This window comes from Thalassotalea euphylliae, from assembly GCF_003390395.1.
Classification (GTDB): domain Bacteria; phylum Pseudomonadota; class Gammaproteobacteria; order Enterobacterales; family Alteromonadaceae; genus Thalassotalea_F; species Thalassotalea_F euphylliae_C.
Window position 1 is genome coordinate 3,806,316 of sequence record NZ_QUOV01000001.1, and the last position, 115,343, is coordinate 3,921,658.

The window sequence follows — 115,343 nt, forward strand, 5'->3', positions numbered from 1 at the left end:
AATCGTGGTCGTCGCAAACGCAAAGACGATCCAAAAGCATTGGGTTTAGGCGATTGTGTTGACTGTAACTTATGTGTGGATGTTTGCCCTGCTGGCATTGATATCCGCAATGGCCTGCAATACGAATGCATCAGTTGTGGTGCTTGTGTGGATGCCTGTAATCAAACCATGAGCCAATTCAACTATTCACAAGGTTTAATTCGCTTTACCAGTGAGAATGCCTTAGCGGGCAAACATGTCTCCCCTTTTAGACCGAAAATAGCGGCTTATGGCGCATTTACCCTAGCTATGTTTGTATTGATGGGCTTCTTTATCGCGACGCGTTCACCGATTGAAGCTTCGGTATTGCGCGACAGAAACGTGCTTTATCGCACTACCTTCGATGGCCATATTGAAAACAGCTATCAACTTAAACTCACTAACAAGTTACAGCATGCTGAAAGCTTTACTTTGAGTATTGAAGGACAAGAAGACATTGAACTGTCGTTATCGGAGCCATTAAACGCGCAAGCGTTAGAAATGTTGGTTGTGCCCTTTACCTTAACAGCGCCGCCTGAGCACTTACCACAAGGTGTCACTTCGCTAAATATTCGGATTACCGCCAATAACAGCGATGAGGTGGACGTCACTAAATCCATTAAGTTTTATGCCGGTTAATTGCTTACTTGCACTTACCGGTAGCTAATCGGCTACATAAAGGCGAATCATCTAGAGCGATATAAGCCAGATAGTCAGCTTATATCGCTTTCCCTATCAGGCTAATTCCCCAGTGTCGCTTGCGATAATGGTTTGCCAGCAACCAACACCTCTTGCCACTGCGCTAGCGATTTGATGTCGTAACTGTGTTCGACAAGCACTAAATTACTGTCTAATTTGATCACATAGGGCAGCACTTTATAAGCATTAGCAAACAGGCGTGTTTTAAGTGGCTTTGCACCATCATTTGCCAGCCAAGTTTCACCGGTAAAGCCAGTTTTCTTGAGCATAGCGCTCACAGCTGCTTTATCATCATCGAGAGCAATAGCAACCAAATTAACATCAAGCTTTTGTTGACGAACTTGCTCAATATCACGCAAGGTTTTGTAACACGGGGCACACCAAGACGCGAAGAAGTAGATAACCGATGCGCGGCCTTGTAACTCACTAAAAGAGCGGGATTGACCATCGAGCGAGGCTAGATCAATTGCTTCAATTGGCTGGCCGATAGCGGCTAGTGATTTCTGAACTTTTTCTTCATAGCTGTTGGCAACACTAGCATTGGAAAACACCACACACGCGACTGATAAACTTAGGATAAGTAATCCCTTAATCTGAATATTTACAAACCTACGCAATCTTGATGGAAACAAACAATTCAACTTAACTCCTTGTTTTATATATTAAGACCTCCTTCTATCTATGCCTTCTATCTATGCCCTAAATTCAGCCTTATTACAAGTGAGGTATATCCCAATTCGAGATTTATACATGATTTGCAGATACAAAAAAGGCAAGTGTAAAGCTTGCCTTTGAGTTTAGTTAATTTGCTACTAGCAAATTATTCTGCGGCTGACATCTCAAACGGCTCAGGCAGTGGCGTACGCTCTGTTGACGCTGGTAAAATTGGTAATGCGAACTTAGGTTGCTCACCTGTTAGTGTTTTTAAGAAAGCTACCAAGTCAGCAACTTCTTGTTGGTTAAATTCGCGACCAAGTTGTACGCGTCCCATAATTTCAACTGCTTTAGCTAAAGTTTTAGCTTGGCCATCATGGAAGTACGGGTAAGTTAATTCAACATTACGTAGTGTTGGTACTTTGAAGCTATGGCGATCCGCTTCATTACCCGTTACATCAAATCGGCCTTGAGCAGGGTTTGCTGTTTCATATTTTTTCACTAGGCCCATTTTCTGGAACATAGTACCGCCAACGGCAGGGCCATTGTGACAAGCAGAACAGCCACTTTCTTTAAACAATTTGTAGCCCGCTTGCTCTTGTGCAGTAATCGCGTTTTTATCGCCTTTTAGCCATAAATCAAAACGAGAATTTGGTGTTACTAAGGTTTTTTCAAATTCCGCAATGGCTTGCGTGACTTGTTCAATATCCATTTGCTCACCGCCAAAGGTTGCCTTGAATTCCTCAACATAACCAGGAATTGAGCTTAGCATTTCAATAGCTAAATCGTGGCTGTAAGCCATTTCTTTCGGGTTTGCAATTGGACCACCAGCTTGCGCTTTTAAGTCTTTTGCACGACCATCCCAGAACTGAACAAAGTTCAAGCTTGAATTAAGTACTGTCGGAGAGTTGATCGGGCCTTGCTGCCAATTATGGCCAATCGAGGTTGTTAGGTTATCAGTACCGCCCATGCTTAGGTTATGACAGCTATTACATGAGATAAAACCAGACTTAGACAAGCGCGGGTCGAAGTAAAGCTTCTTACCCAATTCAGCTTGCGCTTGATTGATATTAGTTGCTGGTTCAATAGGTTGAATAGGTTCTTGTGCGGTAGCTGACGCCGATAATGCTAAACCTAGCGCCAATCCTGAATTTTTAATAAGCTGTTTCATCTTCAATGCCCTCGATGATTGATAATTAGCTAAATGTGTTTTCCAAACAATTGTTGAAAATATTATCATTAGAGTAATTACTTCACTGTAATAAATTGTTAAAGCTAAGGTTTAAGCTAAAACCAATCTAGCAAGATGAGGTACCTACTAAAGCAACCAAGCGATAAGAAGTGTCGTTTAAAGTGACAAATTGAGGGCTGAATATTTAAAGCTGAATATAGATAACTGTTTATTAGAGCTGGGTATTGAATCTGCGTGTAAAAAACGGTTAAACCCGAAGGAGCTTAACCGTTTTTATGATTGGTACTAAGAACCTATTTAAAACAACTAAATAGGCTAGCTTCCCACGCTAGGCGGCATCACTAATCTTCTCTACCTTAGCAGGTGCCGCGGTTTGCTTTTTCCCTAGTTTCTTTTCTTTGCGTCGATCGCGCAATGCCAGAAGCGTTGGCGTTAATACTAAGGTTAAAACAGTTGCAAACGCTAAGCCGCCAGCAATTGCCGTTGCTAACTGTGCCCACCATTGTGTAGACGGTGCACCAACCACGGCGGTACGGTTAAAGAAGTCTAAATTCACCTGCAATACCATAGGCATTAACCCTAAAATGGTCGTAATCGTGGTTAACATAACTGGGCGTAAGCGCTGTGCACCGGTGCGTAAAATCGCATCGGTAATTGGGAAACCTTGGCGACGTAGCACATTATAAGTATCGATCAGCACGATATTGTTATTCACGACAATACCTGCCAGTGAAATTACGCCAATACCGCCCATCACAATACCGAACGGCTTTTGCACTATCATCAGCGCCAAGAACACGCCAACGGTTGAGAAAACAACGGCACTTAAAATCAAAAATGCTTGATAGAAGCTATTAAACTGAGTGACCAAAATAATCGCCATGACAAACAAGGCAACACCAAACGCATTAACCAAGAAGTCTTGCGATTCTTGCTGATCTTCATTTTGGCCTTTAATGGCAATATCCACCAAGGGATCTAATCCTAAGGTCGGCAGTTGCGCTTCAAGCTCAGGTAGCACTTGGATCAGCTGAGCGCCCGGTACTAAGTTCGCTTGCACAGTCACCACGCGTTTGCCATCCACGCGGCGAATGGTATCCACTTTTGGCGCTGCGGTACGGTCAACAAAGCTGCCGACCGGCACTAAGCCTTCATTGGTTTTGACACGAATGGTATCTAAACGACCTAAGTTACGTTTATCTTCAGGGAAGCGAACACGAATATCTAACTCATCGTCTGTATCATCAGGACGATATTCCCCTAACTTCAAACCATTCGTCACCATTTGCACAGTTGAACCTAATAGCGCCGCATCTGCGCCATAAATCGCGGCAAGTGCACGGTCAATATCCAACTGCCATTCAATACCCGGCTTAGAGCCGGTATCTTCAATATTAGTAAATTGGCCATTGGCAGCTAAGGCGTTACGAACAATACGAACATTGTCATCTAGCTTGTCAGGGAAACGAGAGCTTAACTCGACGACTAAGTCTTTACCTGACGATGGACCTGGCTCGTTTTTACGAGCTTCGATTTCGACACCGGCCATATCGGCGGTACGTTGTTCAATATCTTTAATGACTTCATCAGCAGTGCGACGCAGTTGCCAATTCTTAAAGTTCAACCGGAAAGTACCGACTAGATCGTTGCCACCAGTGCGAGTATATAAGGTTTCAATATCATCAATCGGCAAGATACGTGCTTCAATTTCACGCATGATCTCGTCTTTTTCATGGATAGATAAGTCACCATGTGAACGCACCATCATCATCGCACTGGTCGGTTCGACTTCTGGGAAGAAAATCGCCCCTAGGCCAGATTTGCCATAACCCCACATTACAAGCATCGCGATCACAATAGTGCCGAGCAATACTTTAACTGGGTTGCGAATAGCTTTTGACAACACGCCAACGTATTTGCCAGTAAAACCTTTAAGCTTAGTTAGGTCACCTGCTTCAGCTTCGATCATTTGTGCTTTTTCTTCAGCGCTAATCGCGCGCGACTTACCAAACACAGCGCCAATTGTTGGCACAAATACCAGCGCCATAGCTAATGATGCCGTTAATACCGCAATCAAGGTGAATGGTAAGTACTTCATAAACTCACCCATAATGCCTGGCCAGAACATTAACGGTGCAAAAGCTGCCAGTGTGGTCGCGGTTGAAGCGATGATAGGCCATGCCATGCGTCGCGCCGCCATTTGGTAGGCTTTAACTCGCTCGACCCCTTCGCTCATTTGGCGATCGGCAAATTCAGTAACCACGATGGCGCCGTCAACCAGCATACCAACCGCCATGATCAAACCGAACAACACAACGATATTGACGGTTAAACCGGCAATCGCAATCACTAAAATACCCGTTAAAAATGCCCCTGGAATCGCTAAACCTACCAGCATGGCACTGCGTGTACCGAGCGCAGCGATGACCACAATCACGACCAGTAAAACGGCCGATAAGACGTTGTTTTGTAAATCGCTTAAGGTGTCTTTAACGTCAACAGATTGATCGCCAACATAGTCCACCATCACTTGGTTCGGCCACTTAGCGCGCTGCTCTTCAATTAGGGCTTTAACCTTATTGACGGTTTCAATAATGTTTTCGCCAGAGCGCTTTTTCACTTCCAATGAAATCGAACGTTCGCCGTTTAAACGGGCAAACGAGGAGGGATCCTTATACGCACGACGAACAGTAGAGACATCGGCAAAAGTGATAACGCGATCGTCATTCACTTTAATTGGTAATTCTAGTAAGTCATCAATGGTTTCAAATACTGACGGAACTTTTACGGCAAAACGCCCTTTACCCGTGTCCATAGTACCTGCTGGTACTAAACGGTTGTTGCGTTCAACTAAGTTAAAAATATCGTTTTGATCTAAGCCGTAGCTTTCCATTAGCAATGGATCGACAATGATTTCCACCATGTCTTCGCGATCACCGCCGATTTCTACTTCCAGTACTTCTTGCAAGCCTTCAATGCGGTCGCGCATATCTCGTGCGAGTGTTACTAAGCCTCGCTCAGTCACTGGGCCAGATAAAATCACAGTCACCGCTGGCTCTTCATTGGCCATGGTCACTTCGTGCACTTCCGGCTCTTCGGAGTCAGACGGCAATTTCGCTTTCGCTAGGGTGACTTTGTCGCGTACATCTGCCAGCGCTTCTTTTGGATCAAGGCCAGCGAGAAATTCAAGCGTTACTGAGGCGTGTCCTTCACTGGCATTGGCGGTCATTTCCTTCACACCAGCAATCGATTTAAGCTCGCTTTCCATTGGCCGTACGAGCATACGCTCAGCATCTTCAGGTGAAATGCCGTCGTGCACCATAGACACGTAAATAAATGGAATGGTAACGTCAGGGTTTGATTCTTTGGCAATATTCGCGTAGGTAATGGCGCCCGAAATCAATAACAGCACAAACACCATCAGCACCGAACGGGTGCGGGTTAACGCAGCATCTATCATAGATAACATAATGGTTAGCCCTTGTTCATGTCGCTAGATTGCTGCGCAAGCGCTTGTGCTGTGTCAAAGACAGCTTCAACGGTATCGCCCGCACGGACAAAACCTTGGCCAAGCACGATAATGTCAGCTTGTTTACCTAGCCCAGTTAACCAAATACCATCGCTTTCACTTTTCACGATATTAATGCCAGTAAACACCACCTGGTTATCAACCACGATTTTAATACCGATGTTGCCTTGCTCGTCTAACGCTAATAAGGCCGGTGATACTTTAATGGCATCTACTTCAGCAAGTGGCAAGGTCACTTCACCGCTCATGCCCGCAAGTAGCTGGTTGTCAGCATTTTCAATCGCTACTTCAATTTTAAAGGTGTTTGTTGCATCATCGGCAACACTGGCAATGTAACGAATTTCGCCATCCGCTTGTTGATGGCTTAGCAGTTCAATATGCGCAAGTTGCCCTGTTTGTAATTGGGTAATTTGATTTTCTGTGGCATGAGCACGAACAATCAAGGGATCGAGATCCGCAATCATCGCAATTTGATCGCCGTCTTTTACATAGTCACCTTGTTCGACATAACGGGTGTTCATTACGCCATCAAATGGCGCACGAATCACGGTATTAGCAATATCAATTTCCAAGCGTTGAATGGTCGCTTTCACTGCTTCTAATTCAGCCACGGCACGCGCTAATTGTGCACGACCTTGGTAACCGTCTTTATGAAGTTTAGTTGCACCTTGGTGCTCAATTTCCCGCTGTGCGCGCAACGCTTTAGCTTCTGTTAATCGCGCCTGTAAATCGTTGATGGCGATACGGGCAATCACATCACCTTGTTTTACCGTCGCCCCACGTTTCGCCAACACTTCAACAATTTTCCCGTCGACTTCTGCTTTTAACGTAGCGGTGCGATCAGGCTCAGTACGACCGTATAGCTCAACTGTGTCAAACACTGGTACTGCCATGCGTGTTTCAACTTTGACTTTAGGGATAGGGGCTTGTTGAGTTTTCTTAGATGACTCTGCTACTACTGAGCTACTGTTGCCCTCAGTGTTGGTTTGAAGCTTATTATCCTGACTGATACCTGACGCCATCCAAAGTACCAATAGCAAAGCAATGACAATAGCAATGACATAGGGACGTTCGGCGAACCATTGGCGATTTAACATGAGAATTCTCTTATTAACTGTTAGCTATGGGCAATTCAAAAACTTACGGCGAAAGCACAAGAAAAGCGATATTACCCGACAAATACACTAGACCGTATAGTCTAAACGAGTATTAAATCGCATTCAAAATACGGTTGCTACAAAATGTTTCGACAATTGATTTTTGTACAGATTCAACTACGTAATAGCAATTAAACTAATAAAGATTTTAGTCTAAAGAGAAAACAAACTAGGGAAAACAAAAAGCCCGCTAATGTTAGTGAGCGGGCTTTTTGTTTAAAAAACTGAAATTATATGGTGTATTTAAATTGAGAACGATGAACCACAACCACAAGTTGTTGTTGCATTTGGGTTGCTCACAATAAAGCGGCTACCTTCTAAGCCTTCAATGTAGTCCACTTCGCCGCCAACCAAATATTGTAAGCTCATTGGATCTACCACCATAGTAACGCCTTGTTTTTCAATGGTCATATCACCTTCGTTAACTTTTTCGTCGAAAGTAAAGCCATATTGGAATCCCGAGCAACCACCACCGGTAACATAGACGCGCAGTTTAAGTGCAGGATTCTCTTCCTCAGTAACTAGCGCCAATACTTTTGTTGCCGCTGCATCGGTAAATTGGATCGGTAATTCAGGATTAGACATTGGACATAATTCTCACACAATATTTCAGGGGCGGATTATCTTAAACCTGAGTACTTTAATCAAGTATTAGCCGCCTGAAAGGATTAGACTAAGTTGGTTTAACTAATGCCGACCAAGGATAACTTTCATTTAACTCGCTGTATTTTTGCCATTTTCCTTTCGGCAATACGGCCTTAATTTCCAATGATTCAGGAATAAAGTCAGCAGGTACAGTTAAATCACCTTCAATACGTTGAAAGTACTTTAAACTAAACGAGCGCTGTTCTTGGGAAAGTTGGCTAATTTGTTCAAGCGTTAATGTCGCTGGACGATTTGCTTGGCTACCCTTTAACGAAAATTCAATATACCCTTTGGCATAGCGCTTTTTCAGCGTTTGCTGGATAAGTACAACACTTAATCGATAGTGGTTTTCACTTTCCATTGGCTCCAACGCCACTTGATCAATAACGAGACCGTCTGCCTGCTTCTCTGGTGCCATCACTTTTTCATAAAACGCCAACTGCTTTTTAACCGCGAAATGATCCACTTCCATGGCTTTAATGGTTTGCTGGGCACGCTGATTGGCAATGCGCTCAACTTCAAGTTCAAGCTCTAGTGTATGAATATGTTTGAGGTTTTCATTTTGCTGATGATAAAGTTCATCTAAGCGCAGTTTTTGTTGACTAATTGTTTGCGTTTGGAAACTATGAAAATAGTTGCCAATTCTATAGCCAACGAATAGACACAAGGCAATTGTTGAAAACAATAAAAGTGCAGACTTGAATGCACCTAAGCGCTTCGCGACAACAGGTAGATTTATTTTTGCTAACCAATTCATTTATCAAGTATTATTGAAATTAAAAACAACATAAAAACGATTTTTCTTTGCTAAATATAACGCGCTTTAAAAACACGGTTAACTATCTAGACATTGCGATGCGCAAGCGTTTAGCACTGCCCATTACCTCTTGGCAACTGTGTTTACTCGCCATCATTGGCGGCACGATATCGTCCTTACTGATTGCCTTATTTATTGGTGCGATTAATAGCATTCAACAATGGTTACTCGCAGATATCGGCCATTATACCAGCTTAACCGAGTTAAATCGTTTATTCTTGCCAATCATTGGCGCCTTAGCAATTTTATTAACGGCGTGGTTAACTGGTTATCAATATATTCGTACTGGTATCCCGTTTGTACTGCACCGCTTGAAAGTCGCCTACGGTGTGATTCCATTGCGCAATACCATCAATCAGTTTTTCGGTGGCATTATCGCCCTTGCCAGCGGTTTTTCCGTGGGTAAAGAAGGTCCTGCCGTACATTTAGGTGCGGCCAGTAGTGCTTATTTAGGCAGCCGCTTTAATCTGCCATCCAATGCGACTCGAACCTTGGCAGCATCAGGCGTAGCTGCCGGTATTGCGGCGTGCTTTAACACACCTATTGCCGCAGTAATTTTTGTGATGGAAGTAATTCTGCGCGAATACAAAATTCACATGTTTATTCCGATCATGCTGGCCGCAATTGTTGGCTCTATGGTGACCAGCACGATTTTTGGTCCTGCCCATGGTTATGAATTTTTTAGCCCTGTTGCCTTAGATTTTGAGCACTACCCTTGGCTTATTCTATTGGGCTTAATGCTAGGTACATTAGCTGCTATTTTTAATCGTTTTATCGTTGCAGCCATTGAAAACGCCAAGCATTTTCACGTGGTTGCGCGCTTATTAATTGCCGGCCTAATTACCGGCTCGGTCGGCTTTATTATTCCCTATGCAATGGGTACAGATCTTGGCGCAATGCACTTTACCATGAGTGATGACGCCAGCACGGCGTTATTGCTCGGCTTACTAGTCGCTAAATGTGGCTTAACTATTGTAGCCGTTGGCATGGGTATTCCTGGTGGTGTAATTGGCCCAATTTTCAGCATTGGCGCAATTGCAGGTGCTGTTGCTGCGGGCATGATGGGCATCGCCTTTGAAGATAAAATGACTAGCGACTTTGCCTTAATGGGCATGGCTGGTTTTATGGCAGCAACACTTAATGCCCCGCTTGCGGCCTTGTTGGCAGTGGTTGAACTATCAAACCAACTAGAGATTATTGCGCCATCCATGTTAGTGATCTCCACCGCTTGTCTATGCGCTGGTCAGCTATTTAATAATCGTTCCGTATTTATTATGCAGCTTAACGTCCAAGAGCTCTCGTATCGAACGCCACCATTGGAGAACACCCTCCACAATATTGGTGTATTAGGCATAATGCGCACTAATTTAGCGTTACTCAATGCCAGAGACACTGAGCAAGAGATGCAAGAAAAAGCGATGAAAAGCGAATACTTGATCATGCAAAGCAATGGCGAGTTTTACTGGAATGAAGTGGTTTACGAGCCAGGCAAAGAGCGACGCTTCAGACAACATAAGCTGATTCCAATTTCCAGCTGCGCAACGCTTGCTGAAGCATACCTACAACTAAATGAGCAGCGTTTGGGTGGCGTGTACATTTATGACAAATCACCGGATAATATTATTGGTTTATTAACCTTCGAGCAGATTCGTGCGTATTTAACGAAAGGAAAAATTTAATAATGACCACAATATTATGGCTAAAGGCTTTTCACGTAATTTTTATGGTTGCCTGGTTTGCCGGTATTTTCTATTTGCCTCGATTATTTGTGAATCACGCAGAATCAAATAATCCCGATGTGATTGAACAGCTAAAAGGCATGGAGCGACGCCTACTCTTTTTTATTACCCCATTTGCGATACTTACCTTAGCACTCGGGTTAGCCTTGATTATGCAATATGGTCGTGACTGGTTTGTGGCCGCAAAATGGCTGCATTACAAGCTGACCTTAGTGATTATATTGTTCGCTTATCACGCCTATTGTTTTAAATTGCTGAAAGATTTTAAGCTAGATCGAAACACTCGCTCAGGTCGCTTTTACCGTATTTTTAATGAAGTTCCCGTACTGATTTTATTTGCTGTCATTATTCTTGCTTACGTCAAACCTATGTAATCTGCTCCTGTCAAATTCAACATTGGCATTTATACCTGCGAGCGATTTAAGTTAGCGTTAACCGCTCGCAAACACATTCAATTGTTTTGCTAACTGTGCTATATTTCGCGCCGATAATTTTAGAGGCGCTAATGGCTGGTTAGCACACCGCATTCAGCGCAACCACTCATATCATGGCTGGATAAGCGTTATGATGAAATTCCAAGGTAGTCACATCTTGTCGGTATCGCAACTTGACCGCGATGCTATTGCTAAAATTCTTGATGTTTCCGCACAAATGGCGCCCTATGCGGCACGCCAAAAGCGTTGTCATGTTCTTGATGGCGCCATCTTAAACAACCTATTTTTTGAACCAAGTACTCGCACGCGCGTCAGCTTTGGTACTGCGTTCAATTTGCTCGGCGGTTTTGTTCGCGAAACCGTAGGTGAGGAAAACTCGTCGCTGAGTAAAGGTGAATCTTTATACGATACCGCACAGGTAATTAGCGGCTATTCCGATGTTATCGCAATGCGCCACCCGAAAATGCACTCTGTTGCAGAGTTTGCTGAAGGCTCCAGTGTTCCGGTGATAAACGGTGGTGACGGTGCAAATGAACACCCAACCCAAGCCTTATTGGACTTGTTTACCATTCAGTCTGAAATGTCACGATTTGGCAAAGGCTTAGACAATTTAAACATCGTGCTAATGGGTGATCTTAAGCATGGCCGCACCGTACATTCACTGTCTAAACTGCTGAGTTTATACAACAACGTGAAAGTGACGATGGTCTCGCCGGCGGCGCTACAAATGCCAGACAGTGTTATCTCAACGCTAACCAACGCTGGTCACCAAGTGATTGTAACTGACAAAATCGCTGGCAACCTCGCCTGTGATGTGATTTATCAAACTCGCATTCAACAAGAGCGCTTTGCCAGTGCAGATGAAGCTGATTTATATCGTGGTCACTTTAGCCTTAACAGGCAGGTTTATCAGCAATATTGCAAAGAAAACACGGTGATAATGCACCCATTACCTCGCGACTCACGCCCAGAAGCTAATGAGCTAGACACTGATTTAAATGACTTAGCCAACTTAGCAATTTTCCGCCAAGCACAAAATGGTGTGCTGGTACGAATGGCGTTATTCGCACTAACCTTAGGTGTAGAAGATAAATTGACGGCATACGAAAAACCCGTGCTTTGGCATAGCAATAAAGCTTACTAAATAGCGGTTAATCCGCTCGCGCACGTATTGAAATAGAATTGACAGGAAACCACATGCAAAAATCTGCAGAACTTTTTGAACAAGCAAAATCCATTATCCCAGGCGGGGTGAACTCACCAGTACGTGCATTTAATGGCGTTGGCGGCACACCGTGTTTTATTGAACGTGCTGACGGTGCCTATATTTTTGATGCTGACGGCAAAAAGTACACTGATTACGTTGGTTCTTGGGGACCAATGATTCTAGGTCACAACCATCCTGCGATCCGCAACGCCGTGCTAAAAGCGGTTGAACATGGTTTAAGCTTTGGCGCGCCAACAGCGCTAGAAATTGAAATGGCTGAGAAAGTACGTGAAGTCGTGCCATCAATGGAATCGCTGCGTATGGTAAGTTCAGGCACCGAAGCGACCATGAGTGCCATTCGCCTAGCACGTGGCTACACAGGCCGTGATAAAATCTTAAAATTTGAAGGTTGCTACCACGGTCACGCAGATTCGTTATTAGTTAAAGCAGGCTCTGGCGCCTTAACCATGGGCGTACCAAACTCACCGGGTATTCCTGAAGACTTCGCTCAGCACACACTAACGGTTAGCTTCAATAACCTTGACGAAGTTAAACAGGTATTTGCTGAGCTCGGCTCTGAAATTGCCTGTATTATTGTTGAGCCTGTGGCTGGCAACATGAATTGTATTCCTCCAGTTGCTGGCTTCTTAGAAGGTTTACGCCAAGTCTGTGACGAACACGGCAGTGTGTTAATTTTTGATGAAGTAATGACAGGTTTCCGCGTTGCCCTAGGCGGCGCACAAGCACATTACCAAGTACAACCTGACTTAACAACGTTAGGTAAAGTCATCGGTGGTGGTATGCCAGTAGGAGCCTTTGGTGGCAAACAAGCCATTATGGATTACATTGCGCCGGTAGGACCTGTTTACCAAGCGGGTACACTTTCAGGTAACCCGATTGCTATGGCTGCTGGCTTAGCTTCATTGAATGAGTTATGCCAAGGTGATAAGCACCAGCAACTCGCCGCAAATACCGAAAAAGTGGCGAAAGGCTTTAAGGCCGCTGCTGAAAAACACGGTATTGCGCTAAGCATTAACTATGTCGGTGCAATGTTTGGCTTCTTCTTTACCGAGGAAGAAACCATTACTAGCTATGCGCAAGCGACAGCGTGTGACGGTGAGAAATTTAAGCGCTTTTTCCACCTCATGTTGGACGAAGGTTTCTACTTAGCGCCTTCAGCATTTGAAGCTAGCTTCTTATCAACAGCTCACACTGATGAAGATATCGAGAATACGATTGCGGCAGCAGAGCGGTGTTTTGCTAAATTAGCGGCCTAATTAGCAGCTTGCAAAGTAAAACTCAAAAGCAGCGCTCAGCGCTGCTTTTTTATTGTCTAATTTGATGTCTAAAGAAAGGGGTTACCCCTCATCACGACCAAATAACTTTTCCAGCCAAGAGCGTTTATCAACAATTTTTTCCATGCAGTTAGAATAGCTAAGTCCAATAGTAACCGCAGGGTAGTACGCCATTTGCTGGCAAGTTTCTTCAACCGCGTTGCCCGAAGTTAATTCAAAGCCAACATCTTTTACATCATTTGGCACCGGCCAGTTTAGATTGTTAACGCCTGCTTGTTTGAGGTAATTGGCAAACAATACTAAGGCGCCGCTGCTGCCAGTAAGTTGCATCGGTTTATTATCGTCATGCCCTATCCAACTGGTGATTAGCTGCTCTTGATCATAACCAACAAACCAACTGTCTCTTTGGTCATTCGTTGTGCCTGTTTTACCCGCAACCTCAGCACCTTTTAAACGCCAGCTAAGCGATTTTGCCGTGCCTCGCTCGGTCACTTGCTGCAATGCATAATTCATTAAATAAGCGCTTTGCGAAGAAATTCGCTGCTCATGACGAGGGCGATATTGCCACAAGGTTTCGCCGTTATGTGCGACGACATGAGTAATGGCATGAGTGCGCTCATAGTACCCTTGATTGGCAATGGGTAGATACAACTGGTTAATTTGATAGGGCGACATATTAACTGCACCCAGCAACATAGAAGGGCGCTCTGTCAGCGGCTTTTCGTAACCCAGCATCGCCATGGATTGCACCACATTATCCAAACCTAATGACATACCTAGATTAACGGTTGGAATATTCAGTGATTCCACCAAGCCATCAATCAGCGGTACTTGGCCTCTAAACTTTCCATCGTAATTTTTAGGGCGCCACTCTTTACCTTGCTCAGAGCCAAGGGTGATTGGTTTATCTTCAATCGGACTGGCAAAGTTAAATTGCTGGTAGCGCTCTAGCGCGGGCAGGTAAACCGCTGGCTTAATTAACGAGCCTATTGGTCTATGGGCATCTAACGCACGGTTAAAACCGTTGTTATCAATATTTCTATCGCCCACTAGCGCCATGATTTCACCAGTGCTCGACTCGGTTACCATAGCAGCAGCTTGCAATGCACTTTGTTTATGTTTACGTTCAAGCTCCGATAACGTCTGCGCAGTTGTTTGCTCTAACAATAACTGAGCTTTCATTGAGAAGCCGGTAAAGACTTTAATGCCTGCATTTTGTTGCTGATTTCCGAGCAACTCTGGCAATTCACGCTTAACAAGCTGCATGTAATTGTAAAAGTGTTGGCGAGTCATGCGACGTTTACCGCGAATACCAAGGTTGGCTGCCATCGCTTGCTCGTATGTCGGCACATCAATCAAATGATGCTCAACCATAAGCTTGAGCACAAGATCACGACGCTTTCTAGAATTGTCTGGTTTGCGCCACGGGTCGTAGTAGCTAGGTCCTTTAATAACCCCGATAAGCAATGCCATTTGCGCTGGGGTTAGCTGGTTAAGCGAGCGACCAAAATAAAATTCCGAAGCCAAACCAAAACCATATACGCCATTGGCAAAGTGCTGCCCTAAATAAACCTCGTTAACATAGGCTTCAAGTAGTTGATCTTTGCTATAGCGATATTCGAGTAGCAATGCCATTAAGGCTTCATTAACCTTGCGAACGATGGTTTTTTCACGGGTTAAGTACATATTCTTAACCAGCTGTTGGGTCAGGGTACTGCCGCCCTGTACAGTGCGCCCAGCGACAATATTACTGTATAACGCTCGCAAAATACCGAGTGGTGAGACACCGCTGTGAAAATAAAAATCTCGGTCTTCAACCAACAACAGAGTGTCCAACAAAGCTTCTGGCACTTGCTCTAGGCCAACTAACACTCGGTCTTCTTTACTGGATGGAATAATCCGTGCAACCAACTGCGGTGCTAATGTCACCGACTTAGCTAGGCTGTTACCGTGGTAAACTTTAATCACCTTGCCATTGGCAATGTCGATGGTTAGTCGCGCCGCAGAAAATTCTTGGTCTCGATAACTAAACTCTGGCTGAAAAATAATGATGCGCGAAGACGATAAGGCAAACTGACCTGGTCGCCACACTTTCGAGACTTTTTGATAGCCGCCACGTGTTAATGATTTAGCAAGGTAAGTGAGCGATAACGGCTCACCTGCGCTTAACAACTCAGCACGGCTAAACACTTGCACAGGCACTTGCCAACGCTGCCCTTCGAATTTTTCTCGTACTTTAGCATCAAGATAAACCACATAAATGACTAAGAAACACAGCACAAATAAGCCTAGCTTAAAGCCAGTTGATAATAGCCAGCGGCCTATTGATTTACGTTTAGTACTGTTATTTTCAGGCTTAGATTGAGAAGAGCGAGAAGACTTTGACGACGATGACTTTTTAGCAGCGCCAGCAGATTTTACTGCTGGCTTGTCTGATTTTTTGGGCATGATAGCGGCTTATCAATTAACCAGTTGGCGGAGGTTAAGACTTTTCGGACTTAGCAGAAAATTTAGCTTTTAAACGGTGGCGATAATTCGCCTTCGCAAGTTTTTGCATATCTTCCACCTGATCACTTTCGTCAACGATTTCACGACCTAAGAAAGTTTCAATACAGTCTTCCAAGGTGACAATTCCAGCCGTTTGACCAAAGTGGTCTTCCACTAAAAAGATATGTTCGTGGCGCTTAATAAATACGTCTAACAAATTCAATACAGGGAAACTTTCTGAAATACGATAAAGTGGTGAGGCAACTTCCTTGACGGGAATATCGCCTTTACCTTGGCGTTCACTTTCGTATAAATGCGCTTTCAGCAGTACCCCAGTAATATTGTCGATTGATTCTTGATACACAGGAATTCGAGTAAAGTTTGCGGTTTTGTCTGCACTTAATGCTTCACTTACAGTGATATCTTCCGGTAAAGCGTGAACGACACTACGAGGCGTTAGAATATCTTCTGTTTTCGCATCGCGAAGCTGCAAGATGTTTTCAACTAGCTGATTTTCCTGACCAACAATCGCCCCATCTTTATGACTCAATGCCGCTAGTGCTAACACTTCTTCTCGGCTGATCACTTCGTTTTTGCCCTTGCTAAATAAACGCGTTAGGAACGAAGAAACCCATACCAGCGGATACACTAATTTCACTAAGAAACTAATGATATATGCCGAAGGTACGGCTAAATTACGCCAAAACGTGGCACCTAAGGTTTTTGGAATAATTTCCGAAAAATACAGAATGGCGAGTGTTAGTAAGAAGGCGACTAATGTTTCTTTGGACTCACCAAACACTTGAATAGCCTGCGCACCAACGCCGGCTGCGCCCATGGTATGGGCAAATGTGTTTAAAATTAAGATACTAGAAATTGATTGATCTAGGTTAGTTTTCACATTTTCCAGCACTTTACCGCCGCGCGGCTTATTTTTTAGCACCTGCGCGACATAGCTCGGCGTAACCGATAATAAAACTGCTTCTAAAATGGAACAAAGAAAAGATACGCCAATGGCGACAGTAAGGTAGATTAAAAGTAGTGTCATTAATCCGAGAAAATAAGTTAATTAGTGAACCAACAATATACCTAAACATGATAGCTATTAATAGCGTAATCGCATAACAGGTTAGCGTAATGCTAATTGAATCAACGCATTGAAAGGCAAAATAAGGCTGACAGAGAAGCTTTAGCGGAGCTACTTGCCAGCCGTTAATAATGCGGTAGCCTGTTCACCTACCATTGGCTTAGCAAAGTAATAGCCTTGCCCATACAAGCACCCCATTTGGGTTAAGATGTCTGCCTCTTCCTGACACTCGATGCCTTCGCTAATGGTTGCCAATTGTAAGTTAGCTGCCAAGTCGATAATGGTTTTGATTATCGCTCGGTTACTCGTTTTTAAGTGAGCATCGGTAATAAACGAGCGATCAATTTTCACCACATCGAGAGGGAAACGGTGCACATAGCTTAAACTAGAGTAACCCGTGCCAAAATCATCCAGCAGCAGCTTGATGCCTAATTGTTTTAGCGCTTTCATATTGGCGAGCACAACTTCATTTTCTTCTAATAGCACGCGCTCGGTTAACTCAATTCTCAGGTGGGCTGGCTCTAACCCCGCGGAGTTGAGAATATGGGTAATGTCATCAGGTAGTGTCGGATTATAAAAATGATTACCAAATAAGTTACAGCTTACGTATTGTCGCTCACACAAGCCCTGCGCTTGCCACTGCTTTAGCTGGTCGCATGCTTTACGCATGATTTGTAAATCGATATCAACTACCAGTCCGGTTTCTTCCGCTACCGGAATAAATTGGTTGGGCATCACCATGCCGCGCTTGCTACTTTGCCAGCGCGCAAGCGCCTCAAAGCCTATTACCTGTGCTGAATCTAATTGATAAATTGGCTGAAAATACGGTGTAAACTCGTCTTGCTCTATAGCTTGGCGAATATCTGCTTCAAGCGATAATTCTTCTTGAATCTTCTGGTGCATACTGGCATCAAATTCTTCAAAACGCCCTTTACCACTGTCCTTTGCGTGATACATCGCAGTGTCAGCATCGCGCAACATAGTTTCTGCTGATTCATAGCGATCATCGCTGAACAAAATACCAATGCTGGTCCCTATAAATACCGGCTGGTTATCGATGTTAAACGGCTGCGCTAGCGTAAAGGTAATGCGCTGAGCAATTTCATACACTTCGCTTTTGTCATCAATGTCTTCTATTAAGACCACGAATTCATCACCGCCTAAACGGGCGACTGTGTCGTTGGCACGAATAATACTTTTTAACTCTTTCGCAACCACCTTTAATAGCAAGTCACCTGCGTGATGACCTAAACTGTCGTTAACCATTTTAAAGCGATCTAAATCGAGAAACAGCACCGCAAATTCCATCTCTGGACGACGCTTCATATTATTAATCGCGTGATCGAGCAGATCTAAAAACACCACACGATTTGGCAACCCGGTTAAATCATCATGTGAAGCATTGTGTTTTAACATCTGCTCCACCTGTTTGCGTTGGCGAATTTCTTCTTCCAACGCCTCAGTGCGCATTTTTACCTGCTTTTCGAGCATCTCATGTGTACGACGCTCATAGTCGAGTGTTTCGCGGCGCTTAATTGCCATACTGACATGATGAGAAACAAAGTTAAGTAATTCAGCATCTTGCTGATTGTAAGTGATGTGTTTTTGATAGCTTTGTAGTACTAGTACGCCAATAACATCATCATCGGCGATCAAGGGGACACCTAACCAAGAATTCGTTTCTTTTTGCGGTTTCTTCGTTTCGCCTTGGCGATAAAGCTCATACATTTCATCATATGACAGCAAGCATGTTTGCTTGCGCCTGATCACCAATGCGGTATAGAGATCAGCAGACTTCTGCGGTAAGAAATCGCTGGCGGTATTACGCGAGTTTTGATCGAGGTAATAAACGAAATCTATGGTATCGCTTTCTCTATCGTACTTGGCAATAAAGAAGTTTTCGGCGTTTATTAGCTGGCCAATAATATTGTGGACTTGCCCGTAAAAGTCGTTGATATCTAAACCAACTCTGTTGGTTAGCTCTGAAATCCTGTACAAAGACTCTTGCAATAATTCTGCTTTTTCACGTTCGCGAATTTGCTCCATTAACTCGCGAGTTCGAGACGATACTGCTTTCTGCAATTGTTCATGATCTTGCAACCGCACCAACGCCGACACCACATGCTGCGCGGTATAGGTTAATAGAGCCTTGTCTTCTTCCGTGTAACGGGTATTTTCGGTATAGCTTTGAATTGCCATTACACCGATAACATAACCGTCTTGCAGCAAAGGGACGCCAAGCCAGTCCATACCCGCAGTACCAATATGATTAAGCACACCATCGTTTGCCATTTGTTTGATCATATTAGGTGTTGCCAAAAGCGGCTCTTTTGACTCAATCACATGGCTGGTCAATGAACCTCTAAAGCTTTCATAAGGTACCGGATCTTCTGGCACCTCATCTTCTTCATCAACATGATAAACAAACTCTAAGGTTGATAAGGTTTGGTCATACATGACGATATAAAAGTTTTCAGCCGTCATGATTGCTTTTATCACCCGATGCACTTGGGCGTAAAAGGTACTCAGTTCTTTACAGTCTTGGGAAAGTTGGTTGAGTTTAAATAACGCCGTGTGGCGTTGTTGTAGATTTTGGTAGGCGACTTTATATAACTCTAGTTCATCGTTCTGAAGCGATTCATCAGTATTAGACAACTTATCATCGGATGAATTATTCATTAATTTACACCTACCACCTTACCTAAGAGTTTTTAAAGCTACTTACTTTCTTTTTCAAGTGCTTCTTTCGCTTGCTCTAACTTGTCTTTATTACCGCAGATCGCTGGTTGTTTATCATCACGGTAGTAACGCACTTGCACGCAGTCTTGTTCATAGCGGCGCTCTAATTCAGTACGCAGAATAGGTCGATCTTTAGCTTGTGTAATTTGACGCTGTAATACTTGGCATTGCTGCACTTGCTCAGCAGCTAAGGTGACATCTTCACAGGCATTTTCATTAGCAGCACAGGCTGATAGCAGCGTTAAAACACCTGCTGATAGTAGTAAATTTCTTGTCATTTGTTGAATTTATCCCCAGTTACAACAAGCATTTATTATAACCAGCCTAGTTTATAAGTCATAGTACAAACAAAAAAGCTGACCATATGGTTAAGTAATGATATAATCAAAATCAACTATAGTTATCACATAATGCCTTAGCAGGAGAAAGCGATGCAAGTACAAGTTGTGGATTATCAATCACCTGATGCACCTGAACAATTTGTAAAAAGTTTACGAGAAACAGGTTTCGGTGTACTCGTTAATCACCCGATCAAACAAGAAGTTGTTGAGTCTATTTACAAAAATTGGTACGAATTTTTCACCAGTGACGAAAAGCAGAAGTTTGCTTTCGATCCAGAAAAGCAAGACGGTTACTTTGCGCCAGAAATTTCTGAAGTTGCCAAAGGCCACACCAAAAAAGACATCAAAGAGTACTATCACGTGTACCCTTGGGGCCGCATTCCTGCGTCGCTTAAAGATGAGATTATGGCCTACTACGAGCTTGCATCGAACTTAGCAACTGAGCTACTTGATTGGGTTGAAAAGCACAGTCCAGCCGAAATTGCAGCTAAGTACTCTGAGCCGCTATCAAACATGATCAAAGATACACCGAACACATTGCTACGTGTATTGCATTACCCGCCGTTAAAAGGTGATGAAGAGCCAGGCGCAATCCGAGCGGCGGCACACGAAGACATTAACTTGCTGACTATTTTACCTGCAGCTAACGAGCCAGGTTTACAAGTTAAACTAAATGACGGTACTTGGTCAGACGTTCCTTGTGACTTCGGTAACTTAATTATCAACATTGGTGATATGCTGCAAGAAGTAACCGGTGGCTACTTCCCATCAACAAGTCACCGAGTGATCAACCCAACCGGTAAAGGTTCTGAGAACTCACGTATTTCGTTGCCACTTTTCTTGCACCCGCGTGACGAAGTTGTGTTGTCTGAACGCCACACCCAACGCACATACTTAGATGAGCGTTTAAAAGAGTTAGGTGTTAAGTAAGCCAAGTATGGCTCACATATATTGAACTGCGCTTTTAAACGAGCAATAAAACTAAAAACCAGCATTACTTGCTGGTTTTTTTATATTTAATATTTGCTTATTTTTCACAAGCTTGTTCGGTAGTTTTCCAAATAACCGGCCCGGTATATTTACCCAGCGCTAAATCTGTGCCCCAATCATCGACCCAAGCTTTGTTGTGTGTATAAGCAATGTAGTAGTTTGTATTAGGGGCAACATAAAGGCTGAAGTCTCTGAAATCTCTTGGTGTATCGTACTTGTTCCCCACTTTTAATCGATGCAAACCAACATCAACCCGCACGCGAGAGCTATCTTTCATCCACGGATGACCATCGATTTCTTTGATCTCTGAGGTATTTTTCAAACCACTATATTTTGATGGTGATATCGACAAACTGTTCACTAGGATAATGCGACCACAGTTTCCTTGGCTCGCCGTAATGTCACTATGCTGTTCTAGCCGGCTGGCAAATATCGGGGCATTTTCCTCTAATTGCCAGTACGGTAGATGGCTACTATTTTTATTTGCTCCACTGCCAAGCGACTCCGCACTCATGAGTTGCCACTGCGGCAAATACTTAGCTTTAAGGTGGGTTTGCAAGCTTAGCGTTTTATCGCCGCGCTTAACCTCCACTTTGACCAAAGAACCATTGGGCAAATACTGTAACTTGCGCGCTGCACCAACAACGCCGTCATCAAATGGCATATCATTGATTGAAACAATAATATCGCCGCTCTGGATCCCCAATTGACTCGCTTGGCTGCGCGGTGTTACTGAGACCACACGCCCAGGCTGACTAGCGTCTAGAATGGCACCAAAACGCCCGCTATCAAAACGCATACCTTGGCTCAAGTTCACTTTGATATCCTTAATTGGCACACCTTCAGCTACTTCCAAGGCAGTGATTTCAGCAAGTTTCTGGTTAATCGTTCTCACTAGCTGATCAGCGATCTGCTGTGCTTGAGCCGACTTCAATTCATTCGCATACGAGTTGGCCGCAACCAACAATAATACAGTAGCCAAATACTTCATTGGGCTTCCTCAAATCTCATACAAATCAAGTGGTCGAGTATAAAACTCAACCATCAACTTCAATAAACTAGTGCGTCGTTGCCAAAGCTCGACGTTGTATAAATTACCTTTACCGCGTTCTAGTGTTTGGTCTATTACCGACAACTCATGGTGCCAGTTAGCCATTATCGCGCTATGACGCTCTGATAATTCAACATCGGCATATTGCGCAAGTTGCTGTTCATACTGATGGCTTTGGGTAATATAGTCCGGCATTGCCATCGGCGTTTGCCCCCAATGATACCACCATAGACTAAGCGCAATGAATGCCGCTAACACAGCCAAACCGACCGTTTGCGACAATTGTTTAAGTTGGTGAATACGCCAAATGTCTTCAGCCAGTAGCGGCGCCTTGCTGTTCTCCAACATGTGTTCAGCGCTTTCAATACGCCATTCTAATTGGTCATTAAAGCGCGTCATTTGCAAACCTTACTAAACCAATTACGGATACTTTGAAGCGAGCTCAAATCGAACAAGAATTGGTTTTTGGCTTCATTTTCTAAGCTGAGGTTAATTTTTTTGATAACGCTTTTTTGCTTTATATTCTGGGCACTGTGCGAATAAACCATAGCGCGTTGTGTAGGGCTTATTTCCTCGAGTAAGCGATTGTTTACCGAATGTTCTTCGGCACTTTCTGAGCGCAAATTTCCTTGGTGAGTATCACGAGCATTATGGTTTGAGCGTGCGTTACGGTGTTGCCGTGCCTGTTCAGCGAGTACAAAATAATGGCGACATGCTTTAACTGAGCAATCTTCTAACCAAGGGCCAACGTCTTGTGGCAGCTTAATGTAACGCAGTTGTTTGAGAAAGTGAGCAAAGACAAGGCGAAGCAGTTCAGCAGCGATCTCTTCATCACAAACAAGATGCAGGCAGATTGAGTAAACATCATCAGCGTAGTATTGGTATGCAGCCATAAAACCACTCTGCTTGCCTTGAATCAGTAATTCAAAGTCATGCTGTGCTAATGAATGTGCAAACCTTGGTTGTTCCATTGTCCAATATCGTTATTTGCCGTGCTGGTATGTTGTTTTTAACTATTTAGGGTCTTTCACTTTTTTACACTAAAGCCAAGCACAAAGCAAAAAGGGAGGATCTAAGATCCTCCCTTTTATCAGCACCTTATTCGATGCTTATTTTAATTTGACTCCAATGGTTTGGCTGCCAAAGCTTGAGCGCTTTTTTCAACATCTGATTTCGCGTTCTTATTACGCTTAAACAAGCCGCGAATATCTTCAATCACTAAATATAGCGCTGGTATCATTACCAAGGTGACAACAGTGGCAAACAATACGCCGAATGCTAATGAAACCGCCATTGGAATAACCATTTGCGCCTGCATACTCGTTTCTAGCATGATAGGAACTAGGCCAATAAAGGTGGTAAATGACGTTAACACAATCGCGCGGAAACGGCGGCAGCCAGAATGAATCACGGCATCTTTAAGCGCCATTCCTTGACGACGAGAGTTGTTAACATAATCGACCATTACCAATGAATCATTAATTACCACGCCTGCGGCTGCGATAATACCGAACATCGATAGCACATTCAGATCCATACCTAAGATCATATGCCCAGCCATCGCCCCAACAATACCAAACGGAATCACCGTCATAATCATTAATGGTTGCGAGTAACTTTTTAGCGGCACTGCCAGTAAGGTGAAAATCACCATTAGCGATAGAATAAAGTCGCGTAACTGTTTATTCGCACTTTCCATTTCTTCTTGGATACGCCCAGACACTTGGCTTTGCACTTGCGGGTATTTGCGCAATAACTCTGGAATGTAGTTGTCGCGAATATCTTTTGCCACTTCAAATGGCTCTACCTGCGCAGCATCAACACTAGCCCAAACATTAATCGTACGATTGCTGTTTTCACGACGAATACTTGTTACACCATCAACAACAGAAATTGATGCCAGTTCCGACAGCGGCAGCTCTGCCCCATTTGGCGCTTGAATCATCACATCGTCAACATGCCCGACAGCATTTCGCTCTTCCAATGGATAACGCACCATAACCTTGATTTCTTCACTGTCTCGTAAAATGCGTTGAGCTTCTAAGCCATAGAAACTGTAGCCAACTTGAGAAGCGATATCTGACAAGGTTAAGCCTAAGCTGTAGGCTAGCGGTTTAAGGGTGAACTGCACTTCCTTGGCGCTGGTTTGGCGACTGTCGTTCACATCACCGACCCCTTTAAGGCTATTTAACTTAGCTTTTAAATCTTGTGCGGCAGCAAGCAGTTGATCGTCGTCTTGGCTTTCTAGTCTGAAGCTGATGTCGCCATCCTCACGACCACCGCCAAACAAGTTATCATCAATCGAGAACTGCTTTACACCCGGTAAGTTAGGGATAGCTTCGCGCCAACGATCGGCCAACTCAAACGTGTTCATCGCGCGTTGTTCTGGTTCGACTAATTTCACCATAATTTGTGCACGTGTGCGGCTGCGCAAATCAACCTGCATATTGGCAATCATAGGTTTACCAAATTCCGCTTCTATATCCTGATCAACTTTTTTCAAGATATTCTCAACCGTCAGTACGGTATTTAAGGTCGCTTTTTCTGCCGCATCAGTATTCATTTCAATGCTGATACGTGGGAAATCGTGTGGCACTTTAGGTTGACCAATAAAGCGCACTACACCACCACTGTATAAACCAGCACTGACCAGTAAGATGCTGATAAAGAACATGATCACACCGTAGCGATACTTCATTAGGGTCGTAATCGCAGGGCGATAGAAATGCTCAATGGTGTGCTTCATGCCGTTATCAACCGCACCACGTAATCGATGCAGCGGGTTGCGAGGGTTAGGCGGCTTAACTTTCATGCTAATTAAATGGGCAGGCAGTATCAGCTTAGATTCCACCAAAGAGAATAATAGACAAAAGATAACGACATAACCGATAGACTGACTCCAAGCCGAACCTGGGCCATCACCTAATACCAGCGGAACAAAGGCAGCAATTGTGGTTAAGACGCCAAAAGTTGCAGGCATGGCAACGCGTTTAACGCCGCGAATTACGCTTTCTGGTGAGTGACCTTTGTCTTCGATTTCCGCATGAGCACTTTCGCCCATCACAATAGCGTCATCAACGACAATACCCAGCACTAAGATAAAGGCGAACAAACTCGTGATATTTATCGTCACGTTAATAAATTCGAGCGGCATGACCAGTAGTGTTCCCAAGAAACACACGGGTAAGCCCATCATCACCCAAAACGCCAAGCGGATGCGTAAGAACAGTGCCAACATCAAGAAAACAAGAATTGCACCGCTTTTCATGTTGTCTAGCATCATGTCTAAGCGGCCTTCGAGGTAGTAAGTAAAATCTACCCAAGTTTCTAATTTAACACCTTCTGGTAGCTCTTTTTGTTTCCGTTCAACAAAGTCACTCATGACTTTTGCAACACTAGTAATACTTTGTTCACCCGCGGCACCCACAAAGAAGGTTACCGAGTTTTTCCCATTAAACTTTGAGTATTGCAGACCTTCTTGGAAGCCATCGTTAATGGTTGCGATATCGCCCAACAGAATTTTAGTACCATCGCCTAGCGTGATAACGGGAATTTGCTCAAATTGATGACCACGGTATGCCTGATTTTCAACGCGCAGGTTAATGTAACCATTTTCTGCACGAATTTGACCAGCCGACATATTACGAGAGTGGTCGCGCACCGCTTGTGCAACATCGCGGAAGCTCAATCCGTATTCACGTAAACGATCTTTACTCACTTCAATTGAAATCTCATAGCCAAGGCCACTGTAAAATTCAGAAATGTTAATCAGCGGCTGCTGCTGAATTTCATCGTGAATTTTTTTACCTAAGGCTTTCAGTTCTTTATTGGTTAAATCGCCATACAGGCTGATGTACATTACCTCTTGGCGGTATTTAATACGCTCAACCACTGGGCGCTCCATACCGTCAGGAAATGAAGAAATAGAGTCAATTTGTGACTTCACTTCATCTAGTACCACTTGTGGGTCGTAATCTTCATCAACGCGGAAATAACCGCTAGAGCCATTTCGGTTTGAGTATGTGATAACGCGATCTAAGCCTTGAATCGTTTCTAAGGCTTCTTCGATTTTAATGGTAATGCCTTCCTCTACTTCTTGAGGCGCGGCACCTGGGTATGAGGCATTAAATTCAATCCAATTAATTTTGAATTGAGGAAACATTTGCTTGCTAATGGTACCAGCAGTTAGCAGGCCACCAATCAGAATAAAAGCCATCAATAAATTCGCTGCAACAGAGTTGCGTGCGAACCAAGCAATCAAGCCTTTATGTGTTTCGGCTATTTCGGCTGGGGTATATTCGCTCATCAGCTTATTCCTCTGCCGTTGCTACACTAGCTACCTGAGTTTCACTAGTGTTTTCTTCAGGATTTTCTTGGCTTTCGTCTTTCGGCTTGTCACTTTCTAATGCTAACGCCATGCCGTCAACAGGGTAATCAAGCGCAGAAACAATAATGCGGTCGCCATCAGTTAGGCCATCACCAATCACTAAACTGGCACCATCTTGGCGAACAATATCAACATTCACGTAACGCAATTTTGAATCGCTATCTAAAATTGCAATTCGATTATTCTCGACCAAATAGCGCGGTACCGTTGTCGCATTGGTCAAGGTTATGCCGTAAATATCAGCATTAACATAAGCACCAAAGCGCAGTGGCTTGTGCTCGCCTGACGACAACGCGTAAGGGTCTTTCACCTCAGCAACTAAGTAACTCATGCGACTCGTATTATCCACTACGCCTTCATTACGAGCGATTTGCGCTTGCCACTGAGATTCTTTACCAGCAAATGTGCCTTTTAGCGTGACCGAAGCGGCGTCACCTTCTGCGATCAAAAACTGCAATTGATTGTCGGCAACAGGCAAGCGTACCTCAGCAACAGCTGTGCCTAATAATTTGCCAACTGAACTACCCGTGCCTACGTATGAGCCTAAACCAATTGAGCGCATTTCAATCATGGCATCATACGGCGCTCGAATTTCGGTACGCTCTAAATCACGCTTTGCTCTTAGCACGCGTGCTTCTGCCGCTTTAACATGTGCCAGCTCTTGTGCTAATTGCGGCTTACGCAAACTTAACTCAGTTGGCAAAGCGTCAGTAATTTTACGCCACTCACTTTCGGCAACTTTACCTTGTGCGCGCTCAGTTTCCAGCGATGCATGAGAAGAAGCAAGGTTAGCTTCAGCATCAATAAGCGCGGCCTCGTAATCGCTTGGGTCAATGCGCGCTAATAATTGGCCTTTTTCAACAAAACCACCACGGACAAACGCTGGCGATAGCTCAACAATTTGACCATTTACTTGAGCGATAAGCTCAGTTTCGTATTTCGGTAGAACAACACCGTGTGATCCCACTTTCAGGTGCATTGAACCAACCGATACAGGCTCGATAGCGACGATTGGCGTGTTATCAACGGCTGGTTTTTCTTCTGGAGGTTTCTTCATACTCGACAATGCCATAAAGATTAAAATGCCACTGACTAAGATGATGATGGGTATGATTATTTGTTTTTTCCTTGTCACTGCTTTGCCCTCAATTTGCACGCAACTTCTTATGACTAAATGTAAATTTTATCGAACTTTTAGTCATAAGCATGGTTAAAGTTGTAAACGGTTATTACAAAATACGCGCCAAGGCTTATTAACATTGCAAATAGCACAGGAAAAAATTTTTTATGCTTGCATTACAACAAGATAAATTAAAAAAACACTCATTTAATTTCTGAGCTTTTTCACTTATAACATTCGTTAAATCATTTACGATTAGCTAATTTCATCAATAATTGATTAAATTTAACGTTAATTAGTACTAATAACTAATGCAAAAAACCTAAGACAGACACAATCGGGCTCTTGTGTTAGTTATGATTGAGGTTAATATTGAGCAAAGAATAGAGCACAATCTGGTTAAATAAGACCACGCAAAATAGCCCCAACAGAGTAGTTCAACGCATGCTTAATAAAATCCAGCAGTTTTTTAATGATGTTTTTCAAGAACAAGCGGTTGAAGAAGATAAACTTAATCTAGATATCGCTTGTGCCGTATTGCTAGTTGAAGTCATGAAAGCCGATGGCTTAATGGATGACAATGAGCAGCAACACATTAAGCAGATACTTGCGGGGCACTTCTCTCTGACTGACGATGAAGTGAGTGATATCGTTACCCAAGCCATCGAGTTAAGTGAGAACGCAACAGATTTTCACCGCTTTACTTCAGTATTAAACCAACATTACTCACCCTCACAAAAAGTCACTATGGTTGAAACCTTATGGCAATTAGCGCTTGCTGATGGTGAACTAGCTGCGATTGAACAGCATGTGATTCGAAAAATTGCTGATTTACTGCATTTACGCCACAGCGAATATACGCAGGCCAAGCTGCAAGCTCAGGCTAAGTTGAGCAAGGCCGATAATGGAAGCAAAAGCTAACAGCCGCCTTCACCGATTTTGTTTTAAATTTTTTATAAATTTGTGACATTTTCAGCGACTTTCTCACGTTAGACTGAAGTTAACATTTATCTACTCAGTGGTCGTAGCGTGGCGAAACAAAGGACTTCATGTTATCTCGGGTTTGCACTAGTGATAGCCTCTCATCACAGTCTAGCGATAGAATGGGACATCATTTCATTAAGAACCACCCTTTCTCGCCCTGATACTAGCCAGAGCCTGATTTACCGTTCAACCGAAGGCGTAGAGCAAAAAGCACTTTTCCATCTCTCGCCAACGAATAACGAACGCATAGGCTTTTTCCTCGACATTAATGATATTGAAATTGGCTATGCCGTTGATGCCAGAAAAGACGATATCGAAACCGATACACAGAATATCCTGATATCGTATCGAAAGCTTAAAAACACTCGAATAGTACTGAATTACCAAACACTTGAAGGCTTGCAAACTAGAGTGGAAAATCTTAATGGACAAGGTCAACAAAGTGATTTTTTCGCTGAAACCAAATCAACCAAAATCGAGCTTTTCGGCCAACACAACCTTTACACTTTTGGTGGTAAAACGTCCGCGTTTGAGCATTTCTTCCTTAATCGTCCTAAGCTTAGTTCGCATTTTGACTGGTCGTTAAGCATTAATGGCGGTTGGTCTATTAAGCGACTATCACTTGAATCAAACAGCTCCCTCATCTTTGATACTGATTTTGTCAATGTCAATGACCGCCCAAAATCCGAGCTAGATTCCATTTCTTACAGCGGCGATATAGGCCCTTTTTTATCCGTACAAGCGCCTAACAATATTCATTTTTTCGCCGAATACAAATTTGGCAAAGGAACGATTAAAAATCTCAGTAATGTAGACAATTTAAAAGAATCTGGGGACGAAAAAGCACGTGCATACGGCGCTGGTCTTTCATGGACATCACAAAACGAAAAGTTTTTAGTATTGCTGCGCGCTTGGAAGCAAGAAGGTCGTCATATTCAAACATCATTTGGCGACCTGTCCGTCGTTTATTTTTTCTAGCTTACGTATAGGTTCAGCCAGCCAAGACCGCTACTTTTGCGGAGTCAATGTGTAAAAAGCTTTAATGGTTTTTTCAACCGGTTTGTTTTGAGGTGTAAAGCGATTGTCATTGATGCCACCTGATTTAGCATGATCTGGGAACCATTTCCAAAGGAACCCTCCTAGGAACCAGCTTTCCCCCCAAAAGCGGCTAAAAATGGCGCGATACGCATTTTCCTGAGCAATACTGTTAAATGTTGAGTTTACCGCTTGGTCCCAAGGCTCTTTTCCTGTGTAGTCAATATTTCGATAGCCAAATTCAGTAAAAATAACTTTCCTTTGTTGGGAGTGGCTGAATTTTTTAATGGCACGGTAATGACTAGACCAACCCGCATAAAAAGCGTCATGGCTAGGTGTTTTTGATGTCGCTACCGGAAAATAGGCATCAATACCAATGTAATCGAGCTTATCCCAAAAAGAGACATTATTATAATTGTCCCAGTTAGCCGCGTAGGTTATTTTACCTGAGTATATTGATCTAACTTTGTCGGACAATTCACGCCAAAAATCAGGGCGTAATATCACCGACTTTTTTAATTCGACGCCAATGGCAAAAATACCAACATTCAATTCTTCAGCAACTTTGGCAAATTCAAGAATATAATTTGTGTAACTATTTTCGAAAATTAGCCATTGTCCTTCAGTCGAAAACGATAAATCACCTATCCATTGATTCCGCATCCATACATGTGGTTTTAACATCACTTTCAACTGTTGCTGGTGGGCGAGCCTGATGGTCTGCTTTATGCCTGCTACGGTTTCTCCTTTCCATTGATAATTGCTGTTATATAGCACCTCGGCACTATTGGGGCGAATGAAACCAAATGGCATGACTGTGATCCAGTTGGCATTAATATCTTTTACCGGATTTAAATCGCTGCTGTTAAGCGTTTGGTTTGTGGCAACAAAACTGACGCCATTAATTTTTTCAACGTCATTTACGTTTTGTGCCCAACTCAACAATGGTGTAAATAGGAAAACACTGAAGATGATAGAAATAAAAGGTCTCATAATAAAAAAGTGATGCTATCTAATGGGTTAGCTACCTAAAATTGACCTGTTAAGAGGTATTTTCCTGACAAAATTAAAATAATAACGAGTCGTTTGAATGTTAACGGGCTCACAGCGAGCGAATATAGAGATCGAATATAAAGGCACAGCTTGTCGCAATGGCTGCTTACTTTAAATAGTCTCAGCCCCTCAAAGATCATCACGTTATAAATACTTGCTCATTATATAGCTAGTGGTATTTAGTCGTATTTCCCCCCGAGCTTAGGTAAAATAGCGCGTTTTTCATTTTTGAGGCTAAAACTGTGGCTGACATCGGCAAATTCAATCAACTCAAGGTTATCGCGCATACCGCCAATGGCGTTTATTTAGATGGTGGTGACTTAGGCGAGATCTTGCTACCTAATCGTTATGTTCCAGAAACGTGTGAGTTAGACGATGTACTTGATGTATTTGTTTACACAGATTCTCTAGACCGACTTGTCGCGACCAAAGATAAACCTTATGTCGAAGCCGGTGGCTTTGCCTCTCTCAACGTTAAGCAAGTTAACAAGCTTGGCGCTTTTCTTGATTGGGGGTTACCAAAAGACTTATTGGTACCTCACAATCTAATGCACAAAAAAATGGAGCTGGGTAAACGTTACTTAGTGCACGTATTTGTTGATACTCGCACCGAGCGCTTAGTAGCTTCATCTAAATTGGATAAGTACTTAGATATTTGGCCTACTGACTACAAAGAAGGTCAAGCGGTTGAGCTTGTTATCGCAGGCCGCACTGACTTAGGCACGAAAGCCATTATCAATAACCAACACTGGGGATTAATTTTCACCAGTGAAATCCATCAAAAGCTGCATACTGGGCAAACTGTTCAAGGTTATATCAAGCGCGTGCGTGAAGATGGCCGTATCGATTTAACCCTTGCCCGCGCAGGCAAAGGCAAAGTGATTGATTTCACCGATAAGTTATTAGCCTACCTACAAGAGAATAATGGCTATTGTGCCTTACATGACAAATCATCACCGGCTGACATTAGCCGTGAATTTGGCGTCAGTAAAAAAGCGTTTAAAGCGACTGTGGGTCACTTACTTAAGCAAAACAAAATTACCATTGGCGATGATGGAATTCGCTTAAAGTAGTGACTTAGCAGGCTGATTGCCTAGTGCCCTCAATCAACTGTGGTTTTTGAGCTTACTTTTTGGTGGTAACGGTACTTTAAAACCAGACTGACAATGAGCAGTTGCAAAACCGCGGTAACGAGTAAACCAATAATTGATTGAAGTTCGCCGTATTTCTCTGTGTAAATATAAAGAGAAGCATTACCGAGTGAAAAAGCACTCCAAGCGAGGATAGACACTCCATCTGCTGTTTTGTTTTTAACGAGGTAATGCAGTTGTGCGAGTGTTGCAACGGGAAACACAATAGCAGGTATAAAACCGATCAGCTCAATTAAGCTCACTCTTCATCCTTGAATTTCTTTATCTGTTTACTTAGCGCTATGGCAAATTAAGCCTCAGCTAACCCTGCTAAAACGTTTAGGCTGGGGGCGAAAAAGGCAACACCGGTCTGTGCTTCCGTGTATTTAAGCATATGGTCAAAGTGCCCTTCGCCATCCCCTTGGATCATGCTTTTCAACATCAAGGTAAATGGCTCAGGTGAATGGCAGTACGACGTAAAGAATAAGCCTTGTACTTTCATATCACCATAAGGCATGCTTTGGCGCAGTATTTCAATACTCTTGCCGTCAGCGTCTTTTAAGTTAGTTCGCTTGGTGTGCGCCGTCAGTGGTTTATCTGCTGAAGCATATTCGACATTGTCGAGCTTAGTACGACCAAATACGTCTTCCTGCGCTTTTTCTTTGAGCATATTCCACAATTTCATATTGTGGCGATAACGCTGAATATGCAGATAACTGCCGCCTGCAAAATCTGGATCGGCCTCTTCTTTGACCAGTGCGACTTCGCGGCGGTGCAAGCCTTGCGGGTTTTCGGTGCCATCAACAAAGCCGGTGAGGTCTCGACCATCTAAGTAACGAAATGCACGCGTTTGTTCGATTAGCTCAACTTTATCTTCAAGCAGTTCGACCACTTTGGTGCTGACAATGTGATTAACATCAGCACGGTCGCTACGAATTTCAATATAAATATCGCCAGAAGTTGCCGGCGCAATGCGATCATCCGCTTGCAGCGTTGGAAATGGTGCTAATAGCTTAGGGCGCCCTTGCGGCACTAATTCATCCCAGTAGTTGGCACCAATGGCAACGACACCATTGAGGTTTGCTTCTGAAAATCGATCCGCGTAATGGTCCAACATGGCGGGAATACGTGACAATGCTTGGCGAATAAACGCATTGCTGTCATCCATCGCATTAAAAATAAGATAAGTGCCATGTAAATTAGGTTCAGCACAAATACCAAATTGCTCTCTTGCCATAATCCGCTTTCTACTTCCGTTCAATCGTATTGATTAATTCTACACAAAAATGAGTGAAATAAACTATTTAGTGTTGATTCAGCGTTTACATCATAAAAAAAGCAGCCATAAGGCTGCTTCTTGATTTTAGGTTAATTTAACCTTGATTAGTTGCGAGTAAACTCAGGGTAAGCTTCTAAGCCACAATCAGACTTATCAACACCTTCGTACTCTTCTTCTTCGCTTACACGGATACCCATAGTGACTTTCAACGCAAACCATACGATGAAGCTAGTCACGAATACCCAACCGAAGATAGTCGCGGCACCGATTAACTGACCAGAGAAAGTAGCACCTGTGTTAGTTAATGGCACGATTAGTAGACCGAATAAACCAACAACACCGTGTACTGAGATAGCACCTACTGGATCATCAATGCGTAACTTGTCTAAACCGATGATTGAGAATACTACGATGATACCACCAGCAGCACCGAATAAGGTTGCTAATAATGGTGTTGGCGTAGAAGGCTCAGCAGTAATTGCTACTAGACCTGCTAATGCACCGTTCAATGCCATGGTCAAATCTGCTTTCTTGAATAAGATTTTCGCTAAGATTAACGCTGCTACTGCACCACCCGCTGCTGCTGCGTTGGTATTAAGGAAAACCATAGCAACTGAATGTGCGTTACCGATATCACCTAATTTAAGTACTGAACCGCCGTTGAAGCCGAACCAACCCATCCATAAGATGAAAGTACCTAATGTCGCAAGAGGTAAGTTAGCACCAGGAATTGCGTTAACTTTACCGTCAGCAGTGTATTTACCTTTACGTGCACCTAGCAGTAATACACCAGCAAGTGCTGCTGCCGCACCAGCCATGTGAACGATACCTGAGCCCGCAAAATCAGAGAAACCTAAGTCACCCAGTGTGTACAAGCCAAATACTGCGTTGCCACCCCAAGTCCAGCTACCTTCCATTGGGTAGATGAAACCTGTAAGTACAACAGCAAATGCTAGGAAAGCCCAAAGCTTCATACGCTCTGCAACGGCACCTGAAACAATCGACATTGCTGTTGCTACGAATACTACTTGGAAGAAGAAGTCAGATGCTGTTGAGTAAATAGCACCGCCAGTGAAACCGTCATCACGCGCTGCAAAATCTTTTAATACAGCATCGGCATCAATAGCTTCGATACCTGATAAAAATGCACCTGCTGAACCGTACATAATGTTGTAACCAATCACTAAGTACATGATGCAAGAAATAGAATATAAGGCTACGTTCTTTGTTAAGATTTCAGTCGTGTTCTTAGAACGAACTAAGCCCGCTTCTAGCATAGAGAAGCCGGCTGCCATCCACATAACCAATGCACCACAAACTAAGAAATAGAATGTGTCCATTGCATATTGAAGGTGAAAAATATTTTGTTCCATGATTATCCCCTACAGTGCTGCTACGTCATTTTCGCCTGTACGGATACGCACAGCTTGCTCTAAGTTGTAAACGAAGATTTTACCGTCACCAATTTTGCCGGTGTAAGCGGCTTTAGTGATGGCTTCAACAAGACGTTCAACAACATCATCGTTTACAGCAATTTCTAATTTTACTTTTGGTAAGAAGTCGACCTGGTATTCGGCACCACGATATAGTTCTGTGTGTCCTTTTTGGCGACCAAAACCTTTAACTTCACTGACGGTTAAACCTTCGACACCGATCTCCGAGATAGCTTCTCGAACATCATCGAGCTTAAACGGCTTAATGATTGCGTTAACTAACTTCATTATTGTTATTCCCCTATCGTTTTTTGTAAAAATGTAACAAGCCTTGTGCCAAACAATTTATTTATATACAAAACAATAAGTTAAACATTTCAAAGTGATAACTCGAATTATTAATGCACTACGGTGGTGCACCCCAGGCAAGGCAATGACCTGAAAACGTGCACAAAGATTGAGCAGCACTACTTTGGTACATTTTCGAACCTAAACGACATTGGTATTCACGAATGAGTTTGATAAATTGGTGGAAGCTATACCAATTGGTATAAGCAAACTTATCTATAACAAGTGATTACTACTCATACTGATGTAAGCATACTTATGAAAGCACATATCAAAAAAATGACACACCATGATAATTTCATGTACCTCACGTTTGCTTTAACCTTGTTACTGCTAAGTACGGCTATTGCCCAACAGTTTTTTGATGATTCAATTCAGCGGTTTGTGCAGTCAACAACCGTCGTGACATTGTTGCTGGCGGTTTGGGGGGTTAAAAGTGAGCATGTATTGCTGACAAAAGCGGCAATATTTCCCAGTGCTATCATCCTCACTTCAATGATTGGCAACTATACCAACGCATTTGGGATTGAGTTTACCCATCTGATCTTAATGCTGTTTTTCTTTATTTTTACCGCTTTTCAAACCTTAAAGCAGGTCATTTTTTCGGGAAAAATCGATGGTAATAAAATACTTGGGTCTATTTGTTTGTACCTGCTGCTTGGCTTGATTTGGGCACTATTGTATACCTTAGCGCAACTTTATTTTGGCAATGCCTTTAGTGGTTTAGGCGAGAGCCAAGCTTGGTATATTCTGTTTCCTGATTTTATCTATTTTTCATTTGTCACCCTAACAACTTTAGGGTTTGGTGATATTAGCCCAACGTTACCATTAACCAGATTCCTAGTGTATTTTCAGGCAATTTCAGGACAATTTTACTTAGCGATTATTATCGCTAGCTTAGTAGGGGCAAGAATGTCGAGTATGACGCAGGAAGGCGATCAGCATAACCGCTAAGTTTATAGCTAAACATACAGCTAGACTTTTTAGTTTTTACCGCACAGCTATAACAGCGACGAATAGAGCGGCTAATAAATCATTAACGAGCTAGGCTTAAGTACCGACAGTACCGCTAGGCGCTCTAAATCACAGTAGTTAACCGCAGCTCTAACCAACTCTTTATCCACAGTAAACGCTTCTAACTGCTCTGCAGCAATGAATTTATCAAGCGACTCTTTGGGGAAGTGGCTGTTATGCCACATCAAGCGTTTGGCTAGATAGAGTAGCTTGGTTTCATCACTGGCATGGCTTAAGTCGTCATTATCTTGCTCACGCACTGGCTCGATAAGCGAATAAGGTAGCTGCCAAATTTTCAACAGCTCTGCGGTACACTCACCAAACGTAAAGCCCAAGGTTTGCTGTTGCAGTTGCCATGGCATACTTTCAGCGCTATCAGGCTGGCAGGCAGCTAATTGCTCAGGCATAAATTGTTTAACCACTAACTCGCCAAGGTTATGCAGTAAACCAAGAATAAACAAACGCTCTGCATTAGGCACTCTAAGCGATTCACCTAAGTATTTGATCAACAAGGCGCAGTCAACCGAGCACTCCCAGTAGTTTTCTAAATACTTAGCATCTGCATCAATCTTTTTGAACGCGTCAGTGGTGAAATAGGCAATGACCAAGTTATAGACTTCAGTAATACCAAGCACAAGCACGGCTTTAGAGATGGTGTCTATTTTACCGGGATAGTTAAAGAAAGAGCTGTTGGCAAGTTTGAGCACGGTCGCAGCAAGTGCAGGGTCAATTAAAATGACTTCAGCAATATCGTCAATTGTTGATGTTTCGTCGTCAATTAATTCTTTAATGCGTAGAAACGAGTCAGATAAGACAAAAATTTCATTCGCTTTTTCCGCGTATTCGACAGCTTTCATGTAGTGCATTCCCAAACTTTGTCATCGTGAGTGATACCCAGCTAGGCGAGCCGAAAAATCCCTATTGTTCAAGCAAATACCAACGCTTGAGCTACTTGCTTGAATCCTCGGGTATTTTGTTGAAAGTATAGTATTTTTAAACAAAAAATAAACGATTAAAGCGTAATTAATTGTAGCCCGAGCAGCAATACTCCCATCATGCTCGCCTTTAATTAGAGCCACCAATAGTGCTTAGATGGTTAGCCTATTCGGCATATTGCGCACTGATGTGGTACGAGCCAAATTTACGAATATTGATCACACCAGAGTCAAAAATCAGGTACTGGCCCTTAATGCCTAATAAGGTACCGGAAACTATTGGTTGTTTATCAAAGTTAAATGAACTAATTTTCGTCAAGTATTGCGCTACCGGAAAATGAAGGTCAACAACTGGTTCATCAAGTTGCTCAACAGCATCAACGCCGAACTTCAAGCGAATATCATCTAAGCGCTCACTGATTTGAGGAATAAGTTCAGCCGCTTTTTCTTTTAAATCCATGTCGTCGGCATTGCCTTTGAGCATTGCTCGCCAGTTGGTTTTATCCGCAATAAATTCCGCCAATGCGGTTTCCACTAGGCCTGATTGCAAACGCGTACTCACTTTAAAAATAGGTAACGCTTGCGTCGCCCCTTGATCAATCCAGCGGGTCGGAATTTGTGTATGGCGAGTAATGCCAACTTTCAAACCAGAGGTGTTAGCAAGGTAAACATAATGCGGGATCATGCAATGTGATTCACCCCACTCAGGCTCGCGGCAAGTGCCTTGCTCAAAGTGGCAGGTCTCAGGCTTCATAATACACATATCGCACTGTGCTAACTTTTGCATACACGGGTAACAAAAGCCTTGTGAGTAACTTTTTTTGGTTTTGCGATCACAGTGGCAACAGCGAATTTCTTGATGATAAATCAGTGTGAGTTCTTTACCGATGAGTGGGTTTAATTCAATTTTTTGCTCACCAATGGGTAGTTGATAGCTAATTTGACCGTCAGCGCCAAGCTGTGCCGTCATTTTCCGCAGCGCGCCGATCTCTGTAGTTATTGTCATATTGCCCTCTTAAAGAATGACCTTTTTTCGTTGTTGTTTAACTTGCTTACGATTACTTTTACTTTCCAAGCGTTTTCTAACCGAAGCTTTCGTTGGTTTAGTGGCACGGCGTACTTTCTGCACTTTATTGGCCTGCTGTATTATCACCACCAATTTTTCAATGGCGACTTGCTTATTAAACTCTTGACTGCGCGACCCTTGCGATTTGATCACAATCACACCATCACTGGTAATGCGATGATCGGATTGTTTTAGCAAATTCTCTTTTGTTTTTTCCGGCAAGCGAGAATCGCGTATATCAAAGCGCAAATGAATCGCCGTTGCGACCTTATTGACATGTTGCCCACCAGCACCTTGCGCTCTTATCGCACTAAAACTGATATCATCTAGCAACAGATGACAAAATCGGTCAATTTGAATACTATTTTGCAACTTAACTCCATTTGCACTCTAGGTGCTTAAGTAATGAGAGGAAATAATAATGTCACAGCCGTGGTATGTGTATTTGCTGCGATGTGCAGACAACAGTTTGTATTGTGGCGTTACCACAGATCTTAACAGGCGTGTTATTGAGCACAATCAATCGCCAACCCGTGGCGCCAAGTATACACGGGTACGCCGACCAGTTGAACTTGTCTATAGCGAAACTCACGCCAGTAAATCCCTTGCCTGCCAGCGCGAATACGCCATTAAACAACTGAGCAAAAGCAAGAAGGAAGTCTTAGTCAAAGATCAGCAAAAAAACACCCTCGTTTAGCCTACACATGTACGCTAAGCCCTTATTTTTACTGGTCTGCTTTGTTATTGTCGCTTAGCTTTATCCGTGTTAGCTTGATAGAATGCGCGCCGTTAAAGAGTGTTAAATGGTCAATTTATGTTCGTAAATCAGTATTATAATCAATCACAAGAAAGCATATCTTTTACTCGTCAGCAGGCGAGTGATTTTGCCAAGCAAATTGCTGACGACTTTAATCCACTACACGATATTGACGCCAAGCGCTTTTGCGTTCCGGGTGATTTATTGTTTGCGGTAACGCTGGCCAAAGCTGGCCTCGCAACGCAGATGCGCTTTAACTTTTCAGGTATGGTGACCGATGGTATTGAGCTGATGATGCCAACCAAGTTGGTGGCAAGTAGTGAAGTCACTGATGCCAACGGCAAACAGTATTTAACCATTGAAACAGATGGCGAAACCACTGAAAACCCAGCACTGATTGAAGCGTTAATTCGCGCCTATGTTGGTTTTTCGGGGCACACTTTCCCACATATATTGTGCGATTTAATGTCGAAAAATGACGTAATGATCAACCCTGCTCGCCCAATGATCATGTATGAAAGCATGAGTATCGAAATGCTAGACTTGAGCGCAACAAACGTTAGATTAGAACTAGCCTCATCAACGTTATCAATTGAAGGTAAACGCGGCAATGCCGTACTAGCTTTTAATCTGTTTAATGGCGACACCTTGATTGGCAGTGGTGAAAAACACATGGTACTGAGCGGTTTACGCCCATACTGCGCTGACACCATTAATCAAATTAGTGAAGATTATTTAACGATGAAAGCTAACTATCATCAAGCGGCATAATCATCACCAGAATAGTCTCCTAGCACTCAACAGCCAGTAATTGGCTAATTGGAACGGCGTTTAAGGCTTACAACGAGATTATCCATTTGCTCAGCGCCTTTTCGCATCAATCGTTGGCATTTCTTCAGCCATTGTTTTGCCCACGGATACTCTAGGCTTAACAACGCCAGACCTGCTGGTAAAAACAAAATGGCAGGCCCTGGCACAATGACAAACATCACGCCAATAAAAACTAATAAGCCACCAATCACAGTGATCATTGTCTTTTTCGCTGTGTGCTTCATTTAAGTTCCTTATTTTCATTTCCTAGCCAAAGCCCTATTCAAATCCTTATTCAAAGCTAAGCTAAGGTTAAAGTGGTCGTTAAAATAGTAAACAAAGCAAAATTGACACCACCATAAAAAACCAATCTTTTCAGTCACTTAAAAAATGTCATTACTAACGATTGGTTATATTCGCCAATTGTCGTTATTTCAATTTACCTTGTTGGCATTTTCGCCACTTTTTAAAAGCCTTAAGTTCTTGCGCTTTGAGTTTATTGCTGCGTTTAACACTATTGGGCTGGCGTTGCTTAGATTGAATATTATCGAGTTTGGTTTTGTATTTAGCACATTTGCTTTGTTTACTCGGCTGCGCCTCGACTAATGAACTGTGCATAACTAGCACGCATAAGCTAACTATTGTGACTAATTTAATCATCTCGACTTTCCTTGTCGTTATTGAGTGTTATTTTTGTTGGTTCGACAGCATTTGGGCAAATGCTCTTGTCTTGGGCTCAGCATAACTATAGTAAAAAATTGAAAATATTGAATTTTATTCTAGGTTAAAGATTGGAGATAAAATAACGCCAAGGAGGCATTATGCTCATCAGCACGAAGGCAAGGCTGCCGTTCGCCATTATTAGTTTTTACATCTTGAGTCTTTTCTGTACTCAATCCATCGCTAGTAAAAATCCACTTAACTTGCAGCTCGCAAGCCATTATCAACAAAGCGCAAATATTCAGGATTATTGGGTCAGTGAAAAGCTTGATGGCGTCCGCGGTTATTGGGATGGCCAACACCTTTTTACCCGAGGAGGTCATCAAATAAACGTGCCCCGCTTTTTTACACAAGATTGGCCGAACTCAGCAATGGAAGGTGAGCTCTGGATTGAGCGACGAGCATTCGAGCAAGTTGCCAGCGTTGTCCAAAAACAACAAGCGAAAGACACTGAATGGCAAGGTGTAAAGTTTATGGTTTTTGATTTACCTGAGCATTCTGGCACTTTTACCGAACGTATTAACCAAATGCGCTCTCTTGTCGTCAATGCCAATAGCCCACACTTACAAATGATCGAACAATATCGACTAACCGATAACGCGCAGTTAACCGCTTGGCTTGAACAAGCCATAGCCGTTGGTGGAGAGGGGCTAATGCTGCATAGAGGCTCCGCCCGCTACCAAGCTGGACGCACCGCTAACATCATGAAACTGAAGCCGTTATTTGATGATGAGGCAGAGGTTATTGCCCATTTACCCGGTAAAGGAAAATATGCTAATCAACTGGGCGCAATCAAGGTAAAAACACCGCAAGGGGTAACGTTTAAAATAGGCAGCGGTTTTTCTGATCTCGAACGCAAGAACCCACCTCCCATTGGCAGTGTTGTCACTTATCGATACAGTGGTAAAACAGTCAAAGGTGTGCCAAGATTCGCTAGTTTTCTACGTATAAAGTCTTCATTCTAAATAGGCGTTTAACATGCCGACAAAGTCAGTAGGAAGTTAGATTAAGGTATCACAATGGAATTACATTTATGGCTATCGCTCGTCGCTATTTGCATTATGGGCGCCCTTTCTCCTGGGCCTAGTCTAGCTTTAGTGGTAAAAAATACCATGGTTGGGGGCGCGCCAGCGGGTTATGCCAGCGCCATTAGTCACGGTATCGGCGTGGCACTATACGCCGCTATTACAACCACCGGTATTGGCATTATCTTAGTAAAATCGCCAACCCTGTTTAGTATTATTCAATATGGCGGCGCGGCGTTTTTACTTTATCTAGGTATTAATGCGCTACTGAGTAAGAAACAGCAATTAGATTTATCAGATTCAGATGAAAGTACAGCTAAAACAAACGTTAACGGCTGGCGCGATGGCTTTTTAATTGCCTTTTTAAACCCCAAATTGGCGATCTTTTTTCTCGCCTTGTTTAGCCAATTTGTCGATGAAAACGCCACTGTGACGCAAAAAGTTATCATGACAGCCACAGTCGGTGGCATTGATGCCCTGTGGTATTGTTTAATCACCTATTTGCTATCGCGCGGCCCTGTAATCAATAAATTGAAGGCTAACAGTCATATTATTGATCGCATCACAGGTAGCTTCTTAGTGCTGCTTGCAGCGCGTGTGGTTATTAACTAAATTCAGCTATCTATTTCTAGTGATTAACTCCCTGTGGTGAGTAACTTATCGATTAATCACCACTTAGGGCTCATAACGAAACAACATCACTTTGAGCCCCTTTCCTTGATGTGCTTCCTTAAACACGGCTGGCGGCGCGATCTTATCGACAAAGTGCAGCGCTGAGCACTCTTGTTTAACAGTTGCTAATAAGAATTCGTCATCTAAATCAGGGCTGTTTAAACATAGCATGACATCAGCGTTTGGGCTGGCAAGCTGTGGAATACGACGAATAATTTTACCGTAATCTCGCTCAATATTAACGCTACCTTTTTGAAATGATGGCGGGTCAACAATGAGCATCTGATACGGCCCAAACTTTTTTAATCGCCCGAATGACTTAAAAATATCAACCGCTTGAAAAATGATATTGTCAGTCGCTTGCTCATTAAGTCGATGATTATCGCGGCCACGCGCCAGCGATGGCTTACTCATATCAATATTCACTACCTGTTTCGCGCCACCTTGACTCGCCGCAACGGAGAAAGCACAGGTGTATGAAAACAGGTTTAGTACATTCTTGCCATTGGCATTCGCTTGCACCCAATCACGACCGTTTTTCATATCTAAAAACAAGCCGTGATTTTGTGCTCGGCCAAATTCGATATGATATTTGAGGCCCGATTCTAGTGCGTGGAGCTGTCGAATATCATCACCCACTAAGCACTCTATGGGCGCCATTTGCTGCCAGCGGTGCTGAACCAATACCGACTGACATGCTCCTATTTTCTCATTTAAGCTGCGTGCAAGTGCTAGCAAGCTTTCATGCTCAACCTCGCGATAAAGCGTCACTAAAACGACTGGGGCAAACCAATCCACACAAATATGCTCAAGCCCCTCATAGGCATGGCCTCGACCGTGAAAAAGTCGCTGCGTATTTGCGTCATCTGGTAGCTGGATATGGTCAATTAGAGTAGAAATAGAAGCGTTCATAGGAACTTTAGCCAAAGTTTTGAAGTTATCTGGGTGACAGATAATAAAAAGCCGCATCATACACAGGATGCGGCTTTTTCGCTATATGTGAGGTTAGGCTATTGGCTTTGACCTTTACTCAATCAGGCTAGCCGAAAATATTATAGCCAAAGAATTTTACCGCCACAGTATTTAAGAAAATACCCAGTAAAATAACCGGAATAAAAGTCCCTAAAGAAAAGTTAATGTACTTTTCCGCAAACGAGCCTTGATAGTTATCGTTACCGACAGAAAGTTCTTCTGATAAACGATGCTTCTTCCAGCGGTAGCTAACAAACACACAAAGCAATAAACCGTTTAATGGCAAAATAGTGTCGTAAAAGACATCGTAAACCACATCAAAGAAAGAACGAGTACCACCCGCATAGCTAGTAAATTCAGTGAAGAAGCCAACCATACCAAAAGAAACAGTAGCGAAAAGCGTTAATACACCAGCGGTCATCATCAAAATAAACAAGGCTTTTTTACGGGTGTGATTTTTCTCAGTCACTAGGTAAGAAACCGGTACTTCAATAATCGATACCAGCGAGGTGATCGCCGCAAAAAACACCAACATAAAGAAAAATACCGCAATGCCGCTTGCCGCAATGTAGCCAATAGAGCCCTGCAGCGCTAAAAAGATTTTTGGCAAGAAGGTGAAAATCAGCGATACCGAGCTATCACTTAACTCTTGCGGATTCACTTGTGGGTTAAATGAAAATACCGCAGGTAGAATCATTAAGCCCGCAGTAAAGGCTACCGCAGTATCTGTGATCGCAACCAGTTTTGCCGAACCAACAATATCAGCTTTTTTGCTAATATAGGAGCCGTAGGTAATTAGAATCCCCATACCTAGCGATAGCGAGAAAAATGCTTGAGACAGAGCACCGTTAACCACTGACGGGGTAATTTTGCTAAAGTCAGGAATGACAAAGAACGCCACACCAGCAAAAGCATTGTCGCGAGTAAGCACGAAAACAACCATCAATACCAGCATGATAAACAAGGTCGGCATTAAGGTTTTCGCGGCTTTTTCGATCCCGTTTTTCACGCCAGCCACCAGAATGAAATTAATAATGGCTGCAACGACTACCATAGCACCGAAAATATAAGGGCTATTGATAAACTCACCAAATGCTTGTGGCGTTGCTAAGTAATCTAATCCACCGCCAAGCGTAATGGCGATGTAACCAAATATCCATACGGTAATAACCATGTAGAATACGGCGATCATAAAAGGCGTTAACACGCCGAGTAAGCCCGCTAAATTCCAGCCAGTTCCACCATTATTGAGTGCTTTATAGGCACCGACAGGTTCTTTTTGTGTTTTGCGCCCCATGGCCATTTCAGCCACCATGACAGGTAAACACACTAAGAGTACAAATAGTGCATATACCAATAAGAAGGCACCGCCGCCATTTTTTGCGGCATTAACTGGAAAACCAACTAGGTTACCAATACCAACAGCAGAGCCAGCCGCCGCTAGTATGAACCCTAGTTTGGAACTAAACTGTTCTCTATTCGCGCTCATATGTTTCCTTTATTTATAGTTATTGTTATCTAAGTTTCAGGTAGCTCTCAAAAAGAACTCAACAAAGGTGTAAGGATTGCCTTACTTCCTAACCACGACCTAGATAAGCGCTGATAATGTTATACCAATTGAAATAACTACTTAATCATTCAGCGAGAATTAAAAGGCTTAGAGGCACAGGTTACATGCTCCATGCGTAACCCAAGTACCTACATCCATGTAGGCAAGGCATTGATTGCAGAGAATGGTTATTCTCCTTGTTCCGCATGAGAAGCAAAATCAATAACGCAGCATATGAGCCTTTTAAACTCGCCCTTTGGGAGCGTGTCAGCGTCGCGATAACTGCACCAAATTTATTAGATGTAGAATAACTATATCAACAAAAATTTGGCTTGTTCTCCCACCGCTGACAGCGCTCTGAATTGATCAATTAATTAATTCAATTGGTATTAAACGCCAGATGCTATCAAGGTTTGCATTACTTGTCTGCTCTTACCTCGCACCAGCAGTAATAATTTTTAGTTAGTGCTTGCTAACCGCTGAATTTATACGCAGCTTGATGGATTGATAAACCTAACTCGCTGGCTTATCAAAAAACTTCGCTCCCATAATACCTAAAACATTGTCAGCTTCGTCATGGGCAAACTCAGCTGCTGCAATTAACTCTTCAAACGTAATGCCAAGCGACTGACACAAACCTTGGTCGACAATATCGTCGTAGGTAAACAGTTCAGGGTGACTGTCTACTAATGCCAAGCGCGATGCCAAATACATGACCTTAACATCTTTATTAATTTGAATATCTAATGCCTGATTAAAATGACGGATCGGCAAAATAATCTTCTCAGGTATTTGCCACAGCTTTAACAGTTCAGCGGAAACATCCGTATAGGTGAAATCAAGTGCCTGATACTGTCGTTGCCAAGGTAAGTCATTTTGGCTGTATTGCTCGCAATGTTGCGCAATTTCTGGGGACACTTTCGCAACAATAAGCTCGCCAAAGTTTTGTAATAAACCAGCCACAAACAAGCGTTCAATATCTCGAATACCAGCACTGATCGCTAAATTTTTAGCGGCTAAGCCACAATAAACACTCATTCGCCAAAAGCGTTTTAAGTCAATCGCTTGATTGGCAAAGTGTTTAAACGCAGAACTGGCAACATCCACTAACATCATATTGTAAATGGATTGCGTGCCAATAATGGTGATCGCGCGGGAAATAGTGCTTATTTCACCGGGAAAACTATAAACCGCACTATTGGCAATTTTGAGCAAACGTGAGGTCATTGACGGGTCAATACTTATGACGTTAGCAAAATCCTTTGCTGTGGAATTCTCATCTTCCATCAAAGTTTTCACTTTGAAGCAAGCATCGGGCAAAGCAAATGAGCCATTGGCTTGATTCGCATAATCGATAGCTTGCAGTTTTACAGCCTCATCTTTTAGTTGCTTAGTCATCAGACAAATATTTCCTGAGTAGGTATTTTCACAGGTTATGCTTAACATTACGTTAACGTTAGCTCGCCATATTTTCAACTAAAGGTGCACAATCCTTGTGCACCTGTCTGTATTGCTAGCTAATGGAAACTTAATGCTAAAAATTTTTACTGGGCAAAAGTATTACCGAAGAAATCACCATCATGCCATTTAGGACGCTCGGCCTGATTTGCAATTTCTAAACCTATCATCATGTTGACTTCTGCAAATGAAGCTGCAGCGTCGTAACGGATCGGTAGTTCTATTTCGTCACTGTGATTGTGGTAATGCGTGGAAAGGAATTCCATAAACATTTTGCCACCATCAATTTCTGGATCTTTCGACTTAAAGCCTGTCATTAAAAATACTGACGGAATGCCCGCTTTGACAAAACTGTAGTGATCACTTCGGGTAAACAAGGCTTGCTCCGGCAATGGATCTGGGCTGAGCGAGACATTCACTTTACCTGCCGCCGATTCAACAATACCACCTAGCGTCGAGTGCGTTGAACCAAAAGCAATAACATCCGCAAACGGGTATAAAATTAACGGCATATCTAAGTTAACATTCGCCACCATTTGCATGGCTGGCACGGTTGGGTTGTTGGCGAAATAGCTAGAGCCTAATAAGCCTTTTTCTTCACCTGTGACTACCACAAATAAAATAGAACGTTGTGGTTTAGTGTCCATGCTGGCAATCATGCGCGCTGTTTCTAATAAAATCGACACACCTGAGGCGTTGTCTAATGCGCCATTATTGATGGTGTCTTGTTCTTCACTGTCTTGACCTTCATCACCATGACCACTATGCGCTCGCACGCCAATATGGTCTAAGTGGGCACTAAAAACGACATATTCATTTTTAAGCGCTGGGTCGCTGCCTTCAATGGCCGCAACCACATTCGGGCTGGTTATCTCGCTTTGCGTGCTTTGCTTAGTTAACGTGACACCTGCATTTAAGGCAAAACCTTTTACCGGCTGGTTTTCGCTATCGGCAGCAAAGATCTGCTCAAGCGACATCTGGGCACCTTCAAATAATGGTATTGCCGCATCACGGTCAATATACGCTGAACCTTTTAGTTCAGGGTATTTACCAAAAGGTTGGCTGTTTTTATCTAACCAACTGTAACTTGGTGTTGCCGCATATTTGGCAGAAACGGAAAACTTACGCACTTTTTCGCGTTTTGGTGTATGAATGGTAACAATACCCACCGCACCGCGCTCAGCCGCATGACGAGCTTTTTCGCGTGATGAGCCAATATGCGCCCCTTCTTCTGATGGCAATGATTCAGGGCGACCCGTGAGCATCACCACCACTTTACCTTTCACATCAAGGCCAGCGTAGTCATCTAAACCAAACGCTTTATCGACGACACCATAGCCGACAAATACTGTATCAGCGGTAATCGCAGAGTTAGTGGCAAGTGCTGAGCCCGAAGTTAAAAACTGCTCTTTAAAAGCAACTACGTGTTCGCCAGACGGCGCATTGATGCTCATGGTCGCGCTGTTATCAACAAGTTGCGCTTTACGGAAGGTCACTTGTTGCTCAAAGCCACCATGTTCGCCCATAGGAGTTAAACCGTATTGCTTAAAGTATGAGGTTACGTAATTTGCCGCAATTTGGTAGCCATTACTGCCGGTATCACGCCCTTCAAGGGTATCGTCAGCCAAAAATGCGATATGCGCTTTAATATTGTTTTCATTAACTTGAGGGTAGCTAGCTTGGGCAGCTTCAGGCGCTGTGTTGTCAGTCGCTTGATTACATGCCGACAAGCCAATCGTCGCTAACCCTGCCACGATAATAGGGGCTGCGAGCTTTTTAGAAAAGTGCTTCATAAAGAGTGCTATTGTTGTTATCAAAATAGCGAATCACTATAAAGCGGGCTTATTGAAAACACCAGCGAGCTAGCGATAACTGGTGCGAAATGAACGGTAAATAACCAATACGCACGTTCAAATAGTTGGCGCTAATCTAAAATAGGCACACCGAAGTCTTTTTTGATGTGTTCCATCACCACATAAGTATGAGTTTGCGAAACCGCAGGCAGTTCAACAATTACCCCAAGCACTTCGCGATATGCTTCCATATTCTCAAAGCGTAATTTCAGCAAGTAGTCAAAGCCGCCAGCCACCATATGACATTCTGCCACTTCTTTGATTTTCACCACTTCATCACGAAAGCGATTAAAGACATCACCAGTGGTGCGGTCCAATGTCACTTGAATAAAAGCCGACATGCCGTATTTCAGTTTGGCAGCATTGAGTGTAGCGCCGTAGCGCTCAATATAGCCTTCCGCTTCTAAGCGTTTAACCCGATCTAAGCACGGGCTTGGGCTTAAATTAACGCGTTTGGCTAAATCAACATTAGAAATTCTGCCATGCTGCTGCAGGGTGTCTAAAATAGTAAGGTCGATACGATCTAATTGGCGTGTTTTTGGGTCAGACATGTGGTTGTTCCAGTGCCGTCTCGCTAAAGCATTAACAGCATCTTTATCGGTCAAAAATAAATTAAACAGTATATTGTTTGGCATATTAGCAAATTAAGCCAAAAAATACTGATGTAATTTCCGTAAAATACCGCACCAATAATGTACAAATTACTACAGGTGACACTATGCTTTTTAACGGCTCACTGACTGCACAATTTACTTCACACAGTGCGATTCGTCAGACAATTCGCGACCACTACCGCGCTGATGAAAATCAAGTATTAGCAAACCTTTTACCGATTGCCGAAATTGGCGTTGATGCCAAATCACGCGCTTGGGATTATGCCCGCCAACTCGTGGTTAACATTCGCAAAGACCAAGTCGGCAAAGGCGGCGTTGACGCGCTACTTAACGAATTCTCATTATCCACCGAAGAAGGTGTGGTGCTGATGTGTTTGGCTGAGGCGTTATTACGCGTGCCAGACAAAGCCACGGCTGACAGCCTAATTCGCGACAAATTAGCAGAAGGCGATTGGTCATCACATATTGGTAATAGTGACTCCTTATTTGTTAACGCCTCATCTTGGGGGCTATTACTAACAGGTAAGCTAGTTAACTATTCTGATAAAAAGAAAAAAGCACAGTTTGGCCTGTTAAAACAAACCGTAGGCCGTTTAGGCGAGCCGGTAATTCGCAAAGCGGTGCGTTATGCCATGAAAATCATGGGTACCCAATTTGTGATGGGTCACACCATTGACGGTGCGATTGAGCGCGCAATTGAAACCGAGGCTAAAGGCTACACCTACTCCTACGATATGTTAGGTGAAGGTGCCCGCACTATGGCCGACGCTGACCGTTATTTTGACGCTTACATGACAGCGATTGATGCTATCGGTAAAGCGGCAAATCACAAAGGCCCGCAGCGTAGCCCTGGCATTTCAATCAAGTTATCAGCAATCCATCCGCGCTATGAGTTTTCGCATCGTGATCGTGTGATTGAAGAGCTTATTCCACGCCTGAAAAAATTGGCGCTAGCTGCTAAAGCTTACGATATTGGCTTTACTGTAGATGCCGAAGAAGCAGATCGCTTAGATATCTCGTTAGATATTATCGAAGCAGTATTTGCTGATGCAGAATTAGATGGCTGGAACGGTTTTGGTATTGCCGTGCAAGCTTACCAAAAGCGCGGTTTGCATGTGATTGAATGGGTGCGCGAGCTAACCCAAGAAGTCGGTCGCCAAATGATGGTGCGCTTAGTAAAAGGCGCCTACTGGGACAGCGAAATTAAAATTTCACAAGCGGAAGGTTTTGAAGACTTCCCGGTATTCTCACGCAAGCCATCAACCGATGTATCTTACCAAGCGTGTGCGAAAAAACTGTTAGAATATCGCGATACCATCTACCCACAATTTGCGACTCACAACGCCTACACAGTTGCCACTATTTTAGAGATGGCTGAACATCAGCAAGGCTTTGAATTCCAACGCTTACACGGTATGGGTGAATCATTATACGACCAAGTGGTAACGGGCAAGCAAGTACCTTGTCGCGTTTATGCACCTGTTGGTGAACACTCAGACTTACTGGCCTACTTAGTACGTCGCCTACTGGAAAACGGTGCTAACAGCTCATTCGTGAACAATATTGTTGATGAAGATATTCCCGTAGAAAGCTTGCTGGCTGATCCAGTGGAAACCGTACAGAGTTGGCAAAACAAATACAACCCTCAAATTCCTCAATCCATTGAGCTATACGGCAACGAGCGCGCTAACTCGAAGGGCCTAGATTTAACCGATATCGACCAAATCACGGTAATGCGCGATAACATGCAAGCTTGGTTTGAAACCACCAAAGCGATTGCCGCAATTGACGGCGCTGAGCCAGTGACTAACCCAGCTAATCACAATGAAGTGCTAGGTTATATTGAGCACGCTGATGAAGCGCAAATGTCAGCCATTGTTGAACGTGTTCATGGCGCGTTTGCCAACTGGTCGGCAACGCCTGTTGTTGAGCGTGCACAAGTACTGCTAAAAACCGCCGATTTATTGGAAACGCATCGCGATGAATTAATTGCGCTTTGTACCAAAGAAGCGGGTAAAACCATTGCCGACGGTATTGCCGAAGTGCGTGAAGCCGTTGATTTTTGTCGCTATTACGCGGCACGTGCTGAAGAGCTATTGGCCGACGGTACGCTGGAAGCGCGCGGTGTGGTGCTATGTATCAGCCCATGGAACTTCCCATTAGCAATTTTCTTAGGCCAAGTTTCAGCAGCGCTAGTTGCCGGTAACACTGTGGTCGCTAAACCTGCTGAGCAAACCAGTTTAGTCGCACTGCGTACAATCGAACTAATGAAACAAGCAGGCTTACCAGAGTCAGCGGTTGAAGCCGTGATTGCGCGCGGTAGTAAAGTTGGGCAAACCATAGTGCCAGACGAGCGCATTCAAGCCATTATGTTTACCGGCTCTACTGAAACCGGTAGTTGGATTTCGCAAAAGCTAGCTGAGCGTAGCGGTGATCCTGTGCCATTGATCGCCGAAACGGGTGGTCAAAACTGTATGATCGTCGATTCAACGGCCTTACCAGAGCAAGTGGTTGACGATGTCATCGCCTCAGGTTTCCAAAGTGCTGGTCAACGTTGTAGTGCGCTGCGCGTATTATTCTTGCAAGAAGATGTCGCCGATAAAATCATTGCGATGATCAAAGGTGCAATGCAAGAGCTACATATTGGCGACCCTGCGTTTTTAACCACTGATGTAGGCCCAGTGATCGACAAACGTGCACTAACAGCCTTAAATGATCACGTTGATTACTTAAAATCGCGCGGTACTTTGCACTTTGCTTGTAAAGCGCCAGAGCTATCGCTCAACGATGACAAGCATAACTTCTTTGTGCCTCGTTTATATGAAATCAGCGATTTATCAGTATTAACAAAAGAAGTATTTGGTCCTGTGGTGCATGTCATTCGCTACAGAGCTGAGAACTTGGAAAACGTGATTGACCAAATCAATGGTACTGGCTTTGGCTTAACCATGGGGATTCACACCCGTATTGAAGATAAAGCCAAATACCTAGCTGCGCGCTCACGTGCCGGTAATGTTTACGTTAATCGCAATATGATTGGCGCGGTTGTTGGTGTTCAGCCATTTGGTGGTCGCGGCTTGTCGGGCACAGGTCCAAAAGCGGGCGGCCCAATGTACTTAACGCGCCTCGTAAAAGAGAAGGTTAAGGAAAAGGTAAAAGAAAAGATTGCAGAAAATGTTGAGCAAACGCCAACAACCGAGCAACAGGCATCGCTAAACAGCTTATTTGAGCAAAGTAAAAATACCGTATCAAGTGTTGCCAGCAGTTTAGCCAACTTGCCTAAAACGGAATTAACGTGGAGCTTTACGCCACTGAACGATCGTCTATCGGTATTACGCCAGCTGTTATCTCGCCTTGCCGACGGTAAAGTGAAGTTGCAGCAAGCTGATCAATTAGCGCAAAGCTTAACGGATGCACGCGGCCAGTTACTGTTTGCAGAGAAAACACTAAGCAAGCCAACCGAGCTACCGGGGCCAACAGGTGAATCGAATATTTTGTATTTAGAATCACGTGGCACACTAGCCTGTGTTCGCTGCCAAGACACCAGCTTTAACTTCTGGCTAGTCTCGATTATTTCAGCATTAGCAGCTGGTAACTGCGTAGTTGCTGTGGTTGATAACGCTTACCTAAGCGAAGCCAATAATATAGCGTCACAGCTTAATTCAATTGGCCTACCTCACGGCGTGTTTACGGTTGCTCAGCTAGGCCATTTACCGGCCGTGCTAAACCACACCCATTTAGCAGGCGCCGTGACTGACAACCACAGCAGTGTTAAAAGCTATGTTGGTGAAACGATTGCAGCCCGCAAAGGCGCAATTTTACCGCTGATCACCGCACACACTCACCAAGGCTTATTCCACCGTATGGTGACCGAAAAAACCATTACCATAGACACTACTGCCGCTGGCGGTAATGCCTCATTAATGACAATGGAAGCTAATGTCGGTTAAGCTCGATTAACAGGTGGTGCCCTGTGCATTTTCAGGGGTGCACGAGTAAAGTAAAAGGCCAGCTTTATCGCTGGCTTTTTTATGGCCTTTTTTGAAAAAAAACAGTTAAAGCAATTGGAAAAGTAATGAAAAAATACGTCGCTGGCTTTTTATTTAGCCAAGATTCATCAAAAGTCGTGATGATCAAGAAAATTAACCCAGCGTGGCAAAATGGTCTACTTAATGGCGTTGGCGGTAAAATTGAAATCGGTGAACAAGCCATCGATGCCATGACCCGCGAATTTGAAGAGGAAACTGGCGTGGTAACCAACGCAGGGCAATGGACTCACTTCGCACAAGTTTATCGCCCAGAGTGCTATGACGTTGCCTTTTTCTTTGCTCGCTCAGATCTCGCCTTTGAAGCCAGAACCGTTGAACAAGAAGAAGTGCAGTTAATTGATGTTGCTAACCTGCCAAAAAACTTATTGCCGAACCTACGTTGGCTTATTCCACTGGCGCTTGACCAACAAGCAGACTTTTCTGCGCCAATAAAAATTACTGAAGTGGCTGGTGAGCGGGTAAAAGCTTAACCGCCGATACCAGAGTAGTAGGGCGTATTGATATAAAAAGGCGCCAGCTCGATACAAAGCTGCGCCTTTTGTAAAAGGAGAAATGTATTCTGCGAATTGGTATTAAATCTTCGCCGCTAACTCCGCACCTTGGCGAATAGCACGCTTAGCATCAAGCTCTGCAGCAACATCGGCACCACCGATAATATGGCAACTCTGCCCTAAATCAACCAAGCCTTGTTGCAGGTCACGATTTGGTTCTTGGCCAGCACAAACAATCACGTTATCTACCTCAATTAACTGCTGGTCGCCATTAATTTCAATCACAATACCGCGATCGTTAATCTCTTTATAGCTGCAGCCTGGCATCATATTAACGCCTTTCTTTTGCAGTGATGCTCTATGGATCCAGCCAGTAGTTTTACCTAAACCGGCACCAACTTTTGTCGTTTTACGCTGCATTAAGTAAACTTGACGCTCTGCTTGGTGCGACACAATAGGTGCCAGCGCACCGCCTGTTTCGTAATTGCGGTCTACGCCCCACTCTTTTAGCCACTCGTCAATGTTATCAACTAAGCCTGATTTTTCTGTTAAGAACATTGACACATCAAAGCCAATACCGCCAGCACCAATTACTGCCACTTTCTGGCCGACTGGCTTCTTATCACGCAGCACTTCTAGGTAGGTCATGACCTTGTCATTGTCGATACCTGGAATATCCAACTCACGAGGTTTAATACCCGTTGCTAGCACCACTTCATCAAAACCTGCTTCAGCTAAACTTTGGGCTGTCTGCCAAGTATTTAGGTGCACAGGAACGTTCAAATTCTCTAACTGCACTCGGAAGTAGCGCAAAGTCTCGTAAAACTCTTCCTTACCTGGAACTTGTTTCGCAAAGTTGAATTGACCACCAATCTCACTCGCGGCGTCAAATATTTCTACCGAATGACCGCGCTTAGAGGCATAAACACTAAACGCTAGACCCGCAGGACCTGCCCCAACCACAGCAATACGTTTTTGCTGCTTCGTGTTGCTAAAGGTGAGTTCTGTTTCATAACAAGCTTCAGGATTCACTAAGCAGGACGCTCGCTGCTGTTTGAATACGTGATCTAAGCACGCTTGGTTACAGCCGATACAAGTATTAATTTCATCAGCTTTCCCCTCTGCTGCCTTATTCACAAAGTGAGCATCAGCAAGGAATGGACGTGCCATCGACACCATATCTGCATGACCATCCGCCAATACCTGCTCTGCAACTTCAGGCGTATTAATACGGTTAGTCGTAATTAAAGGAATGGTCACTTCATTCTTCATGCGTTCAGTGATCCACGTAAACGCCGCTCGTGGCACTGACGTTGCAATTGTTGGCACACGTGCTTCGTGCCAACCAATACCTGTATTAATGATGGTTGCACCAGCAGCTTCAATGGCTTTTGCCATAGTCACAACTTCATGCCACTCGTTACCACCTTCAACCAGATCTAACATAGATAAGCGGAAAATAATGATGAAGTTCTCGCCCACTTTCTCGCGAACAGCGCGCACTGTTTCAACACCTAAACGCATTCTATTTTCAAGCGAGCCACCCCATTCATCAGTGCGATGGTTAGTGCGCTTACAGCTGAATTGGTTAATCAAATAACCTTCAGAGCCCATAATTTCAACACCGTCGTAGCCTGCTTTCTGCGCAAGACGAGAGCCTTTGGCATAGTCTTTAATCGTGCCGCGAATATCGCGTACTGACATTTCTTTCGGTTTAAATGGGTTGATTGGCGCTTTAATTGCGCTCGGTGCAACACTAAATGGGTGATAAGCGTAACGACCCGTGTGCAGTAACTGCAAACAAATTTTGCCGCCCTCTTTATGAACGGCATCTGTCACCTCACGGTGTTTGTTAACATGCCAGAAGCGACTCATTTCACTACCGAAAGGTTCAACACGGCCACGGGTGTTCGGGCTAACGCCACCTGTTACAATAAGGCCACAACCACCTTTTGCGCGCTCAGCATAAAATGCTGCTAGCTTTTTGAAGCCGCCTTTTTCTTCTTCAAGGCCAGTATGCATTGAGCCCATCAAAACGCGGTTTTTAAGCGTTGTAAAACCAAGATCTAATGGTGCAAGCATGTGTGGATATTGAGTTGCAGTTGTCATAATAAAGTCACTTATTCGTTAAGGTCTAACCACTTTGTTATTTAAAATACGCATGCTAATAGTAAAACTCAAGCTAATTTTGACACCTGTCAGATTAAATTTTAACAAGTAAAAATGATAACTATTTTCATTAATTTAAGTGCATGAATAAAAAAGAAATTTTAGCAAAAGTCATTAGTGAGGTTGAACAGCTATTTGCGCAAGCCTTAACCGCCGCGCAGCAAGCTCACAACGCTGCAATTGACGATCAATCAGTGGCCGAAACTCAATACGACACCCTGGCAATTGAAGCGGCTTATCTTGCTGAGGGGCAAAGCAGGCGCATTACACAATTAAAAGAACAACTGCACATACTCAGTAAGCAAAGTAGTGACGCTAAACAGCAAATCACTATCGGCGCATTATTTACGTTAGAGTACGATAACGAATCGACAAGTGGCTCATCTGTTAGCAAACATTTTTATCTACTGCCGTGCGCGGCTGGCACCTGTATAACATTAACTAATAAAGAATTTTTAGACGGGCAAAAAGTATACGTACTAACACCTGAGTCGCCACTTGGCAAAGTGCTAGTTGGATTAAGTATTGACGACGACTTTTCAGTTGCAATCGGAGCTAACGTGCAATCAGGTTTTGTCAGCGCAGTATATTAACGCGAAACGTTTTTCGATATGTTTGACGTAACAAATACAAAAAAGCCACCGTTGGCTGGTGGCTTATTTTCATTTTTTGATTTTTTCACAAAAAATTAAGAATTTAGTAGCGCCTTAATCTCTTTAATATTAGCCACTTTATCATCCAGTTTTAGATAGGCGACAGCTTCCGAATAAACTAATGTCGCTTCAACCACGCCTGGCATATTAACGAGCTGCTCTGCCACTTCGTCGGCCTGCTGCTCAGAGCTAAAATGTGCCGCAAAGCTAAAACTCTTCGACTTCGCATGGCGTTTCATGCCACTAGCAGCGAATAGCCAAATAGTAACGATCAAGGCCATCACTAAAAAGACGACAGTTGCGTCAAAACTATTAGCTAACCAGCCACCTATAGCACCGCCGGCGAAGGCACCAAAGAACTGACTTGATGAAAAGATGCCCATCGCGCTGCCTTTTACGCCTGCTGGCGCAATACGCGAGAGAATCGACGGCATAGTCGCTTCTAAATAATTAAAGGCCACAAAGAATAACAAAATGAGTACGATTAACGTTGTGGTTGTATTTGCCAGCACACCAAACATTAATAAGGTCACCGCCAATAGCGTAATGGCAGCCATAAACATTTCTTTTTCTTTGCCTTTTTTAATGCCGAAAATCATAAATGGCACCATCAAAAAGAATGAGCCAAGCAAGGTCGGCAAATACAAACGCCAGTGCTGCTCTAGCGCTAAACCGCTATCAACCAGTCGTGTGGGAAGGTAAATAAAGCAAGCCGTTAGTGCCATATGTAAAACAAACACGCCAATATTAAGCCTTGCCAATTGCGGATGTTTAACTAAATGACCTAACTGATCCAACATCGCAACATTGTCGCCCTTAGGCGCTTTATGCACGGAATTTGGCACCATAAATTGGATCATTAGCATGGCGAAAATGGTTAAGATACCAGTGAACCAAAACAGGCCACTGAGCCCAAAGCTTTCACCCACTAGCGGGCCAACCACTAAGGCTAATGTAAAAGACAAACCAATAAACATACCTATGGTTGCCATCACCTTCGGGCGCTGCTCTTCCCGGGTCAGGTCGGCCGCTAGCGCAAGAATAGCGCTGGCAATAGCGCCCGTTCCTTGTAGTGCCCGCCCCAGCACCACACCATAAATTGAGTCAGACATTGCCGCCACGACACTGCCGATAGCAAATACTACTAAGCCACCCATAATGATTGGCTTACGGCCAAACTTATCCGACAAAATCCCCATCGGAATTTGCAGCAAGGCTTGTGTTAACCCATAAGCGCCAATCGCCAGACCTAACCAAATTGGCGAAAAGCCCGTTAGCTCCGGCCCATAAATGGCGAATACTGGTAAGATCATAAACAAGCCCAGCATGCGCAGGCCAAAGACGGTAGCTAATGAAAAAGCCGCCTTTTTTTCAAGAGAATTTAATCCAGAAGCACTCATAAATCTGTTAACGAAAGTTGGCAGGTAAAAGGGTTAATAAGGCGGCAGATTCTAGCACGGGGTTAGCTTCCAAACCACCTCAGGATACAGCTTGTTACCTTCTTGATAAGTCATCCATACGGATGGCCTATCAACAACAGATTTATGCAAGCGAAGATAAATCTAAGCAAGGATAAATCGAGTATTAATTTGACAAAAACTTCGGAGGCTGACGGTGCTTGGTTACTTGCTCATAAGCAAAAGCCGCTTCGATCAGTACGGGTTCGGTTAATTGCGTGCTAAACATAGATAAACCAACAGGCAAGCCACTAACATATCCCATAGGCAGTGTGATATGCGGATAGCCAGACACAGCAGCAGGCGAAGTAGCAGAGCCAGAGAAATTATCGCCGTTGATCAAATCTGTTTTCCATGCCGGCCCAGTTGTTGGCGCAATTAATAAATCGAGCTGGTGATCGCCAAGCAATTTATCAATACCTTGGCTTTGGCTCATTTTTTTCGCATGTGCTAACGCATCAAGGTAGACTTTATCGGTTAAATCACCTTTGCTCTGCGCACTGATAAAAATTTCTTGACCAAAATACGGCATGGCTCTGTCGCTATGTAGCTCGTTATATGCAATAAGCTCAGCTAGCGTCTTAGGTAGACTTTTGTCAGTACCCGCAAGGTATTTGTTTATACCCTCTTTAAATTCATATAGCAGCACTTCATATTCTTGGGCTCCCCAACTTACTCCGTCATCAAAGGCAAGGTCATCGACGATAATTGCGCCCTGCTGCTGTAACTGCTCAATAGCCTCTGCTAGCAGCTGGTCAACGTCACGGTGATAACCACTTAACTGCCGCAATACACCAATGCGCTTCCCCTTTAAGCCATCGGTTTTTAATGCACTGCTCAGCGCCGTTGGTTGCACCACCCTACCATTGCTAGCTTGGTAATTAGCTTTAGTGGGAGCTGGGTCTTGCTCGTCAAAAGCACTCAGAGCCGATAAAGTGATAACGGCATCGGTTAGGTTACGTGCCATCGGCCCAGCGGTGTCTTGACTAAACGCAATGGGAATAATGCCATGGCGACTAACCGTGCCTATGGTCGGTTTAATACCCACTAACCCGTTGATTGCCGCAGGACATGTAATTGAGCCGTCAGTTTCTGTGCCGATTGCCACCGTTGCCAGATTGGCAGCAATCGCCGCGCCTGAACCAGAGCTTGAACCACAGGGATTTCGTGTTAAATCGTATGGGTTCTTGGTTTGACCATACAAGCTTGTCCAGCCACTAGTTGATTTATCACTGCGAAAGTTGGCCCATTCACTTAAGTTTGTTTTACCCAGAATAATCGCCCCAGCACGCTTTAATTGACTGACGAGGAAGGCGTCTTGCGCAGGAAAGTTCTTGGCTAGAGCAATGGAACCTGCGGTATTAGCCATGCCATCTGTGGTGTCAATATTGTCTTTGAGCAAGACTGGAATACCATGTAAAACACCTTTTAGCCCTTCGGTTTTAACACTGAGATCGTAAGCTTTCGCTTGAGCTACGGCATTCGCGTTAAGCTGCACTACACTGTTAATTGTTGGCCCACTATCATCTATCACTTCAATACGCGCCAAGTAAAAACGTACTAAAGCCTCACTTGTCAGCTCACCTGATTGCATTTTTTGATGGAGCTCAGGAATGGTTGCATGTTCAGTAAACGTTGCGAGATCAAGAGAATTCGGCGCTTCAGCAAGTGCCAAATTACTGAGAACTACCAAACTAACAGCAATGGGTTTTAGGCTAAAACGTTTTACAGAATGAAATAGAGAGATCATGTTATTGCTTGTTATTGTTATAAATTTGTTAACTACGTTTATAACGAGGCGCTCAATAAATGTCTAGTCTGTATCGCTATTGCAGCAAGTGATGCAACAAGTATTGCGGCAAGTAATGAAGCGAGCTACCACCTAAAAATTCCCCTACACCGCAAGTTTTACATAGATTTCAGGTCAACATTGGCGTCTTTGTATGCAATAATGTGCGATTAAATTTTGGTTGTGGATTGGTTAATGCAAAACATTGAAGTAAGAGGCGCACGTACTCATAATCTCAAGAACATCAATTTAGAAATTCCTCGCGACAAACTCATTGTTATTACTGGCTTGTCGGGCTCAGGAAAATCGTCGCTAGCGTTTGATACCTTGTATGCCGAAGGTCAGCGTCGTTATGTTGAATCGCTATCAGCATATGCACGTCAATTCCTATCGTTAATGGAAAAACCTGATGTTGATCATATTGAAGGCTTATCACCCGCAATTTCAATTGAGCAAAAATCCACTTCCCACAACCCGCGATCAACCGTAGGCACGATCACCGAAATATACGACTACCTGCGTTTGCTTTATGCCCGTGTTGGCGAGCCACGCTGTCCAACCCATCACGAACCGCTAGCAGCCCAAACTGTATCGCAAATGGTCGACAAAGTATTGGCATTGGACGAAGGCACGAAAGTGATGATCCTCGCGCCTGTGCTACAAAACCGTAAAGGTGAGCACGTTAAGCTACTAGATAACCTAGCGGCACAAGGCTACATTCGCGCCCGTATTGATGGTGAAGTTTGTGATCTTTCTGATCCACCAACGCTAGAACTACACAAAAAACACACCATTGAAGTAGTAGTTGATCGCTTAAAAGTACGTGACGATATTCAACTACGCTTGTCTGAATCGTTTGAAACCGCATTGGAGTTAACTGCAGGTACAGCGAAAGTCGCGTTTATGGACGAGCCTGATCGTGAAGAGCTATTGTTCTCTGCTAACTTTGCCTGCCCACACTGTGGTTATAGTATGCAAGAACTGGAGCCACGCCTGTTTTCGTTCAATAACCCAGCCGGTGCTTGTCAAACTTGTGATGGTTTGGGTATTCAGCAGTTTTTTGATCCGAATAGAGTGATCACTAACCCTGAGCTAAGCCTTGCTGGTGGTGCGATTCGCGGTTGGGACAAACGTAACTTCTATTACTTCCAAATGCTGCAGGCACTGGCCGATCACTATCAATTCACCGTAGATACACCATTTGAAGAGCTGCCGGAAAAAATTCGCAAGCTAGTGCTGTACGGCAGTGGTAAAGAAAGCATTGAATTTAAATACATGAATGATCGCGGTGATATTGTGGTGCGCAATCACCCGTTCGAAGGTATTTTAAATAACATGCAGCGCCGCTATAAAGAAACCGAATCGAATGCAGTGCGTGAAGAGTTGGCGAAGTACCTTAACAGCCAACATTGTGGCGACTGTGGCGGTTCTCGTTTACGCCTTGAAGCACGCAATGTTTTTGTTGGTGAACAGCCGCTACAACATATCGCCGAGCTTTCCACCGCTGACGCTCTCGCCTTTTTCCAACAGCTTAATTTAACGGGTCAAAAAGGCGCAATTGCCGAAAAAATCCTAAAAGAAATTAATGATCGTTTAGGCTTTTTGGTTAATGTTGGCTTGAACTACCTGAATCTGTCGCGCAGTGCCGACACCCTATCTGGCGGTGAAGCCCAGCGTATTCGCTTAGCCAGCCAAATTGGCGCGGGCTTAGTGGGTGTTATGTACGTACTGGATGAGCCATCAATTGGTTTGCACCAGCGTGATAATGAGCGCTTGCTAGGCACGCTCACTCACCTGCGTGATTTAGGTAACACCGTGATTGTCGTCGAACATGATGAAGACGCTATTCGCGAAGCCGATCATGTGATTGATATTGGCCCAGGTGCTGGTGTTCATGGTGGTGAAGTGATTGCCTCTGGTACACTCGAAGATATCGTTAATAGTGAGCACTCATTAACGGGTAAATACCTATCAGGTAAAGAGCTTATTGAAGTACCGAAAAGGCGCACCAAGTTCGATAAAAAGGCAGTAGTAGAACTTAAAGGCGCTAGCGGTAATAACCTAAAAGACGTTGATCTAACCATTCCTGTTGGCCTAATGACTTGTATTACCGGCGTATCGGGCTCAGGTAAATCTACGCTGATCAACGATACCTTATACAAAATCGCTCACACTGAATTAAACAATGCCACCACGCAAGAGCCATCCCCTTATAAATCGATTGAAGGCTTAGATCAGCTAGATAAAGTGATTGATATCGACCAAAGCCCGATTGGTCGAACGCCACGTTCGAACCCAGCAACCTACACTGGCATTTTTACCGCCGTACGCGATATTTTTGCCGCCACGCAAGAGTCTCGCTCACGTGGTTACAAGCCAGGTCGCTTTAGCTTTAACGTTAAAGGTGGCCGCTGTGAAGCGTGTCAGGGTGACGGTGTGATTAAAGTTGAAATGTACTTCTTGCCAGATGTTTACGTGCCTTGTGACGAATGTAAAGGTAAGCGCTATAACCGCGAAACCTTGGAAGTGAAATACAAGGGGAAGAACATCAACGAAGTCTTGGATATGACGATTGAGGACGCGCTAGAGTTCTTCAACGCTATTCCTGCCGTTAAACGCAAGCTTCAAACGCTAATGGATGTCGGTTTGAGCTACATTACTTTAGGGCAGTCAGCAACGACTCTTTCTGGTGGTGAGGCACAGCGAGTTAAACTGGCCAAAGAGCTATCGAAACGCGATACAGGGAAAACCTTGTATATTCTGGATGAGCCAACCACAGGCCTGCACTTCCACGATATTAAACAGTTACTGCAAGTGATTCATCGCCTGCGTGATCACGGCAATACCATCGTCGTGATTGAGCATAACTTAGATGTGATTAAGACCGCAGACTGGATTGTCGATCTTGGCCCAGAAGGTGGCTCAGGTGGTGGGGAAATCTTAGTTACTGGCAGCCCAGAGCAAGTAGCTGAGCATACACAATCGCACACTGCACGCTTCCTCAAGCCTTTGTTATAAAACAAATATAACCCTTCCTAAAGCAAACGCTGGCAGTTGGCTAATCGCTAGCCAGCGTTGTTTTTATCCAGTAGGATAAGCTAAGCCTCATCACTAAATAACAAGAGTGCATAATGACCTTAGCTTGGCAAAATCGACTTATTTACTTACTCGCCTTCTGTAGCGGCTTTTCCATCATGGGTGTGGAATTACTCGGCGGCCGCATTCTGGCTCCTTTTTTTGGCAGTAGTGTGCATATCTGGGGCAGTATTATTACTGTTTTTATGCTGAGCCTTTCGATTGGTTACTTATATGGCGGTAAGCTTTCCACCCAGAATGCTAACCTAACTCGCTATGGTATGATTTTTATTGTTGCTGGTGTGCTAGTACTCCCTATCGCCCTGTGGGCAAACCCCATTATGGAGACAATATTTGTCGCGATTGAAGACAGTCGCTATGGCTCATTGGCAGCCGCAAGTGCCTTATTTTTATTGCCGACCATAGTGCTTGGGATGATTTCTCCTTACTCCGTACGTTTATTGGTAACTAGCAAGGAGCAAAGCGGGCAAGTTGCTGGCATTTTGTATTTTGTGAGCACCTTAGGCTCTGCCATGGGCACCATTTTTACCTCTTTCTATTTTGTCCTTTGGTTTGAAGTTAACACCATTATTGTCAGCTACAGCGCACTGCTCGTGGTATTAGGGGCAACGGCCATCACGTTTCAAAAGTTGGCGAGTCAAACACAACTAGCGGCAACAGAGGAAGTGGCTCATGAAAACTAATGTATACCTGCTCGCCACTTTGCTAGCCTTTAGTTTTTTTACAACTAGTGCTTTAGCCAAAGTTATTCATCAAGAACGCTCTATGTATCGTAATATTTTAGTGGAAGACACAGGTAATTTGCGGTGCTTAAAGTTCAATGTAAAAAGTAAGAAAACCAACCAAAGCTGCTTTTTAAAATCAGATCCTAACCGCTTAGTGTTCAATTACACCAAGTTAATGTTCTCAGGCATGATAGTGAACCCCAACCCTAGCCGTATTTTAATTGTTGGCTTGGGTGGCGGCACCATGTCAAACACCCTGCACCAATTACTGCCTGATGCGGAAATAGAAAATATTGAAATTGACCCAGCAGTGATCAAGGTTGCTCGCCAATATTTCAGCTTTTTTGAAAACGATAAAGTCACCAGTAAGGTGGTAGACGGACGCATTTTTATTAAACGTGCGTTATTAAAAAAACAGCATTACGACTGGATTATTCTTGACGCGTTTAACGGTGACTACATTCCCGAGCACTTAATGACCAAAGAATTCTTACAAGAAACCAAAAAGTTATTGTCGGACAACGGTGTACTAACCGCTAACACCTTTTCAATTAGCGATTTATACGACTATGAATCTTCCACTTACCAATCGGTTTTTGGCAATTTTTACCAAGTGAAAAGCAAACGCCAAGAAAATCGAATTATTCTCACCACTAAAAATGAACTACCGAACAAAGCACAATTAAAAACAAACTTGGCAGCATTGCACGACCGTTTGCGCCCATATGACGTCAATATTCTCAAAGTATTTAACAGCTTTACCAACAAGCAAGACTGGCCGGCAAACGCTCCGATACTGACAGACCAATTCTCGCCAGCAAATTTGTTGAATCAATAAAACGAGAAATTTATGTTTGCCAGTGAGGGGCAATAAGCTGCCAAACCAGCTGCTGGTGCTGATAAACAGGCAACTCGCTGCGCTCTGCTAGCGGTCCAAAGCTAAAGTATGGGCTCTTCATTGCTTGCTGCAATTGCTCACAAACATAAACATCTTCCTGCATAAAATCACCTGAACCTAGCGGGTGCTTATCACCTAGCTGGGTACTATTTGCTTTTACCTTACGCTGCCAATAAGCATACGACTTTGCCGCTTGTGACATAAATGCTAGTGATGAAATGTTTTTCACTTTTGTTCGAATATTTACACGGGTTTTATCAGCCGCGAGCGGCACGATATGAAACACCGACCAAGACGATTCCGTTTCTGCCAAGCCTATTCCCGGAAATAGCATAGGCACCCAAGCGCCCAGCTTAGGATCGGTTTTATCCATAAGCAGTGGCAAGGGGGCGTTAGTACTAATATCTTGCTGATAATCGGCGCTAAGTGGCTCCCAAAAGTGAAAATGCTGACCGGCAAAACCAAATTGCGCCCGCTTGTGATCATACATGCTCAAGGTACCTGAATGCAGGTGAGCCAGATGGTAGTGATCAATATAGTTCTCCACCACAATTTTCCAATTGGCGTTAATTTCTTGGCTAACAAAATCATCGGGAGATTCAATTAATAACTCGACATCATAAGGCGCAAGCTGCTCTGCCATTGGCGCAAACCAATCGGCTAGCTCAATTGCATCTGGCTGGGCATGCACCCAAATCATGCCACGCCAAACACCGACTTTGGCAGGCTTTAAGCCGTAACAGCTTTTCTCTAGCTGACTAAATTGGCGTTTATGCTCAGGCAACCCCAGTAAGTTGCCGGCGAGATCATAGCTCCAGTTGTGATAAGGGCACACAATCCGAGTGCCAATTTTACCTTTACCATCCAGTAGCCGTGTACCGCGATGACGACACGCATTGTGATATGCACTTAACTGATTGTCTTGTCCTTTAACCACGAGAATATCCGCCAAGCCAGCCTTGGCGGTTAGATAGTCGCCCGGCGCTATCAAATCTTCCACTAAGCCTGCATACTGCCAATGTTCAGTAAATATATGGCGTTGCTCTAACTGGAAAAAGTATTCGCTGGTGTACGCCTCTACGGGCAATATGGCATTAAGCATGCGCTCTCCTTACGTCTATGTTTACCAATATGAGGTGTGCGGATAAATAAAGCAGCTAGCCGCCACCAGTGCCCAAATCAGCATGGTAAACCAGTACATACCCGGCTCGTGCTCACGACGATAAGCTTGCCAGATATAAGCTTGGCCACGCACCAAATCAATTAACAGCCAAATGACCAAGGCAAAGCCTAACCAATACGACCAAGGTAGTAAGTTCAACATTGAGCTGCTCTCCTGTAAGTAAATTTTGAATTAAACATATATGCTCCTTCGTTGCTCTTGCTCACATTTATTATTTGGCATATTTACTGCTCGGTATTTATCGCTCGTCATAGTTGAGCGTGCCGTCTAAATCTCTGTCTAGGGCGATTTGCCAGCCTTTACCCGGCACATGGCAAGTAAAGGTTAGGGCGTTGTTTGGCAACATAGCTAAGGCAAGTAAATCTTCACCGCTGATCAGGGCGTCATTACCACTATCACTGCGATACATTGCTTCGTTTGGTAAATAGAAATATCCGCGATTTTGCTGCGCAATACTGCCTTGGGCAATTAAGTCACATTCGGTTACTTCACCGCCTAGTAGTTTCGAGACAAAGGGTGTTTTTGCTCTTTGCTCAAATAGTTTAACGCGCTGCGCTACCGCTTCACCTGTGGTGTGATTAACCGTAATTTGTTGGCCAACGATTGGGGCTAAATCGTTATCGAACTCCATCATGTAGTCCACTAGCCCTTGTCGCGTTACTTCGTCTGGAATACCGATTTCACCCGCATTAAAATGACAGCCAAAGCGTGCGTCTGCTCCTTCTGGGCAGCCGATTTCACCGTTATCAAATACACCCCCTTTAAGGAAATTCAGTAATTGATCGGTAGCGCCATCGTGTAAAAAGCCAAAGCCACGAATTTGCTCTCCTTGATGCTGCTTAGTATGCGATGGCAAGAAACCTTCGCGATCCGGCAAACCAAACATGCCGACACGAGTATATAAGTTGCGTAATTGTGGCACTTTAAAAATCTGAATTTCGCCGCCGTGGGCAATTTCACCACGGCTACCATAAAAGCCTTGGGCGTGGTCAACACCATGGCAGCCTTCACAGTTAACACCATCAACTGAATCACCATTAAGTGGTGTATCTGTCGCTGCGCCATCAGCGCGACGTTCACCATGGAAAAAGTTAGCGCCTTTTTGCGCCGAGGCTGACAACCCATTGTCTAGCGTGCGGATAGGGTTTGGCGGCAATGCCACACCCAGCATAAAGTCTGCAAATTTATCCATATCTTGCTCAAGCGCGATAACATCTGACGACTTCTCTGCGGCCTCTGCCGACTCTGGTAATTCAATGTTTAAACCGAGCAAGCCTTCAAACGCGACAATAAAGTTCTTAAACGACTGTTTTTCGTCTAGCGTTTGATTGCGATCATCACCAAAGTAGCCCACTGAACGGTCACCACGCCAATGCATATGGCCATGATGCTGCATACCCCGCATAGTCTGTGTGCCCATTGGCCCTTTCATTGAGGCAAAAGTGCGTTTGTCACCATCTCCGTTAATCAACTCCAATAGCTGACAACTTTCTTCGTCAGAGCCGACCAACAAACAACCGAGCTCAGATAAGTTTTGAGTCGGGAATGGTTGCGGATTGCGAGCATTTCCAGCGTCAGGGTTACCTAAGTTCCAGCTTAGGTGGTCGGTATCCCCAAAAATATGACAGCTTGCACACGAGGCTTCGCCGTTAGACGATGAACGTTGGCCGTCATAAAGCATAAAACGACCCGCTGAAAAGCTTTCTGGCTCTAGCGTTGCTAACGCAATACGCTGCATTTCTCGATGAGAATCTCGGTCAATACGAACTAGGCTGTTATCAAATCGGGTGTAAACATAAAGTGCATTGTGCTGGCGTGACAACAGCAAGCCTGCTGGACCACCGCTAACATCTATATGGTTTTCATTGGCCGCTATCGCCGAATATTCTTGCTCGACACCGCCTTTACCATCCCAATATTTGTCTTGTTCAAGCTGTGCTGCAGGAAAAACCGCGACTTTATTGGAGCCAATAACAGCATTGTATAACCATTGTCCATCGCGGCTAACGGCTAGTTGCGTTGGAGTTGAAAGCGTATAAGCTTTTAACTCACCGTTCCCTTTTAAATCGGCATAATCAATATGAGTGTTTAGCGGCCTAACGCTAACTTGTTGCCCTTCTGCCGCAAGCGGCGAAATCACTGAAATTTGACTGCGCGCGATATTGCCTTGTACGGTTGAGCCTGTAAATTCACCAGCCCCTTCAAAACGCGTGGCGTTATTAGCCTCAGTATTACTGACATATACCTGCCCGTTTACCGGATTAACCGCCAAATTAAATAAAGTCGTTCCGACATGTGAATAACTCGCAGTTTCGGTTAATGACTCAGTATCAATGGCGAATACATCGGTATCTGGCAGGGTAAAACGAATGCCGTTAGAAAAGTTACGCCCTTTGCTATCACGCCATTGGCCAGAAGCTTGGTCATACTTAACAATCATGCTGGTCCAAGGTTGTGGCTTACCTTCGCGGTTTGTGCCCGGTGCTGTGCGCCCGCCGGGTAGATAGCCGTCAGCCAAGCCATTTGGGCTAGAGATTTGATCAAGCACTTGGCATGGATAAGCGCCATATTCATCGTCTTCATAGCCGTAACAAAGCACCGCCTCATGCACCGCCGTGGTTTGATTACCAGAATTAAACACGCCGGCATAAACCGTTTGCTCATCAGGCGTAACCGCGAGGCCTCGCAGAGTATCACCAAAAACAGCAACAATTTTTAGCGGTTTGCCTCCTAAGTTCGCCCCCAGCTTTTGCGTATCAAATACCCAAATATCGCCGCGCCCTACCCCAGCGGTATGCAACTGAGCATCGCCAGCCCCTTCGACATCAGCTAACGCCGGATTCATTCGTTGTTGTCCACGGTGAGCAGTGGTAATAAACGCCTTTTGCCTAGCAATCACAATATCTTTAGGTTCATCACCAACAAGCAAGGTGCGCACAACCTTGGCAGGCACGGCGGTTAAATCAATAATGCTGATGGAGTCAGATACATGATTTACCACCCAAGCTTGGTTATTGGTGATCGCTACCGCGACAGGGTCAACGCCAACCGGCACAGATTCCGATAAACTCAGTGCCCCTTGCTGATCAACATCGAAAATATCTAAGCTGTTGTTCGCGGTATTGGTAATTAATACACGGCGACCATCTGGCGTTTCGGCAATCGGTCTCACAGGTGCCGACTCAAAGCTGATAAAGCGCCCTTTTGCACTTGGCGGCGCTATTTGTGGTGGCACCTGCTCGGTTGGTGGCACAGGTTGCGGTGATGGCTGGGGCTGAGGCATAGCCACTTCATCTGAATTTGAACCATTACCACCACAGCCTGCTAATGCAACTACTGTCATTGCACTAAAAGCAAACCCTATACTTCTGATAGCACTTTTCATTTGAGCCGATCCTTTCCATAAATTTTCAAATTGACAATTTATAAAATAACCAGCCAGACATTAAATTGTCAACGTGACAATTTAAATTTTCTTGATATAGTTCGATAAACACCCAAGCTCCAAAGCAACTAACCGCTATTCACGCAGGAGAAATATGGCTAGACCAAGCATGGCCGGCCAGCGCCGCGAAGAAATTCTTGATGCGCTGGAACTTTGTATTCTGGAAAAAGGCATACAAGCCACGTCGTTAGAAAACATTGCTGAAAAGGCACGAATGAAGCGCACCATATTGCGGCACTATATTGGCAATCGCGATCAAATTATCATTGCCTTAAGTGAGCGTTGGGCTAAGAAATACCAGCAAGAATGGCAAGAACTAATGCTCTGGTTACCGCCCGCTAATCGCAGCGAAGCCTTACTTGATGCACTGTTTACTGTGCACTCCAAGGAAATGGTCAACAATGCCGTGATCGGTGAAGCAATTTTTTCCGAAGCCAAACGACTGCCAGAGATTAAGGCACACCAAGTAGCCATTATGGCGGAGTTTATTAGCCACGCTTGCACGACCTTCCAACAAGACTACCCAAACACAGCCCCTGACAAAATTGAGCTTGTCGCCCACGCCCTATATGCCAACTACTTGATGAGTGAATCCCTGATTCCACTTAAAATGGTGGATGAAATTCATAAACTAAAACAAGCTTCTAGACTGCTGTGTCAAGTTTTGGAGACAAACTAACCAATTTACAATTAGAGAAATCATTTATTTTCACTTTGACAATTTAAAATCAAATCTCTAAGCTATGCTCATCTTTTAGCCTGAAGGGGATCATTACGTGGGCTTAGCAAATTCTTTAATTACCACGGCAATCATTGCTGGCTTGGTTTGGGCAGTTGCCATTTATCAACCAAGTGCCAATGCCATTGAAAGTAAATCGTCAAATCTTGTGCTTAAGCAAGCAGCTGAAAAGCCGCCAAAGCAAGCGGCTATAAACTCGGTTACACAGCCAGTAACCGTTAACTCAAGCAAGCAACAAAGCAAAAAAGAAAAGGCACTGAATAACACACCAGAAGTTATTCAAGTTAGTGGCATTAGCATGCGCCTATCATTAGATAACACCGCACCTTTATGGCAAGCTTTTGAACAAGCCACCGAACTACATAACCAATTGTCTCAACAGCCACAACAGCTTTATGTCAGCTATGGTGATTTTGATAAGGACTTTGGCACAGCGACAGTCACCATAGGCTACCAGGCAACATTACTTAACTCAGCTTCAAAGCCGCTTACGATTTCACTAAGCCAGTATAAAACTCTGCTAGTACGCAGCAATTACCGCAATGATGAGCTAAAAACAGGCTGGCAGAAAATTAACTATAACGCGGCACTAGACAGTGTTCTAGAAATTCACCAGCTTGATGGCCAAGGCCAATCGGTAGCGACAGAGCTACTGGTTGCCTATCGATAACAGCTTATCGAGAGCTATTTACCTAGAGTAAACACGAGGAAGATATAATGGATTGGTTAACACAGATTTGGTCAGTTGATGATGTTTGGTGGCTAGAGACTTGGATTGATGACTGGTTTTTAGTGATTGCGCTGGCGTTCTTTGTGATTGAATTGCTGCGCTATGCTGTAAAAAAACAAGTTACCAGAAATTTACTGGGCGACAGCCTTGCTAACTTTGTCACTTTGGCTGCTTTTATTACCATAGTCGCTATTGTCGCTGCCGCTTATGTTGGCGTATTTTTCTACGCCTATGAATTTAGGCTTGTCGATTTGCCGATTTCTCTCTGGACCATACTGTGCTGCATTATACTTGCCGATCTTGCCTACTATTGGGAGCACCGATTCCTGCATATGAATGGCTTCGGCTGGGCGACTCATACTGTGCACCATAGCTCACCGCACTTTAATATTTCAGTCGCATATCGCCATGGCCCAATGGACTGGTTTTTCCCACTGTTTTTCTACCTGCCGCTAGCGCTAATGGGCTTTCATCCGTTTGTGATCTTTTTAGCGGAAGTCATCGTGCAGGTTTATCAAACCTTGCTCCATACAGAAACCGTGAAGAAGTTGCCCCGCCCGATTGAAGCGATTTTCAATACGCCATCGCACCATCGTGTACACCACGCAACTAACAAGGAATACTTAGATAAAAACTATGCCGGCATATTGATTATTTGGGACAAAATGTTTGGCACCTTTGCCGAAGAAAAAGCCACAGTGCGCTACGGGGTATTCCCAAGAATTAATAGCGTCAATCCAGCCAAAGTCTTCTTTAGTGGCTATATGACTTTAGCGAAACGATTGTGGCAAGCGCCCTCTTGGCACTACCGTTGGAATTTACTGGTAAAATCGCCAACATGGGCATGGCAGCAAGAGCAAATAGCTAAGCAAAAAGGATAAGTTGATACGATTAAGTTGAAAAGATCTTAGTTTAATTCGTCAGAGTTGATAGTGTTCTATCAACTCTGACCATCACATAGGTGCCAAACTCGGCCGTTCAGCAACTAATGATCTTAAATTTAATTACGATAGGTGATGTTCAACCGACTCATTTCAAGGCAGAGTCTTGTTGGGTAAGAAAGCCTGTTGCAGCTTGATGTGGCAATTAGAGCAAGCTAATTGCTGCCCCATATAAATAGCACTTCATCTAATTTACACCGTTACATTTTTAATTTGGGGATTTCTTCTCCGTATACCCACTTATCAAAGAAAGATGTAAGAGAAGTTGCAGTTGTTTTCTCGAAAGAAGATTTTAGATCTTGGGTAGTTACTGAACCATCTTTGTGTTTAACCGTATACTCTTTAAGAGCTTTCCAAAATAACTCTTCCCCTAATTTTTCTCTAAGCATATAGAATATGATTGCGCCTTTGCTGTATGCCATTGTGTGATTAATCTCTTGTTCTCTAATCACTTTACTTAATGCAACAGGGGCAATACGATTTTCATTTACAGCTATTTCTACACGTTTTACGGCTACGCTTATTTCGTTTTTATAAGCGGTATCACCAAACAAATGTTGTTTGTAAGCTGCTACTAAAAATACGACTAATCCTTCATTTAACCAGAAATGTGAAAAATTTGAGCTAGTGACACTATTACCCCACCATTCATGTGCTAGTTCATGAGCAATAAACCAATTTTCATTTTTGTTCTTCAAAACAGTGTGAACAAACTTTTCACCCACCAAGCTAAAACCAGAAGCTTCTTGTGCCATATAGCCATCTACAACAACATAACGATAACCATGTTCATTAAGCGAAAATCCAGCTTTACTCTCAAAAAAACTCAACATATCAGCAACATCTTTAAAGGCTAATTTTAACAAAGGCGAAGTTAAGTCAGATTTTTCAGCTCTTCTATACAAAACAGAAATATCAGTTCTACTGGAATCCAATAGTAAAGTTTCAAAAAAACCCAGAGCAAAACCAAAAGTATATATCGGAATTGGAATATCCTGCTTCCAATGAGAAATGGTTGTCTTTTGGCCAGTCTCGTAGCGAGATATTAACTGTCCATTACCCACTGATTCCAAACCTGTTTCATGTTCTAATAAAAGTTCAAATGTTGCTTTATCTGATATATCACCATGAGAAATAAGCCAATTTTTTGTATGATATACAGTAAACAGGTGATCTTCATAAAACTTCATACCTCTCTCTGGTGCAGCGGTATATTCAACTTTTAAAGAGTAGGCTTTACCTGATTTTAAATTATCTTCAAACTGAACTATTAATTGCTCATTTATTAAATCGTAGTTAATAGCCTTTCCACCAAATCGGACAGATTTCACTTGTTTATATTTAGAAGAAAACTTTAACTGACGCAGGTTTTGAATCACTGGGACGAATTTTATTGTAACAGCGGCAGACAAATATTTGCTTTCAAAGTTAGGTTCAATTTCTGCTCGGTAATGCACGTAATCTACTTCTGAAACCTTAACTTCATCAACCTTTGCATGCCCTATATTTGGTATTGTTAGGATGAAGAAGCACAGAATTGATAGATGAATGAACTTCATATTCAACTTACCCTTTATGGCGTTTAAGCCAGTTTTTTACTGGTATTAACCATTCTTTTCTTGGCTTAAAAAACGCTCCATGTTCTTTACCAGTCGATATTGAAATTTCTTCGAAAGAACTAACAGTATCACCTCTTCTTGCGACTACATCGCTACATGAACCAACTGAATCTGAGGTTTCGTAGACTGAAAATAAGTGTCCATAAATTGCTATTTCTTTTCTCTTAGCTAAACCGCTTGTACATGCAGCTAAAATAACAAAATTAATATTTTTGTTTTTTAGATAACTTGATGTAATTGCCGTAATAAACCCTCCACGGGAAAAACCAACCAAAGAAATATTTTTCGCTGGCACACCGTTTTCGATTAATTTATTCACTTGTGCTGCTAACTTCTCTGCATATTTAAAAGGGTGAGTTTTAGCTGGTCGGTGAGTAGCTATTAGGTGATAGCTAGAATCGGTTAGTTGCGCCTTAACGGCTGGAAAGTCATATTGTCCCCAACGCTCATGAATAGGGGTTGGGTTTTCGCCTTCCACAATATAGCCATGAGAATAAAATACGTAACTTGCATTCTTATCTATAACCTCAGGAAATGCATAATTTTCGTTTGCGAAAGCTGAACTACTAAAAGTTAAAAATCCAAGTAGAAGTAATAATAATTTCATATAGATATCCCTATACTTAACGTTCAAAATGATGCAAAACCTACACTAATAACATTCCTGATATCAAACGTTTTATACCAACACGTAAATTGTCGCTGCCGTTATTTGAATGTCCGCTTGTAGAGTTGAGTCAATAACATCAAATGACTGTGACCACCGTCTTTTGATCGCTCATAGCAGCCGTTGGGTGCATCAACTGCTAATCTTATTTAAACTGGCGAGTGAAAGTGAAACCTTGCCTTGGACTTGTTGAAACACTAGCCGCGGTTAACAGTTTATTTCCTATTTTTCTTGTTGCTTGTGTTTTCCTTTCTTACCAACCATTTTTCGAGCGTCGTTTCTTTGCCACGGAAAAATTGAACATAAGTCCACAGCGAAAAACCTTCTACGAATTGACCAATAACAACCAATACCACTAGCAAGACACCTAATAATTCCATCTCTCAACTCCTTTGGTTAAACCAATAGCTATTTGCTAGACCTTTTTCTAAACCTAGGGCCCTAACCTTAGCTTCCTAACCCTAACGAAAGCTGCTCCATAATGGCGAGTAGTTGCTGCGCATCAGGGCTATTGCTGTTCATCAATCCTTTTACTGTACCCAGTTGATCCGGTTGGCTACGATGTTGGCCGAGCTTAGCTTTGGCTTCAACACGGTCGATATCAATACGAAAACCGATAATACCTTTAGCGAGTTTATGCTGATAGTCCAATGGCATGGTGGGTTGGGTATCAGCGCTCTTTGTTTTTTCAGTTAGTGCTTGTTCGTCTAACTCTTGTCCATCTAACTCTTGTTCGTCCAACTCTTGCTCGTGTAGCTCTTGTTCGTGTATTAACGAAGGCTGATATTTTTGGACAAGCTGCTGAACGGCATCAATTGTTTGCGCTTCATCAAGCCAATGCAAACTGCCGTGAACATGCACAGCTACATAATTCCATGTTGGCACATTGGGCTTACCTTGATACCAAGTCGGGTCGATATAATCGTGTGGGCCATGGAATATCGCCAACACATCGGAATTTTCGGCCGCTTTTTTATGATGATTATTACGCGCGATATGCCCAATCAAGCAGTTTTGCGCTTGATCGTAAATCAGTGGCACATGGGTGGCGTCTAAACTTGGGGAAACAACCGTTGCAAAGCTGTAACGATTAATAATGTCGGCAATTTGTGCTGGCTCTTGAATTCGCCACTTTTCCGGGACGTGCATACAGCTCCTAATCCGTTAGTTGTGTTAGATACTATCTCTAATCACTAAAACTAACGGATAAGACACTGATTGTTAATTTATTTTCAGCACAAATTTGATGAATTAAAATCGGCTACATTAGAAAAGTAGCCTCACAATTTTCTACGTTATTACTTTTTCCGTCCGAGTGATAAACGTTTTTTATCACCTGAATTTTTCCCTGTATCGCTCACTCCATTTTCAGTTTTTTTAGCGCCTTTAGCGTTAGGATTATCGATACGGTAGGTTGTGCTTTTGTTTGTGCCTTTATTTGATTTTTGTTTTGGCTGTTCAGTACGAGCTTTTCTCGGCTGTTCACTTTCGCGAGCAGGTTTAGCGGATTGATTATCGCGATTACCATTGTATTTAGCACTGTGCTTGTCGTTTTTGCGATTTGAATTCGCTACTGAGTGGGTCTCGCGACGCTGTTCATTGTCTCGCTTGTTATATGGCTTATTTTGAGACTCGTTTTGTGGCTTTTTAGCCGCTTTATCATTTTTCACATGGCGAGCGTTTGAACGACTTTTATCATTTCTTATGCTGTCATTTTCTGCCTGCTCAGCTTTAAGTGACGTTTTGCGTGAGTCTTTTACTGCGCTATTAATTTGCGCTAATTCGTCTTTGGTTAAGTTGCGCCATTGCCCCGGCTTTAAGCCAGTTAAATCAACATTCATAATGCGCACGCGCTTCAGCTTAGTCACTTCATAGCCAAGGTATTCACACATACGGCGAATTTGTCGGTTTAAGCCTTGAGTTAACGTGATTTTGAACACGAAACGACTGACGGGTTCAACGCGACAAGGGTTAGTGATCGTGCCTAGAATAGGCACACCGCGTGACATGCGCTCAACAAAACGTTCACTGATCGGCTTATCTACCGTCACAATATATTCTTTATCATGAGCATTTTCGGCACGAAGAATTTTATTAACGATATCACCGTCACTGGTCAGAAAAATTAATCCTTCTGAGGGTTTATCTAAACGGCCAATGGGGAAAATACGTTCTTTATGACCAATGGCATCAACGATATTGCCGCGCACTTGGCGCTCTGTGGTACAAATCACGCCAATCGGCTTATGGTAAGCGATGTAAATACGATCCGATTTATTCTCCGCGCTGGCTGCGATTGGCTTGCCATCGACTTCCACTTGATCGCCATCTTGCACTTTTGTGCCCAGTTCAGGCAACTTACCATTAATCGTTACCCGTTGGCGTTCAATTAATTTATCCGCTTCACGGCGTGAGCAAAAACCCGATTCACTGATAAATTTATTAAGGCGCTTTCCGGTGCTAGCGTTTTGAGCAGGCTGTTGAGCTGGTTTGTGCGTTGGCAAGGTGAGGTTCTCTGAGCAGTTAACTTGGCGGCGATCATAGCCTAAATTCACCAAAAACGCTGTAGCTAATCTAAAGCAAACTAGTAACCAAAAACGTGGTGGCGAAGGCGTTTGACAAAAAGCATCGGTTATTTAGACATTTACCAAAAAAAGCAGTATGTTATTTCAGCAATAATAAGCACGGCACACACGGTTTAGTGCTGTGCTAAAACTAGCTGTCGATAAGGGAATATTCGCAATATCATGTCCACACTCAAGTTCAATATTAGCTGTTTTACTTGGCTGCTCATCACAGTAATTTCGGTGTTCTCTGTTAGCACACCAGCAGAAGAAAGCGTGTATCGCTACCACTCGAAAGATGGCGTATTGTCTTTTTCTGACATCGAACCAATAGATACCTACTATGAAACCGTGAAATTTGGTTGCTACGCCTGTGGCGTTTATTCCGAAATTGACTGGTTAGAGACAAAGCTTTACCCCGACAGTTATCGCAAAGAAATTGAAGGTATGGCCGATTATTACCAAGTAGACGCCAACCTAGTGCGTGCCATTATTCATGCCGAATCGCACTTTCGCAAAGATGTTATTTCCAAACAAGGTGCACAGGGGCTTATGCAGTTAATGCCAGCTACAGCGCGCGAACTTGGGGTAGTAAACCCTTTTGATCCTCAGCAAAATATTCGCGGTGGCGTTAAACACCTCGCCAAATTAATGAAGAAATACTATGGCAATATTCGACTAGTTGCGGCAGCTTATAATGCAGGCGAGGGATCCGTTCGAAAATACCAAGGTATTCCCCCTTTCCCCGAAACTCAAGTGTATATCGAGCGGGTTGAAATTCTACATAAACGCTATAGCAAAATCATTTAGGCGCTTCAAGACAGCGCCTAACCAAAGCACTTAACTAAAGCATTTAAAAACTGATCTCTTCATTATTAATGACTGATAGTAAAAATGGCGTAAAGCCTACCATGCCAATGATCATCAATATTGTTAACACGAATAAAAGAGTACTTGTCGCTATCTTCCAGTAGCTATGCCTAATTGCCTGTGAATGTTTTTCTGTTGCAAAGAAGTACAGTTGTAAAACGGCTAACGGCAGTAAATAACATCCAAATGTCCAAAGTGAGAAAAACAAGTCACCAAAGGCAGGCTTGGTACCTAATAGATTTCCCGTAATTAAATAGCTAAACGTGCCAACTCTTAGTGTCCACTGGGCATTTGAGACAACAAATAAACGTAACGCCCATTTTCGGTGAGTCTTGATATCTCTGTTAATCGCATTACGCACCGTAAAGTAAGCAAATAACAAAATTAAAAAGCCATTAATCGTCGTGCCAATTCCCGATGAGTTTATTGGGTCAAGATCTCGAATCCAGACTAAGTAAAAGCCTGAAATTGCCAAACAAAATACCGTTATTAAATACACATAGCCATTAACTTTATGAAATCGAGGAAAGGTATTACGCAGCTTAGGAATAAGCTGCAATATGCCGCCAAAAGCAACAATACCTGCACCTATTGCGTGTGCAGCAAAGGCAAGGTTACCGGAGAAGTCTCCAACGTGATAAGGCTTAGCACCCATCGCCTCCCAACGGTTCCAAATTTCCATATTGTCGTTAATCACTGAAAAGCCGTAAAACGCAAATATGTAGTAGAAGAAAAACCATTGGCCCAAAAGAATGCTGATAAACCAAAAAACTGACGAGTATTTTAAAGCTCGATCGGCAATTTTGTCAGGCGACACTTTTGTCACATTATTGGTGTCGGTAAGTTTTATTGAAGAGCTTGAATCGTGACTGCGCGTATTTTCCATTATTAAGTTCTCTTTTTCTAACGTCATTCAAGCGAATAATGGAAAAAAAAGCCGCAGATATCGTCCAAATAGGCCTATTTGAACGTTTTATTGCAAGAAAATTAGCCTATTTCAGAGGAACATATGAATTTTGTCGAATAAATCATCACTTCTATTTAAAGCACTAAGTAGAGTAATTCAACCAGAGATATGATCGATACTTAGAAATAGTTAGCAAGAGATAATATCAATAATGCTATTGATATTTTTACCACTGACCTATCTAGTGTTTATTTTCTTGCAGAAGATTTCGGTATGCCGATGGACTGTGACCAACTATTTTTTTAAAGGCATTATTAAATGTTGACTTCGAGTTGAAGCCGACATCAAACGCAATGCTCGTCACCAATTTCTTGCGATCATGTAACGCTTTTTTCGCCTCTTCAATGCGATAACCATTCACAAATTGGAAAAAATTCGTTTGTAAATGCTGAGACAGCGTTTCAGAAATATGGTTTTCTGTTTCAGTGATGGCTTGAGACAACATATTCAATGACAAGTCTTCTTGTAAGAACAATTTTTCCTCGTTCATCACGTGCGCTAACTTAGCCGCTATCAATTGCATTTTGTCAGGGCTAAGAATGGCTGTTCTTTTTTGGCTGACGCGAGGTACCCCTTTATCTGCTGTTGTAAGCACTTTCTGTGCTAACGCTTTTTGAATAAAAATAGCGAGAGCGATGACTTCCAGCACAGGCAAAACAATGCCACTTCCAAACCAGCGCCAGCCAAGTGCGTTTAAACAAAACTCAACCGCAAAAGCCAACCAAGTGACTCCCCAAATAATGAGAATAGTTTTAAACCAGTTTACAGAGCGTTGTTCAATATCAGAAAAGCGCTCTTGCAGCTGCTGGCAGTGCGCATTGTGTAAGCGAAAAGCAAAACCTAAGAAAGTAAGTGTGAATGCAATAAAAACTAGCGCGCTAAACAAACAGGTTAACAATGCTATTTTCCACTGCTCAGGGTCACGTGTTAACGGATTGGCTAATGCCAACTTATCACCTGAGCTAATCAAAAAGATAAACGGCGTCATCGCGGCTAATACGAGCACTGGCCCCGAGATGGCCAAAGCCCACAAGCGCTTATCGGCCGCTTTATCGGGCGACATTGTAGCGTGGGCATAAAAATAAAGGGCTGGCCCTAACAATACTCTAAACGGTAATTGCGCGCCCGCTAGCGCTGGCGCATATACATAAGCACCTGAATAAATAAAAAGCTCACCTGCTAAGTGTGTTAACAACAGCAGCAACAAGCCTTTTAAAAAAACCGTCTGTCTGTCATTTGGCCTTTTGAAAACATCCAGCAATGCCAGAATTGTCATTCCCACCATGCAGGAATACAAAATTGTCGGGAACAGTTGAACCATAGTTAACTTAGCGTGACTCGGCAGTATGACCTAGCGTTTAATTAGCTACATGTTTTACCTGAATAGCAAAAATGTCAAATGCTGGGGTAGCGAACTTACTCACTAGGCGCGAAGCACAAATTAATGCTAAGCGACTTGTTAGCTACCCTTTTCACTTATCAATCAACTATTCAAGCATTAGCTTATTTGCTTTTGTTATTGGGGGTGATCTTGGTTAAGCCACGATTCGGGCAAAAAGTGTAGTTATTATCTTGATTACTTTTCTTTCCCTGACCAACTACCCAGCGGAATGTAAGGCAATGATTGGGGTCATCAAGCTCGATTATTTCAATTTTCGTTGGTCGACGTGATGGATAAGTACGCACTTCACCTTGCCGCCAATAACCTAGCGGGAACTTACTTCCTAATCCGTCGTATTTTCTAACACCCCACTGTTGTCGTTTATCATAAATTCTCACCAGCCCATCTTTTGAGTCATTGATGGTAAAAAACGATATAACTTCACCTCGGTGTGGAATAGTAAAGGTTCTTCGGTAGTAAGAAATTTCACTGCCGGCCCACTTTATTTGAGTATTATTTTCTGTGGTTTTAAGTGGCCCTGAAATATAGAAGTTGCTACAAGGCCTGCCATCATATGGGGCGCAAGTTGTCGTGGATACGGGGTTTAACGTTAATTGATGAGTCCCGTCCCATTTCGCTCCGGTAAACAGTTCAACAGGAATAAAGCGCTTTTGCTGTGCATCATTAGCACAGGCAGTCTGAATCGATACTGCTAAGAAAAAGAGAAGTAAATAAATTTGTTGAGAGGGCTTCATCACATTCCTTTTTAATTAGACACTCAATTAAGTCGCTATTTAAAAAGCAAAGGTTTAAATCTAGGGGAGTTTGCTCGCTATGAATTGTGCGTGTGTAGATGCGATCAACTTATAAGTTGTTATATCGAAAAGTTCACTGCAGGTAATGAACTTTTCGATGCCCGAATTTTTTAAGTATTTATTTAACGAACGACTACATAAATCGCTTAGTTTTACTGGTCGCTTGAGCATTGGCGGGATCATCTGGCCAGAAGTGCTTGGGGTATCGGCCCTTCATTTCCTTTTGTACTTGCTGGTAACTGCCTTGCCAAAAGCCAGCAAGATCTTGGGTTACTTGCAACGGGCGTCCTGCGGGTGACAACAGCTCTAGGGTAAGATTAATCCCATTGCCTTGCGCGCTGTCGCCGACTTGTGGCGAGTCAGATAAGCCATATACTTCTTGCATCGGCAGCGAGACAGTTGGTGACTTTCCTACTAATTCATTCGTCGCATCACTTGGATAACGAATAGGACATTTGCGCCCGGTCGGGCCAATAAAAACCGTTGGTGCCTTTTGTGCCAGCGCTTGCTGCTGCGGATAATCCAATACTGAATGCAGCATAGTGGCGAAGTCTAATGCCAATAATGCTGATTTTTTCTTAATATCACCAACATATGGGTCAAACCAATCGGCTAAATTTGCCATCAACCATTCATTGTCCATCACAGGTAAAGCGAGTTCTGGCAGGTTAACCGCCAGCCAACAAATACGTGAACGCAGGTTTTCAGCTTCATCAGAAAGTTTTAACCAAGTAAGCCCTTTTTTCGCCAGTTGCTGGTGCCACATCTCGACAATCAAAGCCGCTGTAAGGCCTGTATTACTTGGCTGCTCTGCAAGCACAATCGCGCCTAAATAACGTTTTTTACTGGCGCTGATCGCATCTTTTTGTTCATCATAGGTCAGGGTATCTTGTTCGCTAATTGCTAGCACTTGCCACGTTTCCAATGCCGCTAAACTCACTGGTGCAGCCAGCGATATGCGCTGTTGATTGCCTAACTTGATGGTACTGGCTGCAACAATCAAAGACTCTTCATTGAGTGGGTCGGTGTCAGCCAGCGATAAGCCTTTACCTGCTGAAGAAAGATAACTTGCCTGCTGACCTCGCTTTTTCGCTATTCGCTCTGGATAAGCCAACGCCAAGAGTAAACCACAATAATCTCGGCTGATATTGGCTTGCCAGTTACTATCAAAATGCCGACCTAACTGACGGGCAAGCTGTTTAGCCTGCTGCACTATACGAGCAATGGCACCATTCGCCTTACCCGATTTTTCTTTACTAATCACCATATCAACGCGAATGCCGATGTCAGCATTATCTCGACTGGCCTCTCGACTTAAAATATCACGCTCTTCGAGCAGTGCTGCCAGCAAACACCCAAGATTCAGTATTTTCGCGTCGTCTACCTGTGCTGCAATATGTTGTGCGGCCACCAACATATGAGCAAACCTAGGATGGCAGCTAAGCTTAGCGACTTGTTGGCCATGCTTGGTGAGCTTGTGCTGCTCATCAACAATTTTAAGCTTAGCTAATGATTGCCAGCCTTGGCTGGTAAGCACCTCATTTGGCTGGTCAAGCAAGGGTAAGTCAGCCAAGGAGGTCACTCCCCACCTTGCCGCTTCCATTAATACAGGTAGTAAATCAGTTTGTAATATGGCTGGCGTTGCTTGCTCTGGACGGCGCTGAAAATCTTCTTCACCGTACAAGCGAATACAATGACCTGGCGCTAATCGTCCCGCTCGCCCAGCCCGTTGAATCGCCGATGCTTTGCTTATCGCTTGTTGGCTAAGCTGATTGGTCATAGTATGCACGTCATAACGTGCAACTTTTTCAAAACCGGCATCAATGACTAAGGTAATACCATCGATAGTTAAACTGGTTTCGGCGATATTCGTGGCTAACACAATTTTTCGTTGCCCTTGCACTGCTTTCATTGCCCGTTGCTGCTCTGCCAGTGATTGCTCACCAAAAAGCGGCGCTATTCTTAGGTCATCTGGCAGATCATTTGACTGGCCAGTTAACTGATCTGCTAAATAATGAATATCTGCCACACCAGGCAAAAACACCAAAGTTGAGCCACTATGATTAACAGCATGTTGTCGAATTACCTTTAGCGCATGTTCGCGCCAAAAAACTTGATTGGGCACCGCTAGATGCTTTGAGTCAACCGGGTAACTTCGACCTTCAGAATGTAAGCTAACCGCATCTGGTAGTTGTGTGAGCAGTTCCTCTGTTGCTAACGTTGCCGACATTAACACTAAGGTTAAATCATCACGCAGTCCTTGCTGACAATCTCGCGCTAAGGCAAAAGCAACATCGCCTTGTACTGAGCGCTCATGAAATTCATCAAACAAAATAAGGCTCGCCTCAGAGAGCTCAGGATCTTCCTGCAACAGCTGAGTTAGTATCCCCTCAGTAATCACTTCCAATTTAGTCTTCGAAGACACCTTGCTGTCGTTTCTTAGGCGATAGCCAACGGTTTGACCGACGGGCTCACCTAACTGGCTCGCCAGATAAGTAGCAATATTCTTTGCGGCAAAACGTCTTGGTTGTAACAAGTAGATGGCTTTTTCTGCTTTTGCGGTGTCAAGTAACCACAGCGGCAGTACCGTGGATTTTCCAGCACCCGGTGGAGCCGACAGCACCAGGGTTTGTTGCGTTGCTAATGCAGATAAAAAATCCGCTTTGATCTGTTCGATAGGAAATGAGGACAAGGGTTTGCTCTACTTATTAAATTTTCTGGGCATGCGCTGCTTGAGCATAGCTGCTTAGGCATAGCTATTTGGCCATTTTTACCGATTAAAACCACAACACTCGAGTGCCGATCTTTGTGACTAAACACCTACTCATTGTAACCATTTGTCACTCAAGCAGTTGATCTATGACAAAAAATGACCAACTTCTCCATTTTTCATCAAGGGTTGCCCTGTTATAATCCAATCAAAGGCTTATTTATTGCGTTCATATACTGTAGTTTACAGCTAAGCGATCCTACTCACAGCAATGCAAATTAGCGATGACAAAGCGCGGCTCATTGGTGCCAAATATTGTAACGATTCCCCGAAATTAAGGAAGCTAAACCCCATGTTTTATAGCTTTACAGCCATTTTATTTACTGGCTTTTGCTATCTTCTATCACTAGTTGTTCGGCCTATCAGCGCCAGGCAAGCTAGCTTCGCTCGCATTGGGGGCTTGAATAATCGCAACTTTTTGTTGGCAGATTTTGCCAATAAGCAGACGAGAATCAGTTGGGGACTAGGTAAGAAAAACAGCTTCAAAGTGCAACGTCTTAAACCTAATACTTTGCTAATCACTTGCTTCATAATAAGTTTTATAGTGTTTAGCATGAACAATACAGTACATGCAGAGCAAGCTTTCACAGAGCATGCCGTTCCGGAGCAAACAGCAGCTAGCAGTAACTTAGATGCCCACCAAATTCGCAAACTCACAGAAGAATTAAAATATTTAGATGAAGTGCTGACCGCTTCAGTACTGACCTATATTTTTACGGGCGAACCCAAATGGTTGGAACGTTACCAAGCGCATGAACCAAAGCTAAATGCATTGCTTGAAGCACTTGCAACCAATCGAAATAGTGCAAATGCTGATTTTATCAACCAGATTGACACAGCCAATAAGCGTCTATTAGCAACCGAAACCATTGCCATCAAACTAAGCCAGCAAGGACAGCGCGACCAGGCAATGAAGCTACTTAGTGACGATATTTACTTAAACAGCAAAGAGCGCTATATCAATGCGACATCAGCATTGTTGTCGAGTTTGAAAAGTCATGCGCAGCACCGCCCTTTACCTAAAATCATTCACACACCTGGGCCAATTGAGCTTTCATCAACAGAGCAAGCATGGCTTGAAAGCAACACTATAACGGTTGGTGTGGAGCATTGGCCGCCGATTATTTTTGAACGAGCCAATGGCGAAATTGGTGGCGTTGCGGGCGGCTTGTTGACCCAAATTTCAAAACGCACAGGCTTAAAGTTTGAAATTGTATCAGGTCAGTGGAATGAGCTGCTTCAACAAGTTCAACAAGGCAACATTGATCTATTACCAGACACTTATGTCACTGAATCTCGTGCAAAGTTTGGCTTATTTTCGCAGCCTTATTATCAAATGCAGGAAAAGCTGTTTGTTTTAAAAGCAAATAAGCACCTGCGTACCCTTGAAGACATCCAAAATAGCACCGTTGCCATCCCCAAAGGTTACACGTCAATAGAGCAACTAAAAGCGCGTTTTCCAGACGTTACCGTGCTCGAAACAGAAAGTATTGACGATTCAATCAATGCCGTCATCAATGGTCAGGCTGATGCCTTATTAGATGCAGAGGTCGTTGTTAAAAGTCGTATTAAAAGCGCTAAGTTAACCTCGTTAGTGATGATTGACGAGCATGTGATTCCGCCTGAGTCGCTGCACTTTTTTATTGCCAAGCAGAACCCAGAGCTGCTGAATATCATCAACAAAGGACTAGAAACCATCAATGTTGACAGCTTAGTCAGTGCCAACAAAGACTTACTTGATGCCAGCGATGTTACTAAAATTCAAAAGCTTACCCAAAGTTCACAAACAGAAATTTACTACCTAGCCGCCGGCCTTGTGGTTGTGCTGATTTTATTTGGTCTGGGCATTAGTATGGTGCTCTCAACCAGCAATGAAGAAAAGCTTGCCGAGCGTTTTGGCTCAAAACGTTTTCAACACACGCTATTAATTGGGCTTGTTGGCCTAGCGATTATTTTAGTGTCTCTAGCCTTTGTCATTATTAACAACGCAGAAAACAAAATTAACCAAGTGTTGAGCTACAACATGACAAATATCATGAGCTCAACGCACAACCGCTTAACCAACTGGGTAGATGGCGAGTTTTCAACATTAAATGAATTAGTTAAAGAGCCAGAATTAATTAACACTGTTGAGCAGTTATTGCTGGTGCGTCGCGAAGCCACGGCACTCAACAACGCCCAAGCACAACAAGCACTTGGTCAATTTATTAATGAACGCCTGCCTAACATGGCACAGCAAGGCTACTTTATAATTTCACCCGACATGATAAACCTTGCCAGTAGCGAGGAAGGGCAAATTGGCATCCAAAACTTAGCCAGCCGCGCCCATCGGCAGCTATTCAATAGTGTGCTCGCTGGAGACAGCAAATTTATCCCACCTATCACTTCACAGGCAGGAAGTAATCAAGCACTTGATTTAGCGACGAGCGAGCAAACTCAGCTCATCTTTGCAGTGCCAATTTATGATAATGATGCTCATATTATTGCAATTTTAGCGGCCACTAGCGCTCCAGATGAGCAGTTTTCACGTATTTTCTCTACCGGTTTTGTTGGCAAAAGTGGCCAAAGCTACGCCTTTAACAGCCAAGGGCAATTACTTTCACAAATTCGCTTTGAAAATCAATTAAAAACACTTGGCTTAGTTGCTGCCGATCAATCAGCTATTTTGAACATGCGCTTGAGCAATCCAGGCAAAAACTTACTCAAACACTCCTTTACACCAGAAGAACAAGCAAATTGGCCATTAACAGCGATGGCTGATAGCGCTACGCGAGGTTTTACCAATACCAACCTTGAGGGTTATAACGGATTTTTAGGGGTGAAAGTGGTTGGCTCATGGCTGTGGGACGACAAGCTCAATATTGGCATTGCTGCAGAAGTAGATTTTGACGAGACGGTCGAAATATTAGTGGTTTTCAGGTACACCATTCTCGGCATCATCTGCGTTGCTTTAGCCTTGATATTTGGCTGTACTTTGTTCACTTTAAAACTCGGAACACGCGCAACTCAGGCGCTAACGCGCTCACACACGGAGCTTGAATGTATTGTTGCTGAGCGAACTCGCGAGCTGCAAAGTAGTATTGACCGAACCCGCACGATTATCAGCAATGCCTCTGACGCCATTATCATCGTTGATGACCAAGGCATTATTGACAGTTTTGGGCCTTCCGCAGAGCAAATGTTTGGTTACAGCAAAGAAGAAATGATCGGTCAGCCGTTGAAGCTGTTAATGGAAAAACCATTTAACCAAATTGAACGCTCGGCAATGGCCAATGGTCATGTTGTTGAGCAAAAAGGCATTCGCTCAGACGGTTCAATTTTTGACATTGGTATCTCTGTTAGTGATTTTACCTTTGACGATGATCATTTCTATACGGGTGCTGTGCGAGATATTACGGTACGCAAAGAAGCGCAACGCGCCCTTGAGCAAGCGAAAAACTCAGCTGTTGAAGCAACCAAAGCGAAAAGTGATTTCTTGGCGAATATGAGTCATGAAATTCGCACGCCAATGAACGCGATTATTGGCATGAGCTATTTAACGCTGCAAACCCAGTTAACCGATAAACAGCAAGACTATCTCAACAAAATTCACAGTTCAGCAGACGCTTTGCTTGGCATTATTAACGATATTCTCGATTTTTCTAAAATTGAAGCAGGCAAGCTTACGCTAGAACAAGTGCCGTTTAATTTAACTGAAACCCTTGATCATGTCGTTGAAGTTATTGCGCTGAAAAGCCAACAAAAAGGCATTGAATTACTGATTGATCTACCAGCTAATTTACCCACTTGTTTAGTTGGCGATTCACTAAGGCTCGGACAAATTCTAGTTAATTTAGCGACTAACGCCGTTAAGTTTACCGATCACGGTGAGATCATCATCAAGGTTGAGGCGATTGAAGAAGCAGATCAAGAACTCACCTTGCAATTCTCTGTCAGTGATACCGGCATAGGTTTGACCGAAGCACATATGCAAAACCTATTTAAGTCATTTAGCCAAGCCGATGCCTCAACGACGCGCAAATATGGTGGTACTGGGCTAGGGTTGACTATCTGTAAAACGCTCACTGAAATGATGGGCGGTAAAATATGGGTAGAAAGTGAATACCAAAAAGGCAGCACCTTTAGCTTCACCGCTCGCTTAGGAAAGGCTGGCCAAGCAATTAGCAATCCGCAACTGGCAATTGCCGATGCAGCCGACATCAAAATATTGATCGTCGATGACAGTGTTGCTGCTCGTGAGATTTTACACACGATTGCCCAAAGTATTGGCTTTACCAGTGTTATTGCTGAGTCAGCCGATCATGCATTACAGCAAATTGAAAATGCACAAGCTAAGCAAAGTACGTTTGACATTGTACTTACCGATTGGCGCATGCCACACAAAAATGGTTCGACATTGATCAAAGAAATTTTGGCGCTTGGCCTGCCTACGCCACCTAAATTTATTATGCTCACCGCTTATGATCGCGACGATATGATCGCCGCATCAAAAGGTTTGCCAATCAGTGCCTATTTAACCAAGCCAATTACCGCTTCAACCCTGCTTGATGCAAATTTAAAAGCGCTAGGGCGAAGTGATAAAGTGACCCGGCGAAAAAACACCGCCAGGTTAGATGTGAGCTCGACAGAAGCCATTCAAGGCGCCAATATCCTGCTGGTTGAAGACAACGAAATTAACCAACAAATTGCTGTTGAGCTACTCGAAATGGCTCATTTCAATGTTGATATCGCTGAAGATGGTCAGCAAGCCGTTACCAAAGTATTTAATAATTTTGCGAATGAAGAAGCTGAAACACGCTTCGACGCCGTATTGATGGACATTCAAATGCCCGTGATGGATGGTTATCAGGCAACAGCCGAAATACGCGAGCAAATCAGCGTAGATGAGCTCCCAATAATCGCCATGACCGCTAATGCCATGGCTGGTGATCGCGAACGCTGCTTGCAAGCGGGTATGAACGACCATCTAACAAAACCAATTTCACCGAATGAGGTGTTTAACACCCTGACTGAATGGATCAGCCCCAAACAACACCTCGGCAAGCCCGCTATTCAAATTGATGAAACAACAAACACACAGCATAATTTGCCAGCAATCCCACTGCTAGATATACACACTGCACTTGCGCGTATCGCCGGCAATGTACCTTTATACTTGAGTTTGCTGGATAAATTTGTCCACAACCACGGCCAGTCTTTGGTCGCGATTAGTGACTTAATCGAACAAGGTGATAACGAGCAAGCAATCCGTATGGCTCATACGCTAAAAGGTGTAGCTGCGAGCATAGGGGCTGAGGAGTTTTCAGCGAATGTCGCTAGGCTCGAACAAGCATTAGCAAACGAGCAAAACGCCACACAACTCATCGAGGAATTACACCAACAGTTGCTAGCGATTGTCGGCGCCATCAATTCCGTTGAATTCCCAAACGAATTGCGACAAGAAGATAACCAATTAACCACTGAATTGGACAGCAAAGCATTAGCAAAACTGCATACTCAGTTGTGCAGTGAAATTGCCGACTTTGATGCCGAAGCACAAGAAACATGGCGCGCCATGCGTAAACAGTTGAATAGTCATTTAGCACCCGATGTAGATGCTTGCCTTTCCAATGCCTTAAATGAATATGACTTTGAGCAGGCAGAGCAGTATTTACCTGCTATCGAACAAACTATTGGCTCGTTAAACACTGCTGATCTTAAAGGCTAACGTCAGAGGCTAACGTTAGAGGCTTAAATTAAAGGCTAACTCCAGACTAAAAGCGCTTTAGCCATAAAGCGCTTCACTCAGCTTTCTGCCTATGAGACTCAAACTACAAATAATGCGGCTAACAAGAGGCTAACCCTCGTAATTGGCTAGTCCTCTTAACTGGTTAATTCTCTTAGCTGGCTGATCTTCTTAATTGGCTATTCTTAGAAAGTAGAGCACATCTAAATCACGGATTAATCACCACACTTTCGTCGTTCACTTATAGACTAATAATTACACCATCACAGCTCATTCATAGCTTTGTCATAGCTCGGTAATAGCCTAGTCATGCGACCGTAACAGCATAGTCACGACAATGTCACCGCATGGTCACAAATTTGTCAGATTGGCACTCTAGCGTATTGGCTTGAAAATTAAGCAGCTCCTTAAAATACAAAAACAATACCTACAAAACTATACCGACAAGACAATACGGAAATCTGACAATGCATAACAAACAGAAACTTAATCTAAAAGCTTCGCTACTTAGCACAGCACTATTATTAGCACTAACTGGCTGTGACGGCGACGACGGTGCAACAGGCGCAAATGGTCCGCAAGGTGCTCAAGGCCCTGGAGGTCAAGATGGTACAAATGGCCAAGATGCGCCAACACGCATAAGCACAAAGCTAGTGGCTCGCGGCGTTCTTAACGCTGAATCACCAGAGGGAGCCGCTGAAATCGTTCAATATCATCAGGCAAGCGGCATGATTTACGCCATTAATAGCTCTGGCGATACCGCAACTGTTGAACTCCTCGATTTAAATGGTGCTGATCCAGCTGCATTAACAGCTGATGCTGAAGGTGTTATCAACAATACCAATTTGACCATCGCCACGACATTATCGTTATCAGAAAATACCCCAGGTGATGCCAACAGCATCAGCATTTCACAATCATTAAATCTACTCGCTGTTGCCATGGCAGCAGACGAAGTGGACAAAAACGGTTACATTGCATTTTACGATATTAGCGGCGCTGCACCGAGCTTTGTTAAAAATGTCGAAGTCGGCGTACTACCTGATATGGTGACTTTTATTCCTGATGGCAGCAAAGTCGTTGTCGCCAATGAGGGTGAACCAAGTGGCGATTACACCACCGATCCTGAAGGTTCAATTTCAATCATCAATATTGCTGATGGCGTTGTTAGCGACACTTCAGTTTCACTAACATTTACAAGTTTTAATAGCCAGCAAGCCATGCTGGAAAGCCAAGGGATGATGTTCCCTAACCCAAGTGGCCGCACTATCAATGGTCAACTGATTAACACCACAGTGGCGATGGATTTAGAGCCAGAATACGTTGCCGTGAGCAATGACTCGAAAACCGCCTTTGTTAGCTTGCAAGAAAACAATGGCCTTGTCATTGTCGATTTAGACGCCATGGAAATTAGTGGTATTACCGGCCTAGGTTTTAAAGACTGGAGCCAGTTATTGCTTGATGCCTCTGACAAAGATGGCGGCGTCAACTTTAAACAGTACAACAATCTATACGGCATGTACCAACCAGACACTATCGCCAGTTTCGAGTGGAACGGCGCAACATTTGTCGTTACCGCTAATGAAGGTGATGGCCGTGAATATTTCTTTGATGTTGCCGACGAAGCTGCTTGCAGTGCCGCAGGTGGCCTAGATTACGACGAGGATGATGGCTGTTTAAGCTATACCGATGAATCACGCGCTGAAGACTTAAGCTTGGATGCCAACGCGTTTGCTGACATCAATAATGACGATAACGATTTAGGACGTTTAAAAGTCAGTATCGAGCGCGGAGATACCGACAATGATGGTGACTTTGAGCAGTTATTTACCTATGGCGCTCGTTCATTTTCAATTTGGGATGCACAAGGTAATTTGGTATTCGACTCGGGTGACGACATGGAGCGCATTACTGCCGCTATTTATGGTCCAGCCTTTAACAATGAAGAAGATGAAAACGAAGGTGACACGCGCTCTGATGCGAAAGGCCCTGAGCCGGAAGCATTAGCCGTTGGTAAAGTGGGTGACCGCACCCTTGCATTTATCGGTTTAGAGCGCATGGGCGGCGTTATGGTTTACGATGTTACCAACCCATTTAATGTGACTTTTGTTGATTACTTCAACAATCGAGGTGTCATAGAAGGGGCAGATATTACCGGAGATCTTGCGCCAGAGGGGATGGCATTTATCCCAGCAACCGATAGTGCGCCGGCAAAGCTTATTGTTGGCCATGAAATTTCTGGTTCCGTCAGTGTATGGGAGATTACCGAACAGTAATACCTGCGGAGTAAAATACGATTACTTTCTGTCTATAAATACTTTCGAGCCACAAAATCGGCTAACATCAAGTGAATTGATTATAAACTTGGTGGTACCTTTAAGGTATAAGCTTGCCAGTGGCTCGTTATTTTTATGCACTCGACCTTTGCTCAGCTGATCGCCAAGCGTTAGTGGCGGTTCAACAAAGCCTCATGCCAACTTTGGCAAAATCAGTAACAGCATCAGCCAAGCAACATAAATTACCTCGTCTAACCAAACCTGAAAACCTGCATTTAACACTTACCTTCCTCGGTCAAGCATCAGAGGCACAGCTCTCAGCAATAAATAAAGCGGCAAGACAAGCAGCCAATATCGTTGCAAGTGAAACACAGCTATCATTCCAGCTCATTGCAGATCATCTGGCAGTTTTTCCCAATGCTAAGGTGCTTTATGTTGGCCTTGCCCATACACCGCATTGGCTGCAATACCTTGAACAAGCATTAGCTAAAACAGCAGAAGATAACGATATAAAACTCGTTGAACGAGCTTTCACACCACATATTACTCTGAGTCGAAAAGTAAGCTTTTTACCCAGCGAGATAAGTTCAACACTTTCGCCTCCCCTCACGCTAAACATTACCAGTTTTAGCTTGTATCGCTCAGATTCCACTACAAACGGGGTTTGCTACCAAGCCATAGAGCGCTTTAGCTTAACTTGATCTCTTTATGTTGAGAGCCCATTATAAAACCAACTGCACCAACCAGTTAACCTTATGATTTTTAATAAATATAAAAACTTGTAACTTGAAAAAAATGTGCTTACTTGGCAAACCGAGTAAAGCCTGTTACTTGTATGTTCCGGCAAAAAATGGATTCGGTATGATGAATAGGCAGCTCCATTCTCATTATGACATCACCAAAAAAGATAATATTTTGTTGGTCGATGCCAAACGCATCTTCGATGAAGATAGTATTGAGCAATATCATCAAGACATGCTCGATTTGACCTTGGAAATGAAGCACCAACCTTGGGCATCATTAATTTGCTATGAAGGCAGTGGTGTTTTTACGCCAGAAGTTGAACAGCACATTATCGACATCACTAAATTTCGTGTTAAGAACAATATGGTGGCCAACGCGACAGTGCTGCTCAATACCGCACATGCCGATATTCAACAAATGCAGCTACGTCGTATCTACAATAGCTGCCAACTACCATTCTTTGTTTTTAGCGACAGAGACAGTGCCGAGGCTTGGCTACAAGACTACTTGAAGGAACAAACGCAAGTCGTCTAACTCATCATTACTACCTCACTACCATCTCTTAGAAAATTGTAGTTAGTTCAAAAAAATAGGCTAGACATCACAATGATGTCTAGCCTACATATGGCTTTCAAAAGCTCATATATTTCGGCTGCAATTGAGCCTAAATCGATTGGGCCTTAATCAAAATGCTAACGTATCAGCGTCGCAATGGTCTCAATGGAAATACCGGTTGCACCAACTGCCCAGCATTCATTCGCCTTACCGTTATATGCCGCTGCAATATCAAAGTGCAACCAGCCTTTACCCTGATTTGGCACAAAGCGACTCAAAAAGCCTGCTGCATTACTTGCACCGCCAGGGCCACCGCCAGGGATAGGACGACTATTGGCGGTATCGGCAAATGCAGACGGACATTTACTTTGATGCCATTGCTCAAGTGGCAATTGCCAAATTGGCTCATTCACTTGTTTCGCCGCTGCTATTGCTTGATCTGCCGCTTGCTGATCTAAGGCAAATAACGCGGTGTAATCACCACCGGTTGCACTAACCGCAGCTCCCGTTAACGTTGCTGCATCAATGATAAGTGGCGCACCAGTCTCGCCGGCCGCTAACAGGCCATCTGCTAGCACAATTCGCCCTTCGGCATCTGTATTTGCAACTTCCATGGTTACGCCGTTTTTGTAGCGAATCACATCGCCAAGTTTATAAGCATGACCACTGATCATGTTTTCTGCGCAGCACAAAAATAGCTTTACTCGCTTTTCTAAACCACTTTCAATCGCTAGTGCTAATGCGCCCGCAACAACGGCTGCACCGCCCATGTCGCATTTCATGTCGAACATGCCAGCGTTCGATTTAATAGAATAGCCACCGCTATCAAAAGTGATCCCTTTGCCTACTAGACAAGCAGCAACAGGAGCGTTTGCATCTCCGCTTGGGTTGTAATCAACTTCTAATAAGCACGGCGGATTGATACTCGCTTTACCAACGTTGTATATGCCGAGCCAACCCTGTTCAACTAACGCTTCGCCCGATGTCACTACAGTCGTGATTTTGTCACCCGCGAGCTGTGATAGGTAATTAATCGTTTTTTCTGCAATTGACGCTGGGTATAGCTCTGCAGGTGTTTGATTGGTTAAGTCTCTCGCCCATGCATAAACCGCGAGCTTTTTCGTAAGCTCTACTTGTTGATCACCACAAAAATCAACACTGGTAAGCTTACCAACACTGGTAAAACCAAGCGCAACCGACCACTGTTGTTCGGCCGACCAGTTGTCGCCCACAAAGTTAATATGTTTAACACCTAAACCATCAACTTTACGGCCTGCTCGTTGCAAATCACGCAATGGATATAAACTGTCAGGCTCAACGTAGATATGAATTTGCTCATCAATTATTTGAACTAGGTTGTTGCTTTGCCAGCCTGTTGAAGGGGCTTCATTGGAAAGAAAAATAGAAGTTGTGGTCGTCATTACTAACCTCAAAAATGTCATTGTTATTACAATATTATATTCTGAAAATGAAGAGTATTGGCGAATTGGGCGTTAATTATTGATTAGCACACGATAACTTAGTGTTAAGAGATAAAAACACTTCCTCAATGCTAACTGAGGTATCTAATGGCTTAAAAAGCCAACCTAAAACAAAAACTAGTGTTCAGCTAGCACAGCAGCTCTAGCTGCAGCCAAGTCGCGCCAAAAGCCATCAACTTGTATTTGATGCGCTTGATAAAACTGTTTACTAACAGGGATATGTACATATTTATCAATTAAGGCTTCGCCAGCCGCTTCCACCTGCTGCTCTAAGCTAAGCCTAGCAAGTGCATGCTGCCCTGACGCCTGTTCCACCACATAGGCATCAAGCCGCCCTGCCGCAACCATTTTTAAGCCATTGTCCAAGCTGTAATCATAAGCCGATAGCAGCTTCATGTCGGCCAACATCTGATAGGCAACATACTCCCGAGGCGCACTAATGCCATGCCCTGCTTGCCGTTGATATTCACTTAGACGAAAAGGTTGATCTTTTTTGACAAAAAATGGGTAACGAAGGCGCATCAAATACAAGGCTGGTTTATCTTGCTCTGCTCCTTTGGGAAACACCATCAAGTCAGCGCGCTCAGCGTTGTAAATAACGGCCATAGCGGCATCTACGCGATTATCGATAAGCTTAGCTAAACAACGCGCCCAGCTTTTACGTTGGATTTCAATCACTAAACTATTGTTCGCGGCACTCCTGCGAACAAGCTCAATCACTTTGCCATCGGATCGCATGCTATTGTCTTTATCGAAATAGGGGATATAAAGTTGATCGTCAATACAGACACGCATACTTGTTGGTTGCGCATGGCTGGGTAACGTAGTTAAAAGCAGTAAAACTATGGAAAAGCAGAGGGGATAAAATAAAGTACCAATGATGTTCGTTATCACTCTATACCTCCCATTTTGTCCGCTTGCTGATTAGCTATTTTGTTGTATGAGCTTTTTATTTACTGCCTTATCCGTAAAGACTTTGATAAATAGACACTAACGCTTAGGTTGTTTTTTTAATGCTGCACGAGCACTGGCAATACCTTGTTTCGCAAATTCCGCCATTTGTTCAGCGCTGTGTTTGGGTAAGGCTTTTGACGCATCAAACCAAACTAACTCAGGGGGCTTAGTTTGTTCTTCGTGCTGACCAAGCACTGCTTGAATAAACTCAGGTACACTTGGTGGAAACTTCCCCCCTTGCGTGCGGAAAAAGTTAAGTGCATTTCTTAAATTCGACTCATCAATACGATCACGAATACTGTACAAACCTTTGGTAAGCTCAGCTTTGTAGCGATTAGTTTTCTCGGTATCTCTCAAGCCAGAAAACTGGTACATACCGTCAATTGCTTCAACCACCTTGTTGATTTTGATCTGTAAATCGGTAGGTACATCGGCACTACCACGCTGAGCTAAGTTATGATTAGCATTGCCTTGCTGTTGGTATTGCTGCCTAAAATCAGACATCGCCGAAGACATATTTTGCGGCGACTTAGTCTGTAGCGAATAGTTTTGTAGCGAACTGCCTTGCGAAGGGTAGTTTGGTCTTAACGTTTGTTGCGTATTTTGTTTGTTTTGTATAGTGCGCTTATTCATTGACTATAACCCTTCCAAATCAATATCGTCGGCCCAAGAAGTATCGTTATGATCAACTTTCTGATAACCACTGCGAGGTTTGTAGTTTTGTTTTTGCTGATCTTTGACTTCGTTTTGGCGCCATGTATTTACAAACACTGAAAAACCATTTTCTAACTGATAGCTGTTTTTAAGTGGAATTTGCTTTTCATAAGACTTGCGAATAAAGCAATTCCAAACAAAGTCTAAGGAAGCTTGCAGGCCATTAGAGTCAACCTTGTAAACAAATTCCGGTGGCATCTTGTCAATGTACCCAAGCCATGCTTCCACTGCTTGCTCGCGCTTCTCGGCTGTTTGATTATAAGTTTGCTGATAACGCCTATTACCATGTGCTAGGTTCATTTGTACTTTGTTAGCGTACGCAATAAAACGTTTTTGGATCAGATCCATGCGTGCCGGAGGCTGTTCACCGTTGGCATCCATTGATGAGGCAAACGTATGCCATATCTCAAAGAAGTGGTTTTGATCGTATCCGTGCTTGGCCACTAACTTAGCAACTGACTCGGCAATAAATTCTTGGTTCACATCTGACCATAATCGTTTGCTCGCAGGCTCTACTTGCTGACCATTGACAAACGCCTGTGCTTGCGGGCTCACCGAGTGATTGGCTGGCGCTGGCGTTTCAACGGGAATGTCGTTTACCGTAAACCAATAGGTATTACTTTGATCTTGCTTTTGCAGAATTATGCCAAGCTCTTTCATCCGGTACAGAGTACGAAGTAATTTGCCTTTTTCAATGAAGGGAAATAAATCGACTAACCCTTGCTCGGTAATTTTTAGCCAATAAGTATTGTTGATCAGGTGCTGATTAAGCGTTTGATTATAATGTAGAAGCTCTCGAAATTTTTGCAGAATAACAGCAATTTCCATGCTGTTATATCTGACGGCTTCTTCACTATAAAAATGCTGTAACATCAACTTTCCTGACCAATAATTTTAGCCAAGATTATATCTTATTTTCTATCGCCATGGGGTGAAAAAAACACAAGGGCGTTCAACCATTGGCTAAACACTACCTATCAAGCAAGCTATGACTGAGTAGCCACTGGAAAATGTCTTCGTCATACGGTTCATAGCGCGGATCATAAGTCGCTTCTTGGCTCCCCCCGACAAGCGCTGACAAATCGTAAACGGCATGGTGAATATGGTGTCTCGCCTGAAGAATTAGCGATAGCTTGGGAATAACCCTAGGCTGACATAAATCGACAATCGCATTGTAAGCGCGAATAGAGCGAACAAACGGCGTGATTTGATCACCCGTGCCGTGGAACAGCCACACAGGAACCTGTTCAATATTACAGAAGTCATCAGGTAAGTCTTCAATCTCGGTGGCTAAGCCAGATGCAATAGGCGCAATAGCGGCAATTTTTTCAGGAAAATCGACCGCGTAAGCCGAACTTAAATAACCACCGCTACTCCAACCCGTTAAATACACGCGATTAACGTCAATATCGTAGGTGTGGATCGCATAATCGACAAAAGCATCAAGGCGGTCTTTAAAGCCTACGCCTGGAATAGTGCCCAAATGCGGTGCCACAACAACGAATGGTAAGTCATTGTTCCACTCTCGATCATCAATAAGTCGAGGCACACCATAGTTTTCCAAAACAGCATCAAGTGACGTAACCGGATCTGTATCTGTCGTAAATTCCAAATTGCCACCACTGCCATGTAGATAAATTAATAGCGGCGGCTTTTGCTGAACTTGTTCACCATAGTTTGTCGGTAAATGTTCAAAATAACCGAAATTTGCAGCCGTTGTGCCAAGTGGTCTGCGTGTTAAGTGCTGAGCGTTGTTGTCAATTACGCGAATAACGCGTGCCTGCTCAATAGCCGCTTGTCCATCACTGTCAGTGACAGCATAACGCACTAGATAATCACCAACACGACTGGTATCAACATCACCGGTAATGATGATTTGCTCAGAAATGTCACCATCTTGCTCATCTGCTGCCAGTGCACCTTCTTCAAGATAAAATTCGCCCACTGAAAAAACTTGAGTGCGTTCACCAAGTAATGAAATAACAGGGCGATCGGGGTTGTCGCTAAAATCAGGAAGGGGGGCATCCCACCACACCTCGACAGGTGGTGGTATCTCGACTAGGCAATCATCAATATTGCGCTCACAGGGGCGCACTTGCGAGCCGCCGCAGCTGCTCAACAGCAAGGTTACTATCAGCACAGTTATTGCGCCTAATAACCTTTTTAATGAAGCTTGCTCTGGCAAACTTGTTTTGGTTAATACCATCATTTTTACAACCTTGTTATTTTTGTTTGAGGCTAGTAAAAAATAGCAGTCGCGCTGATTTAGCGACAGGATAGGTTGACTAGCGGCTTGTTTATAGTGATTAACGGCAGTGTCGTTGTATGCCAACTCACCACTCTAAAGCGGTTGTTGGAATCTTTCTATTGAACAACAAACAACATACAATCAAGGCTGCAATCACATCAGAATTAAACCAGCCGAATAAAAACTGAGCCGTATCATGCTGTTGTCATTAAAAAAAGCCACCCTTATCAAACGCTACAAGCGCTTTCTTGCCGATGTAACCTTGGCTGATGGCAGCGAAACCACGCTTCACGTTGCCAACACAGGAGCCATGACAGGCTGTGCAGAGCCAGGTGACAGTGTTTGGTACAGTACCTCTGACAACCCAAAACGCAAATATCCCTTGAGTTGGGAGCTAACCGAAACTCAGCACGCTGGCGACTTTATTTGTGTTAATACCGCCCGCGCCAATCAATTGGCAGAGCAAGCCATTAACGCTGGGTTAATTCCAGAGCTTGCGGGCTATCAAACGCTCCAAAGAGAAGTAAAATACGGTGAAGAAAACAGCAAAATTGATATTCTGCTGTCACAAGGGCAACAAGCTGATGCCTACGTTGAAGTGAAAAGTGTCACCCTATTAGATGCCCAAGCTTATACACATTCAGAAAAGCAAGGACATGGCTATTTCCCAGATGCGGTAACAACACGTGGGCAAAAGCATTTACGCGAGCTGATGCATATTGCCGCACAAGGACAACGCGCTGTACTACTTTTTGCGGTATTACATTCCGGTATCACCAGTTTCGCGGCCGCTGCCCATATTGACCCAACGTATGCTCAACTACTCAATGAAGCCATCGCTGCTGGGGTTGAAGTTCTAGTCTATAAAGCCGAAATGTCACCTGAGGGTATGGTATTAAATCAAGCGCTGACGTTACGCACTAGCTAATACAAACTATAAATTTGCGCAATCAAGCAATTTGCTGGCGAGCATCGGTCAACTCATGATTTAAATTAGCATCCCAAGTTAAACTCACCTCTATCGCGTCCTGATAATACGCATAAACTTGCTCATCAATAGTCGTTTTTTCACTACTTTGATAGCTTTCTGATGGTGCTTTCGCATGACGTTGAAAACTTGCAGCTTGTGCTAACTCTAGCTCATTGCTCGTTAATCCTAATTGCAGTGTGTTATTAACTTGCAACAAGGTTTCGTGTGGCGTATTCACAAACTCCTGATAATCCAGTGTTTGCCACTGTTTACTTGGTAATAACTGTTGCGCTCGAGAAAACAGTAAATGTTGCAAGCGATATACCAGTAAACAAGATTTTGCCACTTGCCATAATATATCTTGGCCACTATTGTCGATCTTAACGGCCAGTGATTGATATTCCGGCAATACCCTTAACAAATGAGCACGTAAACGGTAAATAAAAGCGATTCTCTCTTTGCCACCGCGAAAAATCGCCACTAAGTATGCTTGCTTGGGCATAGACATAAATACAGCCCGACTGCCAGGTATCAGTGCCGCTAGGTCAGGCAGCAAAGAATTTGCCCAATTTGATGGTTTGATGACTACCTGCTGTTCTGCTGTAAAGCGCTTGGCTAATTGCTGCAAGGTAAAGGTGATATAACGCTGCCAACTTGCAGTTTGTCGATAAAGTAGATGGTTAGTCGCTTTAAGCTCAGCTAAATCGATAAGTACTTGCGGCTCTTTATAACACAGCACTTTCGCCTGATGATATGCCAAAGTTTTCGCCATTAGTGTTGAGCCACAAAAACCAATATGAAAAATAAATCTGGCGAAAGGTGTTTCGTTAGCAGTGAATGATGACACGATTTGCGCCGCAGGAACTTGATAACAAGTCTTATCAACAGAGAAGTCCTCTCTCCCGTCTATAAAGGATGCCGCATTTAACTTCGGTTGTGAGGTTTTAATATAGGTAAACAAAGCTGTGGCTGGCTCAAAGCGATGCAGTAAATAATTAGCCTGATTTAAAGGCCTATCTTCGTCGACCAATATTGGTTGAGTGAGGTTGTCTCGCTGAACTTGAGTTGCGGATTGAGCAGAACTACTAGGCTGCACAGCCTTCTTTGAAACTCGATTGCTTGAGCAAGTGTTGCTTGACGTATCATTACCTGAGAAATCGATATTTGAACTATCACTATTTATTATTGTCATTTTCCATAATGCTGATTAATTAAACCTCAGCTATTAAAGAAGATGTGATATGTAAAAATAATGACAAGATGTAAATGACTGTGTCAATTATCTATTTATAAACAAACGCTTACATTCTTTAATAAACAGCAACATTTGTTCTGTGATGTTCATTACCTTTTGTATTCACTTGTTTTTCTCTTCGCCCTTTCGCATTAATGGCGTATAGAAAGTTAACTGCTGCCATCAACATCTGCGAGCTATGCCCTTTGGGAATATGTCTTACAGCCCCTTGATCCAGATCCCATCCTATGGGAACCAAGTACACAAAAAGATTGACTAAACCTAGTAAATATTGCTAAAAGAGCTTGCTTGTTGAGAAATGGACAGCAACTAAGTGTAACTTAATGGATTAACTTATTGAATTTATTGCTTTACCTTATTTATTCGTAACTTTCTCTTGAAAACCATAGCTCGAAGCACAATATAGCCTTGATAGTAAAATGGTGACTAGGTCGTAAGACCTGATTTTGGCAATTGAAGTCAGATGGCTTAGCAAGTGAGTAACATTACTCCCCATACTGGACTAGTAGCATTAGGAGATTCAGCATGCCAGACAAACAAAAAGCATTAGGCATTCTCGCGTTAGCTGGCGTAGCGCCATACCAGGAAAAAGCTGGTGAAGAGTACATGAACGCTGACCAGCTAGAGCATTTTAAAAAGATTTTAGAAGCTTGGCGTAACCAATTGCGTGAAGAAGTTGATCGCACAGTAACTCACATGCAAGACGAAGCAGCGAACTTCCCTGATCCAGTTGACCGTGCAGCGCAAGAAGAAGAGTTCAGCTTAGAATTACGTACCCGTGACCGCGAGCGTAAACTGATCAAGAAAATTGAGAAAACTCTACAGCTAATCGAAGAAGACGATTTTGGTTTCTGTAATTCATGTGGCATTGAAATTGGTATTCGCCGCTTAGAAGCGCGCCCTACTGCCGATTTATGCATTGAATGTAAAACGCTAGCAGAAATCAAAGAACGCCAAATGGCGGGCTAACGCGCTAAGCAACCTACCAAAAATCGATGGCGTTTTCGCTAATACAGCGGCCGAGTACCCAATATCGCGGCCGCTTTGCTCCCTCTCCCTCTGGTTTACTTCATTTTGGTTCTTTATTAACGGCACTGGCTAGCTATTTAGACGCTAAAGCCAATGACGGCCTGTGGCTATTACGCATTGAAGATATTGATCCACCACGTGAACAAGCAGGCGCTGCCGACGAAATACTGCGTACCCTTGAAGACTATGGCCTGCATTGGGATGAACAAGTACGTTACCAAAGCCAGCAATCCGCCCTTTATGAACAAGTATTAAGTGAACTTGCAGCGCATAACCTAACCTATGCCTGTGCCTGTACTCGTGCACAGATAAAGGCTAGCGGTGGTATTTATAGCGGTCACTGCCAACACTTAGACTTGCCTTATCCTGCACACGCCGTTCGCATTCGCAATCAAATTAAAGCAGACAACTACCAAGATTTAATTCAAGGTAAGGTGCAATGTGACCCTGCACTTGCTGGAGAAGACTTTATTATCAAGCGCAAAGACGGCCTGTACGCCTACCAATTGGCAGTGGTCAGTGACGATATAGATCAGGGCGTCACCCATATTGTGCGCGGCTGTGACTTGCTTGAGCCAACCGCACGACAGCTTACGCTTTATCAAACCTTTGGTGTTGCTGCACCGCAATATGCGCATGTGCCGCTGATAACTACACATGATGGCTATAAGCTAAGTAAGCAAAATAAGGCGCCAGCAATTGATCGCAAAGCGCCACAAGCCAGTATCATCAGTGCGTTAGACTATTTAGGCCAGCAGCCCCCAGCGCAGCTAAACGATGGTACACCTGAAGAAATACTCGCGTGGGCAGTCGAACACTGGCAATTAACGAATGTGCCTAAACAAGCGAGCATCGCATTGCCTGCATAGCATTCATTGTATTAGAACTTTTATTCTAATTGCCGATAGTTTTCATTCTCTTTTGTTGGTGGCTAGGTTAAAATTGCGCCGTTTTGAGACTTGCGTCTTAGACGTTCTTTGTATTCCGAGGTTGTTATTATTAAACGCGTTATCAATTTGTGTAAAAAAGTACTGAGTCGAGACAAAGCTAAGCAAGAAAGTGCTAGCACGGCTGATCAGTCATTTCCTATTGTCATTGCTCGTGACCAGCACACTGTGTCACGTAAATTTATTAGCGATAATGCGCTAAAGGTACTTTATCGCCTGAAAAAGGGTGGCTATGACGCCTACCTTGTCGGCGGTGGTGTGCGTGACATGTTGCTCGGCATCGAGCCCAAAGATTTTGATATCGCTACGAACGCAACGCCAGAACAAATTAAGGCGTTATTTCGCAATTGTCGCTTAATTGGTAGACGCTTTCGCTTAGCTCATATTGTTTTTGGCCGCGATATTATCGAAGTTGCCACTTTCCGTGGTCACCACGACAGCGCGAGTGACAAGCAAAAAGAGTGTAAGAAAACCTCCAAGCAAAGTGCTGATGGTATGCTTCTTCGCGACAATATTTACGGCTCGATTGATGAAGATGCCGAGCGTCGCGACTTTACCATCAATGCCCTGTACTACAGCGTAGAAAACTTCAACATTTACGATTTTGCCGGTGGTGTTGCCGATATTGAACAACGTTTAATTCGTTTAATTGGCGACCCTGAAACACGCTACCGCGAAGACCCTGTGCGAATGCTGCGCGCAGTGCGTTTTGCCACTAAATTAGATATGGAAATTGGCGAAGAAACGGCTCAGCCCATTAAGCCTCTGGCTAATTTACTGCTTAACATCCCGCCAGCACGTATGTTTGAAGAGTTCCTAAAGCTATTTGTTTCAGGCAAAGCATTAGCAAATTTTCACATGCTCAGAGACTACGGGCTATTTGAATACCTATTCCCAATTGTTGAACAAAACTTAATAGCTGAACAAGCGCAAGCTGAAGATCATATGTCGCGCTTTATTCAACTAGCGATGAGCAACACAGATCAGCGCATTAATACCAACCAAAGAGTAACGCCAGCATTTTTACTCGCTGCCTTCTTATGGTACCCATTGTCTCGTCAAGTCACACAATTGAGGCAAACAACGCAATTAACGCCGCAAGACGCATTTTTCGCCGCGCTACATGAAGTGATGTCAGAGCAGCAACGCAGTATTGCCGTGCCGAAACGCTTCCAAGCACCAATGAAAGACATTTGGATACTGCAAGACAAGCTTGCTCGTCGCGAAGGCAAGCGCGCTTACAAAGCGTTTGAGCACCCTAAATTTAGAGCCGGTTATGACTTCTTGCTATTGCGTGGTGAAATTGAAGGCGGTGAAACAGCCCAGCTCGCCAAATGGTGGACCGATTTCCAAGAAGCGTCACCAGAATCACAGCAAATGATGATTAAGTCGGTTGCTGGCAGCCGCCCGGCACGCCGTTCCGTGCGAAAACGCCGTAAGCCGCGTAAAGCAAGTACTGGCAAGGCTGAATAGGCATGGCAATCGCGTATATTGGTTTAGGTAGTAACCTTGCAGAGCCCGCAAAGCAAATTCAACAAGCGGTTGATGCGATAAGCACAATAGAGCGCTCGCGTATTGCTGCACTTTCAAGCCTATTCTTTAGTCGCCCTATGGGACCTCAAGACCAGCCAGATTATATGAACGCAGTGCTGGCACTTGATACAGAGCTGACGCCAATTGAATTATTAGATGCGCTGCAGGCGATAGAAAAGCAAGCCGGTCGTGTGCGTAAAGACGATCGCTGGGGTCCGCGTATTCTCGACTTGGATATCATCTTATTCGACCAACAAATTATTGATAATGAGCGCTTAACCATTCCACATTACGGTATGAAAGAGCGCGAATTTGTACTATACCCTTTGGCAGAAATTGCCCCTCAACTTGTGTTACCTGATGGTGATCTCGTTAGTGAATTAAGTAAAGCGATTGCAACTAACGGGTTAAAAATTTATGGTAAGTTGCAACTTAACTAGCTGAGCAAGCTAGTGTTAACCGTTAGCTAAGCTAGTGGTTTGATTGACTAAGGTGTAACGTCACTTACTCGGAAAAAATTATGGCTAAAATTACAACATCTAAGCTATTAAAAATGAAACAAAATGGTGAGAAGATTTCCACCATTACCGCCTACGATGCCAGCTTTGCTAAGCTTTTCGATCAAGCGGGTATCCACGCTATTCTTATTGGTGATTCACTCGGTATGGTATTACAAGGTAACGACGATACCTTGCCCGTAACCGTTGAAGATATGGCTTACCACACACGCTGTGTTAAAGCTGGCGTTGAAAACACGCTGATTATTAGTGACTTGTCATTTATGAGCTATGCCACCAAAGAACAAGCTTTTGAAAACGCTACTAAGTTAATGCAAGCGGGCGCTTCAATTGTCAAAATGGAAGGCGGTAGCTGGTTGGTTGACACCATTAAGGGTTTAGTAGAGCGCGGTATTCCAGTATGTGGTCACTTAGGCCTTACACCCCAGTCAGTGAATGTATTTGGTGGCTTCAAAGTACAAGGGCGCGAACAAGCGCAAGCACAAGCTATGATTGAAGAAGCTAAAGCATTGGAAGCCGCAGGCATTCAAGTACTGGTACTAGAGTGCATTCCAGAAAGCCTCGGCAAGGCGATTAGTGAAGCGGTTAGTGTTCCAACCATAGGCATTGGCGCAGGTCGCCATACTGATGGCCAAATCTTAGTAATGCACGACGCATTAGGTATTTCGTGCAGCTACATGCCAAAATTCTCGCGCAACTTCCTCAAAGATACTGGCGATATTAAGCAAGCTATCGAACTTTATATCGATGAAGTGGCAAATGGTAACTTCCCTGGCGAAGACCACATTTTTAGCTAGGTAAGGACAGAATTTCGATGCAAGTTGTTAGTGATATTCAGTCGTTACGAACGCAAATAAAAGCGTGGCAACAACAAGGTTTAACCATTGGTTTTGTGCCGACCATGGGTAATTTACACCAAGGCCACTTAGCCTTAGTCAAAGCAGCCAAGCAACGCGCCGACAAAGTAGTGGCGAGTATTTTTGTCAACCCAATGCAATTTGGTGCGGGGGAAGATATCGATAATTACCCGCGTACAATGAAAGCCGATCAAGAAAAACTAACGGCAGAAGGCACAGATCTGCTCTTTACACCAACACCTGATATTGTCTATCCGAAAGGATTAGACAAACAAAGCTATGTTGAAGTATTACAAGTGTCTGACGGTTACTGCGGCGAAAGTCGCCCTGGCCATTTTCGCGGCGTAGCAACGGTTGTTTGTAAACTCTTTAACTTAGTACAACCTGACATTGCATGCTTTGGCTTAAAAGACTACCAGCAAGTACAAGTGATTCAGACCATGGTTGAAGACTTGAACATGCCGATTGACATAGTGCCTGTTGCAACCAAACGCGAAGACAGTGGGCTCGCCATGAGCTCACGCAACGGCTATCTAACGGCAGAAGAAAAAGCTAATGCGCCTGCGCTTTACCAAAACATGCAGTGGCTTGCCGAGCAAATTCAAAATAACGACGACTTTATTGGCCTAGCCAAACAAGCCGAAGCGAAAATCAATGCCGCTGGCATGCAGGTTGACTACCTCAATATTGTTCACGCCCGCACGCTGCAACCTGCCAGCGAAGACGATAACGAGCTGGTTATTTTAGCCGCCGCCTACTGCGGTAAAGCCAGATTGATTGATAATTTGCAGGTCACCATTAGCAAGTGATGTAGCAAGTAATATAACAAATCATATAGCAAGTAATGAATCATCAAACCTTGTTGTTTTGATGCCGACTTGTTGCCTGATAACCACAAATTATTAAATTATCACCAAAGCGTTAGTGTTCGTATAAACGAAACTAACGCTTTTCTTCTTTCACTCGGTAAAGTTGAAAGCTCCCATCGATCCACGAATGGGTTTTGGCAGTGTGAAAGGCATATCCATTTAATGCATTTTCATACATTGGCACCAGCAATAAATGATTGGCAAAGCTAGGGTGCGATGTTTGGATACGATAGGCGCCATTTTCTTTCACCAACTGCTGTGGTTCAAAGCTGGTTTCATTGGTGATACCCATGCCCAAAAAGAATTTGGTAAGCGTGCTTGGCTGATCCGGATAAACAGCTAAGCTCAGCAATTCAACTTTATCGTCTTTCCTAATAGTGCCGACCCATAACCCATAGATGCCCTGCTCAGGTAGCGCTAACAGTTTGTCGATGGTTTCTCGATATTTACTCCAATATTCACGAATAGTTGAGCGATTTTTCTGATAACTTAGTTGATATGCTTGGGAAACCATAGGCTCTCCCGCTCGGCTCTTAGTTTGTTCGAACACCATAACGTTCGACGAATCCTCGTATTCTGGCGCCAAGCTGAGGTAATCAATATAGTCCGTACCTTCAGTATCAAACGTGATAAGGCATCGCAGTTGATCGCAGTGTATATTTTGCTCACTAAAATCCCGTTGTTTTCCATGCTGAAAAGCACTTGGAATGTTCATTTTGAAGATCTTGTGATTGCCGTTCTCGTTTAACTGCAGCAAGACAAATTCATGCTCGCTAATGCCTTCATATAACCCAGGCTTTAGCGACACTTCTTTTGCCATCACATAACCTATCGATACGGCCTGAAGTAAAAGTGATAACAAAATTGCTATTTTTCTCAATGAAAACTCCTTTAATGAATTGAGCAACCTAAGTTCAAACACCTTACGCTAACTAATTCACAATGAAAAATAAACATTCGCATTTCTCTAATCATGTAATTAACGACAATAAGTTATCGTTTTTCGATAACTTATTATTGAAAAATAAATTTTTAATGTCTACATTATCACCAAAAGGAGGTTTCTATGATTGCATTTCAAAAACTTTGCCAGCTAAATCAAGGCAAGATAATGGGCTTTACTATTTTTATGGGCATTATGACCCTAATGAGCTTGGTTGGCGGCATTGCCATTATCAGTAAAAAAGGAGTCGCAGAGTTTGCTAGTGATCCTGTTTTCTTTAATCTTATGATCACCGTTCCCACTTCTTTTATTTTCCTCTTGTTAGTGCACAAAATCTTCAACTTATACATTCAAGGAGAATTTTTTACCGCCAACGTACTTAACGTATTTAAAACCATCGCTAAGCTAGCCATCTCATATGGGCTTATTATCAAGCCTGGCATTGTGGTCGCAACAGAATACTTAGCACTCGCCAATCAAGGTGAAGATTTTAGCTTTACTACGCTATACCTTGGCTCTGCGGAATTTGTGGTCGCCGTTATTGGTTATTGCCTGCACCTTGCCGCTGCCGTAACCAAAATTTCACGAGAGTTAGAAGAAGAGCAGGAGTTAACCATTTAATTATGCCTGTTATTGTCAATTTAGACGTAGTGCTTGCGCAGCGGAAAATGAAGCTAAATGACCTAGCGGCGGCGATTGGCATTACCCCGCAAAATTTGAGCGTGCTAAAAGCAGGGCGCGCCAAAGCAATCCGTTTTAGTACGCTAGAAGCCATATGTCAGCACTTAAACTGCCAACCGGGCGATATTCTTGCTTTTGAAGAAGACTCTAGCTCACCCAACCATGTGGAAAAGGAAGTCTAATGTTACGCTTTGATTTTACCTACCAAGAACACCAAATTCGTTATACCGTTGATTTTATGGGCCGTGAAAAAGTTTATTTAAACGAGGAACTGATTGCAAAGCCAACACAGTGGTTTAAGTCCGTTAACTCAGTAACCATTAACATTAATAACGAAACGCTGAAATTGCATCGCACTATTTCATCGTGGAGCAGTGGTGAATATCAAATTACGCTGACCAACACTAAGCGAATTATCGAAAAACAAAGTCAATTTTTCTTCGATAAGCGATTGGGGGATCATGATGAAAAACTTATTTTCAAAGGTCACGAAAGCCAATGGGTAGAAGAAATTAAACCACCGCAGCGCACGCTAAAACTCGCGTTCTTATTTTATATGCTCAGTGTATTGTACTCATTAACCGAAGGGCTCTTTGAGCAGAACTGGGCTTTACCTCTCATATTAGTTGCAGGAGGGATAATTCTTGGCTATTCAGTCTTTGATTTTATCCGATGCGCGATCAGCGCTTTATTTTCAGCAGGTAAAGGCCATGAAAATATAGAAGCTATCAAAGCGCAAAATTAAGCTAAGTATTTATGTTACTAAAAAGCCGCGTATAAACGCGGCTTTTTGATATCAATGAGGTATTTACACTAATTGAATTAATCTAATTCGAGTTGCCAATTTTTGCCAATAGTTCTGGTAAAAATTTAATACTACTTTGTGCAACTTCTACTTGCTCAGTAAGCACATCATGCAATATTTCTTCCGTCGTCAACGGGTTTGCCAGTACTACACGGAATACTAGCACTTTCTCACCACCGTATTTTTGCACTTCAATACGCGTACGAGAAACAAACGACTTACCCGCTTCACGTTGTGTTTTTTGAATATGCTTGGTGAGTTTATCAATGACTTTATTTAGTGCTTGATTGGTTTCAACATCAGCGCCCGCCATAAACGCTTGCACTTGAGATGGTACATAACGATAAGTAAGCAAACACAGCTCAGGCTCTGTCACCAATTCAAATTCACTGTGTTCACGAATGATCTTGGCAAAGTATTTCGCTTTTTCGATCGCTTGATTGATGAGTAGCTCGTAACCTGGACGGCTAATAATATGCAAGCTGGCATAAACTAACATTGCCATACCCGGGCGTGAACCTTCTAGCGTGTGACTACCTAAGTCTTTTGAGCCTTTACGCAAAATATATTCAGCATGATGTTCAATGGCCGCGACCGATGATGGGTTTTTAAAGACCACTAAGCCAGCGCCCATTGGCACATACATTTGCTTATGAGCATCAATTGTCACGGAATCCGCTTGCTCTATACCCGCAAGTAAATCACGGTATTTGTTCGACAGCAGAGTTGCTCCGCCCCAAGCCGCGTCGACGTGGAAGTGACACTTAAATTGCTGCGCAATTGCGGCCATATCGGCGAGTGGGTCAATATTGCCGGTTTCCGTAGTACCCGCAACACCCACAATGCTTAGCACACGAATATTTTTGTCAGTTAGCTCCTGACATTTCGCCGCCAATTGCTGGCAGTCAATGCGATTGTATTCATCGGTTGGAATAGCGATCACGCTATCTTGGCCCAAGCCCAGTACATCTGCAGACTTCTTCAACGAGTAGTGACCGCGATCAGATACTAAGATTGCTAAACCATCGTAACCATAGTGCTTAAGTGCATTAAATAAGCCTTCACGGGCAACGCCTTTAAAGTCGCCGTCAGCTTTTAGCATGTTATTGCGGGCAACCCACAAGGCCGTCAGGTTTGCTACTGTACCACCAGAGCAAAACGCGCCGAGTGAGTGATTGGCGCTGTGCATCCACGACTGATAAAAGTCATCAGAATCGCGATACACTAGGCGATGCATCATGCCTAAAACTTGGCGCTCTAATGGCGTGAAAGCCTTAGAGGTTTCAATTTTTACCAAGTTTTGGTTCAAGCCCACCATCAGCTTTGATAATGGCAACAAGAAATGCGGTAAAGCTGAGGTCATATGACCAATAAAGCTTGGGCTTGAAGTATGAACCGAGCGCGACACTAGCTTATCAAGCAAGTGATGGGTGTGATCAGATACAAAGGCCGGCTGCTCTGGAATACTCGCGCCAGCAAAGTCCTTTTCAATCTCGGTGAGTGCTTGCTCCGTAGCAACGATATGATTACCTAAAAAGCCCGCCAGATTTTCTGAGATCTCTTTCTCTATTCGACCTAAAGTCGAGTCTGGGGCTTCAGGAATTGTAAAGATACGGTGCATCGACTCTAATGATACTTCCGCCGCGCGTTTACCTGCCGTCATACATTACCGTTAAATAAAGCTTTTCTATGTTCAAAACGAATGCGGCAGTTTAATCAAAATCGTCGAAAATGTCTCGTTTCTTTGTGTTATTGCCACCATAGCGCTGAGCTACGGGGGTGTTACGAAGGTGCTACCCGATATAGATCAGGCAGGCTTGAGAAAGGCTAATTAAAACAAATGCTTTAGTAAGTACATCTTTTTTGATGGTGTTAGACATTGAGTTCTCCTTGCATTGAACAAGGAGTACATCAATATTTACGCCAATTCTATAACTCTATGGTTATATTGGTTTTTTGTTAAAGAAGCTAAAATACAAATAAACAGTGTTAGTATTTTTTACAAATAAAAGTAGTGAAAATCACTAGCTTATGGTTAATTGCCAACATTGCTGGCCACTGTTAATAAACTTAGCTTCAAATGGTGTAATTGGCGTATCACCTTGTGCTAATTTGATCTCGGTGATCTGCCCTTCTCGGCCAGCCAGCTTAGCGGCGATTAGAAACTCTTCCAAATACAGGCGCCAGTTACTGCGTAGCTCAATGGTTTCGCCAATTTGAATAATGCTAGGGAAGACTGCTGCACCATGCCAGCGACGCTGAATATGTTTCGCTTTAGGCCAAGGGTTTGGGTACAAAATATTATGCTTGGCGATCGGCCAGTTTGCTTTTGCCACTAAACGGTAAAAGTCATTCAGGTCGGCGCGAATAATCTCAAAGTTTGTCACGCCTGCTAAATCTACCGGAAAGTGCTCTTCGACATTGCGGTTAACGCGATGTGCCGACTTATCCACGCCAATCACTAGCGCCTTTGGATTTTGCTTGGCAAGTAAACGGGTACTTTGCCCAACGCCGCAACAGGCATCAAGAATAACGTCGCGACCCCATGCTTTGACTTTCGCATCAAGCGCTTCAAAAGCGGTTAGCGTGTGCTGCTGGAAAGGTTTCTCAAAACTGTGTGATAAGTGCTTTTGCACTATCTGCTCTAGCTTTTCATGCACGCCATCTTGATTAGTAACAATCGCTTTTGAGTCACCACTAAGCGCGTCAATTTGTGTTTCTTGCTCAGACATAATTTGCTCAGACATTAGCTTCTTAGGCCAATGCCTTTGCGAATCAAGTACATCGCCGTTGACCATAAACCAACGATGAAAACACCCAGCACAGCAAAAGCAACGCTTAGGTCAATATCACTAATGCCTAAAAAGCCATAGCGGAACGCGTTAACCATATAAACAATAGGATTGAGTTGCGAAACACCTTGCCAGAATTCAGGCAACAAGCTGATCGAGTAAAATACACCACCTAAGTAGGTTAACGGTGTTAACACAAAGGTCGGAATAATCGAAATATCATCAAAGCTGCCGGCAAATACTGCATTGATCAAACCACCAAGGGCAAATACCGCAGAAGTTAACGCTACAGTGATAATGATCACGGCAAAGTTATGAATTTGAATATTGGTAAAAAACATAGCAATACAAGTGACAATAGCGCCCACTAAAATACCACGCGTCATACCGCCGCCAACATAGCCAGCAACAATCACCCAATTAGGCACTGGTGCCACCAACATTTCTTCGACATTTCGCTGCCACTTGGCACTAAAAAACGACGAGGCCACATTTGAGTAGGAGTTAGTAATGACACTCATCATGATCAGACCCGGCACGATAAACGACATATAATCAAAGCCGCCCATTTCACCAATACGCGAGCCGATCAGTGAGCCGAAAATGACGAAATATAGGCTAATCGTGATCGCAGGTGGTACTAAAGTTTGTACCCAAATTCGCATAAAGCGATGCACTTCTTTGTGCATAATACTTTTTAATGCAATAAAGTTTGTACTTGAGCTCATCTGTTACTCCTTATGCCTTTGTCTCGGCCTATGCATCGCTTTGTGAATCGTTGGTGGCAACGAGTCGCACAAAAAGCTCTTCTAATCGGTTTGACTTATTACGCATACTTAATACCTGTACGCCCTGCTCGGATAGCTGAGCAAATACGCCGTTTAGCCCTTGTGTTTTTTTAACATCCACTTCAAGTGTATGGTCATCAATAACACGGTAGGTAAAATCTTCAAGGCTTGGTGTTACGCTATTAGCAGGCAAATCTAAGACAAAGGTTTCAATATCTAAGGTTGCTAGTAGCTGCTTCATACTAGTGTTTTCAACAATCTGACCACTATCGATAATAGCGATATTACGACACAGCATTTCAGCTTCTTCTAGGTAGTGAGTGGTTAGAATGATGGTAATACCTTGCGCGTTCAGCTCACGCAGAAACTCCCACATTGAACGGCGTAGCTCAATATCCACACCCGCTGTAGGCTCGTCCAGAATAAGTACTTTTGGCTCATGCATTAGGGCACGGGCGATCATTAAACGGCGCTTCATACCACCCGAGAGCATACGGGCAGCGTTATCGCGCTTTTCCCATAAATCCAATTGCTTTAGGTACTTTTCCGCACGCTCAACTGCCACACTGCGCTCAACCCCATAGTAACCCGCTTGGTTGACCAGAATACGCATTAACGATTCAAACTGATTAAAGTTAAATTCCTGCGGGACTAAACCGATAAAGCTTTTCGCTTTTTCTAACTCTTTATCAATATCGCGGCCAAACACTTTAACGGTGCCAGAGGTTTTATTCACTAACGACGTGATCACGCCAATGGATGTCGATTTACCCGCACCATTAGGGCCAAGCAAGGCAAAAAAGTCGCCCTGTTCAACCGACAAGCTAATACCTTTTAAGGCGTGAAAGTCGCCTTTATATATTTTTTGTAAATCTTTGATTTCTAATGCGGGGGTCATGAACGCAACCTTAACTTTATGGAGTTAGTAATTATGAGGTCAATGCTGTGCTTTTCAACTCAGCTAATGCCGAAATTAATGTGAATATTACTACGAAACTAATACGCGGACTGATGCAAAAATTGGCGCTAAAAAAAGCTCGCCGAAGCGAGCTTTTATTGCGTTTGTTCAGCGGTAAACTTAGATTACTTACCAGCGCGAGAGACGTATTCGCCGCTACGGGTATCACACTTAACTACTTCGCCAATTTGTACGAATAAAGGTACGCGTACAACAGCGCCTGTGCTTAGTGTGGCAGGCTTACCGCCAGTGCCGGCTGTGTCACCTTTTAGGCCCGGGTCCGTTTCAGTCACTTCTAACTCAACGAAGTTAGGCGGCGCAACTGAAATAGGGTTGCCATTCCAGAAAGTGATCGTACAAATGTCACCTTCTACTAACCATTTCGCATTGTCGCCAATCGCTTTTTCGTCAGCAGCAACTTGCTCAAAAGTTTCGTTATTCATAAAATGCCAGAATTCGCCGTCGGCATACAAATAACCAAGATCTGAATCCATTACATCAGCACCTTCAACAGATTCACCTGACTTGAAGGTTTTCTCTAGTACTTTACCAGAGATTAATTTACGGATTTTAACGCGGTTGAATGCTTGGCCTTTACCTGGTTTAACGATTTCGTTTTCAAGAATGTTACAAGGCTCGCCGTCGATCATTAATTTCAGACCAGCTTTAAATTGGTTTGTACTAAAAGAAGCCATAAATACTCGCTTAACTTTCGAGAGATTAGATTAACAAATGCCGCAGATAATAACTCAAATTCAACCAGAATTGCACACTTCTTGGCAAAAAGAGTTGGCTGATGTCGTAACCGATCCCCGTGAGCTACTTGAGTTGTTAGCCATAGACCCTGAGCAATATCTTGAACACTTTAACGCCCGTAAGTTATTTCCTGTGCGGGTGCCAAGGCCGTTTATCTCACGAATGCAAAAAGGTGATATTAATGACCCACTGCTAAGGCAGGTCATGCCACTGAGTGATGAATTTACTGAACTTGACGGCTTTGTTAGTGATCCGCTCGGCGAGCACGAAACGGCTGCTGAAGGGTTATTGCATAAATACACACATCGGGTGTTAATGATTGTTAAAAGTGGCTGTGCCGTGAATTGTCGTTACTGCTTTCGTCGCCATTTTCCTTACCAAGATAACAGCCCTAATAAAGCCCGCTGGCAACAAGCCCTAGACTATATTGCCGAGCGCAGTGAAATAAACGAAGTGATTTTTAGCGGTGGTGATCCACTAATGGCTAATGATCAACATTTGCAATGGCTAATTGAACAAATATCGGCAATTCCACATGTTACCAGATTGCGTATACATACTCGCTTACCTGTGGTGATCCCAGCGCGTATCACTGACAGCTTAGTAAACATGCTTGCTAACACGCGCCTAAAAGCCACTATGGTATTTCATATTAATCACCCGAATGAAATCGACCAACGGGTTGAACAAGCCATTGAAAAACTGCGTGCTAAACGCATTCCTTTGTTTAATCAAAACGTTTTACTCAAAGGAGTAAACGATGATGTGCAAACACTGGCTGAGTTAAGTGAGCGCCTGTTTGATTCTGGTATCCAGCCTTACTACCTGTTTTTGTTAGATAAAGTAAAAGGTGCAACGCATTTTGATATTAGTGAAGCGCGTGCTATTCGCATTGTAAATGAATTAATGACCATACTGCCGGGTTACCTAATGCCCAAACTGGTACGGGAAATTGCCGGCGAACCTAACAAAACCCCGATTAATTTGCGATAATAACGCCAACTACTCCCATTACTTCATTTGTTATGTCTGACGCTGTAAACCAACAACTGATTGATAATATTTCGATTATTTTAAAGAAATCTCTGGCTGCTGACGCCACCCTTGCGCAACTGCGCGAAGAGAAAAAAGCTGGCTTTTCAGCAATTTTCACAGCAGATGCAGGCTTTAAGTCATCTGCAAATACCTTCCAACCTTATGTCGAAGAAGTCGCTGACGACCTTTTGCAATGGCAACAATCACAAAATAAAGAGTTACTGGTCGCGCTGGTAAAGAAAATTGAACAACTTTTTACCGTGCTAGCAAACTTCGAACAGTCTTACACATAGTCGTTCTTACACATACTGGTTATTGGCAAACGAGCTGATCTCGGCCAGCTCGTTTTGCTTGATACAAGCGTTTATCTGCCACATTAATAAGCTCATTTAGCGATTCAACTTGTTCATCAGCAAAGCAAGTGCCGGCACTCACCGTGATGGATGCTTGCTCAGGCGCACTATAGCTCACTAGGCAAGATTGAATCTCCTTATAAATACTGCACACACCCTCATGGCAGCAAATAGTTTCGTCAAGACCGTCAATTAATACCGCAAATTCTTCCCCGCCATAACGATAAACCGCCGCTCCGTTTGGCATAGCTTGACTAAATACCTGCGCCGCCTCTTGCAAGACCTTGTCGCCAGCAACATGACCAAACATATCGTTAAATGCCTTAAAATGATCAATATCGATAAACACTAAGGCAAAGTTTTGATGATGCTCGGTAAATTTTTGCCATAACTTGCGAATATCAGCATCAAAACTTCGTCGATTCTGAATGCCAGTTAGGCCGTCTTCTAACGATACTTGCAATAATTGTTGATTAACACGCGTAAGTTTTTCGGTTTGCAGTTCTACCTGCAGCGCCAACTCTTTATTTAAGTGAAAATCGCGTAACTTTTTATACGCCAGAAACATGACTAGAAATAGTAATGTGAGTGCCGCAAATAAATAGCGCTCTTCAACTGTTTTATTTCGATTCAGTTCTGCCTGATAGGCTTTTTGTTGCTGCACAACCTCAAGTTTTTGCTGCAATTGAAGTGCTTCAGACTCTGCCAGCATAGTATTTAGCTCAGTATTAAACCGATTGCGCTCTAGCGCTTGATAAGCTTGCTCAGCAGCAATTGCTTTTTCTGGCTGCTCAAGTGCAGCTTCAATTAGTGCATTGAGAATGAATAGTGAAGCAAGCGATGACTGGTAATCTAGTTCATTCGCAAGTTTTAACCCCTCGCGCAAATAAAGCTGCGCCTGCAAGGCATCGCCGCGCCAATACCAGGCTTTTGCCAGCACCTGCAAGTTACCAACTAGCGCTTTATTGTGGTCACTTGCTCGACTATGGCTTACCCCTTGTTCTGCGTAAGCTTGTGCCTTAATAGGCAGTTTCATTAACAAGTAAACCTCAGCAATGTTGTGCAACGTCGCGGCTAAGTTATAAGCTTCTTCTTTTTGCTGATAATAGGACAATGACGCCTGTAAACGTGCCAACGCATCCGGCAAGTTTCCGGCGTATTTTAATGCGACACCTAAATCAGCCTGCGCCCTTGCTAGGTCATTGTCATGACCATGCTTTTGATAATACGTTACTGCACTTTCA

General features: G+C 43.6%; 98 protein-coding genes (2 of these 98 cut by a window edge). 40 read left to right on the forward strand and 58 right to left on the reverse strand.

Annotated elements, in window-relative coordinates; genetic code table 11:
• Positions 1-657 carry the 3' end of a cytochrome c oxidase accessory protein CcoG gene (ccoG, locus tag DXX92_RS16695; protein ID WP_116001713.1) on the forward strand. The gene continues 726 nt to the left of window position 1, outside the view, so only the last 657 of its 1,383 coding nucleotides appear in the window; its start codon lies off the left edge, out of view; it ends in the stop codon at positions 655-657.
• A gap of 101 nt (positions 658-758) precedes the next feature.
• On the opposite strand, the gene DXX92_RS16700 is transcribed toward ccoG, so the two are convergent.
• From DXX92_RS16700 to DXX92_RS16725, 6 genes are all read right to left on the reverse strand, one after another.
• The gene (locus DXX92_RS16700; RefSeq protein WP_181901773.1) at positions 759-1,271 is read right to left on the reverse strand and encodes a TlpA family protein disulfide reductase; all 513 of its coding nucleotides are present in this window, start codon (positions 1,269-1,271) and stop codon (positions 759-761) included.
• Between the two features lie 266 nt (positions 1,272-1,537).
• Entirely contained in the window at positions 1,538-2,542 is a 1,005-nt protein-coding gene (locus tag DXX92_RS16705; RefSeq protein WP_181901774.1) for a cytochrome-c peroxidase, read from the reverse strand.
• A gap of 349 nt (positions 2,543-2,891) precedes the next feature.
• Positions 2,892-6,032: an efflux RND transporter permease subunit gene (locus tag DXX92_RS16710; protein ID WP_116001719.1), complete on the reverse strand. Its 3,141-nt coding sequence runs from the start codon at positions 6,030-6,032 to the stop codon at positions 2,892-2,894.
• Between the two features lie 5 nt (positions 6,033-6,037).
• The gene (locus tag DXX92_RS16715; RefSeq protein WP_116001721.1) at positions 6,038-7,189 is read right to left on the reverse strand and encodes an efflux RND transporter periplasmic adaptor subunit; all 1,152 of its coding nucleotides are present in this window, start codon (positions 7,187-7,189) and stop codon (positions 6,038-6,040) included.
• A 303-nt stretch (positions 7,190-7,492) separates the two neighbouring features.
• Positions 7,493-7,834 (reverse strand): iron-sulfur cluster insertion protein ErpA, encoded by a 342-nt coding sequence (erpA, locus tag DXX92_RS16720; RefSeq protein ID WP_116001723.1) that lies wholly within the window; start codon positions 7,832-7,834, stop codon positions 7,493-7,495.
• 88 nt (positions 7,835-7,922) lie between these two features.
• Entirely contained in the window at positions 7,923-8,651 is a 729-nt protein-coding gene (locus DXX92_RS16725) for a DUF6776 family protein (RefSeq protein WP_116001725.1), read from the reverse strand.
• A 47-nt stretch (positions 8,652-8,698) separates the two neighbouring features.
• Between DXX92_RS16725 and DXX92_RS16730 the strand changes: the two genes are divergently transcribed.
• From DXX92_RS16730 to hemL, 4 genes are all read left to right on the forward strand, one after another.
• On the forward strand, positions 8,699-10,390 hold the full coding sequence (locus DXX92_RS16730) for a chloride channel protein (protein ID WP_245961509.1): 1,692 nt from the start codon (positions 8,699-8,701) through the stop codon (positions 10,388-10,390).
• A gap of 2 nt (positions 10,391-10,392) precedes the next feature.
• Complete coding sequence (locus DXX92_RS16735; RefSeq protein WP_116001727.1) at positions 10,393-10,824, forward strand: CopD family protein; 432 nt, start codon at positions 10,393-10,395, stop codon at positions 10,822-10,824.
• A 190-nt stretch (positions 10,825-11,014) separates the two neighbouring features.
• The gene (locus DXX92_RS16740) at positions 11,015-12,028 is read left to right on the forward strand and encodes an aspartate carbamoyltransferase (protein WP_220347669.1); all 1,014 of its coding nucleotides are present in this window, start codon (positions 11,015-11,017) and stop codon (positions 12,026-12,028) included.
• A 53-nt stretch (positions 12,029-12,081) separates the two neighbouring features.
• Positions 12,082-13,368, forward strand: coding sequence for a glutamate-1-semialdehyde 2,1-aminomutase (hemL, locus tag DXX92_RS16745; protein WP_116001731.1), 1,287 nt, complete (start codon positions 12,082-12,084; stop codon positions 13,366-13,368).
• Positions 13,369-13,449: 81 nt separating this feature from the next.
• Here the strand turns inward: hemL and mrcB are convergent, their stop codons facing one another.
• The 4 genes from mrcB to DXX92_RS16765 all read right to left on the reverse strand — a co-directional run bounded on the left by mrcB (position 13,450) and on the right by DXX92_RS16765 (position 19,977).
• Positions 13,450-15,834, reverse strand: a complete 2,385-nt coding sequence (mrcB, locus tag DXX92_RS16750; RefSeq protein WP_116001733.1) for a penicillin-binding protein 1B — start codon at positions 15,832-15,834, stop codon at positions 13,450-13,452.
• 34 nt (positions 15,835-15,868) lie between these two features.
• Positions 15,869-16,921: a CNNM domain-containing protein gene (locus DXX92_RS16755; RefSeq protein WP_116001735.1), complete on the reverse strand. Its 1,053-nt coding sequence runs from the start codon at positions 16,919-16,921 to the stop codon at positions 15,869-15,871.
• A gap of 150 nt (positions 16,922-17,071) precedes the next feature.
• On the reverse strand, positions 17,072-19,639 hold the full coding sequence (locus DXX92_RS16760) for a sensor domain-containing diguanylate cyclase (RefSeq protein ID WP_116001737.1): 2,568 nt from the start codon (positions 19,637-19,639) through the stop codon (positions 17,072-17,074).
• Positions 19,640-19,677: 38 nt separating this feature from the next.
• Positions 19,678-19,977 (reverse strand): hypothetical protein, encoded by a 300-nt coding sequence (locus DXX92_RS16765; RefSeq protein WP_116001739.1) that lies wholly within the window; start codon positions 19,975-19,977, stop codon positions 19,678-19,680.
• Between the two features lie 153 nt (positions 19,978-20,130).
• Between DXX92_RS16765 and DXX92_RS16770 the strand changes: the two genes are divergently transcribed.
• Complete coding sequence (locus DXX92_RS16770; protein ID WP_116001741.1) at positions 20,131-20,970, forward strand: 2OG-Fe(II) oxygenase family protein; 840 nt, start codon at positions 20,131-20,133, stop codon at positions 20,968-20,970.
• 97 nt (positions 20,971-21,067) lie between these two features.
• Here the strand turns inward: DXX92_RS16770 and DXX92_RS16775 are convergent, their stop codons facing one another.
• From DXX92_RS16775 to DXX92_RS16795, 5 genes are all read right to left on the reverse strand, one after another.
• On the reverse strand, positions 21,068-22,021 hold the full coding sequence (locus DXX92_RS16775; RefSeq protein WP_116001743.1) for a PDZ domain-containing protein: 954 nt from the start codon (positions 22,019-22,021) through the stop codon (positions 21,068-21,070).
• Between the two features lie 9 nt (positions 22,022-22,030).
• Positions 22,031-22,480 carry a hypothetical protein gene (locus DXX92_RS16780; protein WP_116001745.1) on the reverse strand — a complete coding sequence of 150 codons (450 nt, stop codon included), beginning with the start codon at positions 22,478-22,480 and terminating at the stop codon, positions 22,031-22,033.
• Positions 22,477-23,052 (reverse strand): hypothetical protein, encoded by a 576-nt coding sequence (locus DXX92_RS16785; RefSeq protein ID WP_116001747.1) that lies wholly within the window; start codon positions 23,050-23,052, stop codon positions 22,477-22,479. Before DXX92_RS16785 ends, DXX92_RS16780 begins: the two co-directional genes overlap by 4 nt.
• Positions 23,053-23,195: 143 nt before the next feature.
• Positions 23,196-26,387 (reverse strand): efflux RND transporter permease subunit, encoded by a 3,192-nt coding sequence (locus tag DXX92_RS16790; protein WP_116001749.1) that lies wholly within the window; start codon positions 26,385-26,387, stop codon positions 23,196-23,198.
• A 4-nt stretch (positions 26,388-26,391) separates the two neighbouring features.
• Positions 26,392-27,603 (reverse strand): efflux RND transporter periplasmic adaptor subunit, encoded by a 1,212-nt coding sequence (locus tag DXX92_RS16795; RefSeq protein ID WP_116002485.1) that lies wholly within the window; start codon positions 27,601-27,603, stop codon positions 26,392-26,394.
• A 429-nt stretch (positions 27,604-28,032) separates the two neighbouring features.
• On the opposite strand from DXX92_RS16795, the gene DXX92_RS16800 reads away from it, so the two are divergent.
• Positions 28,033-28,509: a TerB family tellurite resistance protein gene (locus DXX92_RS16800; protein ID WP_116001751.1), complete on the forward strand. Its 477-nt coding sequence runs from the start codon at positions 28,033-28,035 to the stop codon at positions 28,507-28,509.
• A 150-nt stretch (positions 28,510-28,659) separates the two neighbouring features.
• Positions 28,660-29,550, forward strand: a complete 891-nt coding sequence (locus DXX92_RS16805) for a hypothetical protein (RefSeq protein WP_245961510.1) — start codon at positions 28,660-28,662, stop codon at positions 29,548-29,550.
• A 30-nt stretch (positions 29,551-29,580) separates the two neighbouring features.
• On the opposite strand, the gene DXX92_RS16810 is transcribed toward DXX92_RS16805, so the two are convergent.
• Positions 29,581-30,600, reverse strand: a complete 1,020-nt coding sequence (locus DXX92_RS16810; protein ID WP_116001755.1) for a glycoside hydrolase family 113 — start codon at positions 30,598-30,600, stop codon at positions 29,581-29,583.
• 302 nt (positions 30,601-30,902) lie between these two features.
• Between DXX92_RS16810 and DXX92_RS16815 the strand changes: the two genes are divergently transcribed.
• Positions 30,903-31,733, forward strand: coding sequence for a CvfB family protein (locus tag DXX92_RS16815; protein ID WP_116001757.1), 831 nt, complete (start codon positions 30,903-30,905; stop codon positions 31,731-31,733).
• A 29-nt stretch (positions 31,734-31,762) separates the two neighbouring features.
• Here the strand turns inward: DXX92_RS16815 and DXX92_RS16820 are convergent, their stop codons facing one another.
• The 4 genes from DXX92_RS16820 to glnK all read right to left on the reverse strand — a co-directional run bounded on the left by DXX92_RS16820 (position 31,763) and on the right by glnK (position 34,790).
• Entirely contained in the window at positions 31,763-32,053 is a 291-nt protein-coding gene (locus DXX92_RS16820; protein ID WP_181901775.1) for a hypothetical protein, read from the reverse strand.
• A gap of 47 nt (positions 32,054-32,100) precedes the next feature.
• Complete coding sequence (locus DXX92_RS16825) at positions 32,101-33,027, reverse strand: Dyp-type peroxidase (protein WP_116001758.1); 927 nt, start codon at positions 33,025-33,027, stop codon at positions 32,101-32,103.
• Between the two features lie 146 nt (positions 33,028-33,173).
• Positions 33,174-34,442 (reverse strand): ammonium transporter, encoded by a 1,269-nt coding sequence (locus DXX92_RS16830; RefSeq protein ID WP_116001761.1) that lies wholly within the window; start codon positions 34,440-34,442, stop codon positions 33,174-33,176.
• A 9-nt stretch (positions 34,443-34,451) separates the two neighbouring features.
• Positions 34,452-34,790 (reverse strand): P-II family nitrogen regulator, encoded by a 339-nt coding sequence (glnK, locus tag DXX92_RS16835; protein ID WP_116001763.1) that lies wholly within the window; start codon positions 34,788-34,790, stop codon positions 34,452-34,454.
• Positions 34,791-35,108: 318 nt separating this feature from the next.
• Here glnK and DXX92_RS16840 point away from each other — a divergent pair, with 318 nt between their 5' ends.
• The gene (locus DXX92_RS16840) at positions 35,109-35,804 is read left to right on the forward strand and encodes a potassium channel family protein (protein WP_245961511.1); all 696 of its coding nucleotides are present in this window, start codon (positions 35,109-35,111) and stop codon (positions 35,802-35,804) included.
• 71 nt (positions 35,805-35,875) lie between these two features.
• Here the strand turns inward: DXX92_RS16840 and DXX92_RS16845 are convergent, their stop codons facing one another.
• From DXX92_RS16845 to arfB, 3 genes are all read right to left on the reverse strand, one after another.
• A complete protein-coding gene (locus DXX92_RS16845) occupies positions 35,876-36,721 on the reverse strand; it encodes an HDOD domain-containing protein (RefSeq protein ID WP_116002487.1) in 846 nt (281 codons plus the stop codon).
• 244 nt (positions 36,722-36,965) lie between these two features.
• Positions 36,966-37,805 carry a DUF2797 domain-containing protein gene (locus DXX92_RS16850; RefSeq protein WP_116001765.1) on the reverse strand — a complete coding sequence of 280 codons (840 nt, stop codon included), beginning with the start codon at positions 37,803-37,805 and terminating at the stop codon, positions 36,966-36,968.
• 9 nt (positions 37,806-37,814) lie between these two features.
• The gene (gene arfB, locus DXX92_RS16855) at positions 37,815-38,237 is read right to left on the reverse strand and encodes an alternative ribosome rescue aminoacyl-tRNA hydrolase ArfB (RefSeq protein WP_245961512.1); all 423 of its coding nucleotides are present in this window, start codon (positions 38,235-38,237) and stop codon (positions 37,815-37,817) included.
• A gap of 49 nt (positions 38,238-38,286) precedes the next feature.
• Between arfB and DXX92_RS16860 the strand changes: the two genes are divergently transcribed.
• Together DXX92_RS16860 and DXX92_RS16865 are read left to right on the forward strand one after the other, a co-directional pair.
• Entirely contained in the window at positions 38,287-38,562 is a 276-nt protein-coding gene (locus tag DXX92_RS16860; RefSeq protein WP_116001767.1) for a GIY-YIG nuclease family protein, read from the forward strand.
• Positions 38,563-38,679: 117 nt separating this feature from the next.
• Entirely contained in the window at positions 38,680-39,393 is a 714-nt protein-coding gene (locus tag DXX92_RS16865) for a DUF3581 family protein (protein ID WP_116002489.1), read from the forward strand.
• Between the two features lie 44 nt (positions 39,394-39,437).
• Here DXX92_RS16865 and DXX92_RS16870 read toward each other — a convergent pair whose 3' ends face one another.
• Positions 39,438-39,677 (reverse strand): PGPGW domain-containing protein, encoded by a 240-nt coding sequence (locus DXX92_RS16870; protein WP_116001768.1) that lies wholly within the window; start codon positions 39,675-39,677, stop codon positions 39,438-39,440.
• Between the two features lie 184 nt (positions 39,678-39,861).
• Positions 39,862-40,092 (reverse strand): hypothetical protein, encoded by a 231-nt coding sequence (locus DXX92_RS16875; protein WP_116001769.1) that lies wholly within the window; start codon positions 40,090-40,092, stop codon positions 39,862-39,864.
• Between the two features lie 161 nt (positions 40,093-40,253).
• On the opposite strand from DXX92_RS16875, the gene DXX92_RS16880 reads away from it, so the two are divergent.
• Positions 40,254-41,117, forward strand: a complete 864-nt coding sequence (locus tag DXX92_RS16880; protein ID WP_116001770.1) for a DNA ligase — start codon at positions 40,254-40,256, stop codon at positions 41,115-41,117.
• Positions 41,118-41,171: 54 nt separating this feature from the next.
• Entirely contained in the window at positions 41,172-41,789 is a 618-nt protein-coding gene (locus DXX92_RS16885; RefSeq protein WP_116001772.1) for a LysE family translocator, read from the forward strand.
• A gap of 63 nt (positions 41,790-41,852) precedes the next feature.
• On the opposite strand, the gene DXX92_RS16890 is transcribed toward DXX92_RS16885, so the two are convergent.
• The 5 genes from DXX92_RS16890 to DXX92_RS16910 all read right to left on the reverse strand — a co-directional run bounded on the left by DXX92_RS16890 (position 41,853) and on the right by DXX92_RS16910 (position 48,232).
• Positions 41,853-42,761 (reverse strand): class I SAM-dependent methyltransferase, encoded by a 909-nt coding sequence (locus DXX92_RS16890; RefSeq protein WP_116002490.1) that lies wholly within the window; start codon positions 42,759-42,761, stop codon positions 41,853-41,855.
• A gap of 127 nt (positions 42,762-42,888) precedes the next feature.
• Entirely contained in the window at positions 42,889-44,310 is a 1,422-nt protein-coding gene (locus DXX92_RS16895; protein ID WP_116001773.1) for a sodium-dependent transporter, read from the reverse strand.
• 573 nt (positions 44,311-44,883) lie between these two features.
• The gene (locus DXX92_RS16900; protein WP_245961513.1) at positions 44,884-45,768 is read right to left on the reverse strand and encodes an HDOD domain-containing protein; all 885 of its coding nucleotides are present in this window, start codon (positions 45,766-45,768) and stop codon (positions 44,884-44,886) included.
• 146 nt (positions 45,769-45,914) lie between these two features.
• Positions 45,915-47,621: a M28 family metallopeptidase gene (locus DXX92_RS16905; RefSeq protein ID WP_116001775.1), complete on the reverse strand. Its 1,707-nt coding sequence runs from the start codon at positions 47,619-47,621 to the stop codon at positions 45,915-45,917.
• Positions 47,622-47,752: 131 nt separating this feature from the next.
• On the reverse strand, positions 47,753-48,232 hold the full coding sequence (locus DXX92_RS16910; protein WP_116002492.1) for a winged helix-turn-helix transcriptional regulator: 480 nt from the start codon (positions 48,230-48,232) through the stop codon (positions 47,753-47,755).
• Between the two features lie 167 nt (positions 48,233-48,399).
• Here DXX92_RS16910 and putA point away from each other — a divergent pair, with 167 nt between their 5' ends.
• Positions 48,400-52,245, forward strand: coding sequence for a bifunctional proline dehydrogenase/L-glutamate gamma-semialdehyde dehydrogenase PutA (putA, locus tag DXX92_RS16915; protein WP_116001777.1), 3,846 nt, complete (start codon positions 48,400-48,402; stop codon positions 52,243-52,245).
• A gap of 125 nt (positions 52,246-52,370) precedes the next feature.
• Positions 52,371-52,814, forward strand: coding sequence for an NUDIX hydrolase (locus DXX92_RS16920; protein WP_116001779.1), 444 nt, complete (start codon positions 52,371-52,373; stop codon positions 52,812-52,814).
• Positions 52,815-52,916: 102 nt separating this feature from the next.
• On the opposite strand, the gene DXX92_RS16925 is transcribed toward DXX92_RS16920, so the two are convergent.
• Entirely contained in the window at positions 52,917-54,944 is a 2,028-nt protein-coding gene (locus tag DXX92_RS16925) for an NADPH-dependent 2,4-dienoyl-CoA reductase (protein WP_116001781.1), read from the reverse strand.
• A gap of 143 nt (positions 54,945-55,087) precedes the next feature.
• Here DXX92_RS16925 and DXX92_RS16930 point away from each other — a divergent pair, with 143 nt between their 5' ends.
• Positions 55,088-55,597 (forward strand): hypothetical protein, encoded by a 510-nt coding sequence (locus tag DXX92_RS16930; RefSeq protein ID WP_116001783.1) that lies wholly within the window; start codon positions 55,088-55,090, stop codon positions 55,595-55,597.
• 95 nt (positions 55,598-55,692) lie between these two features.
• On the opposite strand, the gene DXX92_RS16935 is transcribed toward DXX92_RS16930, so the two are convergent.
• Complete coding sequence (locus DXX92_RS16935) at positions 55,693-57,057, reverse strand: MFS transporter (protein ID WP_116001785.1); 1,365 nt, start codon at positions 57,055-57,057, stop codon at positions 55,693-55,695.
• A gap of 184 nt (positions 57,058-57,241) precedes the next feature.
• The gene (locus DXX92_RS16940; RefSeq protein WP_116001787.1) at positions 57,242-58,864 is read right to left on the reverse strand and encodes an amidase; all 1,623 of its coding nucleotides are present in this window, start codon (positions 58,862-58,864) and stop codon (positions 57,242-57,244) included.
• Between the two features lie 234 nt (positions 58,865-59,098).
• Between DXX92_RS16940 and uvrA the strand changes: the two genes are divergently transcribed.
• The 3 genes from uvrA to DXX92_RS16955 all read left to right on the forward strand — a co-directional run bounded on the left by uvrA (position 59,099) and on the right by DXX92_RS16955 (position 63,562).
• Positions 59,099-61,921, forward strand: a complete 2,823-nt coding sequence (uvrA, locus tag DXX92_RS16945) for an excinuclease ABC subunit UvrA (protein WP_116001789.1) — start codon at positions 59,099-59,101, stop codon at positions 61,919-61,921.
• A gap of 113 nt (positions 61,922-62,034) precedes the next feature.
• Positions 62,035-62,682, forward strand: a complete 648-nt coding sequence (locus DXX92_RS16950; protein WP_116001791.1) for a fused MFS/spermidine synthase — start codon at positions 62,035-62,037, stop codon at positions 62,680-62,682.
• Positions 62,672-63,562 carry a spermidine synthase gene (locus DXX92_RS16955; protein WP_116001793.1) on the forward strand — a complete coding sequence of 297 codons (891 nt, stop codon included), beginning with the start codon at positions 62,672-62,674 and terminating at the stop codon, positions 63,560-63,562. Before DXX92_RS16950 ends, DXX92_RS16955 begins: the two co-directional genes overlap by 11 nt.
• A 10-nt stretch (positions 63,563-63,572) precedes the next feature.
• Here DXX92_RS16955 and DXX92_RS16960 read toward each other — a convergent pair whose 3' ends face one another.
• The 3 genes from DXX92_RS16960 to DXX92_RS16970 all read right to left on the reverse strand — a co-directional run bounded on the left by DXX92_RS16960 (position 63,573) and on the right by DXX92_RS16970 (position 68,190).
• Entirely contained in the window at positions 63,573-64,724 is a 1,152-nt protein-coding gene (locus DXX92_RS16960) for an aromatic ring-hydroxylating oxygenase subunit alpha (protein WP_116001795.1), read from the reverse strand.
• Positions 64,725-64,745: 21 nt separating this feature from the next.
• Positions 64,746-64,946: a hypothetical protein gene (locus DXX92_RS16965; RefSeq protein WP_116001797.1), complete on the reverse strand. Its 201-nt coding sequence runs from the start codon at positions 64,944-64,946 to the stop codon at positions 64,746-64,748.
• A 97-nt stretch (positions 64,947-65,043) separates the two neighbouring features.
• Positions 65,044-68,190 (reverse strand): hypothetical protein, encoded by a 3,147-nt coding sequence (locus DXX92_RS16970; protein ID WP_220347670.1) that lies wholly within the window; start codon positions 68,188-68,190, stop codon positions 65,044-65,046.
• Positions 68,191-68,344: 154 nt separating this feature from the next.
• On the opposite strand from DXX92_RS16970, the gene DXX92_RS16975 reads away from it, so the two are divergent.
• The 3 genes from DXX92_RS16975 (at position 68,345) to DXX92_RS16985 (ending at position 70,600) form a co-directional block, all read left to right on the forward strand.
• A complete protein-coding gene (locus DXX92_RS16975) occupies positions 68,345-68,929 on the forward strand; it encodes a TetR/AcrR family transcriptional regulator (protein WP_116001799.1) in 585 nt (194 codons plus the stop codon).
• Positions 68,930-69,026: 97 nt separating this feature from the next.
• Entirely contained in the window at positions 69,027-69,659 is a 633-nt protein-coding gene (locus tag DXX92_RS16980; protein WP_116001801.1) for a hypothetical protein, read from the forward strand.
• Between the two features lie 47 nt (positions 69,660-69,706).
• The gene (locus DXX92_RS16985; protein WP_116001803.1) at positions 69,707-70,600 is read left to right on the forward strand and encodes a sterol desaturase family protein; all 894 of its coding nucleotides are present in this window, start codon (positions 69,707-69,709) and stop codon (positions 70,598-70,600) included.
• 260 nt (positions 70,601-70,860) lie between these two features.
• Here the strand turns inward: DXX92_RS16985 and DXX92_RS16990 are convergent, their stop codons facing one another.
• From DXX92_RS16990 to rluF, 5 genes are all read right to left on the reverse strand, one after another.
• Positions 70,861-72,219, reverse strand: coding sequence for a M1 family aminopeptidase (locus DXX92_RS16990; protein ID WP_116001805.1), 1,359 nt, complete (start codon positions 72,217-72,219; stop codon positions 70,861-70,863).
• A 7-nt stretch (positions 72,220-72,226) separates the two neighbouring features.
• Positions 72,227-72,886 carry an alpha/beta hydrolase gene (locus DXX92_RS16995; RefSeq protein ID WP_116001807.1) on the reverse strand — a complete coding sequence of 220 codons (660 nt, stop codon included), beginning with the start codon at positions 72,884-72,886 and terminating at the stop codon, positions 72,227-72,229.
• 275 nt (positions 72,887-73,161) lie between these two features.
• Positions 73,162-73,326, reverse strand: a complete 165-nt coding sequence (locus DXX92_RS19115; RefSeq protein ID WP_181901776.1) for a hypothetical protein — start codon at positions 73,324-73,326, stop codon at positions 73,162-73,164.
• A 67-nt stretch (positions 73,327-73,393) separates the two neighbouring features.
• Positions 73,394-74,095 (reverse strand): FMN-binding negative transcriptional regulator, encoded by a 702-nt coding sequence (locus tag DXX92_RS17000; protein WP_116001809.1) that lies wholly within the window; start codon positions 74,093-74,095, stop codon positions 73,394-73,396.
• 149 nt (positions 74,096-74,244) lie between these two features.
• A complete protein-coding gene (gene rluF, locus DXX92_RS17005) occupies positions 74,245-75,450 on the reverse strand; it encodes a 23S rRNA pseudouridine(2604) synthase RluF (RefSeq protein WP_245961558.1) in 1,206 nt (401 codons plus the stop codon).
• Positions 75,451-75,693: 243 nt separating this feature from the next.
• Between rluF and DXX92_RS17010 the strand changes: the two genes are divergently transcribed.
• The gene (locus DXX92_RS17010; RefSeq protein WP_116001811.1) at positions 75,694-76,320 is read left to right on the forward strand and encodes a lytic transglycosylase domain-containing protein; all 627 of its coding nucleotides are present in this window, start codon (positions 75,694-75,696) and stop codon (positions 76,318-76,320) included.
• A gap of 43 nt (positions 76,321-76,363) precedes the next feature.
• Here the strand turns inward: DXX92_RS17010 and DXX92_RS17015 are convergent, their stop codons facing one another.
• The 4 genes from DXX92_RS17015 to hrpB form a co-directional block, all read right to left on the reverse strand.
• Positions 76,364-77,266 (reverse strand): DUF2306 domain-containing protein, encoded by a 903-nt coding sequence (locus tag DXX92_RS17015; protein ID WP_116001814.1) that lies wholly within the window; start codon positions 77,264-77,266, stop codon positions 76,364-76,366.
• 262 nt (positions 77,267-77,528) lie between these two features.
• On the reverse strand, positions 77,529-78,623 hold the full coding sequence (locus DXX92_RS17020; RefSeq protein WP_245961514.1) for a helix-turn-helix domain-containing protein: 1,095 nt from the start codon (positions 78,621-78,623) through the stop codon (positions 77,529-77,531).
• A 227-nt stretch (positions 78,624-78,850) separates the two neighbouring features.
• A complete protein-coding gene (locus tag DXX92_RS17025) occupies positions 78,851-79,483 on the reverse strand; it encodes a hypothetical protein (RefSeq protein ID WP_116001818.1) in 633 nt (210 codons plus the stop codon).
• 193 nt (positions 79,484-79,676) lie between these two features.
• On the reverse strand, positions 79,677-82,235 hold the full coding sequence (gene hrpB / locus DXX92_RS17030) for an ATP-dependent helicase HrpB (RefSeq protein ID WP_116001820.1): 2,559 nt from the start codon (positions 82,233-82,235) through the stop codon (positions 79,677-79,679).
• Positions 82,236-82,866: 631 nt separating this feature from the next.
• Here hrpB and DXX92_RS17035 point away from each other — a divergent pair.
• The 4 genes from DXX92_RS17035 to DXX92_RS17050 all read left to right on the forward strand — a co-directional run bounded on the left by DXX92_RS17035 (position 82,867) and on the right by DXX92_RS17050 (position 91,592).
• Entirely contained in the window at positions 82,867-88,020 is a 5,154-nt protein-coding gene (locus DXX92_RS17035) for a response regulator (RefSeq protein ID WP_181901777.1), read from the forward strand.
• A 485-nt stretch (positions 88,021-88,505) separates the two neighbouring features.
• A complete protein-coding gene (locus tag DXX92_RS17040) occupies positions 88,506-90,314 on the forward strand; it encodes a choice-of-anchor I family protein (RefSeq protein ID WP_116001824.1) in 1,809 nt (602 codons plus the stop codon).
• 119 nt (positions 90,315-90,433) lie between these two features.
• The gene (gene thpR / locus DXX92_RS17045) at positions 90,434-91,015 is read left to right on the forward strand and encodes an RNA 2',3'-cyclic phosphodiesterase (RefSeq protein WP_181901778.1); all 582 of its coding nucleotides are present in this window, start codon (positions 90,434-90,436) and stop codon (positions 91,013-91,015) included.
• Positions 91,016-91,175: 160 nt separating this feature from the next.
• The gene (locus tag DXX92_RS17050) at positions 91,176-91,592 is read left to right on the forward strand and encodes a hypothetical protein (RefSeq protein ID WP_245961515.1); all 417 of its coding nucleotides are present in this window, start codon (positions 91,176-91,178) and stop codon (positions 91,590-91,592) included.
• Positions 91,593-91,750: 158 nt separating this feature from the next.
• Here the strand turns inward: DXX92_RS17050 and pepB are convergent, their stop codons facing one another.
• The 5 genes from pepB to DXX92_RS17075 all read right to left on the reverse strand — a co-directional run bounded on the left by pepB (position 91,751) and on the right by DXX92_RS17075 (position 96,971).
• Entirely contained in the window at positions 91,751-93,034 is a 1,284-nt protein-coding gene (gene pepB / locus DXX92_RS17055; protein ID WP_116001827.1) for an aminopeptidase PepB, read from the reverse strand.
• A gap of 177 nt (positions 93,035-93,211) precedes the next feature.
• Positions 93,212-93,889, reverse strand: a complete 678-nt coding sequence (locus DXX92_RS17060) for a substrate-binding periplasmic protein (protein ID WP_116001829.1) — start codon at positions 93,887-93,889, stop codon at positions 93,212-93,214.
• 195 nt (positions 93,890-94,084) lie between these two features.
• Positions 94,085-94,681 carry a hypothetical protein gene (locus tag DXX92_RS17065; RefSeq protein WP_116001831.1) on the reverse strand — a complete coding sequence of 199 codons (597 nt, stop codon included), beginning with the start codon at positions 94,679-94,681 and terminating at the stop codon, positions 94,085-94,087.
• 3 nt (positions 94,682-94,684) lie between these two features.
• Positions 94,685-95,635 (reverse strand): hypothetical protein, encoded by a 951-nt coding sequence (locus DXX92_RS17070; protein ID WP_116001833.1) that lies wholly within the window; start codon positions 95,633-95,635, stop codon positions 94,685-94,687.
• A gap of 97 nt (positions 95,636-95,732) precedes the next feature.
• On the reverse strand, positions 95,733-96,971 hold the full coding sequence (locus tag DXX92_RS17075) for an immunoglobulin-like domain-containing protein (protein WP_147301982.1): 1,239 nt from the start codon (positions 96,969-96,971) through the stop codon (positions 95,733-95,735).
• Between the two features lie 235 nt (positions 96,972-97,206).
• Between DXX92_RS17075 and sfsA the strand changes: the two genes are divergently transcribed.
• Complete coding sequence (gene sfsA / locus DXX92_RS17080) at positions 97,207-97,938, forward strand: DNA/RNA nuclease SfsA (RefSeq protein ID WP_116001837.1); 732 nt, start codon at positions 97,207-97,209, stop codon at positions 97,936-97,938.
• A 22-nt stretch (positions 97,939-97,960) separates the two neighbouring features.
• On the opposite strand, the gene DXX92_RS17085 is transcribed toward sfsA, so the two are convergent.
• On the reverse strand, positions 97,961-99,076 hold the full coding sequence (locus DXX92_RS17085; protein ID WP_147301983.1) for a hypothetical protein: 1,116 nt from the start codon (positions 99,074-99,076) through the stop codon (positions 97,961-97,963).
• A 684-nt stretch (positions 99,077-99,760) separates the two neighbouring features.
• On the opposite strand from DXX92_RS17085, the gene dksA reads away from it, so the two are divergent.
• The 6 genes from dksA (at position 99,761) to panC (ending at position 104,928) form a co-directional block, all read left to right on the forward strand.
• On the forward strand, positions 99,761-100,204 hold the full coding sequence (dksA, locus tag DXX92_RS17095; protein WP_116001843.1) for an RNA polymerase-binding protein DksA: 444 nt from the start codon (positions 99,761-99,763) through the stop codon (positions 100,202-100,204).
• Positions 100,205-100,230: 26 nt separating this feature from the next.
• A complete protein-coding gene (gene gluQRS / locus DXX92_RS17100) occupies positions 100,231-101,133 on the forward strand; it encodes a tRNA glutamyl-Q(34) synthetase GluQRS (RefSeq protein ID WP_116001845.1) in 903 nt (300 codons plus the stop codon).
• 225 nt (positions 101,134-101,358) lie between these two features.
• The gene (gene pcnB, locus DXX92_RS17105; RefSeq protein WP_116002495.1) at positions 101,359-102,684 is read left to right on the forward strand and encodes a polynucleotide adenylyltransferase PcnB; all 1,326 of its coding nucleotides are present in this window, start codon (positions 101,359-101,361) and stop codon (positions 102,682-102,684) included.
• 2 nt (positions 102,685-102,686) lie between these two features.
• Complete coding sequence (gene folK / locus DXX92_RS17110; RefSeq protein WP_116001847.1) at positions 102,687-103,184, forward strand: 2-amino-4-hydroxy-6-hydroxymethyldihydropteridine diphosphokinase; 498 nt, start codon at positions 102,687-102,689, stop codon at positions 103,182-103,184.
• 80 nt (positions 103,185-103,264) lie between these two features.
• Positions 103,265-104,059, forward strand: a complete 795-nt coding sequence (gene panB, locus DXX92_RS17115; protein ID WP_116001849.1) for a 3-methyl-2-oxobutanoate hydroxymethyltransferase — start codon at positions 103,265-103,267, stop codon at positions 104,057-104,059.
• A gap of 17 nt (positions 104,060-104,076) precedes the next feature.
• A complete protein-coding gene (gene panC / locus DXX92_RS17120) occupies positions 104,077-104,928 on the forward strand; it encodes a pantoate--beta-alanine ligase (protein ID WP_116001851.1) in 852 nt (283 codons plus the stop codon).
• A gap of 133 nt (positions 104,929-105,061) precedes the next feature.
• Here the strand turns inward: panC and DXX92_RS17125 are convergent, their stop codons facing one another.
• On the reverse strand, positions 105,062-105,868 hold the full coding sequence (locus tag DXX92_RS17125) for a hypothetical protein (RefSeq protein ID WP_147301984.1): 807 nt from the start codon (positions 105,866-105,868) through the stop codon (positions 105,062-105,064).
• Positions 105,869-106,054: 186 nt separating this feature from the next.
• Here DXX92_RS17125 and DXX92_RS17130 point away from each other — a divergent pair, with 186 nt between their 5' ends.
• The 3 genes from DXX92_RS17130 to DXX92_RS17140 are packed head-to-tail and all read left to right on the forward strand — an operon-like array spanning position 106,055 to position 107,357.
• Positions 106,055-106,552: a DUF2975 domain-containing protein gene (locus tag DXX92_RS17130; RefSeq protein ID WP_116001855.1), complete on the forward strand. Its 498-nt coding sequence runs from the start codon at positions 106,055-106,057 to the stop codon at positions 106,550-106,552.
• 2 nt (positions 106,553-106,554) lie between these two features.
• Positions 106,555-106,794, forward strand: coding sequence for a helix-turn-helix domain-containing protein (locus DXX92_RS17135; protein WP_116001857.1), 240 nt, complete (start codon positions 106,555-106,557; stop codon positions 106,792-106,794).
• Positions 106,794-107,357, forward strand: coding sequence for a hypothetical protein (locus tag DXX92_RS17140; RefSeq protein WP_116001859.1), 564 nt, complete (start codon positions 106,794-106,796; stop codon positions 107,355-107,357). The genes DXX92_RS17135 and DXX92_RS17140 overlap by 1 nt, the downstream gene beginning before the upstream one ends.
• 82 nt (positions 107,358-107,439) lie before the next feature.
• Here DXX92_RS17140 and panP read toward each other — a convergent pair whose 3' ends face one another.
• The 5 genes from panP to efp form a co-directional block, all read right to left on the reverse strand.
• Positions 107,440-109,080 (reverse strand): pyridoxal-dependent aspartate 1-decarboxylase PanP, encoded by a 1,641-nt coding sequence (panP, locus tag DXX92_RS17145; RefSeq protein WP_116001861.1) that lies wholly within the window; start codon positions 109,078-109,080, stop codon positions 107,440-107,442.
• 361 nt (positions 109,081-109,441) lie between these two features.
• The gene (gene trmB / locus DXX92_RS17150; RefSeq protein WP_245961517.1) at positions 109,442-110,164 is read right to left on the reverse strand and encodes a tRNA (guanine(46)-N(7))-methyltransferase TrmB; all 723 of its coding nucleotides are present in this window, start codon (positions 110,162-110,164) and stop codon (positions 109,442-109,444) included.
• A complete protein-coding gene (locus tag DXX92_RS17155; RefSeq protein WP_116001863.1) occupies positions 110,164-110,937 on the reverse strand; it encodes an ABC transporter permease in 774 nt (257 codons plus the stop codon). Before DXX92_RS17155 ends, trmB begins: the two co-directional genes overlap by 1 nt.
• A gap of 28 nt (positions 110,938-110,965) precedes the next feature.
• Positions 110,966-111,895, reverse strand: a complete 930-nt coding sequence (locus DXX92_RS17160; protein WP_116001864.1) for an ABC transporter ATP-binding protein — start codon at positions 111,893-111,895, stop codon at positions 110,966-110,968.
• Between the two features lie 185 nt (positions 111,896-112,080).
• Positions 112,081-112,650 (reverse strand): elongation factor P, encoded by a 570-nt coding sequence (efp, locus tag DXX92_RS17165; protein WP_116001866.1) that lies wholly within the window; start codon positions 112,648-112,650, stop codon positions 112,081-112,083.
• Positions 112,651-112,687: 37 nt separating this feature from the next.
• Here efp and epmB point away from each other — a divergent pair, with 37 nt between their 5' ends.
• Entirely contained in the window at positions 112,688-113,704 is a 1,017-nt protein-coding gene (gene epmB, locus DXX92_RS17170; RefSeq protein ID WP_181901779.1) for an EF-P beta-lysylation protein EpmB, read from the forward strand.
• A 32-nt stretch (positions 113,705-113,736) separates the two neighbouring features.
• Positions 113,737-114,039 carry a hypothetical protein gene (locus DXX92_RS17175; RefSeq protein WP_116001868.1) on the forward strand — a complete coding sequence of 101 codons (303 nt, stop codon included), beginning with the start codon at positions 113,737-113,739 and terminating at the stop codon, positions 114,037-114,039.
• 19 nt (positions 114,040-114,058) lie between these two features.
• Here DXX92_RS17175 and DXX92_RS17180 read toward each other — a convergent pair whose 3' ends face one another.
• Positions 114,059-115,343, reverse strand: the 3' portion of a protein-coding gene (locus DXX92_RS17180) for a diguanylate cyclase (protein ID WP_181901780.1). 596 nt of this gene lie beyond the right edge of the window; the window shows 1,285 of its 1,881 coding nt (coding positions 597-1,881); its start codon lies beyond the right edge, outside the window; its stop codon occupies positions 114,059-114,061.

Excerpts from the sequence above, each read along its gene's own strand:
- putA (WP_116001777.1), top strand. The coding sequence starts at position 48,400 with ATGCTTTTTAACGGCTCACTGACTGCACAATTTACTTCACACAGTGCG.
- DXX92_RS17025 (WP_116001818.1), bottom strand. The coding sequence starts at position 79,483 with ATGAAGCCCTCTCAACAAATTTATTTACTTCTCTTTTTCTTAGCAGTA.
- gluQRS (WP_116001845.1), top strand. The coding sequence starts at position 100,231 with ATGGCGTTTTCGCTAATACAGCGGCCGAGTACCCAATATCGCGGCCGC.
- DXX92_RS17175 (WP_116001868.1), top strand. The coding sequence starts at position 113,737 with ATGTCTGACGCTGTAAACCAACAACTGATTGATAATATTTCGATTATT.
- DXX92_RS16975 (WP_116001799.1), top strand. The coding sequence starts at position 68,345 with ATGGCTAGACCAAGCATGGCCGGCCAGCGCCGCGAAGAAATTCTTGAT.
- DXX92_RS16940 (WP_116001787.1), bottom strand. The coding sequence starts at position 58,864 with ATGATCTCTCTATTTCATTCTGTAAAACGTTTTAGCCTAAAACCCATT.
- DXX92_RS17160 (WP_116001864.1), bottom strand. The coding sequence starts at position 111,895 with ATGACCCCCGCATTAGAAATCAAAGATTTACAAAAAATATATAAAGGC.
- glnK (WP_116001763.1), bottom strand. The coding sequence starts at position 34,790 with ATGAAGTTAGTTAACGCAATCATTAAGCCGTTTAAGCTCGATGATGTT.
- panC (WP_116001851.1), top strand. The coding sequence starts at position 104,077 with ATGCAAGTTGTTAGTGATATTCAGTCGTTACGAACGCAAATAAAAGCG.
- DXX92_RS16735 (WP_116001727.1), top strand. The coding sequence starts at position 10,393 with ATGACCACAATATTATGGCTAAAGGCTTTTCACGTAATTTTTATGGTT.
- DXX92_RS16885 (WP_116001772.1), top strand. The coding sequence starts at position 41,172 with ATGGAATTACATTTATGGCTATCGCTCGTCGCTATTTGCATTATGGGC.
- DXX92_RS17050 (WP_245961515.1), top strand. The coding sequence starts at position 91,176 with ATGATGAATAGGCAGCTCCATTCTCATTATGACATCACCAAAAAAGAT.
- DXX92_RS16995 (WP_116001807.1), bottom strand. The coding sequence starts at position 72,886 with ATGAAATTATTATTACTTCTACTTGGATTTTTAACTTTTAGTAGTTCA.
- DXX92_RS16705 (WP_181901774.1), bottom strand. The coding sequence starts at position 2,542 with ATGAAACAGCTTATTAAAAATTCAGGATTGGCGCTAGGTTTAGCATTA.
- DXX92_RS16725 (WP_116001725.1), bottom strand. The coding sequence starts at position 8,651 with ATGAATTGGTTAGCAAAAATAAATCTACCTGTTGTCGCGAAGCGCTTA.
- DXX92_RS16955 (WP_116001793.1), top strand. The coding sequence starts at position 62,672 with ATGAAAACTAATGTATACCTGCTCGCCACTTTGCTAGCCTTTAGTTTT.
- sfsA (WP_116001837.1), top strand. The coding sequence starts at position 97,207 with ATGCTGTTGTCATTAAAAAAAGCCACCCTTATCAAACGCTACAAGCGC.
- DXX92_RS16970 (WP_220347670.1), bottom strand. The coding sequence starts at position 68,190 with ATGAAAAGTGCTATCAGAAGTATAGGGTTTGCTTTTAGTGCAATGACA.
- erpA (WP_116001723.1), bottom strand. The coding sequence starts at position 7,834 with ATGTCTAATCCTGAATTACCGATCCAATTTACCGATGCAGCGGCAACA.
- DXX92_RS17015 (WP_116001814.1), bottom strand. The coding sequence starts at position 77,266 with ATGGAAAATACGCGCAGTCACGATTCAAGCTCTTCAATAAAACTTACC.
- folK (WP_116001847.1), top strand. The coding sequence starts at position 102,687 with ATGGCAATCGCGTATATTGGTTTAGGTAGTAACCTTGCAGAGCCCGCA.
- DXX92_RS16910 (WP_116002492.1), bottom strand. The coding sequence starts at position 48,232 with ATGTCTGACCCAAAAACACGCCAATTAGATCGTATCGACCTTACTATT.
- DXX92_RS17000 (WP_116001809.1), bottom strand. The coding sequence starts at position 74,095 with ATGCACGTCCCGGAAAAGTGGCGAATTCAAGAGCCAGCACAAATTGCC.
- DXX92_RS16760 (WP_116001737.1), bottom strand. The coding sequence starts at position 19,639 with ATGAATAATTCATCCGATGATAAGTTGTCTAATACTGATGAATCGCTT.
- DXX92_RS16770 (WP_116001741.1), top strand. The coding sequence starts at position 20,131 with ATGCAAGTACAAGTTGTGGATTATCAATCACCTGATGCACCTGAACAA.
- DXX92_RS16905 (WP_116001775.1), bottom strand. The coding sequence starts at position 47,621 with ATGAAGCACTTTTCTAAAAAGCTCGCAGCCCCTATTATCGTGGCAGGG.
- DXX92_RS16960 (WP_116001795.1), bottom strand. The coding sequence starts at position 64,724 with ATGCTTAATGCCATATTGCCCGTAGAGGCGTACACCAGCGAATACTTT.
- DXX92_RS16870 (WP_116001768.1), bottom strand. The coding sequence starts at position 39,677 with ATGAAGCACACAGCGAAAAAGACAATGATCACTGTGATTGGTGGCTTA.
- DXX92_RS17130 (WP_116001855.1), top strand. The coding sequence starts at position 106,055 with ATGATTGCATTTCAAAAACTTTGCCAGCTAAATCAAGGCAAGATAATG.
- DXX92_RS16825 (WP_116001758.1), bottom strand. The coding sequence starts at position 33,027 with ATGGCAAGAGAGCAATTTGGTATTTGTGCTGAACCTAATTTACATGGC.
- DXX92_RS16890 (WP_116002490.1), bottom strand. The coding sequence starts at position 42,761 with ATGAACGCTTCTATTTCTACTCTAATTGACCATATCCAGCTACCAGAT.
- DXX92_RS16930 (WP_116001783.1), top strand. The coding sequence starts at position 55,088 with ATGAATAAAAAAGAAATTTTAGCAAAAGTCATTAGTGAGGTTGAACAG.
- panP (WP_116001861.1), bottom strand. The coding sequence starts at position 109,080 with ATGACGGCAGGTAAACGCGCGGCGGAAGTATCATTAGAGTCGATGCAC.
- DXX92_RS16785 (WP_116001747.1), bottom strand. The coding sequence starts at position 23,052 with ATGGAACAACCAAGGTTTGCACATTCATTAGCACAGCATGACTTTGAA.
- DXX92_RS16850 (WP_116001765.1), bottom strand. The coding sequence starts at position 37,805 with ATGACAATAACTACAGAGATCGGCGCGCTGCGGAAAATGACGGCACAG.
- DXX92_RS17070 (WP_116001833.1), bottom strand. The coding sequence starts at position 95,635 with ATGTTACAGCATTTTTATAGTGAAGAAGCCGTCAGATATAACAGCATG.
- DXX92_RS16935 (WP_116001785.1), bottom strand. The coding sequence starts at position 57,057 with ATGAGTGCTTCTGGATTAAATTCTCTTGAAAAAAAGGCGGCTTTTTCA.
- DXX92_RS16990 (WP_116001805.1), bottom strand. The coding sequence starts at position 72,219 with ATGAAGTTCATTCATCTATCAATTCTGTGCTTCTTCATCCTAACAATA.
- DXX92_RS16765 (WP_116001739.1), bottom strand. The coding sequence starts at position 19,977 with ATGACAAGAAATTTACTACTATCAGCAGGTGTTTTAACGCTGCTATCA.
- DXX92_RS16965 (WP_116001797.1), bottom strand. The coding sequence starts at position 64,946 with ATGTTGAACTTACTACCTTGGTCGTATTGGTTAGGCTTTGCCTTGGTC.
- DXX92_RS16845 (WP_116002487.1), bottom strand. The coding sequence starts at position 36,721 with ATGAAAGCTGTCGAATACGCGGAAAAAGCGAATGAAATTTTTGTCTTA.
- DXX92_RS17155 (WP_116001863.1), bottom strand. The coding sequence starts at position 110,937 with ATGAGCTCAAGTACAAACTTTATTGCATTAAAAAGTATTATGCACAAA.
- DXX92_RS16950 (WP_116001791.1), top strand. The coding sequence starts at position 62,035 with ATGACCTTAGCTTGGCAAAATCGACTTATTTACTTACTCGCCTTCTGT.
- DXX92_RS17020 (WP_245961514.1), bottom strand. The coding sequence starts at position 78,623 with ATGACAATTCTGGCATTGCTGGATGTTTTCAAAAGGCCAAATGACAGA.
- pepB (WP_116001827.1), bottom strand. The coding sequence starts at position 93,034 with ATGACGACCACAACTTCTATTTTTCTTTCCAATGAAGCCCCTTCAACA.
- DXX92_RS17140 (WP_116001859.1), top strand. The coding sequence starts at position 106,794 with ATGTTACGCTTTGATTTTACCTACCAAGAACACCAAATTCGTTATACC.
- DXX92_RS17065 (WP_116001831.1), bottom strand. The coding sequence starts at position 94,681 with ATGAATAAGCGCACTATACAAAACAAACAAAATACGCAACAAACGTTA.
- DXX92_RS16810 (WP_116001755.1), bottom strand. The coding sequence starts at position 30,600 with ATGAGACCTTTTATTTCTATCATCTTCAGTGTTTTCCTATTTACACCA.
- mrcB (WP_116001733.1), bottom strand. The coding sequence starts at position 15,834 with ATGCCCAAAAAATCAGACAAGCCAGCAGTAAAATCTGCTGGCGCTGCT.
- DXX92_RS17040 (WP_116001824.1), top strand. The coding sequence starts at position 88,506 with ATGCATAACAAACAGAAACTTAATCTAAAAGCTTCGCTACTTAGCACA.
- DXX92_RS16895 (WP_116001773.1), bottom strand. The coding sequence starts at position 44,310 with ATGAGCGCGAATAGAGAACAGTTTAGTTCCAAACTAGGGTTCATACTA.
- trmB (WP_245961517.1), bottom strand. The coding sequence starts at position 110,164 with ATGTCTGAGCAAATTATGTCTGAGCAAGAAACACAAATTGACGCGCTT.
- DXX92_RS16710 (WP_116001719.1), bottom strand. The coding sequence starts at position 6,032 with ATGTTATCTATGATAGATGCTGCGTTAACCCGCACCCGTTCGGTGCTG.
- DXX92_RS16900 (WP_245961513.1), bottom strand. The coding sequence starts at position 45,768 with ATGACTAAGCAACTAAAAGATGAGGCTGTAAAACTGCAAGCTATCGAT.
- DXX92_RS17075 (WP_147301982.1), bottom strand. The coding sequence starts at position 96,971 with ATGATGGTATTAACCAAAACAAGTTTGCCAGAGCAAGCTTCATTAAAA.
- DXX92_RS16985 (WP_116001803.1), top strand. The coding sequence starts at position 69,707 with ATGGATTGGTTAACACAGATTTGGTCAGTTGATGATGTTTGGTGGCTA.
- DXX92_RS16790 (WP_116001749.1), bottom strand. The coding sequence starts at position 26,387 with ATGAGCGAATATACCCCAGCCGAAATAGCCGAAACACATAAAGGCTTG.
- epmB (WP_181901779.1), top strand. The coding sequence starts at position 112,688 with ATGCCGCAGATAATAACTCAAATTCAACCAGAATTGCACACTTCTTGG.
- DXX92_RS16925 (WP_116001781.1), bottom strand. The coding sequence starts at position 54,944 with ATGACAACTGCAACTCAATATCCACACATGCTTGCACCATTAGATCTT.
- DXX92_RS16775 (WP_116001743.1), bottom strand. The coding sequence starts at position 22,021 with ATGAAGTATTTGGCTACTGTATTATTGTTGGTTGCGGCCAACTCGTAT.
- DXX92_RS17135 (WP_116001857.1), top strand. The coding sequence starts at position 106,555 with ATGCCTGTTATTGTCAATTTAGACGTAGTGCTTGCGCAGCGGAAAATG.
- DXX92_RS16880 (WP_116001770.1), top strand. The coding sequence starts at position 40,254 with ATGCTCATCAGCACGAAGGCAAGGCTGCCGTTCGCCATTATTAGTTTT.
- hemL (WP_116001731.1), top strand. The coding sequence starts at position 12,082 with ATGCAAAAATCTGCAGAACTTTTTGAACAAGCAAAATCCATTATCCCA.
- DXX92_RS16755 (WP_116001735.1), bottom strand. The coding sequence starts at position 16,921 with ATGACACTACTTTTAATCTACCTTACTGTCGCCATTGGCGTATCTTTT.
- DXX92_RS16800 (WP_116001751.1), top strand. The coding sequence starts at position 28,033 with ATGCTTAATAAAATCCAGCAGTTTTTTAATGATGTTTTTCAAGAACAA.
- DXX92_RS16920 (WP_116001779.1), top strand. The coding sequence starts at position 52,371 with ATGAAAAAATACGTCGCTGGCTTTTTATTTAGCCAAGATTCATCAAAA.
- DXX92_RS19115 (WP_181901776.1), bottom strand. The coding sequence starts at position 73,326 with ATGGAATTATTAGGTGTCTTGCTAGTGGTATTGGTTGTTATTGGTCAA.
- dksA (WP_116001843.1), top strand. The coding sequence starts at position 99,761 with ATGCCAGACAAACAAAAAGCATTAGGCATTCTCGCGTTAGCTGGCGTA.
- DXX92_RS16875 (WP_116001769.1), bottom strand. The coding sequence starts at position 40,092 with ATGATTAAATTAGTCACAATAGTTAGCTTATGCGTGCTAGTTATGCAC.
- DXX92_RS16830 (WP_116001761.1), bottom strand. The coding sequence starts at position 34,442 with ATGGAACAAAATATTTTTCACCTTCAATATGCAATGGACACATTCTAT.
- DXX92_RS16860 (WP_116001767.1), top strand. The coding sequence starts at position 38,287 with ATGTCACAGCCGTGGTATGTGTATTTGCTGCGATGTGCAGACAACAGT.
- DXX92_RS16840 (WP_245961511.1), top strand. The coding sequence starts at position 35,109 with ATGAAAGCACATATCAAAAAAATGACACACCATGATAATTTCATGTAC.
- DXX92_RS17010 (WP_116001811.1), top strand. The coding sequence starts at position 75,694 with ATGTCCACACTCAAGTTCAATATTAGCTGTTTTACTTGGCTGCTCATC.
- DXX92_RS16780 (WP_116001745.1), bottom strand. The coding sequence starts at position 22,480 with ATGACGCGCTTTAATGACCAATTAGAATGGCGTATTGAAAGCGCTGAA.
- DXX92_RS16740 (WP_220347669.1), top strand. The coding sequence starts at position 11,015 with ATGATGAAATTCCAAGGTAGTCACATCTTGTCGGTATCGCAACTTGAC.
- DXX92_RS17060 (WP_116001829.1), bottom strand. The coding sequence starts at position 93,889 with ATGCGTGTCTGTATTGACGATCAACTTTATATCCCCTATTTCGATAAA.
- DXX92_RS16865 (WP_116002489.1), top strand. The coding sequence starts at position 38,680 with ATGTTCGTAAATCAGTATTATAATCAATCACAAGAAAGCATATCTTTT.
- DXX92_RS17035 (WP_181901777.1), top strand. The coding sequence starts at position 82,867 with ATGAACAATACAGTACATGCAGAGCAAGCTTTCACAGAGCATGCCGTT.
- DXX92_RS16715 (WP_116001721.1), bottom strand. The coding sequence starts at position 7,189 with ATGTTAAATCGCCAATGGTTCGCCGAACGTCCCTATGTCATTGCTATT.
- efp (WP_116001866.1), bottom strand. The coding sequence starts at position 112,650 with ATGGCTTCTTTTAGTACAAACCAATTTAAAGCTGGTCTGAAATTAATG.
- uvrA (WP_116001789.1), top strand. The coding sequence starts at position 59,099 with ATGCAAAACATTGAAGTAAGAGGCGCACGTACTCATAATCTCAAGAAC.
- panB (WP_116001849.1), top strand. The coding sequence starts at position 103,265 with ATGGCTAAAATTACAACATCTAAGCTATTAAAAATGAAACAAAATGGT.